Here is a 115343-nt window from a genome sequence, read left to right on the forward strand (position 1 = left end):
TTCGGCGTCCTCGGTGCCGGGCTCGGCCGTATAAACCATGATGCGCAGTTCACTGCCGGCCACGGTGAGCACGTCGCAGTCCAGCGTCACGGGTCCGACCCGTGGATGGTCGACGGTCTTGCGCGAGGACTCGTGGCGGCCGACGGCGCCGGAGTCCCACAGCGCGGCGAACCGGCCGCTGTGCGCGCGCAGATCGGCGACCAGCCGCCCGAGCCGCTGGTCGGCCGGGTAGCGGTCGGCGGCCGCCCGCAGATCGGCGACCAGCGCGGCCTCGAACTCGCGCAGGGACTCGGGGCTGTGCCGCACCCGGCTGCCCGGGCCCAGGAAGTGGCGCCATACGGCGTTGCGCTGGTGGCCGCGCCATCCGGAGGGATCGCCCATCAGCGCCGCATACGGCGGATTGGCCAGCAGCATGGTCCCGGTGGCGTCGAGGACCACGACGGGGGTCCCGGTCAGCCTGTCCAGCAGGCGCTGGACGCTCGGGGTGATGTGCGCGGGGACCGTGTCCGGGCCCGGCGGCGCCAGCCCGGCCAGCCGGAACAGGTGTGCGCGCTCGGTCTCCGACAGCCGCAGGGCCCTGGCCAGGGCCTCGACGACCTGGATCGACGGGTTGGAGGCGCGGCCCTGTTCGAGGCGGGTGACGTAGTCGACGGAGATCCCGGCCAGCAGCGCCAACTCCTCGCGGCGCAGTCCGGGCGTCCGCCGGTGTCCGCCGGTGGGCAGCCCGGCCGCCTCGGGCGACACCCGGTCACGCCAACGGTGCACTGCCTGCCCGAATTCCGCCGTCGCCATGCACACCAGTGTGCACCGCCGGGCCGCGCCCCTGCCTGGTACCAGCAGTCCCAGGAACACGGGACGCCTGGCTGACCGCACCGCCCTGCCGCAGCCTGGGGGCATGACGACAACACTCATCACCGGAGCCAACAAGGGGCTCGGTTTCGAAACCGCCCGTCGGCTCATCGCAGCAGGTCACACCGTCTACATCGGCAGCCGGGACGCCGGGCGAGGGCGCCTGGCCGCCGAGCGGCTGGGCGCGCGGACGGTACTCATCGACGTCACCGACGACGCGTCCGTCGCGGCCGCGGCGAGGGCCATCGAGGCCGACGGCGGACTGGATGTGCTGGTCAACAACGCAGGCGTCGAAGCGCGGGAGCCGGACGGCGGGGTGGTGGGCGCCGCGGAGACGACCGCCGACGCGATGCGGTCGGTCTTCGAGACGAACGTCTTCGGCCTGGTGCGCGTGACCCATGCGTTCCTGCCGCTGCTGCGGCGGTCCGCCGCCCCGGTCGTGGTCAACGTCAGCAGCGGCCTTGCCTCGCTGAGCCGGGTCACCACCCCGGACACACCGACGTACGCCTACCCGGGCGTCGCCTATCCGGCGTCGAAGACCGCGGTCAACATGGTCACCGTGCAGTTCGCGAAGGCGTTCCCGCAGATGCGGATCAACGCGGTGGAGCCCGGCTACACCGCGACGGATCTGAACCGGCACACCGGCATCCAGACCGTCGAGGAGGGCGCGGAGATCATCGTCCGCATGGCGCAGGTGGGCCCCGACGGCCCGACCGGGGGCTTCTTCGACGCCGAAGGCACCCTGCCCTGGTAAACCGATCAGTTTTATGGTGTGGGAAACCGGACTAGCCTGTCGGGCATGACCACAGAGGCGACGAAGTCGAGCTCCCGCGACCGGCTGCTGGAGGCCGCGGCCACCCTTGCCTACCTGGACGGCGTCGGCGTCGGGGTGGAGGCGCTGTGCAAGGCGGCGGGGGTGTCCAAGCGCTCGATGTACCAGCTTTTCGAGAGCAAGGACGAACTGCTGGCGGCGAGTCTGGAGCGGCGCGCCTCCGGCTTCGCGGCGCGGTTCCTGCCCGGCGCGGACGACGCGCGTACGCCGCGCGAGCGGATTCTGCACGTCTTCGAGCAGGCGGAGGAGCAGGCGGCCGGGCCGGCCTATCGGGGCTGTCCCTTTCTGGCCGTGCAGATCGAGCTGAAGGACGTGGACCACCCCGCGAGCAGGACCGCGCGCCGGATCAAGCAGAGCCTGACGGAGTTCTTCCGGGGTGAGGCCGAGCGGGGCGGGGCGAGCGATCCTGACCTGCTCGCCCGGCAGCTGAGCCTGGTCTTCGACGGGGCGAGCGCCCGCGCCGGTATCCAGGCCGACTCCCTGGCCGGGCTGCTCCTGCCGACCGTGGTCACCCTGCTCGACGCCGCCGGTATGCGCTGACCTGCCAAGGCGCGGCTGGTGTCCGCGGCTGCGGCCGCGGCCCTGCCCGCCGACCGGTGCGTCTTCTGTTCAGTCGCTTTTTCAAACCCACCTTGCATCGGGAAACCGATCGGTTTACGGTGGCGGCGTCAGCCTGAGAAACCGATCGGTTTACCAACAGTGGGAGACAACCATGACTGCGATCAAGGACGCCGTCGTCCTCGTCACCGGCGGCAGCCGCGGCATCGGCAGGGCGCTCGTGGAGGAGGCCTACGCACGCGGCGCCGGCAAGGTCTACGCCACGGCCCGCGATCCGCGCACGGTGACCCACCCCGATGCCGTCCCGGTGGCGCTCGAGGTCACCGACCCCGCCTCCGTCGCGGCCGCCGCCGAGCGGGCCCAGGACGTCACCGTCCTGATCAACAACGCCGGCGCCTCGGTCGGCGCCTCCTTCCTCGGCTCCCCGGTCGATGACATCCGCCGCGAGTTCGAGACCAACTTCTACGGGCCGCTGCTGGTCACCCGGGCCTTCGTACCCGTCATCGAGCGCAACGGCGGCGGCCACATCCTCAACGTCCACTCCGTGCTCTCCTGGCTGGGCAACGCCGGCTCCTACAGCGCCTCCAAGGCCGCCCTGTGGTCCCAGTCCAACTCCCTGCGCCTGGACCTCCAGCCGCGCGGCATCGGGGTCACCGGACTGCACGTGGGATACGTGGACACCGACATGACGGCGCGCATCGACGCGCCCAAGTCCGACCCGGCACAGGTCGCCGCTGCCGCACTCGACGGCATCGAGACGGGGGCGTACGAGGTGCTGGCCGACGAGCTCACCCGACGCGTCAAGGCAGGGCTGGCCGGGGACCCGGCGGTGCTGTACCCGCAGCTGGCGGGGTGAGCGGCAGGCAACAAAGCGGTAGGCGACAAGGGGAACGGATGAGGCCGCGCCGCCGGGCCTACTGGATGCTCCAGCGGTGCGGATGTCCGGGATCGGCCGGGCAGGCGAAGATGTTCAGCTCACCCCAGCGGCCCACCGTCACCTTGGTCGGCGTGGCGGAGCGCAGATGCTTGGGAAGGTCCCGGTCCTCCAGCGGCATCCAGCTGCCGCTGCCGCCGTCCCACTCCGAGCTGTCGATCGTCAGCAGCAGCTCCATCGGCGTCGCGCAGGCCCGGCAGTCCATGGGGGAGGGGTCGGTCAGATGCCACGACGCGAAACCGCCGGCGCGCCAGCCGGGCGGAATGGACAGGTCGTACTGGTAGGCCGGCGGCTCGGCCTGCCGCACGCCGCCTTCCTCGGGCTCCGTTTCGGCCTCCGCCGCTTCGGCCTCCTCCTCAAGGGCCTCCTCCCAGGCGTCTATCCGGGCTTCAAGATCCTCGGGCAGCAGCCCGGCGAACGGATAGGTGACCACCTGCTCCGGGTGCAGTACGCAGGGCTCCGCCACATACCCCTCGTAGCCCACGACCTCCGGCAGCGGGGGAGCGGCCAGCACCTCACCGACCTCCCACGACCGGCGCCACAGCAGCCGCGGCGACATGCCGTACCCGGTCCTGCCGTGCCGGTCGAAGGGGCACCAGAACACCTGGAGCAGATCGCAGCCGTCCGGCCCCGCGGCCAGGTCGGGGACGTCCCGCCGGTACAGCTGGGCGACTCCGATCATCGGCAGCGGGTCGGTGTCCTCGATCCCGGCGACACGGTGTTCGCGGTAGAGCTCCTTCAGCAGCCGCCGCTCCTCCTCCGTGGGGCCCGAGGCCGGGTCGCGGGCCCACGCGGTGGCGAGCACCTGCCGCGCCCGGTGGATGTCCGCGGGACGGCGGCCACGCCCGCGCCGGTGCGGCTCGGTGCACACCGGCCACGGCTCGTCCACCGGCCACAGCAGCGGACCGCCCACCGAACTGTCCGACACCCCCGGACTGCCCGGCCGCGGATGCAGCCGGGTGGTCGTGGAGCGGTGCGCGGCCAGGTCCGGGAAGAGCGCCTCGACATCCAGCGGGCGCGGCGGTGTGGTCCTCGTCATGGACGCGACTTTAAGGGCCCGGCGGACACCACCGGCCCGGACCCCCGCTACGCGGTGCCCGAACCTCCCGCCGTGAGGAACCAGTCGACCGCCGAGCTGACCGCGGCGGGGTTCTCCACCGGCAACTCGTGCCCCGCGTCGACGATCCGCACCACCGCGTCCGGGTAGTCCTTGGCCATCCGCAGCATCTGCGACACCGGCAGCTGGATGTCGTGGTAGCCGTGCAGTAGCAGGGTGGGCGTCCGGATCTCGCCGACCCGGTCCAGCACATCGAAGGCCCGCATCGCGTCGTAGCACGTCATGACCACCTCGCGCGGCGTGGCCGCGGAGGCGCGGGCGTATGCGCGCACCTCGGCGCGCGGGTAGCCGGGGCCGAAAGCCCGCTGGATGTTGGCCGTGACGAAGACACGGAACGGCAGCAGCGTCGAGGCCGCCATCAGCAGACCGCGGCCGCGGCTGTAGACCATCCGGCTGATCGAGTTCACCAGCACCATGCGCTCGATCCGCCCCGGGTGGTCGAGCGCCAGCGTCTGGGCGATCATGCCGCCCATCGAGTGGCCGACCGGGACGAAGCGGTCCACCTCCAGCCGGTCGAGCAGGGCGCACACATCACCCGCCAGCTCCGCGATGGTGCGCGGCACGCCGTCGCTCTCGCCGTGCCCGCGCAGATCGAGCCGGATCACCCGCCGGTGCGGGGCGAAATGCGCCATCTGGTGGTCCCAGCGGTGCCGGTTGGCCGTCCAGCCGTGGATGAACACCAGCGGCACACCGTCGCGGCGACCCTCGTCGTCGAACGTCAGTCGGGCGCCACCGACTTCGAGCTGCGGCATCGGTCATGACCTCCGGGCTGTGGTGCGTGCGGTGCGGGTTGAGGGAGCTGCGAACTACGGGTCGATCACCGGCGCTTGCCCAGGAAGTCGAGGATGTGCCCGAACACATCGAGGGCCGCGCCCCGGCCGATGAACGTGTCGAGGTGACCGTAGCCGGGGACCTCGGCGTACGCCACATCCAGCTGCGGCTGCCGCGCCGCCAGGACCTCGTGGCAGAGCTTCTGGGAGTCCAGCCACAGCCCATTCTCACTGCCGGAGAGCAGCAGCACCGGGCAGTCGATACGACCGGCGTCATCCAGCGCGTTCTCCGGCAGCGCCCGGTAGCGGCCGTCCCCGTGGTGCCAGCGCACCACGCTGCGCGCCAGCTCGATCCGGCGCAGATGCGGCAGGATCCACAGCGGCGCCGGACCCAGCAGCTCCGCCAGCCGGCCGTGGGTGGTGGCCGACAGATGCTCGTGTACGAACAGCGAGGCGCCCGTGCCCCAGGCCGAGTTGTGCAGGATCTGACAGGTCGGATCCGGGCAGCTCGCCTTGCGGGAGGCCAGGGCGAACAGCGGGGTGTACCGCGACCAGAAGCCCACCGTGCGGAAGTCCACCGGGATGTGGTCGACACGGGACTTCAGCAGCTCCGCGGCCAGCGTCATCCGCAGGGACGTCCGCCCCGCCAGCTTCGGCGTCAGGAACACCCCCTGCGCCACCACCCCGGCGAGCCCGGGCACCAGACCGGCCGCCATGCTCATCGACAGCGAGAGGGCGCCGATGCAGTGGGCCACGACGAACAGCGGCCGGTCGCCGATCCGCTGCCGGACCAGCGCCACCGCCTCGGGGATGTCGTACACGGCGACGTCGTCGTAGGTGTACCGGCGGCCGGTCTCGTTGTACGGGAGCCGGCAGCTGCCCCGCCAGTCCAGCAGCCACGGTTCGTACCCCTCGTCCAGCAGAACCTCGACCAGGTTGCGGGTCTCGGGCAGCAGGAACATGTCGGAGGACGCGGTGTGGCCGTGCAGCAGCAGCACCGCGGGCCGGTGCCCCTGGCCGGGGGACGAGTCGGCCGTGACCCTGCTCAGGCCGAGCCGGGTCCCGTCCTTGGTACGGAACGGGATCTCCTCGACGCTCGCCCCGTCGAGCCGGGCGTACAGCGGCCGGAGCGCCACCGGGGTCCGCTGGGTCACCGGGGTCCGCTGGGTCACCGTGTTCCGCGGATTCCTCGGGTTCCTCGGGGCCATCGGGTTCGGCGGGGTCATCGGGCGCGCTCCGTGAGGGTCGGGTTCCGGCGAAGGTCGAGCAGGTCCGCGCCCACCCGGGCGAACGGGCCGAGCAGGCCGCGACCCACCTCCCGGCCGAACCAGGCCAGCCACGTCAGCTTGGCGATCCGCTTCTCCTGGCCGGAGAGGCGCGGATCGACCTGGATGCCGTCTATCTGGTCGCGCACATAGCTGTCGGCGGGCACGACGACCTCCCCCACCAGGCTCGCGGGCTCGCCCTCACGGCCGATCTCGACGGTCAGCGCCCGAGTCTGCCGCCACACATCGCGCCGCGCACGGGCGAACTTCCGGCCCTCCAGCCACCACCGCCGGCCGTCGGCGTCGCGCAACCGCAGCCGGTAGAGCAGCAGTTGATGGCGCAGGCCGTGGCGCAGGGGTATCCCCTCCTGCGGGCGGACCCACAGATCGCCCCGCTCCACCACGACCGGATCGGGGTGCAGCAGCCCGCAGGAGAGCTCCCCGCGGACATCGACCCGGCGCTCCCGCACCAGCTGGTACATGCTCGCGATGGACAGCGTCAGCGACAGCGTGCACCTGCTGTGCGCGGGCCCGCCGACCGGGCCCAGGCTCCCCTCGACCGTCTCGGGGAACCACAGATACGGCGGGTCCTCGCGGTCGGGCAGCCGGCCCAGGCCGTCCTTCGCCAGCCGCTCGAACGTCTTCAGCTGTGCCTGGGTGTCGTACCGGGCCGCGGCCGGCAGATCGTGCGCGGCGACGAACGCCTCGGTCCGCTCGCCGGTGGCCGCCGGCCCCTTCAGCGTCGCCTCGCACAGCTTCAGCGCCGCGGGGCTGCGCAACACCCTGGTCAGGAAGTCAAGGCCGGGGACCCGCTCGGCCTCCAGGCGTGCCAGGGTGTCGGCCCGCCACTCGTCCCAGTCCTGCACGGTCACGTTCATGCCGCCGAACCCCATGTCCCGCACCACGTCGTCCAGGGTGTTCGGGACACCGGTCAGGTTGTAGTTGTAGCCCCAGGCGTCGGGTTCGCAGATCACGGCCGTCGCCACCCGGCTCACCCAGTCCACCGGCGCGGCGTTGAGGTAGCGGAAGGCGGGCACCGTACGGAACCGGCCGAACGCCGAGATCAGTCCGCTGCTGAGGTCCTGGGCGTTGTACGCGCCCGTCCTGGTGTGCCCGCCGATGCCGCCCGGGCGCATCATGGTGACCACCAGGCCGTGGTCACGGGCGCGCCGCAGCGCGGTCTCGGCGGCCCATTTGGACTTGTCGTAGCCGGCGACGAGGCGGTCGACGCGGGCGAGCGGATCGTCCTCGCCCATGGAGACGATGCCGACCTGGTTGAAGACCGCGATCGACGAAATGTGGTGCAGCGGCTTGGGCCGCCCGGTGGCCGCCAGCTCGGCCAGCGTCAGCGGCCCGATCACATTGCTCTGCCGCAGCGACGGATAGCCGCGCAGGAAGTCCACCGCCGCCGCCACGCTGACGACGGAGTCCACCTCCTCGGCCAGCGCGTCCCAGCGGTCCTCCGGCAGGCCGAGGCGCGGCCGGCGGAGGTCGCCCGGCAGCACCGTCACCCGCCTGCGGATCTCCGAGGACCACGGCAGGGAGAAGCCGGACAGCGCGGTGCCGAGCCGCGACGTGGCCTCTTCCTCGTCGGCCGCGCGGACCAGGCAGTGGATGTGGGCGTCGCTGTACCGCAGCAGATCCAGGAGCATATGGCCGCCGAGAAAGCCGGTGGCCCCGGTCAGCAGGATGTGCTGCGGCGCGGCGGGCTCCGGAGGGCCCGTCCACGGCAGGGTGTCGGCGCGGGCGAGGTCGGCCAGGACCAGGTCCAGGTCCAGGTCCTTGTCGGCGGCGCTCGCGGGCAGGGCACGGGCCGCGGGGACGGCGCGGGCCGCGGAGACGGGGGCCGGGGTGCTGACGGGCGGGGAGGCCACGGGCGGGGTGCGCGCGGCCTGGACCCCGGTGGCCGAGAGCCGGCGTTCGGCGAGACGGCGCGGCCGGGCGTCCGCGAACACATCGTCCAGGTCGAGCTCCACACCCGACTCCCGGGCCACCGCGGCGACCAGCGCCACGGCGTCGACGGAGGTGCCCCCCGCGTCGAAGAAGTCGGTGTCGGGCCCCATCCGGCCGTCGGGCAGAAACCGGGCCGCCGCGGCGGCGATGGCCTCCGCCAGCTGGTCCACGTCGGTGTGGACGCTCGCGCCGATGTCTGCGGTCGGCTTATCTCCGGGCCCGTCGCCCGCCGTTGCCTGTGAGGGGGCCGAGGCCCCGGGCAGGGCCCGGGCCAGCAGATCGGCCACGTTGAGCCCGCCGCCGCCCCGTTCGATCGACTCGCCGGTCAGCCGCTGCCCCTCGTCCGCCGTGCCCATCCGCGTGGCCTTCTCACTCGCGGGGTCCTGCTGTTCGCTTCTCCGCTCGCGAGGCGGATCCGCGGCTTGTTCGGCATGGCGCGGCTGGTCGGCCTCGCGTGCGTCGCTCGCGGGGTTTTTCTGTTCGCTTCTCCGCTCGCGAGGCGGATCCGCGGCTTGTTCGGCATGGCGCGGCTGGTCGGCCTCGCGTGCGTCGCTCACGTAGTCCGTCCGTCCTTTCAGGCGGTCACTGCTGTCAGGACCGGAACGCCCGCAGGCGCTCCGGCGTCGTCACGACCGTCAGCCGCGTATCGTCCGGCTCGCCGCCGCCCAGCGCGGCGAGCAGCCGCCGGGCCGGTACGTTGCGCGGTGTCCGCTCCGCCGTCACACGCACCGTCGCGCACCCCAGGGTGTCGGCGCGGTCGGCCAGCCACCCCAGCAGCCGCTCCTCCACCCCGCGGCCGAGCGCCCGGCAGCTGAGCATCCAGGCCAGGACGTCGAGCCGGTCGCCCTCCTGACGGACCGCGAGCAGCCCGATCTGCCCGTAGTCGCCGAAGCGGTCGCGGGCCGCGGCCGTCCACACCTCGCCCTGCCGGCGCCAGCGCTCCAGATCGCCGCCGTCGGCCGACCGGGCGCGGAGCGTGAACTGGTTGGTGCGGCGCACGAGTTGCCCGGCGCGCTGGACATCGGGCTCGGACAGCGGCCGGATGTCGACCTCCAGGTCCAGCTGGGCGAGGAATTCCTCGAACCCGGCCCGCTCGCGCACCGCGTCACGGGCCCGCTCCTGGCGGTAGAACTCCGCGCGCAGCGAGTCCTCCGCCGTGGCCGCCACGGAAACCAGCGGCCACAGCCGGGCCAGGAAGGGCGCCAGCTCCCCGGCCGCCGGGCAGGTCACGGACAGCACTTCGGGCAGCGCGGACCGCATGGCGGCGATCTCGACCGGGTTGTCGTCGAGGAACACAAAGCTGTCGAGGCCCAGATTGAGGGTGCGCGCCGCGGCCTCCAGGCGTTCCGCCTTGCGGCCCCACGCTGCGGAGACCACGCTGAAGTGCTCGGCCCCAAGGAGGCTGTCCGGGCGGCCCAGGACGGCCCGAACCGTGGCCTCGTCGTTGTTGCTGACCAGGACCAGCAGGGCGCCGGCGGCGCGCCACTGGAGCAGCCGGCGGGCCAGCAGCGCGCGGGGGCCGCCGAGGTCCACGCCGTCCGGGCCGATCTCCCCGGCCACACCGCTCCACAGCGTCTCGTCGCCGTCCACCGCGATCACCTTCGGCGGTGTGCGGCACACGGCCCGTGCCACCTCGGCCAGGGTGAGGGCCACGGCCGCCTGGAACGGCGGGGTGAACGGCAGGTGGGCCAGCTTGTCGGTGTGGTCGTCGAACCGGTCCGTGACGGGGTGGTGCCGGGTCCAGTCGTCGTGGCGCAGCACCGCGACGCCGGGCAGCTCCGAGAGTTCGGCGGCCAACTCGCGCTCCCACCGCTCCAGACGGCCGTCGCCGTACGAGGACGGCAGGAACCCGACGACCAGCGGCTTGCGGGTCCGTTCTGACAGCGCCCGCAGCGCGGCCGGGTACTCCGTCCGCAACTCGGCGAGCAGCGCGTCGTTGACCGGCCCGAAACGCTCCAGGTCGGTCGCCCTCAGCAGCACCACGCCCAGCGCCGTCGAGGGGTCGGCGAAGACCCCGGAGGGGTCCCGCAGGCTCGCCAGGACATGGTGATACGGCGCCTCCACGACCACCACCCCGCCGCCACCGCCGTTTGACGCGGTGTCATTGAGGGCCGTCTCGCACAGCAGCGGCAGGTTGCCGAGGGCGAAGGTGGCCGCGAGGGCGAGGGAGGTGGGCCGGGCCACTGGACGGGCCGGGGCCGTGGGACGGGCCGGGGCCGTGGGGTCGTCGGCCGTTTCGGCGAGCAGTCGCAGGAACCGCGACCCGAGCGCGGCGGCGTCGGCCTCGTCCATGATGTCCAGGTTGTAGTCCAGCCGCAGCCGTCCCGAGTCCGGCGTCATGGTGACCATCAGGTCGAGGTCGGAGTATCCGGTCCCGGCCGGAAGGACCTCCAGGTGGCCCAGCCGCGCCGCCGAGGATCGTACGTAGTTGAAGTACACCTCGACCAGTGGCGCGTTCTCCCGGTGGAGCCCCTGCGCGGCGAGCGCCGACAAGGCGTCGGAGAACATGGCGCCCTTCGTCAGCACCCGGTCCAGGCGGGCGTCGGCGCGGCGCAGTACGTCCTCGACCGACTCGCCGGGCGCGGCCTGGGCCGGGACGGGCACCGGCACCCCGAAGAAGCCCACCGCGTCGTACGCGTCGACGTGGATACGGGTGTCCACCGGGACGGCGAGCACGAACCGGTCGCGCTCCCGCTCGCGGGCGAGCAGCACGGTCCAGGTGCCCAGGCAGAAGGCGGCCGGGGTGATCGCCAGTCGGCTCGCCCGGGACGACACCCGCTCCATGAGCCGGTCGGGGATCGCCAGGGTCACGCTGCCCGCCCGGAAGGAACGTACCGGGGGACGCGGCCGCGTGAGCGTCAGGTCGAGCCGGGCACTGCCGGTGAACGCCTCGCGCCACTCGGCCGCCGCGCCGTCGGGGCGGTCGGCGGGCCGCGTGCGCCGATCCTCCTGTGGGTCCTGTGCCCGGAGCAGCAGGTCGATATCGCGGTTGGAGACGGTGTCGCCCAGCGCGGTGCCGGACAGCTCGCGGTCGATCTCGGCCGCCACGAGCAGCAGCGACTGCAGATCGCTCACCGCGTGGTGCGCCCCGAACACCAGGACCTGGCCCCGGGGGCCGCCGTCGAGCAGTTCGAACCGCCACAGCGGAGCCGACGCCAGGTCGAACGGCGGCTCCAGCAACTCCCGCAGCCGCCCGTCCACCTCGGCATCCTCGTCCGCGCCGCCGTCGAACCCGGTCCAGCGCAGCAGGGGCCCGGCGGGCTCTCGTTCGACCCGCAGCCGCGGAGCTTCCCCGGCCCCGGCGAGGACCGCCGTGCGCAGCGCGGCGTGCCGCCCGGCCAGCCGCGCGAGGATGTCGGTCAGCCGCCGACGGGTGGTGGGCTCGGCGAGCCGGACCGCCAGGCCGATGGCGTGCGCGGCACCGGGGGTGCCCCGCCGGGCGCTGCGCAACAGCCGCACCACGTCACGGGTGGCGGGCCGCAGCTCGACCTCGGGCACCTCTGCCTGTGCCTCGGCCGCCGGAAGGGCGGAACCTGACCCGGCGGTGGTGTCCCGCTCTGCCAGCGCCGCGCCCAGGTCCCGCGCGAGGCCGCGGATGTCGGCCGCCGAGAACACCGCGGAGGCGGGCAGTTCGACACCGAGCTCGCGGGTGAAGGCGTTGCGCAGCCTGACGATCATCAAGGAGTCGAGCCCCAGCTCCTTGAGGGCCGTGGTGGGGGAGGCGTCCGTGACACCGAGGCCGGCCACCTCGCCGACCCTGGCCCGTACATAGGCCTCCAGCCGGTCGGTGCGCTCCCGCGCCGTCGTGGCCGTGAGCACCCGCTCGACCAGCCCGCCCGCGCCCGGCCCGGCGTCCGGGGCGGTGACCAGGCCGGACAGCAACGGCCGCGACCGCGCCGCGTCCGGGTCGAGCGCGAGCCCCGCCCAGTCCAGGGCGAGCGGCGCGAGCTGACGGCGTGCCGTGGGCAGCAGCCGCTCGAACAGCTCGCCTCCCTCCTGAGGGGAGAAGCCGACCAGACCCGACCGGCTCACCGACGCGGCCCGGGTGCCGGACCCGGCCACCAGCCCGACGCCGGTCCACGCACCCCAGTCGAGGCTGAGCGCGGGCCGGTCGGCGCGGGCGAGATGGTGTGCCCAGGCGTCCAGGAAGGCGTTCGCCGCGCAGTACGCGCCCTGCCCGGCCGAGCCGAGCAGACCCGCCGCCGACGAGAACAGCACCAGGCTCTCCGCCTCCGGCACCAGCTCCGTGAGCAGGGCCGTGCCCAGCACCTTGGGGGCGAGGACGCGCTCCACCCGCTCCTCCGTCAGATTCGGCAGCGTGGCGTCGTCGAGCACACCGGCGGTGTGGACGACGCCACTGACCGGGCCGAGTTCGCGCCGCAGCCCCTCCAGCGCGGCGGCCAGGCCCTCCCGGTCGGCGACATCCGCCCGGGCGTGGCGTACGGTGACGCCGCGCCCCCGCAGGGCCTCGAGCCAGCGCGCCGCCTCCGGGGTGGGTGCGCCCCGGCTCAGCAGCGCCAGCCGGCGCGCACCGCGCCGCACCAGGCGCTCGGCGACCACCCGGCCGAGGCCGCCGAGGCCACCGGTGATCAGGTACGTGCCGTCGGGGCGGATGCCGGCGCGCCCGGCGTCGTCCGGGCGGGTGCGTACGAGGCGCGGCACCAGGCGGCCCGCCCCGCGCAGCGCGACCAGGCGCTCGTCGTCGGCGTGGAGCAGCTGTGTCCACATGGCGTCGAGGCCGCCGTCGGCCGGGAGGTCGATCAGCGTGGTGGCCAGCTCGGGGTACTCCTGGGCCACCGCGAGGCCGAAGCCCCAGCCGAGCGCCTGCTGCGGATGTGTCACCTCCGCGCTGCCCCCGGCGGCCTGAGCGCCCCGTACGACGAGGAACAGACGCGGGGCCCGGCCGCGGGGCCGCTCGGCGAGCGCCCGTACCAGGTGCAGGGTGGTCAGACAGCACAGCCGGGCAGCCGCTTCGGCCCAGTCGGTCGCCGAGTCGACTGCCGGGGCGTCCAGGGCGGACAGCTGGACCACCCGCTCGGGCGGGCCCTCGGGGAACGCCTCGTCCAGCAGGCGCGCCAGGTGCTCCGGGTTCAGCGGATCGAGCCGGTAGCGCCCCGGCGCCTCGGCCGCGAAGGTGTCGCCCCTGCGGGCCACCACATGCGGCGCCGGGCCGAGCAGACCACTGAGCGCGGCCCCCACGCCGGACTCGTCGGACAGGATCAGCCAGCTGCCCCGGGCGGGCACCTCCCGCGCGGCGGGCCGGGGCAGCCACCGCGTCTCGAAGAGCGAGCCGTCGAGCGGGGACAGCGCGGCCGGCGCGGCCAGCCGGAATTCCTCGATGTCCACGACGAGTTGTTCCCGCTCGTCCCACAGCCGCAGATCCACGGTCACGGTGTCCCCGTCCACCGCGCGCAGCGAGCAGGTCGCCCACGCCGGCGCGGTCCGCAGCCCCGTGAACGTCAGCCGTCCCGCCCCGGCGGGTACGAAAGCCCGGCCCGCGGGGGCGGTGCCCGGCAGGGCGGCGGTCTGGAAGGCGGCGTCGAGGAGCGCGGGGTGCAGCAGATGCCCTGCGGCGGGCAGCTCGGCCAGCCGGCCGAGGGCCGCCACATCCGAGCGCCGGCCCTCCGTCAGGCGCCGGAACGCCGGGCCGTAGTCGATGCCCAGGGCGGCGAGACCCGCGTGCACATCGCCCATGTCGACGGCCTCGGCGCACCGGTCACGCAGCGCGGCGAGCCCTCCGCCAGTGGCGCCGGGCTCGGCGCCGGGCTCGGCGTCGGCGAGGACGATGTGCCCGGTGACGTGCCGTACCCACGCCGGGCGCCGCTCGTTCGGGGCGCTCGAGGCGATGGTGAAGCTCCGTACGCCGTTTTCCTCGGGCCGCAGGACCAGCTGCAGCCGTACGGGCGCCTCCGCCGCGAGGCGCAGCGGCGCCTCGAACGCGACCTCGGCCAGCCGGACCGGTCCGCCGCCGTCCTGGAGCGTCGAGGCCGCCGCGAGCGCCATCTCCAGGAACGCCGCGGCGGGCAGCCACACCTCCCCGGCGACCCGGTGGTCGGACAGATAGCCGAACCGGCCGTCCCGCAGGTCGATGTCGGTCTGGAAGAGGTGCCGGTCCGGTTCGTCGCTGGCTTCCACATGCGTGCCGGCCAGCGGCGAGGTGCCGGGCCCCGGCGGTGGCGCGGGGGCGGCCGACAGCCAGTGGCGCTCCCGGGCGAAGGCGTACGTGGGCAGGTCGACGCGGCGGCCCGCCGGGAAGAGGGCCGCCCAGTCGGGCGTGTGCCCCGCGGCGTACAGCCGCCCGAGCCGGCGCAGCAGCCCGTCCCGGCCGCCGTCGTCGCGGCGCAGCGAGCCGACGCTCACCGCCCGGGCCCCGGCCTCGGCGGCGACGGCCTCGACCGCCGGGCCCAGCGACGGATGCGGGCTCAGCTCGACGAAGTGGCGGTAGCCGTCGTCCAGCATGCGCCGCACCGTGTCGGCGAACCGGACCGGCTCCCGCAGATTCGCGTACCAGTAGTCGGCGTCCAGCCGGTCACCCGCGATGGGCTCCGCGAGCACCGTCGAGTACAGCGGGGTCCGCGCCCGTCTGCCCCGGACACCGGCCAGCGCCTCCAGCAGTTCCCCGCGCAGCGGGGCCATCAGCGGGCTGTGGGAGGCGAACGCCACAGGCAGCCGCCGCGCGGCCACCCCCTTCTCGTCGAGCCGCCGCCGCAGCTCGGCCAGCGCGTCGAGGTCGCCGGAGACGGCGGTGGACGTCCCGCTGTTGACGGCCGCCACGAACAGCCGGTCCGGGTACGGGGCGAGGAACCGCTCGGCCTCCTCGCGCGACAGCTCGACGGACAGCAGCCCGCCCGCACCCGCCAGCGGTACCACCGCGCGGGCCCGCCGGGTCACCACGGCCGCGGCGTCCTCCAGCGTGAGGGCGCCCGCGGCGTACGCCGCGGCGATCTCGCCCAGGCTGTGGCCGACGACCGCGTCGGGGACGACCCCCAGGGAGCGCCAGGCGGCGGCCAGTGCGGCGTTGACCGCGAACAGCACCGGCTGCAGGACGTCCGTCCCCTCCATGCCGGGCGCGCCCTCCTCGCCGCGCAGCACCGCGAGCACCGACCAGCCGGTGTGGCGGGCGATCGCCTCGTCGCAGCGGGACAGCTCTTCCCGGTACGCCTCCGAGCCGGCCATCAGCTCCACGCCCATGCCCGGCCACTGGCCGCCGTGCCCGGCGAAGACGAACGCCACCTTGCCCGTGGGCGCGGCCCCCGGCGCCGACCGGAACACCTCTGCCCCCGCCTCTGTCCGCGCCTCGCCCCTCGCCACCGCGTCGAGACCGGCCAGCAGCTCGCCCCGGTCGCCGGCCGGCACCGCCGCGCGCCGCTCGAAGTGGCTGCGGTGGCGGGCCAGCGTACGGGCGATGTCCGGCAGCGCGGACGCGAGTGCGTCGGGCGGGAGCTGGGCCAGGTGTCCGGCGAGCCGCGCGGCCTGGCCCCGCAGGGCGGCGTCGCCGCGCGCGGACACCACGAACAGCCGCCGTGGTGGCACCCCTTCGGCGGGTGGGGAGACCGGCGGAACCGGTGTGGGACGTGGGGCTTCCTCCACGACCACATGGGCGTTGGTGCCGCTGATGCCGAACGCGCTGACCCCCGCGCGCCGCGGCCGCGCGCCCGACGGCCAGGCCACCGGCTCCCGCAGCAGCCGCAGCCCGCTGCTGTCCCAGTCCACGTGGCGGCTGGGCCGGGCGGCGTGCAGGGTGCGCGGCAGCGTCCCGTGGCGCAGCGCGAGCACCACCTTGATCAGACCGGCGATGCCCGAAGCCGCCTGCAGATGGCCGAGGTTCGACTTGAGCGAGCCCAGGTACAGCGGGCGGCCCTGCGGACGGGAGGCGCCGAACACCTCCGACAGGGCGCCCGCCTCGATCGGGTCGCCCAGTGTGGTGCCGGTGCCGTGCGCCTCGACGTAGTCGATGTCCGCGGGCGCCAGGCCGGACAGCTCCAGGGCCCGGCGCACCACCCGCTCCTGGGCCGGGCCGTTCGGCGCCGAGAGGCCCTGGCTGCGGCCGTCCTGGTTGACCGCGGTGCCGCGCACCACCGCGAGCACGTCGTCGCCGTCGCGCCGCGCGTCGCCCAGCCGCTTGAGCACCACCATCCCCGCGCCCTCGGCCCAGACCGCGCCGTCGGCGTCATCGGAGAACGACCGGCACCGGCCGGTCGGTGACAGCCCCCGCAACCGGCTGAACTCCACGAACGTCTGCGGTGTGACCATCAGCGTCACCCCGCCGGTCAATGCCAGGTCGCATTCGCCGGAGCGCAGCGCCTGCGCGGCCAGGTGCACCGCGGCCAGCGAGGAGGAACACGCGGTGTCCACGGTCAGGGCCGGGCCGTGCAGCCCCAGGGCGTAGGCGAGCCGGCCCGAGGCCACGCTGAGCGCCGTCCCGGTGCCGACATGGCCGTCCAACTGGTCGAGCCGGGACCCGGCCAGGTAGCCGCTGCCGAACATGCCGACGTACACGCCGGTGGTGCTGCCCGCGAGCTCGGCCGGCACGATCCCGGCGCGCTCCAGCGCCTCCCATGCCGTCTCCAGCAGCAGCCGCTGCTGGGGGTCCATCGCGGCGGCCTCGCGCGGGGTGATCTCGAAGAAGCCCGCGTCGAAGGCGTCGATGTCCTGGAGGAACCCGCCCTCCCGGGCGTAGGTCCTGCCCGGGGCCTCCGGGTCGGGGTCGTACAGCGAGTCGACGTCCCAGCGGTCCGCCGGGAACGGCCCGACCGCGTCACGGCCGTCGGCCAGCAGCTCCCACAGCGCCTCGGGGCCGGCGACGCCGCCCGGCAGCCGGCAGGCCATGGAGACCACGGCCACTGGTTCGTCGGACCCGCCCCGCGCCGACGGCGCGCCGGGCGCGGGCCGGCCGGCGGGACGGTCGCCCGACGCGAACACGGTGCCCAGCAGATGGTCCGCGAGCCGGGCCGTCGTCGGATGGTCGAACAACACGGTGGCCGCCAGCCGGGAGCCGAGCCGGGCACCGAGCCGATTGCGCAGCTCGACGGCCATGAGCGAGTCCATGCCCAGCTCGCTCAGCGGCTGGTCGGGGCGGATGGCGTCCGGTGAGCGCAGCCCCAGGGCCCGGGCCGCCTCCTCGCGGATCAAGGAGCGCACCCGTTCGGCGCGCTCGGCCTCCGGGAGCCGGGCCAGCCGGGCCGCCAGGTCCGTCGGCCCGCCGCCGTCCCGGCCCGTCCGGGGAGCGGGCAGCAGCGTGCGCCACAGCGCCGCCGGGCCGCCGTCGCCCGCGAAGGTGTCACGCAGCCGCGACCGGTCCAGGGCCCAGGCGATTAGATGCGGCGAGCGGTGGGACAGCGAGAGCTCGACCAGCTCACAGGCCTGATCCGGGGGCAGGGCGCGGTAACCGGCCCGGGCCATCCGCTCCAGATCCGCGTGTTCGGCGGCGAGCCCGGACCCCGACCACGCCCCGAAGGCCACGGAGACCCCCGGCAGCCCCAACGCCCGGCGGTGATGGGCCAGTTGGTCGAGGTAGGCGTTGGCGGCCGCGTAGTTGCTCTGCCCGGCGCTGCCCACCACCCCGGCGGCCGAGGACACCAGCAGGAACAGGCCGAGCGGGGCGTCGGCGGTGAGCCGGTGGAGATGGGCCGCGCCCGCCACCTTGGGGCGCAGCACCTCCGCGAACCGCTCGGGCGTCTGCTCGGCGAGCACCCCGTCGGCCAGCAGACCCGCGCAGTGCACGACGCCGCGCAGCGGCAGCTCACGGCCGACGCCGGCGAGCACTTCGGCGAGCGCCGCCCCGTCCGCCACATCGCACGCCACCACCTCGACCTCGGCGCCGAGCGCGGACAGCTCCGCGGCGACCTCCGCGTGGCGCGGGTCCTCGGGGCCCCTCCGGGAGGTCAGCACCAGCCGGGGGACACCGCTCTTGGCCAGCCACCGGGCGATGTGCCCGCCCACCGCGCCCAGGCCACCGGTGACCAGCACCGTGCCGTCGGTGGGCACCACCGTGGCCCGGCCGCCCGGCTCCTGGTCCGACCAGCCGTCGGCCGGGGCCCGGAGGCGGTCCCCGGCGCGGGCGGGTACGAGGCGAGGCGCGAGCAACCCGCCGCCGCGGACCGCGAGTTCCGGCTCGTCGGGCGCCGCCACGGCGGCGGGCAGGGCGGGCCAGGGGCCGGGGCCGTCGAGGTCGATCAGGCGCAGTCCGAGCTCCGGGTGTTCGGTGCGCGCGCCGCGGGCCAGGCCCCACAGCGCCGACTGGGCAAGGCCCGGCACCGTGTCGCCGCCGTCGGCCGCCACCGCGCCACGGGTCACCCAGACGACCCGTGACGGCGCCCGGTCGCGCGGAAGGGCGAGGACGGCCTGCAGCTCGGCAAGGCCGGCGGCCACCAACTCCCCCGCGAGAGCCGCCGGTTCGGCCTCGGGTTCGGGGGTCGGCCAGAGCCTGATCAGCGTGTCGGCGCCGTCCGGCACCGCGTCCACCGTGTCGGCCGTACGCACGCCGGTCCCGGCCGGGCCGAGACTCCTCAGGGCCGCCGCCACCCCCTCGTCCGAAGGGTCGCCGAGCAGGGCCCAGCCATCGCCGGGCGACGGAGCGCCGCCCGGCCCGGCCTCGGCGGCCACGGCCGTCCACGCCACCTCGTACAGATGCCGGGCGCTCTCGGCGGCGCCCCGCAGATGCGCCGGGTCGGCGGCGCGCAGCCGTACGCCTTCCAGGCGCCCCGCCGGAAGGCCGTCGGGGTCCCACAGCGCCACCTCCAGCGTGATGTCCGCCCCCGTCCCGCCGGTGCGCCGCACGGACGCGATCAGGTCGGCCGCCTGGCCCGGCGGCAGTTCGCACCGGTCGACGGCGACCGGGAGCAGCACCCGGCCCGAGGTGTCGAACGCGGCGGCCACGTGCAACGCGGCGTCCAGCAGGGCCGGATGGACCGGGTACGGGTCCGCCGCGTCGCGGGCCCGCGACGGGAGCGACAGCCGGGCCAGCAGCTCACCGCCGCCCGTGCGCACCGCCGCCCGGACGCCCTGGAACGCCGGGCCGTAGGCGAGGCCCGCCTCGGCGAGACGCGCGTACGTGTCCGGGCCCCAGCACGGCTCGGCCGCCTCCGGCCACACCGGTGGCGGGCCGAGGGCGCCGGTGGCGGGCTCACCGGCCGACGCGGTGGCGTGCAGCGTCCACTCCGATGCCCCGGGCTTGCGCCCGCGCGGCCTGCTGTGCACGAACACTTCCGGCACGGCCCGCGGGTCCGGGGCCACGACCTCGACGGACACCTCCACGGTGCCGGAGGCGGGCAGCGTCAGCGGGGCGAGCAGCAGCAGATCGGCCACACCGGCAGGGCCGTCGGGGCGGGCCATGGTGAGCGCCGCCCGGCACAGCTCCGCCAGGGTGGTCCCCGAGACCACGACCTGCCCGAACACCGCGTGGTCGGGCAGCCACTCGGCCGTGGCGCGGGACCACTCGCCCCGGAACGTCCAGCGCGTCGCGTCCGGCGACTGCAACTGGACCCCGAGCAGCGGATGCCCGGCGCGGGGGAGCAGGCCCGCGGCGCCGGCCGAGGAGTCGGGCTCGGTCCAGTGCCGCCGCGGATTCCACGCGTACGTCGGCAACTCGGCCCACGGACCGTCGGCGACCAGACGCGACCAGTCGATCTCCCGCCCGTGCGCATGCAGTTCGGCCGCCGCCCGGTCCAGGGCGGCGGGCCCGTCCTCGTCGCGCCGCAGGGAACCGACGGCGACCAGGTCGCCTCCGGTGTCCTCGGCGACCGTCCGCAGGGCGGTGATCAGCGACGGATGCGGGCTGAGCTCGACGAAATACCGGTAACCGTCGGCCACCATGCGCTCCACGGTGGCGGCGAAGCGGACGGGCTCGCGCAGATTGCGGTACCAGTAGTCGGCCTCCAACTCCTCGCCGACCGGCCCGCCGGACACCGTCGAATACCACGCCACGGACGCCGGAGCGGCGACGACGCCGTCGAGTTCGGACAGGATCGCCTCGCGCACCGGCTCGACGCGCGCGCTGTGCGACGCGTAGTCGACACCGAGCCGCCGGGTGAACACCTGCTCCCGCTCCAGGCCGGCCAGCAGCGACTCCAGCGGCGCCACGTCCCCGGCCACCACCGTCGACCTGCCGCTGTTGATGGCCGCGACCGACACCTTCCCGCCCAGCTCCGCGAGGCGGGCCTCGACCTCCTCGTACGGCAGGGCCACCACGGCCATGGCTCCCGTCCCCGCCAGGCCGGTCAGCGCCCGGCTGCGCAGCGCGACCACGGCCGCCGCGTCGTGCAGACTCAAGGCCCCGGCGACGCAGGCCGCGGCGACCTCGCCCTGGCTGTGCCCGACCACCGCGTCCGGCCGCACCCCACGGGCCCGCCACACCGCCGCCAGGGACACCATGACGGCGAACAGCACCGGCTGGAGGACATCGACCCGCTCCAGCGGAGGGGCCTGCGCGTCGCCGCGCAGGACGGCCGCGACCGACCAGCCGGTGTACGGGCGCAGGGCCGCGTCACAGCGGTCGAGCTCGTCCGCGAACAGCGGGGAGCGGGCCGACAGATCACGGGCCATCCCGGCCCACTGCGCGCCCTGACCCGGGAACACGAAGGCCAGCTTCCCCGGCGGAACCGGCTCCCGCGCCCCCACCACCAGTTTCTCGTCGGGCCGGCCTGACACCAGGCCGCGCAACCCGTTCAGCAACTCGTCGCGGTGGCGCGCCAGGACCACGGCGCGCTGCTCGAAGTGCGTACGGTGATGCGCCAGCGTCGCGGCGACGGCCGACAGGGGCGGGCCCGGTTCGGCCGCCAGGGCGTCGAGGAGCCTGCCGGCCTGTCCGCGCAGCGCGGACAGGCCGCGGGCCGACAGCGGGAAGAGCGTCACTTCCCCTCGCTCACCCCCGGCCTCCTCCCGCACGGCGGCCGGCTCCAGGTCCTCTGGCGCCTCCTCGATCACCACGTGCGCGTTGGTCCCGCTGATCCCGAACGCGCTCACCCCGGCGCGGCGGACCCGCTCCCCGCGCGGCCACGCCCGCGCACGCCCTGCCACCTCCAGGCCGCCGCCCGCCCAGTCGATCTGCTCGGTCGGGTGCTCCGCGTACAGCGACGCCGGAAGCAGCTCGTGCCGCAGGGCCAGCACCGTCTTGATGACGCCGGCGATGCCCGCCGCGGCCTGCGCGTGGCCGATGTTCGACTTCACGGACCCCACGACCAGCGGCCGGTCCGCCGGTCGGCCGGGGCCGAAGACGGCGGCCAGAGCGCGGCCCTCGATGGGGTCGCCGAGCCGGGTGCCGGTGCCGTGTGCCTCCACGTGGTCCACGTCGTGCGGCTCCAGGCCCGCGGCGTCCAGGGCGGCGCGTACGACCCGCTCCTGCGCCGGGCCGCTGGGGGCGCTCAGCCCCTGGCTGCGGCCGTCCTGGTTGATCGCCGAGCCCTTGACGACCGCGAGGACCCGGTCGCCGTCCCGCCGCGCGTCGGCCAGCCGCTTGAGCAGCACCAGACCGCAGCCCTCGGCCCACACCACGCCGTCCGCGTCGTGGGAGAACGGCCGGCACCGCCCGGTGGGCGACAGCCCGCGGAGCCTGCTGAACTCGACGTGGCCGCGCGGGGTGACCATCAGCGTGACGCCGCCGGCCAGGGCGAGGTCGCACTCGCCGCCCGCCAGCGCCCGCGCGGCCAGGTGAAGGGCGACCAGGGAGGAGGAGCAGGCGGTGTCGACCGTCACGGCCGGGCCCCGCAGGTCCAGCGCGTAGGCGAGCCGGCCGGAGGCGACGCTCGTCGCCGTGCCCGTGCCGACGTGCCCGTCCAACTGGCCGAGACCGGCCGAGGCCAGATACCCGCTGTCGTACAGACCCAGGTAGACGCCGGTGGAGCTGCCACGCAGCGCCCCGGGGACCATCCCGGCCCGCTCGATCGCCTCCCAGCCGGTCTGCAGCAGCAGCCGCTGCTGGGGGTCCATCGCGGCGGCCTCGCGCGGCGCGATCCCGAAGAACGAGGCGTCGAAGCGGTCGATGCCGGTGAGGAACCCGCCGCGCAGGGTGTACGCCCTGCCGGTGGCCTCCGGGTCCGGGTCGTACAGCGCTTGGGTGTTCCAACGGCCCGCGGGGACCTCGCCGAGGGCGTCCTCGCCCGCGGCCAGGAGCCGCCACAGCCCCTCCGGGTCGTCCGCGCCGCCGGGGAAGCGGCAGGCCATCGAGATGATCGCGATGTCGTCCGCCGGGCCCGCCACCCGGGGCGCCCGGTCGGCGGACGGGGCGGAGGGGGCGGATGGGGCGGACGTGGGGCCGGGGCCGGGGCCGGAGAGCGCTTCGGCGAGGGAGGAGAGGGTGGGGTGGTCGTAGAGGAGGGACGGCTCCATCTGACGGCCGATCCGCTCGGAGAGGCCCACGGCGAGCGCCACCAGATCGCGTGACCCCAGGCCGAATTCGGCGATCGGCCGCTCGGCCTCGGCCTCGACCCGCAGCGGATCGAGCCCGGTGCGGTCGGCGACGGCCCGCACCAGCCATGCCTGGACGGCCTCGGCGGAGGTCTCGGGAAACTTCCTCGTGGCCATCGGCTAGCCGGTGCTGCCGTGGGAGGAACCAACCGACGAGCTGGCCGACGAGCCGACGACGGACAGCGTCCCCTCGAGATATGCCGCCCGGGAGGCGCGGCGCTGGATCTTGCCGCTGGACGTCTTGGGGATGGTGCCGGGGCTGACCAGGACCACGTCCCGTACCGACAGGCCATGGGCCTCGCCGATCGTGCTGCGGATCAGGGTGGTGATCCGGTCGAACTCGGGCGCCGACTCCGGCGACGCCTCCGCGACGACGACGGGCCGCTCGCCCAGCGCCCCGTCCTCGACGGAGAACGCGGCGGTGCAGCCGGGGCGGAGCGCGGGGTGGGACATCTCGGCCGACAGCTCCAGGTCCTGGGGGTAGTGGTTGCGCCCGTCGATCACCATCAGGTCCTTGATCCGGCCGGTGATGAACAGCTCTCCGTGCCGCAGGAGCCCCAGGTCGCCCGTCCTCAGAAAACCGTTCCTGCCGTCCTTCAGCGACGCCCGGAACACCTCGCGGGTCGCGAGGGCGTTGCGCCAGTAGCCGCGGGCGACGCTCTCACCGGCGACCCAGATCTCGCCGACCTCCCCTTCGGGACACTCCTCCAGGCGCTCGGCGTCGACGATCAGCACCGTCATACCGGGGCCCGGCCGCCCGCAGCCGACCAGTTCCGCGTCCGCCGTCCCGGAGTGCGAACCGATGTCGCGCCCGCTGACCAGCGTCGGCGCCGCGCCGACCGCGTTGCCGCTCACCATCAGCGTCGCCTCCGCGAGCCCGTAGCAGGGGAGGAAGGCCTCGCGCCGGAACCCGGCGGCGGCGAAGGTGTCGGAGAACCGCCGCAGCGTCGCGGCCCGCACCGGCTCGGCGCCGTTGAACGCCACCCGCCACCGCCCCAGGTCGAGGCGGTCCATGAGCTCGGGCGTGGCATGCCGCAGACACAGCTCGTAGGCGAAGTTGGGCGCCCCGCTGGTGTGCGGGCGGTACCGCGAAATGGCGGTCAGCCAGCGCTCGGGCCGCTGCAGGAAGTGCAGCGGGGAGAAGAGGGTGGATGTCCCGCCCAGGTAGAGGGTGTTGAGCACGGGGGCGATGAGCCCCATGTCGTGATACACCGGCAGCCAGCTGACGAAGAGCTCCCCGCCGCACTCCGCGATCGCGTCGGGGGTGTGCCCGAATCCCTCCGTGAGGACCCGCTGGTTGTCCATCAGATTGCCATGCGTCACCGTCACGCCGCGCGGAGCCGAGGTCGAGCCGGAGGTGTACTGGAGAAACGCGACCGAATCCGGCCTGATATCCGCTTCCCGCCAGGAATTCGCTGCCTCGTCGGGTATGTCCTCGGTGGCGACGCGGCTGATCCCGGCCAGTTGGGGAAGGTCCTCCGCCATGCCGTCCAGCGCCTCGATGATCTGCCGGCCGCCCAGGATCACCTTGACGTCCGCGTCGGCGATCAGGCGCTTCATCCTGGTCAGAGCCCGGTGGTTGTGCCTTCGCCCCTGCGGCGGAACGCCCGGCACCGCGATGACCCCGGCCGCCAGACACCCCATGTAGCCGCAGATGAATTCGACACCGGGCGGATACAGCAGCAGCGCGCGGGAACCGATGAGACCGCGCTCCTGGAGCCAGCCGCCGATGGCCCGGGCGCGCCGGCCGAGCCGCCCGTACGACAGTTCCTGAACCTCTCCGTCGCAGTCCCCCGTGGCGAGACAGCGATAGGCGATGCGGTCGGGCCGGCCGGACTCCTGAGCGACCATCATGGTGACGAGCGAGTCGGACATGCGCATCAGGGTACGGTCGGCCGACCCGGACAAAACGGGACAGTCCCACGGAGTGGACGCGGGTCCGAGGCCGACGTCCAGGTGGCCCGTATCGACCCGATGGCCGGCACGGTGCTGGAGGGCCCGCGGCCGGTGTGGTCCGGGACGGGGCTGCAGCATCCCGAGGCCCCGCATCTGTACCGCGTCGGCGACTGGTGGTACCTGATGCCCGCCGAAGGCGGCACCGAGCGCGGCCACTGCGTGTCCATCGCCCGCGCCCGCTCGCCGCGTGGCCCCTACGAGGCGGCCCCGGCCAACCCGATCCTCTCCCACCGCGCGAGCCGGAACCCCGGTAGACGGTCGGCTGCGGGTTGGCCGTCCAGCCGGCCCCCGCGTGCCACTTGGCGGTCAGCCTGGCGAAGCCCGCCTTGTAGGGGGCGGCACCCGCCTTCACCTTGGCGGCCATGCGGTCGAGGTCCGCCCGGGTGTGCAGCATCCCCGGGTGCGCGAAGGCCGCGGCAGCCGAGGCCGGGCCGGTCGCGGCGAGGGCGCCGACGCCCCGCCGAATCAGAACACGGGCATCGCCGTCAGGGCGCCGCCGCGCAGCAGGAAGACACGGTTGCCCGCGCCCGCCGCCGTCAACGTGCCCGCCTGGCCCGCGCTGTGCTGCCACACGCCGACGCCGTCCCTGGCCCGTACCGTCGCGACCCCCGCGCCACCGGACCGGTCCAGGGCGATCCACACGCCGTGTCCCTCGACGACGGGCGGATCCGAGGGCGGCGCCTCGTAGGGCAGCGGATACGTCCAGGACTGGCCGCCGTCGGCAAGACGGAGCCGCCGCAGTTCCTGTCCGTCGGCCGCGTACAGGGCATCGCCCGCCACGGCGGGCGCGGTCCAGCCGTCCGAGTCCTGGTCGTCGCTCCGGCCGCCGAGCATCTCGGAGCGGTGTGACCACTTCACCGTGCCGTCGGACAGCGCCAGGGCGGTCAGGGAACGCCCGCCGAGGTAGACGGAGTCCCCGGCGACTGCGGGGGTGAGGGCTTTGGTGCCCTGGCCCTTGCGCGCGGGCCACGCGGCCTGCCCGGTACGGGTGTCGAGCGCCGCCACGGTGCCGTCCGAGCCGCAGACCACCAGCCGACGGCCGCCCACCGCCGCCCGCGCCGGGGCCTTGGGGGAGGTGCGGACGGGCGCCGGCACCGTCCACCGCGGCCTGCGGGATTCCAGCTCCACCGCCCGCAACCGGCCCTGGCGGGTGACCACATAGACCGCCTCCGCGTCGGCGGCGAGCAGCACGGCAGCGTCGGCGGCGGCCGACCACAGCCGCTTCCCGTCCTCCGCGGGGTTCGACGCGATCAGCGTGCCCCCGGTGTCGGCGGCGAGAAGCAGGTCGTCGGCGGGGGCGAGGTACCGGGCGGCGGCCGACGCGCCGGGGACGTCCCACCGCCGCCGGCCGTCGGCCACGCCGTACGCCCGCAGCCCGCCGCCCGCGGCCCCGACGACGACCACATCGCGCACCGGCAGCGGCACGGGCGAGTCGGTGGCGGCCGCCCCGGACACCGGTCCCCACAGGGGCCGTGGCGGTGTCCGGTCACCCGAGGCGGGCTCGGGCAGCGGCTCTGCGGCCCAGTCCTCGTCCGGTCCGCCGTCGTCGTCGCCGTCCAGCAGCCACCACGCCCCCGCGCCCACCCCCGCCACCGCGGTGGCGGCACCGACCGCCAGCAGGGAAAGCGCGCGGCGACGGCTGGGCCGTGGCGATGCGGGGCCGTCCGTGGGGAAGGCCGCCAGCCGCTCCGCCTCGGCCTCGCGCTCGGCGATGTCGTCGGCGAGCGGCCCCGCGCGCCACGCCGGTACGGCCCTGCGCGGCGGCGCGAGGGCCCGGGCGAGCTGTTCGGGGAGCGGGCGGTACGCCGGGTCCTTGGCGAAGCAGGGGGCGATCACGGCCCGCAGCTCGGGGTGGACACGGTCCAACCGGGGCTCGCCGTGCACCACTTCGTACTGCACGGCCGCCACATGCCCGCCGTCGTAGGCCCGCTCCCCGGTCGCCGCGTACGCCAGGACACAGCCGAGCGAGAACACGTCCCCCGGCGGCCCCACCCGCCGCCCGAGCACCTGCTCGGGGGCGCCGTAGCCGGGGGTCACCGGGGCCTGGCCGGTGGCGGTGAGGGTGAGGCCGTGTTCGGGCCGGGCGATGCCGAAGTCGATGACGCGGGGCCCGGCCGAGGTCAGCACGATGTTCGACGGCTTGATGTCCCGGTGCACCAGGCCGGTCGCGTGGATGTCCGCGAGGGTACGGGCGACAGCCGCCCCCAGCGCCCGCACATCAGCCTCGCCGAGCGGCCCGTACCGCCCCACGGCGCCCTCCAGCGTCGGCCCGGCCAGGAACTCCGTGGCGATCCACGGACGGCCCCCCGAGGAGGCGTCGGTGCTGTTGCCGTCTTGAGCCGTCAGCACCCGGGCCACCCCCTCACCGCGCACCGCCTGGGCCGCCTGCGCCTCGCGCACGAAACGCCGGGCCATCTCCTGCCGGTGGGCGAACTCCGGCAGCAGCACCTTCACCGCGGCGGTGCGCCCGGTACGGTCCCGCCCCAGGTAGACCTGGCCCATGCCGCCCGCGCCGAGCACGCCGATCAGACGGTAGGGGCCGAGGCGGAGCGGATCGCCGGGGCCGAGGGGCTTCATGTGTCTCCTGGAAGGGCTTTCGGGCTGACCGGACTCTGTCGGGGCCGTTCTCGCGCTATTCGAGGGGGATGGCGGCGACGACGTGGCCGCTGGCCATGATGGCGCGCCGCGCCTGGCGGTGCGCCACGGCCGCGCGACCGATGCCGCCGCCCTCGGGGGCGTTGAAGGTCCAGGCGGAGGTGTGCCGGGTGAGGTCCACGGCGGAGATCCAGCGGCGGCTGTCGACCGTTCCGTAGACGTACCTGTCACCGACGAGCGGGGCGCCGTAGAAGTCGGCGGCCAGCCCCGTCGGCTTCTCCGCCCAGCGGAGCTTGCCCGTTTCACCGTCCAGGGCGACGAATCCGCGGTCGCCCTCCGCCGCGTACACCACGCCGCCGCGCACCGCGGGCGGCCCGTAGCGACGCTCCCTCGCCTCGAATTCCTCACCCACCTCACGTCCCTTGCCGAAGCGCCAGGAGATCTTCCCGTCGCTCAGCCGCACGGCGAAGACCTCGTCGGCTCCGATGTACACATGAGTGGGGGAGAGCGCGAGCTGCCCCCGGGCGGTCCTGGACAACGACTCCGGGAACTCGATGTCCGTGGGGACTCTCCGCCGCCACAGCCGCGCGCCCGTCCGGGTGTCCCGGACCTCCAGGTCGAGCCCGTTGCCGCCGGCCAGCAGCAGACGGCGCCCGGAGACCGACGCCACGACCACGGCGTCGTCGTCGCTCGGCATCGACCGGGCGAACGGCTGCCGCCACCGCTCCGCGCCCGAGCCGAGGTCGAATGCGAGGAGATACCAGCCCTTGTCCAGGCGGCTGACCTTCTTGTCGTGGGAGATGGCGTACAGCGCGTCGGAGGTGGCGGTCAGCAGGGTGGTGCTGTACGGCTCCCACCGCGTGGCGCGCACCACGGCGGAGCCGGGATCGCCGGTCTTCGGATCGACGCGGGTCACGGTGAGGGCGCCACCGTAGTGCCTGTCCTGGAGGGCGAAGAGGCTTTTCCCGTCCGTGGTCATGGCGTAGCCGGCGTCCATGGCGTCGGAGGTCCACAGCCGGGTGCCGCGCCGGGCGTCCAGAGCCAGTGTGCCGTCGTCCGTGAGCAGGGTCACCGCGGAGCCCACGATCTGCGGGGCTTCGCGGAGGCTGATCTCGGGTGTCTCCCGCCGCCACGCCGCGTCCGGTGGCACATTGGCGGCGCGCGCGGTGGGGCTCGGCCCGGTGTCAGGACCGGGCCCAGAACCGCCACTCGACCGCCACGCCCAGACGCCGTAGCCCGCGCCCGCGAGCGCCAGCGCGCCCCCGCCGGCCAGGGCCAGCGCCGTCCGCCGGGACGGGCGCCGGGACGAGGGCCGGGCGTCGGAGTCCGGGGCGGGCTCGGGGGCTTCGGCCGGTGCGGGCAGGCGCGGCGGGGCGATCTCGTACGCTCCGACACAGCGCCGGGCGATGTCCGCGAGCAACAGATCCGGCAGATGGTCGGCGAACTCCCCGCCGCCGTCGTGCAGTTGGGCGCGCAACTCGTCCGTGCCCGGGCGCCGCGCCGGGTCCTTGGCGAGGCAGCGTCGCAGCACGGGCCGCAGTCCGTCCGGGACCCGGGTCAGATCCGGCTCCCCGTACCGCACCCGGTAGAGCAGATCCGCCGGCTGCCCGCCCCCGAACGGCCCGGCGCCGGTCGCCGCGAAGACCAGCACGCCCGCCAGCGCGAAGACATCACCGGCAGGGGTGTGTTCGCCGCCCGTGGCCTGCTCGGGCGACATGAAGGCCGGGGTGCCGGCGGCCCGGCCGGTACGGGTCAGCCGGTCGTCGCCGAGGGCGCGCGCGATGCCGAAGTCGATGACCTTCGGGCCGAAGGCGGTGAGCAGGATGTTGGAGGGCTTCAGATCGCGGTGGACGACGTCCGAGGCGTGCAGCCGGCCCAGCGCCTCGCACAGCGCGGCGCCCAGCGGGCGTACGCACCGCTCCGGCAGCGGGCCGCACAGCGCGACCGCCTCGTCCAGCGGCGGGCCCAGCACATACTCGGTCGCCAGCCAGGGCGTCTCGGCCAGCGGGTCGGCGTCGATGACCGCGGCCCCGTACTTCCCGCCGATGACGCGGGCCGCGTCCGTCTCCAGCCGGAAGCGGGTGCGGAATTCGGCGTCCGCGGCCGTCCTGGCGTGCATGGTCTTGAGCGCGACCGTCCGGCCGCCGGACGAGCGGCCCAGGTAGACCACGCCCATGCCACCGGCGCCGAGCCGGGCGATGAGCCGGTAAGGGCCGAGGGCCCGCGGATCGTCGTGGGTGAGGGGAGAGGCCATCGTCATCAGTCCACGGGAAGCGCGTACAGGACACGGTCGTTCCGCACCAGGGCCACGCCCGCGCCACAGGCGACCACAGCCCCGGTGAACCCTTTCTCCCTGCCCTCGCCCACGGCGGTGAAGCGCCACAGCAGCGTGCCGTTGTCCGCCGCGTAGGCGTCGACGGAGCTCGCGGTGGAGGCGAGCACGGTGCGGCCGGAGCCGCTGACCGAGGTGACGGGGTACGGCAGGCTGGTCCTGACGGAAACGCCGTTGTCCCGCTCCCACTTCAGAGCGCCGTCGGCCGCGTCCAGGGCGTAGGTGCGGGCGAGCGTGTCGGTCACATACAGGTGGGGTCCATGGCGCAGCGCGCGGCCGAACAGGCCGGTGTCCGAGCCGAAGGCCCAGGCCTGTTCGCCACCGCGCATCTCGAAGGCGCGCAGCTTTCCCGCGAGGGTGACCACGAGCAGGCCGTCGGGCGTGCTGGTGTGGACCGGCGGCTCCTGGTCGCCGGGTACGCCGCGGTACTTCTGGGTCCACAGCTTCCGGCCGTGGCGCCGGTCGACGGCGGTATACCGGCCGTCGGCCTCCGACAGCAGCAGGAAGTCCCGCTGCAACAGCGCCCCTCCCTTGCCCGGCGCCCCGAACGGGACACTCCAGCGCTCCTCGCGCGCCTTGGTGTCGTACGCGACGACCCGGCCCCACGACCGGCCGTCCTCCGCGCCCTTCGCCCCCTTTCGGGAAGCGGTGAACCAGAACGTGTCGCCGGACAGCGCCAGCGGCGTGGCGAACGCGAGGGCGCGGCCCGGCGCGTAGTCCGCGGCCGACCACGTGACCGTGCCCGTGCGCGCGGAGACGGCCTTGAACGTGTCGCCCGGGACCAGGACCAGCCCTCCGCCGAGGTCGTACATCTCCCCGCGCACGGGGTGGTCGTCGAGCGTCCAGAGCCTGTCGCCGGTGCGCAGGTCGATGCCCACCACGCCGCGCCCCGCGGCATGGACGACGATCCGGTCCCGCCAGATCAGGGGCGGGCTTCCCTTGGCGCGATCGCTGACGCGGGCCGGCAACTCGGCGCGCCACAGCGGCTTCGGCGCGACACCCGGAAGACGGGTACGGCGGGGCCTGGGCCGCGCGGTCTCCTTGCCACCGGAGGCCGCGAAGGCGGCGACGCCCCCCAGGGCCAGTCCGACGGTTGCCGCCGCGGCACCCACGAGCAGGGTGCGGCGAGCGGTGGCGGGTGCGGCGGGCCCGGGTGTGACGGTGGGTGGCTCGGCCGCGGCGGCCTCCGCCCGCGCTTCGGCCTCCGCCGCCCGGACCGCGGCCTCCTGACGGTCGATCGCCGCGGTGACCGGCGACGGCAGCCAGCCGGGCGCGGGCGGCGGGCCCAGCTCGGCGGCCAGATCGGCCGCCCGGGGGCGCAGCCCGGGGTCAGGGGCGTACGCGGCGGTGATGGCGCGGCGCAGTGCCGCGGGTATCGCGTCCGGCCGCGGGTGCGTCCGGCCGGTGGCCGCGTACGCCAGGACGGTGCCCAGCGCGAAGACGTCCCCCGGCGGCTGTGGCCACCCGCCCGTCCTCTGCTCCGGCGGCACGGACACCGCTGCCCGCCCCGGCGGCTGCCGGTCGGATGCCGACGCCCGCGCGGCGCCGTAGCCGAGCAGCCGGGGGCCGTCGGCGGCGAGCAGCACGGTGGCCGGGGAAATCCCGGTGTGCACCAGCCCGCCCGCGTGCGCCGCCGCCAACGTCGCGGCGAGCGCCGCGCCGAGCGCGCGTACGGTCGGCTCGGGCAGCGGGCCCCCGGCGGCGGCGAGCGCCTGCGGCAGGGGCAGTGCCGGAAGGTAGGCCGAAGCGGCCCAGGGGAGTCCGGGCCCGTCGGGGGCGACATCCACCACGGGCAGCACGGCCGGGCCGGCCAGCCGCCGCGAGTTCTCGGCTTCCGAACGGAACCGGACGCGGAACGCCGTGTCGTCCGCGAGCGCGGCGGGCGGCACCGCGAGAACGACCGCGTGGCAGGGGGCCTGGAGACCCAGGGCCAGGCAGTACCGTGTGTGGTCCGCGTCCCAGTCGTGACCGGCGATGACACGATACGGGCCGACGCGTGGGCGCGGCTCCATCCATCCCCCTCCGTCGCCTGTCGATCTCGGTGCGTTGCCTTTGTCACGGGAGCTTAGGGGACGGCCGACGGCGTCCGATCCACGGGCCGGTCACTCCACCGGCAGCGCGTACACGGACTTGTGGCTGAGCGCGATCGCGACGCCGCCACCGAAGGCGAGCAGCTTCGCCGGGCCCAGGCCGATCCCGCCGGGTGCGCCGCTGACGTCCGAGAACCGCCACAGGATCGCGCCGTCCGTGGCCCGGAAGGCCACGATCTCGGTCGAGTTGACCGCCAGCACCGTCCTGCCGGACGGCGTCACCGACGTCTGGACGTCCTCCACCAGGCCGCCCACCAGAAGCCTGGGGTCGCTGTGCCAGACCACCTTGCCGGTCCTCGCGTCCAGTGCGGTGACGGCGGACATGCCGTCCGCCACATAGACCCTGGTGCCGTGGACGGCGATGGTGCCGAAGCGCGCCGCCTCCGAGCGGAGTTGCGCGGTCCATTTCACCGCGCCGTCCGCGAGCCCGAGGGCCCGCAGCCCGCCCTGGCCATCGGAGACGAGCGCGCTCCCCGGCGCGAGCGGGGCCACGACGGCGTCGAGCGCGACGCCGTCGTACGTCTTCGTCCACAGCCGGCGGCCGTCGCGGCCTCTCAGGGCGACAAATCGCTTGGCGTCCGTATTCTCCGCCCCGCTGTTGCCGTGTGCCTCCGGTATCACCGAGGCGTCCCCCAGCGGCAGCGGCCTCACCAGCCGTCGCTTGCCGGGGTCCGCCGGTTTCGGGGTGAAGCGCTCGGGAAGCGGGCAGCGCCACCGCTCCCGCCGCGCGCCGACGTCATATGCGACGACGGACGTGGTGTTCCGTACCTGGCCCTCGTCGCGGCTGTGCACGGTGAACCAGAGCGCGCCGTCGCGGACTCCGAGCACCTGCTCCAGTTCACCACCCGCGCCCCCGGCGTCGTACTTCGCCTCCTGCCAGCGCAACTGCCCGCTCCGCGCCGCCAGGAAGCCGGGCGGGCCCACCTCAGGGATCATGATCAGGTCGTCGCCGACATCGATCGCGGGGCCCGCCGCCACCACCTGTGCGGTCCACAGCCGCTTGCCGGTGCGCAGCGCCAGACCGAACACGTCGGAGTCGGCGGCCAGCACCACGATCCTGCCGCGCCAGACGGCGGGGGCAACGGTCGGCGCGTTGCGCAGGCGGAACTCCCACAGCGGGACCGGCGGCACCCCGCGGATCGCCCGGGGACGCCGAGCGGGCCGGGCTCCGCCGCCGACGCCCAGGGCGGTGACGGCCCCGAAGCCGAGCGCCGCGCCCGCCACTCCGGCCGCGGCGCCGGTGAGCAGCAACCGTCGGGAGGGGCGACGGCCGGCGCCGGCGGCCGCGGGGGCGGAACCGGCGGGGGCGGTGTCGGCGGTGTGCGGTGGGCCGGACAGTGGCCGGGGCAGCGGCCCGGGCTGTGAGGGGCGGGCCTGTGGCGGGTGACCCGCCGCGGCCTGCGCGGCCGGAGCCTGTGCGGCCGCTGACGCTGACGCTGCCGGGGTGCGGTCGGCCACGGGGCGTACGGGCCCGCTGCTCGGCCCGGTGGCCTCCGCGCCCGCCGGCTCCGCGCCCTCAAGCTCCGCGTGCCTTGCCTCCGCGCTCGCCGGCTCCGCGCCCTCCGGTTCCTCGGCCAGCACCCGTGCCGCCTGCCCGGCCATCGCGGCGACAACGCGCCCGGGCAGCCAACCCGGCCCCAGCACGCTCGCGGCCCCGCCCGCGCCCCTGTCCAGGACGGTGGCCGCCGGTCCGCCGCCGGGCAGCGTCGCCATTTCGCCCGCAGGGGCGTGGGCGTCGCCCGCGGCGCCCCGTATCAGCTCCGTCAGGAGCGCGGCCGCGCTCGGCCGGTCGGCGGGGTCCGGGGCCAGGCAGGCCGTGACGGCCTCGCGCAGCGGCTCCGGCAGTTCACCGGGAGGGGCGGCCAGACGCCCGGTCGCCGCGTACGACAGGACCGCCCCCAGCGCGTACACATCCCCCGGCGGGCGGGGGCGGCCACCGGTCAGCTGCTCCGGTGCCGTGCACTGCGCCACCAACCCCGGCAGCCCCGTGCGGTCCTGACCGTCCGGCGCCACCGCTCGGACCGCGCCGAACCCCGTGATCCGCGGCTGGTCGCCGACCAGCACCGCCCACGGTGTCAGCCCCGCGTGCGCGAGGCCCGCGGTGTGCAACTGTGCGAGGGCTTCCGCGACGGCCGCGCCCAGCGCGCGTACGGTTCGCTCCGGAAGGGGCCCACCGTACGCCACCAGCGCTTCGGGCAGCGACAGTCCTGGCCGGTAGGGGCAGGCGTGCCAGACGGGCCGCTCCCGCTCCCCGGACACCTCCGTGGCGGGGGTCAGCCATCGGATGCGCCCGGCCAGCCCCCGCGCCCGCTCGGCCTCCGCCCGGAAGCGGATCGCATACGCCGTGTCCTGGTCGAACTCCCCCAGAGGAGTGGTGAGTTGGACTGTGCGGTCACCACTCACGGGCCGGGCGAGGTACCTGCGTTCGACAGCGGAGACGTCGTCCAGGGCCGCTTCCAGACGGCCGATGAGCACATAGGGACCCACATGGCGCGGGTCGTCATGGCGCAGGGGTTCCATCCCACTCCCGTGTGTGGCGTGCGAAGCATCAGGAGGCTATCGGCTTCGCGCCAGGCACGGTTCGCGGGCACATACCCGGGGCCCGCGGGCCCCGGGTACACGGTTCACTCGATACCGCTCACCATGCGCCGCTCACCGCGTGGTGTGTCCGCGTACGGCGTGGCTGCCGGGGTCGTGCCCGGCCAGGGGCGCGATATGGGTGGCGGCCGCGGTGCCGGGGACGGTGCAGGACTTGCCGTTCAGGGTGTAGTTCCCCGGCGCGGGGTTGGCGCCGGTGTAGGTGCCGTTGAAACCGATGGTGGTGGAGGCGCCGGTGGCCAGGGCGGCGTTCCAGCCGGCGTCCTTGACGGTGACCTGGCTGCCGCTCTGGCTCCAGGTGCCGTTCCACCCCTGGGTGACCTTCTGGCCGCCGGTGAAGGAGAAGCCCAGCTGCCAGCCGTTGAGGGCGGGGCCCTTGTTGGTGAGGGTGACGGTGGCCGTGAAGCCTGAGCCCCAGTCGTTGCCCACCCGGTAGTCGACCGTGCAGGCGGCGGCCGGGGCCGCGGCGGTGGTCACCCGCACCGGTGCCGAGGGTGGCGAGCTGCGGCCCGCGGTGTCCTTCGCCACGACACGGAAGGTGTAGGCGGTGGACGGGGAGAGGCCGGTGACGGTGGCGCTCGTGGCGGGGGCGTCGACCGTGGCCACCGGGGCGCTGCCCGCGGGGTCGCCGGAGTACACCTGGTAGCTCGCCACCGGGGACGAACCGGCGGTGGACGCGGCCCAGGACAAGGTGGCCCGGTCCGGACCGACCGCGGTGGCGGCCGGGGTGCCGGGGGCGGTGGGCGGTTTCGCCTCGGAGGAGCCGGCGGGCAGGACGTACTCGGTGATGGAGTACGCGGGGAAGGTGGTGGTGAATCCGCCGTTGGTCAGCGGCTGATCGGCCAGGTGCTTGATCGAGGTGACGTCGTCCTGGCCGTAGCGGTAGACCTGCGCCGAGCCGGCGAGCCCGGTGCGGCCGGTCACGGACACCGGGGCGGTCAGATCTCCGGTGGTCTTGTTGACGACGATCACGGTCAGCGCGTGGTCGCTGTCGCGCTCGGCCGCGTAGACCGAGAGCTTCTCCTGGTCGGCGCTGGCCGCCTGGACCGCGGTGTCGCCGAACGCTCCGCCGTTGCCGTCGTAGTTGCGGAACATGCGGAAGGCGTAGGAGCCGGGGTCGGTGGACTTGGGCGGTGACCACAAGGTGGCCAGGTCAAGGTCCTCCCGGCCGAAGATGCCGAGCACGTCGGCCTGCGCGAGGGCGCCGTCGATGTGGTCGAGGGCGCCCCAGTTGTACTCGGTGATGGCGAGCTTGGTGCCCGGGTAGTTCTCATCGACGAGGGAGCGCATGCGCGGAATGAACTGAACGGGCTGGTTGATCCAGCTCTCGTCCACATACGTGGGGTCCCACAGCTGTCGCGTGGAACGCAGCCGCAGCTCCTGGGTGGCGGGGTCGTCATTGCCGCTGGACACCCCGGACTGCTGCGGATAGATGTGGTTGTCGAAGTAGTCCAGGACGCGGCGGCCGTGGCTCTGCTCGTAGGCCTTCATCTGCTGGAGGTACCAGGGGGCGAACTGCTGCCCGCCGTGGGCCGCCCGGTCCGGGGGATTGGACCAGCAGTCGCCGCCCTTTTCGCCGCAGGTCTTCTGGTCGAGGCCGGAGTAGATCATGGAGTTCAGACCCCAGCCGACCGGGCCGAGGGTCTGCGCGCCGGGGTCGGCGTCCTTGATCGCGGCGGCGGTGGCGTAGGTGCTGTCCCGTATCTCGTCATAGCCCGCCCCGGCCGGGTGGACATCCCGGTGGGTGGCGAACCACAGGTCGGGCTCGTTGTCGAGGTTGTAGAAGCGCACCCCGCCGGCGTCCGCGGACCCGTAGGCGCGGTTCAGGTGCTCCACCCAGCCCTTGGTGAACTCCGGGCCGGCGGCGACGCTGGTGTCGGCGGGGTCGTTGCCGGTGACGTTGGTGCCGTCACTCTTCACACCGTTGCCGCAGTCCGGGCGCCACTGGGCGTCGCTGCCCTTCTGGGGCCCGTACTTGGAGATGCTGAAGCCGCAGGCGGCGTTGCGTGCCGCCGTCGTCGAGCCGATCATCGGCACGGTCAGGATGGTGTCGGTTCCGGTGCGGCGGTTCTGGTCGACGAACTTGTCGGCCTCCGAGCCGTCCGGCAGCTGGGCGGTGCCGTTCTCGTAGTACAGGTTCTCGAAGTACCAGTCGGAGCCCGCGTTGTAGGCGTCGAGCTTGTAGTTGTAGCGGGTGGTGGCGTTTCCGCCCCACCGCCGCACCGGCAGTCGCAGCTCCTTGGCCAGCGGCTCCTCGGCGAAGTTGATCCCGTAGATGTGTGGGTCGATCGCATGGCGCCCGGTGGTGGCGTCGACCCTCAGGGCGGGGCCGTCCGCGGCGGCAGCGGGCCGCGCGCGGGCGTCCGATAAGTCGCTCGCCCGGACGGGATCGGCCAGGCCGACACCGGCCACCAGCAGCGCCGCGGCCACCAGCGCGGCTCTTCGAGTCATGCGCATGGTCTCCTTCCATGCGGCCATGCGACACGGCTCAGCCACGTCCGCTCGGCGGGAGGCGGGCGCACGGGCCATGGCACCGAGGGGGCAGTGCCGTACGGCCTGACGACGGGGGAATGGTGCGCGGGAGCATATGGGAGCGCTCCCAAGAGCCTTCACATGGTCAGTGAGCCCTGGGGCGCTGTCAAGGGGCTTGAACGGCAGAGCACCCCTGACCGGCGCGCGCTACAGTCGGCCAGGTACGGGAAACTGGTACGGGAAACTCCTCCGCCGGACCCCGCCCCGGGCCGGCTGCTCAGCGACGTATCGCCATCGATGCCTCTGACGTGGAGCCACTCATGACCACACCGCGGGACCTGCTGATGGTCGCCATGGACACGGTGCCCGTCCGCCCGGTGGAGCGCGGAGACCTGTCGCTCGCGCTCGCGGGGGCCGAGATGATCGACCTCATCGACGCCCAGGCGCTCAGTCTGGACGGGGATGTCATCGTGCCGGGCCCGCAGCCGGCGATCGCCGACCGTCTGTTGAACGAGGCCGCGTCGTCGCTGGATCGACAGGCGCCCTACGAGTCGGTCGGCGACTGGCTGTGGCGCAGGGGCCGCGGCCTGTCCGCGGCCTACGCGGCCGCGCTGGAGCAGGAGGGGGAGATCACCCGGCGCCGCCACCGCTGGACACCCTTCCGGAGCAGCCGGCCCGCGCTGGCCGACTCACCCGCCCACCATGAGGCGGTGGAACGCTGGGCATCGGACGAACCCGTGCTCGCGGCGCTCGCGGCGGCCGTCGGGATTCGCGGCGAGCCGCCCGAGGACGCCCCGGCCGTGGCCGGCGAGGCGGTCGTGACGGTGCTCGCCGCGGTGAACGACGCGGTCATGGAGCTGGGGGCGGTACGCCAGCGGCGGGCCATCGAGGAAGCGGCCTTCGACAACATCTGGCGGGGCGACTAGCGCGGCGGTGCGGGGCCGCTCACAGGCAGGTGCGCGTGAGCCATTCGTCGGCGCTGTAGGTGTCCTTCGCCGGGTCCGGCGCGGTGGCGGGCCGTTCCTCGACGGTGTCCTCCAGGCGGATGCGCTGGGGCAGAGTGCCGAATCGAGCACGTCGTGCGGCCTCGGCGTCATCGCGTACGTGGTCGGGCTGTGCCATGTCGTCGCCTCCCGTCACCTCTCTGGTAGGTGACGAGCCTTGCAGAGGCCGCAGTCACCCGTCAAGATGGTGACGTGAATCTGGATCACGTGTTCCTCTGCGGCAACCCCGCGCTCGACCTCGCCGCGACGCTCCGCGCCCGCCGTTCGGCGCGGTTCGAGATGTTCGTGTCGCCGGACCGGCTGGACGCCTGGTATCTGGAGTCGGGGATCGTCGACGCGGTCTCGGCCAGTCAGCAGGCCGACGTCGAGCAGGCGATCGCCGTACGGGAGGCCGTCTACCAGCTGGTCACCGCCCGTATCGCCGGGGAGGCGTACGACAGCGGGGCGCTGGCCCTGGTGAACGGCACGGCCCGCAAGCCTCCTGCCACGCCCCAGCTCACCGCGTCGGGCCGGTGGACCGACGCGAAGCCGGAGGAGGCGCTGGCCACCGTGGCGCGGCATGCCGTCGAGCTTCTGGGCGGGCCGGATGTGCCGCTGCTCAAGGAGTGCGGCAATCCCGAGTGCACCCGCGTCTACATCGACCGTTCTCGCGGTATGCGGCGCCAGTGGTGCGGCATGGAGTCCTGCGGGAACAGGGTCAAGGCGGCGGCTTACCGCGCCCGTAAGAAGCAGGCGCAGCAGGCCGCGGCCGGCTGAGGCGACGCGGCCGGCGCCATCCGTCGCGTGGATGACGCCGGCCGGTCTTTCGCCGTGTCAGCCGTCCTTCCCGCTTGCGCCGGTCGCCTCGGAGGTGTCGGCGTACTGTGCCACCCCGTGGCCGAACGACCAGTCGATCGACTCGTTCTCGGTCAGCACGATGAACACGTTCCGCGGCTCGGTCCCCGCGTACGCGTGGGCGAGTTCCGCGATCCGCCGGTACAGCGCCCGTTTCTGGGCGGGCGTGCGCCCGGAGCGCATGGTGATCGCGATGTACACGACGCCGTCGTCGCGCCGCACGCCGAGGTAGTTGTCATAGCGCAGGGTGCTGCCGACGCCGTCGTGGCCGGTCAGGACCTGGAATCGGTCGTCGGGCGGGAATCCGATGGTCTCGACCATGGCGTCGTGGACGGCGCGGCCGAGCGCGTCGAGCCGGTCGCGGCCGGTCCCCAGCGCGTCGATGCGGACAAAAGGCATGTCGGCGGTTCTCCTCTCGTGGCGTGTCGCCGACCACGCTCGTACATACTGGTAGGTACAGTCAACCTCGGGTGATGACCACCCGCTCGAACCGGGTGGTGCAGTGGGCCAGGGGGTCGCGGGAGCAGACCACCAGCCCCACGTAGTAGGGCGCCTCACCGAACGCGGGGATCGCCCCCTCGGCGAGCGAGGTCCAGGTGGCACCGTCGTCGCCGGAGACGGCGGCGGCGAAGGTGGTCCCGTTGCGCCTGAGCCGCAGCAGACAGGGGAGTTGGACGCCGCTGCCGCTCGTGCCGGAGGAGCCGGAGAAGACAGAGGCGCCGGCCACGGTGGTGCGCAGCATGAGCTGCGCGGTGGCCCCGCCCGTGACGATCGCTCCGGCCGCCTGGTCGAACGGCGACAGGGACTTGGCCATCAGCAGCCCCACCCGGTCCGAGCCGGTGGCGCCCGTGCGGGAGACGAGCCGGGCGGTGATCTCGCAGTCGCCGGTGACGGGCCGCCGCACGAACTGCCCCGTCATTCCCTGGCCGTTGACGTTGAGATCGACCCCCGCGCCGCGGACGACAAAGGCCCCCTCGTCGTACGCGGTGCTCCCGGGCGTACGGATCGCCACGACGCCGAAGGTCCCGAACGCGCGGTCGTCGAGGACGGTGTCGCCGAGATCGCCGTACGACCAGGGCTCGGGCACAGGTGTGCCCACGGTGAGCGTGAACGTGCCCGTCGCGGTTCCGGCCGCGTTGCCCGCGCCGGCCGTGACGCGGAACTCACCGGTTTCGGCGGGTGTTCCGGAGATGAGCCCGGTGCGCCGGTCGACGCTCAGCCCCTTGGGCAGGCCGTCGGCGAGGAACCGTACGGGCTCGTGCGAGGCCTGGAGCAGATGGTGGAAGGGAACACCCCGGTTCGCGAACGCGACGGTGGCGGAGGTGAGTTGTGGCGTGGCGGGGGCGGGCATCCGGGCCTGGGCGGGGGCCGAGCGCGGGCCGTGGCCGGCGCTGTTGGTCTTCGCCACGGCGTAGTGGTACGTCGTGCCGGGTGACCCGGTCGCGTCCGCGTACCGGATGCGGGTGCCGAAGCCGACCGGGCCGACGTCGGTGGCGATGGTCTCAAAGGGGCCGTCGGCGCGGGCGGCCCGCAGCACCGCGTACCGGGCTGAGAGATCCGGGTCGGTCCAGGCCAGCTCGACGGCGTCGGCACCGGTGGCGGCCCGCAGGTCGGTGGCGGTGCGCGCGGGGCGCGGCACGGACCAGACCGGGCCGGTGGCGGAGGTGACGCTGACGTTGTCGAAGGCCCCGGTGCCGGTCTCGGCGTAGGGCTCGGCCACGCCCAGAGCGGAGGTGAGGAGCAGCCCCGCGTACACCGTTCGCCCCAACTCGACGTCGCTGGAGCCGACGTCGGTCCACCGGACACCGTCCGGGGAGATGGATCCGGTGCACCGCCTGCCCTTGCGCCGCACCCGCACCCAGTACGGCGCCCGCAGCCGGTAGCCGTCGCCCGCGCCCTCGACATACGGGGCCTCCAGGGGCGTCGCCGACTCCGGCAGGGTGCCGAGGTCGGAGATCGGGAAGGCCGCGGCGGTGGTGATCGACTGCTGCTGGGACGGTGGCACGGGGGTGCTTCCGGTCGCGGACGTGGCGGCCGCGGCGGCGGGGCGCACCGTCCACACACCGCTCCAGGTGTGCAGCGGCAGCCCCTGGATCAGCATCGAGGCGTGCGAGGCGGCCGCGTCCAGGGAGCCGCGGAGGGTGACCCCGATCTTCGAGTACTGGGAGCTGAGCGGCCATACGACGCGTGCGGTGACGGTGCCGTCGCCGGTCAGCGGCAGGTGCACGAGGCGGTAGGCGTCCGCGGTGCCGCTCGCCTCCAGGACGAAGCGCTCGCCGTCGAAGCCGGCCGAGCCGGGGATCTTCGCGTCCCCCACATCCCGGGTCGACCAGGGGCGGGGGAGCCCGGCGGCTGCCGCGGCCCAGCCCGAATCCGCGCTGCTGCCCCGCGCGTTGGTGGCGCTGACCGTGTAGTAGTACGTCCGGCCCGCCGTCACGTTCCGGTCCACATACGCCGGGGTGGCCACGCCGGACGCGATCCGCTCGTACGGCCCGGTGGGGCGGGTCGCCCGCCGCACCGTGTACCCGGTGGCCCACGCCGACGGCAGCCAGGACACGGTGACGGCGTGCCCGTCGCCGGTGGCGGTGGTCCCGGCGGGGGCCGTGGGCGCGGCGGGCGAGGCCTGCGCCCCGGCACAGGTGAACGTGCCCCAGCTCGGCAGGTCGTCGTTGCCGCCCTCCACCACGCGGGCGCCGCCCGTGCCCCGGAAGACGGCCCGCCGGGTGTACGGGGCGTCGAGGCCGCGCACACCGGCGTAGTGTGCGTACGCCATCTCGTAGATCGGGGGCAGGGCGCCGCGGCCCTTGGCCGACACGGTGGTCTTGATGTACTTGCCCGTCCGGTCGAGGTCGGGGGTGAAGGGGACGTCGTCGCCGAGGTTGTAGCGGGCGGCGTACTCGAAGTTGGCAAGGATGCGGTGGTCGTCGAAGCCCCACAGGTCGACACCCTGGTTCCAGGCGACCTGGGCGGCGTCGCCGAGCAGGCCGACCGCGAGCTGTTCATGGCCCTGGTCGCGCCCGCTCTCCTGGCCCTGGCCCGCTTCGGTGACGACGCGGTTGCGGACGCTGCCGTTGCCCGCGCCGGCTGCGGCGAAGCGCAGGGCGTCCTCGAAGAGGGTGGGCTCCTCGCAGAAGACGCCGATGGCCAGGATGGTCTGGAGGGCCGTGAGGTCCCAGTTGCCGTTGGCGTACAGCATGTAGCCCGACACGGCCGGGTACCAGACCCGCAGGAAGGACTCCTCGCAGCGGGCGATGTCGGCCCGCGCCCAGCCGTCGTAGTCGCCGTGGCGCAGCAACTCGGCCGCGTTGAGGAACTTGAAGGCCTGGAGCCCGGCGCCCAGCGGGCCGTCCGCTCCGGTGACGGCGGTGAGCGAGGCCGACCAGGCGTTGAGGATGTCACGGGCCTTGTCGGCGTGGGCGCGCTCACCGGTCACACACCACATGAGGGCGTTCTGGTAGGCGGCGGCGGAGTCGGCCACGGCCTGGTTCATGTAGTTCGAGGGGCCTCGGCCCCAGGAGGTGATCTGGCCGGTGTTCTGCACGGTGTACGAGGCCGAGGAGCGGGCGTGCGCGGCGAGCGCCAGATACCCGTCGTAAACGGGCGACTCCTTGGCGGCCACCGCGGCCTTCATCCGGGCGAGGTCGGCGGCGCTGTGCAGCAGCCCGGGGTGGGCGAAGGTCCGCGCCGCGGTGTTCTCCCGGGCCAGGGCCGAGCCGGGCACCAGCAGCCCGGTCGCGCCCGAGGCCAGCAGCAGGGCGGTGGCGCCGCCGAGGAAACCCCGGCGGCTGGGTGCGGTGTTCGTCATGACGCGGCGGCCTCGGTGGTGGTGATGAACCTCAGGTTGGTCACATGCTCGTTGGTGTGCATCGGGATGTAGTCCGTGGCGAGGTACCAGCCCGGCTTCTTCATCGTGTCGGCGATGACCTTGCCGCCCACCACCAGGTTCTCGAAGGTGACGTTCTTGATGGCGTGCTCGGCGTCGTAACCGAGCAGCAGACAGGTGTTGGTGCGGGTGCCGGTGTAGCTGAGGTCCTTGATGTAGACGTCCTCGATGCCACGCCCGACCGAGGTGTTGTACTTCGTGTTGTACATGACCCGCATATGGATCAGCTGGCCCTCCCGGAAGTCCTCGACCCGGACACCGTCCACCCGCACGTTCCTGATGAGGTTGGAGTCCCCGGGGTTGAGCGCGATGCAGCCCTGGTAGCCCATCTGCGGCTCGCGGTGGTCGCAGATGTCGAGGTTCTTGAAGGTGAGGTTCTCCAGGACCTCCGGGCTGTCGGTGTTGCCGTGGGTGCCCACGTTGATGGGGTGGGCGACGTCCGCCCACAGGGTGGAGTTCTTGACGGTGATGTGGCGGGTGTCGCCGTAGTAGTCCCAGCGGTGGGTGTAGATCGCCACGCAGTCGTCGGCGTTGCGCATGAAGACGCCGTCGATGGTGACGTGGGAGCTGGAGAAGATGTCGATGCCGTCGCCCCAGCCCTTGGAGCTGAAGGAGCCCATGCCGTGGATGGTGACGTTCTTCGACTCGCCGATGGTGACCGCGTAGCCGTTCGGGTTGAGCATGGTGACCTCGCCGATGGAGATGTCCGAGGAGCCCTCGACGGTGGCGCCCCCGCCGGCCGCCGCGTGGATCACTCCGCGCCCGGTCAGCCGGGCGTCCCGGACGTCCTTGAACACCACCCGTGACCTGAGCACCGCGCCGCCGTGCAGATACACGGTCTTGCCCGACGGCACGGTCACCGTGCCGTCGGGGGTGGTGTGCACACCCGGGCCGAAGTAGATGACGTCGGGGTCGTCCTCGGCGGGCCGGTGTTTCTCCAGGGGGCGGGCGAACAGGTGCAGACAGTCGAAGATGTCGTCGTTGACCTGGACGACGACGTTGCGCGGCTGGTCGAGGGTGAACCGCAGCGTGTCGCCGAGGACTTCGGGCTCGATGCCGTACGAGTCGGGGCGGACGCGCACCGTCTTCACGCCGCCCCTGATGTAGGTCACCTCGACCTCCACGCCGCCCGAGAAGTCGAAGTAGGCGAGGGACGACTTCTGCTGCTGACCGGAGCCGGTGGTGGTGTTGACCAGGTTCAGGGTGGCCAGATAGGTGCCGAGTCTCTGCCAGGTGCCGCCCGGGGTGCGGACCTTGACGGTGAAGCTGTCCGTCTTGACCGGGGCTCCGTTCGGTATGTCGTAGGTGACCAGCGCGGGCGCGGGGTCGTCGGCCTGCTGCGCCCGGGCGGACGCGGCCGCGATGCCGGTGAGACCGGCGGCGAGGGCCGTGGCGCCCGCCGCCTGGAGCGCGGTACGGCGGGAGGGGGGCGTGTTCATGCCTGACTCCTTGCGAGCGTGAAAACGTCGTAGCAACCGGTTGCTGAGACCGAGTGGCCTGAGCTTCTTCCTGTCGCGAATCCGCGTCAAGAGTCATGGCAGACTTTCGAAAAAACTGTGCCAAGCACCTGGCAACCGGTTGCGCAAGGTGTTTGAGAGCACCTGTGCCGGGCACGATGCGACAGCCCCCGGCGGGGTAGGACGGATCACACCGTCAGGAACGGAGAGGACGACATATGACGCGCATCGTGCGCTTCGCCGACGACACCGGGACCGTACGGACCGGGGTCGCCGACGACACCGGCGCGCTCCGGGCCTTCCCCGGAGCGCCGCTGATCGCCGAGGTGCTGCGGCTGCCCGCGGCTCAGCTGCGGACCCTGGTCGAGGACACCGCCTCCGGTCCGGCCATCGCCGACGAGCGGGACGTTCTGCTGCTGCCGCCGCTGGACGGGCTGATGGAGCTGTGGGCCGCGGGGGTGACGTACGAGCGCTCACGCGAGGCCAGGGTGGAGGAGAGCAGCGAGCAGTCCGTCTACGAGCGGATCTACGACGCCGAGCGCCCGGAGCTGTTCTTCAAGGCGCAGCCCTGGCGCGTGGTGACCGACGGCGAGCCCATCGCCGTACGGGACGACTCCGAGCTGAACGTCCCCGAGCCCGAACTGGCGCTGGTCCTCAACCGGCACGGTGAGACCGTGGGCGCTCTGGTCGCCGACGACGTCAGTTCACGCTCCATCGAGGGCGAGAATCCGCTCTACCTCCCCCAGGCGAAGGTCTACGCCGGAAGCGCGGCGGTGTCCTCGGGCATCGTGCCCGCCTGGGAGATCGAGGCCCCCGACGCGCTGGGCATCAGCCTGGTGGTGTGGCGCGCCGGCGAGGCGGCCTACCGGGGGACGACCTCCACCGCCGCGTTCCACCGCACCCCGAGGGGGCTGGTGGACCACCTGTGGCGCTCCCAGCCCTTCCCGGACGGCGCGGTGCTGTCCACCGGTACGGGCATCGTGCCCGCGCTCGACTTCACGCTGAACGCGGGGGACGTGGTGGAGATTTCCATCGACCAGGTCGGCACGCTGCGCAACCCGGTACGGGTCGGCCGGTCCGAACTGGACTGGCTGGTGGAGGCGATCAGCCACCCGCTGACGCGCCGTGCGCACCGGACCCGCTTCCCCGCGTGACCCCGCCGGGGCGGCGGGCGCCTTCTGCCCGGGCCCGGCGGACTTTCGCGGACATGAGCTAGGGGAGGATGGAGTCGACGTAGCCGCCGTCGACGCGCACGGCCCCGCCCGTGGTGGCCGACGCGAAGGGAGAGCTGAGGTAGACGGCCATATGGGCGATCTCCTCCGGCTCGATCAGCCTCTGGAGCAGCGACTGGGGGCGGTGCTTGGCCATGAACTCCCGCTGCGCCTCGTCCCAGGGCAGGCTGGAGTCCACCAGTTCGTACACGAACTCCTCGACGCCGCCGGTGTGCGTCGGCCCGGCGATCAGTGAGTTGACGGTCACCCCGGAGCCCGCGGCCTCCTTGGCGAAGCCGCGGCCCACCGCGAGCAGTGCGGTCTTCGACATGCCGTAGTGGATCATCTCGGCGGGGATGACGACGGCGGAGTCGCTGGCGACGTTCATGATCCGGCCCCAGGACCGGTCCTTCATCGCGGGCAGGTAGGCGCGGATCATCCGCACGGCGGCCAACACGTTGACTTCGAAATAGCGTCGCCACTCGTCGTCGCTGATCTCCAGGGCCGGGACGGCGCCGAAGATGCCCAGGTTGTTGACCAGGATGTCGACGTCCGGGACCGCGTCGGTGACCTGGCGGGCGCCGTCGTCGGTGGTGATGTCGCCCGGGGCGGGGACGAAGGTGCCCCCTCCGTCCGCCGCCCCCTCCAGTTTCGCGATGGCGGCCGCCACGGACTCCTCCCGGCGGCCGTTGACGGCGACACGCGCGCCCGCCCGCGCCAGTCCGGCGGCGATGGCGAAGCCGATGCCCTGGGTCGATCCGGTGACGAGGGCGGTCTTGCCGGAGAGATCGATCAGCACGGTGCTCCTCCAAAGGGATGCGGTACGCGAACTAAGGAACGATGTGTTCCGGGTGTCCGTGCCGGTGCCGCGGAAACAGCGGCCCGGGTGTGCGGTCGTGGGGTCACGCCGGATGACGCGCGATCACAGTAGTTGCATGCGCGTTTAGTTGCAAGCGCGCTATATCCTGGGTCCGGTGGTGTGACCTGCCCCCCTTTGCCGCCGCGGCCCGCACCGGGCCTCGGCGCGGTGGGAATGCCGGGGCCCGCGAGGCGTTGAACCCTGTGTGAGCTCTGTGATCGCCTCGACCCGGTTCTCGATCCTCGACCGCTCGCGGATCCGGGAGGGATTCGACGGTCCGCAGGCGCTGCGCGACACCGTGCGCCTGGCCCAGGAGGTGGAGCGGCTGGGCTACCACCGGATCTGGGTCGCCGAGCATCACGGCGTGCCCGGCGTCGCGGGTTCGGCGCCGACCGTGCTGGCCGCGGCGATCGCCGCCGCCACGCGTACGATCCGGGTCGGCACCGGCGGGGTGATGCTGCCGAACCACCAGCCGCTCGTGGTCGCCGAGCAGTTCGGTGTCCTGGAGTCCCTTTTCCCCGGGCGGATCGACATGGGCCTGGGTCGCTCGGTCGGCTTCACCAACGGCGTGCGCAGGGCGCTGGGCCGGGGCAAGGACGACGCCGACGACTTCGCGGGGCAGCTGGCCGACCTCCTCGGCTGGTTCGAGGGCACCTCGCCGACCCGCGCCCATGCCCGTCCCGCCGAGGGGCTGCGCGTGCCGCCGTACGTCCTGGCCACCGGTGAGGGCGCCGCGATCGCTGCCGAGGCCGGGCTTCCGCTGGTGATCGGGGACCTCAGGGGCCGCGAGAGGCTCCTGCGTGCGATCGAGCGCTACCGCGGCGCCTTCCGCCCGTCCGCGTGGGCCGAGCAGCCGTACGTGGTCGCCGCGGGCACGGTCGCCGTCGCCGAGACCCCCGAGTCGGCCCGCCGGCTGCTGATCCCCGAGGCGTGGGCCATCGCGTACTCGAGCACCCACGGCACCTTCTCGCCGCTCGCCCCGGCGGAGGAGATCGAGCGGCGGACCATGAGCCCCAGGGAGCGGGACCTCTACGAGTCGGCCCTGCGCGGTCACATCCACGGCACCGAGGAGCAGGTGGCCGATGAGCTGGAGACGGTGATCAAGGAGACCGGCGCCCAGGAGGTCATGGTCACGACCAGCACCTACGACCGGGACGCCCTGATGGCGTCCCACCGCGGGCTGGCCCGGATCGCGGGGCTCGCCGGCGGCCGCTGAGCGGGTGGGCCGCTCTTCGGCCGGCCGCCGCCCCCGGGGCGGACGTTCACCGGCAGCGGTCGCCATCGGGCCATCAGCTTTCCCTCCGCTGCCTCACCTGTCGCCCCTGCGGTATACTCCTCAGCAGCTGTTGAGCCTTCTCGCCGCGGAACCGCCTCCGCCGAGGAGGCTTTTTTCATGCCTGAAAACCACACCACCGAGGGGACGACCACGTGAGGCCGAGCACCACCGAAGAGACGTACACGGCCGCGGCCGCGGGTACCTGGACCCTGGGTGATCTGACCGTCAACCGCCTAGGACTCGGGGCGATGCGGCTGACCGGCAGCGCCGCCTTCGACCTCGGCACCCCGAGCGACCGTGACCGGTCGATCAGGGTGCTGCGCCGGGCGATCGAGCTCGGCGTCAACCACATCGACACGGCGGCGTTCTACTTCTCGTCGCTGCGCTCCGCCAACGAGCTGATCAACCGGGCGCTGGCGCCCTACCCGGACGACCTGGTCATCGCCACGAAGGTCTGGCCGGGCAGGGACCCGTCGGGCGCGTGGTGGTGGGCCGCACCGGAGCAGCTGCGCGGTCAGGTCGAGGAGAACCTGCGCCAGCTGGGCCGAGACCACCTGGATGTGGTGAATCTGCGTGTCCCGCCCAGCCGCAGGTCCGGCCCCGTCTCGGAACACTTCGGCGCGCTGGCCGACCTCCGCGACGCCGGGATCGTCCGCCACCTCGGCCTGTCCAACGCCACGCCCGAGCAGCTGGCCGAGGCTCAGGCCATCGCCCCGGTGGTCTGTGTGCAGAACGCCTACGGCATCGGGGCGCCGGCCCAGGAGCGGGAGTTTGTGCGGGCCTGTGGCGAGCAGGGCATCGCCTATGTGCCGTTCTACGCGATCGCCGGCGCCGGGCGCGAGCTCGGCGCGAGCGCGACCGACAGCGAAGCGGTGCTCGCCGTCGCCCGCGCACACCGGGCGACCCCCGCTCAGGTCCGGCTGGCCTGGGCGTTGCGGCAGGGGCCGCATGTGCTGGTCATCCCCGGCACCGGCAACCCGGACCACCTCGTGGAGAACGTGACCGCGGCGGGGTTGCACCTCTCCGACGACGAAGTGTCCGCGCTGGATGCCGAAGAGTTGTGACACGGAAGAAGCAGCTGTGACACGGAAGAGGTGACAGACGGCTCGGCATGACACGCCATACGCGCTCGCTCCGACGCCGGAGGGGAACCGGCGCCGGAGCGAGCGCGGGGGCGATGGACCGGTGGCGGTGGCTAGACGCCCAGGGCGTCGAGGCAGGCCTCGACGGCGAGGACGCCACCGAGTCCGAGGACCGCGAGGGTCGTGGTGTAGGTGGTGCGCGCCTTGATGGCGTCGATGACGGAGAGGTTGAAGTACTCCTTGAACATCCAGAAGCCGGGGTCGTTGACGTGGCTGAAGGCGATGGACCCGCAGGAGACGGCGAGCACCATCATCTCAGGGTGGACGCCACTGTCCGCGACCAGCGGCGCCACCACACCCGCGGCGGTGACGACCGCGACCGTCGCCGATCCGAGGGCGATGCGGAGGATGACGGCGATCAGCCACGCCAGGATGATCGGCGAGATGTTCCAGCTTTCGGTGACGTCCTTGATGTAGTCGGAGATCCCGCCCTCGACGAGGACGCCCTTGAAGGCGCCGCCCGCGCCGATCACCAGGAGGATCATGGCCATCGCCTGGGCAGCCGAGTTGCAGGACGCGCTGACCTCGGAGAGCGAGCGGCCGATGCGCGGGCCGAACGCCCAGATGGCCAGGAGCAGCGTCAGCAGCAGGGCGACCGGCGCCGAGCCGATGAAGGTGATGAACGGCCGGGCGGGGTTGGACTCGGACACCGCCATGTCGTACACGGCGGCGAACGCGATCAGCACCACCGGGACCAGCGCCACCGAGAGGGACCAGCCCATGCCGGGCATCTCCTCCTCGGTGAAGGTGCGCTCGGAGACCAGGCCCTTGGGCATGGTGGGGTTCATCTTCTTGACGAACGGGAGGCGCGGCCACACCAGCGCGATGAGCGCTCCGAAGGGGATGGCGAAGAACAGGCCGTAGAAGAGGGTCAGCCCGACGGAGGCGTGGAAGGTGGCGGCGACGGCGGTGGGGCCGGGGTGGGGCGGCAGGAAGCTGTGCATGGTGGACAGCGCGATCGACATCGGGAGGCCGACCCACAGCAGGTTCTTGCCCGTCACCCGGACGATGGTGAACGCCACCGGCACGATGATCACGAAGGCGACCTCGTAGAACATCGTCACGCCCAGCAGCATGGCCGTGACCACCATGGCTATCTGGACCCGGCGCAGGCCGAAGGTGTCGATGAGTTTGCCGGATATGCGCTGGGCGGCGCCGGAGTCACCCATGACGCGGCCGAGCATGGCGCCGAGTCCGACGACGATCAGGGTGTCGCCGATCTGTCCTCCGACACCCTCGCCGAGGACGTCCGGGATCTTCTCCATCGGGACGCCTCGGACCAGCGCCACGGCGACGGCCACGAGGAGGAGGGAGATGAAGCCGTTCAGCTTCACCTTGGTCATCAGGAAGAGCAGCGCAAGAACGCTGATTCCCACTACGACAAGAGGCATGGGTCAGTTCCCCTTTGAACTGCGCTCAGGAGGTGGCTTCCGATCCGTGGGGCGTATACGGATCGGGGGAGGGGTGTGGGGGATGGCCCGGTCATAACCGGCGTCCGCGCCGGTCGGGCCCTCGTCGCTCAGATGCGGCGGAAGGCGGGGCCGGGCGGCGCGCGGGGCCGCCCGGGTCCCATCGGTGTGGTGTCCCGGTCAGCGGTCGGCCACGAGGCTCAGACCGGTCTCCAGGAGCTTCTCCAGGTCGGCCAGGTCGTCGGGGCTCGGGTCGATGAGCGGGGCGCGGACCGGGCCGACCGGCTTGCCGCGCAGCCGGGCGGCGGCCTTCACCAGCGACACGGCGTAGCCGGGCACCCGGTCCCGCAGCTCGACCAGCGGGACGTAGAAGTCACGCAGCAGCGTGTCCACGGTTTCGTCGTCGCCGTCCTGCAGTGCGCCGAAGAACGCGCCCGCGATCTCGGGTGCGAAGGCGTGGACGGCGGAGGAGTACGCGGGCACGCCGACGGCGGCGTATGCGCGCGCCTGCACCTCGGCGGTGGCGGCCCCGTTGAAGAACAGGAGGTCGTCGGGGGCGTTGAGGGTCAGCCGCTGGAGGCGGTCCAGGTCGCTGTGTCCGTCCTTCAGGCCGATGACGGTGGGGATCTCCGCGATCCGCCGCAGACCGTCGATGGTGAACGCCACATGGTCGCGCTGGTAGGCGATGAGCGGCAGCCCGGTGCCGGCGGCGATCCGCCGGACCTGCTCCACCAGGCCGTCCTGCGGGGCCTTGACCAGGTAGTGGGGGAGCACCAGAGCGGCGTCGGCGCCGGCCTCCTCCGCGATCCTGGCGAAGCGCAGCGCCTGCGCGTAGCCGTAGCCGATGCCGGCGACCACGGGCATACGGCCGTCGGCCACCTCCACCGCGGTGGTGATCACCTGGCGGTACTCGTCCTCGTCCAGGGCGGTGAACTCCCCGGTGCCACACGCGGGGAACACCGCGCCGGGGGCGGTGGCCAGCTGAGCGGTCAGATACTCGCGGTAGGCGTCCAGATCGAGGCTGCCGTCCTCACCGAAGCTGGTGAGGGGGAAGGACAGCACACCGCGCGCCATACCGTCGCGCAGTCGCTGCGCGACATCCTGGACCGCCGTGTTCATAGTCATGAACTGTTCTCCACATACGTGAATCAGATATGAGAATGGAGGTTAGGGTGGCTCACCCACCAGGTCAATGGGTGTGCGACCCGATTTCCGACCCGATTTCCGTGTCGGCGGTACGTTCAGGGACGCGTACCGAGCTCGTAGTCCGCCTGTGTCCAGGCCCGGGCCTGCTCGCTGAGGGTGATGCCGAGACCCGGCCGGGAGGACACATGCATACGGCCGCCGCTGATCCGCAGCCGCTCGTTGAACAGCGGCTCCAGCCAGTCGAAGTGCTCCACCCACGGCTCGTACGGGTAGGCGGCGGCGAGGTGGAGGTGGATCTCCATCGCGAAGTGCGGGGCGAGCTGGAGGTGGTGGTGTTCGGCGAGGGTGGCCAGCTTCAGGAACTGGGTGATGCCACCGATGCGCGGCGCGTCGGGCTGGATGACGTCCGCGGCCTCGTTGCGGATCAGCTCCCAGTGTTCGGCGACGCTGGCCAGCATCTCCCCGGTGGCCACCGGGGTGTCCAGCGAGGCCGCGAGGGCGGCGTGGCCACGCGCGTCATAGGCGTCCAGCGGCTCCTCGATCCAGATCAGGCCGAACTCCTCGAGAGCGCGCCCCATGCGCTGAGCGGTGGGCCGGTCCCACTGCTGGTTGGCGTCCACCATGAGCGGCACCTCGTCGCCCAGGTGCTCACGCACGGCGGTCACCCGGCTCAGATCCACCGTGCCGTCGGGGTGGCCGACCTTGATCTTGATGCCGCCGATGCCCTCGGCCACGGAGCGGGACGCGTTCTCCAGCAGCTGCTCGGTGGGCGTGTGCAGAAAGCCGCCGGAGGTGTTGTAGCAGCGCACGGAGTCGCGGTGGGCGCCCAGCAGCTTGGCCAGGGGCAGACCGGCCCGCTTGGCCTTCAGGTCCCACAGGGCGATGTCGAAGGCCGCCACCGCCTGGGTGGACAGCCCGCTGCGTCCCACGGAGGCGCCCGCCCACACCAGCTTCGTCCAGAGCTTGGCGATGTCGCTGGGGTCCTCGCCCAGGAGGGTGGGGGCGATCTCCTTGGCGTGTGCGAACTGGCCGGGGCCGCCGGCTCGCTTGGAGTAGCTGAAACCGATGCCCTGGTGTCCCTCCTCGGTGGCCAGCTCGACGAAGAGGAAGGCCACCTCGGTCATCGGCTTCTGCCGCCCGGTGAACACCTTCGCGTCGCTGATCGGAGTGGCCAGCGGAAGGGTGACCGAGGACAGCCTGATCCAGGAGATCCTGTCGAGGGTCGCCTCGCCTGCCTGCTGCGCTGCATGGGCCGTCGTTTCCGGTGTGCTCATTACTTAGCGTCCCCTGTGAGTGCGGGCGGGTCGGCCGGTCCGTGAGGTGGCCGGTCGCGGTGTCGGCGGGCGTGTCCGCTCGGCCGTCCCTTGACGCTAAGTGGTCCATTGATCTCCGTCTAACTTAAAGTTTGTATGCGTTGATACAGGGAGAGCATCATTGTTCACACTCGCCCAGCTGGCCAGTTTCGTGGCCGTCGCCGAAGAACTGCACTTCACCCGGGCCGCGGAGCGGCTGAAGATGACACAGCCACCACTGAGCCGCCAGATCCAGCTCCTGGAGAACGATCTGCGGGTCCGGCTCCTGGACCGCACCAACCGATCGGTGCGGCTCACCCCCGCCGGGCGCGCCTTCCTCACCGAGGCCCGCCGTATCCTGCGCCAGTCCGAACACGCGGCGCTCGCCGTCCGGCAGGTGTCGACCGGGGAAGCGGGCAGCATCGCCATCGGCTTCACCGCGGCCAGCGCGTACTCCACGCTCGGCACCCTCCTGGAAACCGCCCGCGCCGCCATGCCCCGCGCGGAAATCGTGCTGCAGGAGATGGTCACCCGCGACCAGCTGGAAGCCCTCACCCAGAACCGACTGGACCTCGGCCTCGGCCGGCCCTCGGTCACCGGCCCGGACCTGCGGTCCCGCCCGGCCGTGCGGGAGCGGCTGCTCGCGGCGCTGCCGAAGGAACACCCCCTGGCGGCGCGCGAAGGAGCCCTCCGGGTCGCCGACTTCGAGGGTGAGCCGTTCCTGATGTACTCACCCACGGACGCCCGCTACTTCCACGAACTGCTCATCAGCATCTTCAGCGCGGCACACGTGGCCCCCGTCTTCTCCCAGTACCTCAGCCAGGTCCACAGCATCCTGGCCCTGGTCAACTGCAGCCTGGGGGTGTCCCTGGTCCCCGAGGCCGCCGCGCGGCTGCGCTACGCCGACGTCGTCTTCAAACCGGTCGAGCTGGAGACCCCCAACCCCGTGGAGCTCAACCTCGTCTGGCGCGAGAACAACGACAACCCGGTGCTGCACGCGCTGCTGCGCCAACTGCCCACGTCCACACAGGAGCCCGGCCTCACCCCGGGCGGTACAGCGCCGTGAGCAGTTCGAGCGCGGCCGGGACGGCGGGATGCGGATCGTCCCGCCACCAGGCGAGCCGCACCGCGATCGGCTCCGCGTCGCGCACCGGCCGGTAGACGACGCCGGGCCGCGGATACTGGTGTGCGGTGGACTCCGCCGTGAGCCCCACACACCGGCCCGTGGAAATGATGATCAGCCAGTCGTCGATGTCATGTGACTCCTCGGTCGCCGGGCGGGAACCGGAGGGCCACAGCTCCGCGGTGGTGGTGCCGGTCCGCCGGTCCACCAGCAGGGTGCGCCCGCTGAGGTCGGCGAGCCTGACCGAACGGCGACGGGCCAGCGGATCGTCGGCGGCCAGGGCGCACAGCCGCCGCTCGAGCCCCACGATGGCGGAGTCGAAACGGCGGTCGTCCAGGGCCTTGCGCACGACGGCGAGATCGCAGACACCCTCGGCCAGCCCCGCGGTGGTGGAGTTGACGCGGATCAGCTGCAGATCCGTCTCGGGCACCGCCTGGGCCCAGCCGCGCTGAAACGCCAGCGTATGGCGGCCCACCGCCGACCAGGCGTAACCGATCCGCAGCCGCCGGTGGCCCGAGGCCGCCTCCCGCAGCAGGCCGTCCACCTCGCCGAGCACCCGCCGGGCGTGCGCCACGACGCGCAGCCCGGTGCCCGTCGGCGTCACCTCGCGGGAGGTCCGCCGCAGCAGCCGCACCCCGAGAGCGCGCTCGAGCGAGGCGAGCGTGCGGGACACCGCCGCCTGGGAGACCCCGAGCGCGATCGCGGCGTCGGTGAAACTGCCCTCGTCGACGATCGCCACGAGGCAGCGCAACTGACGCAGCTCGACATCCATGACGCCAGCGTATAGACCCTGCCGTCCATGCATTTTGCGCAAGTCGGGGGGCGCCGCAGGATTCCGGCATGCGAACAGCATCCGCACGCGCGGCAGCCTCCGTGCCCCGGACCGTACCGGCAGCCTCCGCCCCCGAGCCCGGGTCAGGGCGCCTGGCCGGGGTGGCCACCATGGTCGGCAGCGGCCTGTCCAACCAGATCGGCGCCGCGACCGGATCCCTCGCCTTCCCCGTGCTCGGCCCCCTCGGTGTCGTCGCGGTACGCCAGTACGTCGCCGCCGTCGTCCTGCTCGCCGTCGGCCGCCCCCGGCTGCGCGCGTTCACCTGGTGGCAGTGGTGGCCGGTGTTGCTGCTGGCCCTGGTGTTCGGGACGATGAACCTCTCCCTCTACAGCGCCATCGACCGGATCGGCCTCGGGCTCGCGGTGACCCTGGAATTCCTCGGCCCGCTCGCCATCGCCCTGGCCGCCTCACGCCGCCGCGCGGACGTCTGCTGGGCGGTGCTGGCCACGGCGGGCGTCATCACCCTGATGCGCCCGCGGCCCTCCGCCGACTACCTGGGGATGGGCCTGGGCCTGCTGGCCGCCGTCTGCTGGGCGTCCTACATCCTGCTCAACCGCACCGTCGGCCGGCGCACCCCCGGCGCGCAGGGATCGGCGGCCGCCGCCGCGCTCTCCGCCCTGATGTTCCTGCCCGTCGGGGTCGTCCTCGCCATCAGGCAGCCGCCCACCGCGCCGGCCGTCGGCTGCGCCGTCGCCGCCGGGGTCCTCTCCTCGGCCGTGCCCTACCTCGCGGACCTGTTCACCCTGCGCCGCGTCCCGGCACAGGCCTTCGGGCTCTTCATGAGCGTCAACCCCGTCCTCGCCGCCGTGGTCGGATGGATCGTCCTCGGCCAGCGCCTGGGGTGGATCGAATGGGCCGGTGTGGGAGCGGTCGTGGTGGCCAACGCGCTCAGCATCATGGGCCGGGCCAGGGCGGAGGCATCGCCCGAGTAAGCGGGCCGCCGCTAGGGCCCGTCGCACCGCGCCGTCGTACCGCGGACCTCGAGGGCCGGGGCGGTCAGGACGGTCTCACCGGGGCGTGCGGGGTCGGCGATCCGGGCGAGCAGACACCGCGCGGCCAGGCGGCCGACCTCGTGACTGGCGTTGTCCACGGTGGTCAGCCACAGATGGCGCAGGCGCGCGAGGTAGGTGTTGTCGTAGCCGACGAGGGACAGGTCGCGGGGCACCCGGAGGCCGAGCTCCTCGGCGGCCGACAGGGCGCCGACACCGGCTATGTCGTTGAACGCGAAGACGGCGGTGGGCCGTTCACGGGCGCTGAGCAGCCGGACCGCGGCCCGATGGCCGCCCTCCTCGGTCAGGTCACCCTGCTCCACGGCCGCCGTCGCGCCCAGCCCGTGCTCGCGCATCACCGTCTCGAAGCCACGGCGGCGCAGCTCGCCGACCGCCCCCGGCCCCGCGATATGCGCGATGCGCCGGTGGCCGAGGCCGATGAGGTGTTCGGTGGCCAGACGGGCGCCGTGCTCGTCGTCGCCCGCGACGATGTCCACCCCGGGCAGCACCGGCTCACGGGCGCCCGCCACCACGGTGGGCACCAGCCCGGCCGCGGTGCGCAGCGCCTCGGGGGCCGGCAGCGTGCCGACGGCGATCAGGCCGTCGACCCGCAGATCCGTGAAGGTGCGGGTGAGGTCCGCGCCGAGCCGTCGGTTGAGGTGGCCGTCGGCCAGCAGCATGCGCAGGCCGGAGTCGTGCAGCCGGGAGTTGAGGCCGTCCAGCAGCTCCACGAACCAGGGGTTGCGCATGTCGTTCAGGAGCACCCCGACGGTGCGGGTGCGCCGCTCGCTGAGGCTGCGCGCGGCGGCGTTGGGCCGGTACCCCAGCTCCTCGACGGCGGCCAGGACGGCCTGCCGTTTCTCCGGGCGCACCTGGTCGGAGCCGCGGAGGACGAGGGAGACCAGCGATTTCGACACTCTGGCCCGTTCGGCGACATCGCGGATCGTCGGTGGTCTCATGGCCTGGACCGTTCCACAGGGCGCGCCGGGTTGTCAAAGGGGATTGACAGCTGCGTAGACGGCCCTCAGGGTGGGCCGGGAACATTGTGGACCGGTCCAAAGCGGGTCCCGGTCCCGGGCAGGCCGCAGTCCCGAGCAGGGCGTTCATGGGAGAGCAGTCATGGTGAGTACGCTCGGCGTCGCCGTCGTGGGATTCGGCTGGATGGGACGGGTGCACACCCAGGCGTACGCCCGTGTGCCGCACCACTTCCCCCAGCTGTCCGTGCGGCCCCAACTGGTCGCCGTCGCCGACGAGGTGCCCGGCCGCGCCGAGGAGGCCGCCGAGCGGTACGGCTTCGCCACCGCGGCCCGGGACTGGCGGGAGGTGGCCGCGGACCCCCGGGTTCAGGCGGTGAGCATCGCCGCCCCGAACTTCCTGCACCGCGAGATCGGCACCGCCATGGCCGAGGCGGGCAAGCACATCTGGATCGAGAAGCCGGTCGGCCTGACCGCCGAGGACGCCCGGGCGGTCGCCGGTGCCGTGGCCAAGGCCGGTGTCCAGGGCACCGTCGGCTTCAACTACCGCAACGCGCCCGCCGTCGCCGCCGCCCGCGAGCTGATCGCCGCCGGGGAGATCGGCGCCGTCACCCATGTCCGCATCCGGCTGTTCAGCGACTACGCGGCCCATCCCGAGGGGGCCCTGACCTGGCGGTACGAGCGCGAACGCGGCGGCAGCGGGGTGCTCGGCGACCTGGCCTCGCACGGCGTGGACCTGGCGCGCTTTCTGCTCGGCGAGATCGAGTCGCTGGCCGCCGACACCGCGGTCTTCGTGTCCGAGCGGGCCCGTCCCACCGGGGCCACCGCCGGCCACACCCGCTCCACCGGTGGCGAACCGGGCCCGGTGGAGAACGAGGACTACGTCTCCTGCCTGCTGCGCTTCGCCTCCGGCGCGCGGGGTGTGCTGGAGGCGTGCCGGGTCTCGGTCGGCGAGCAGAACAACTACGGCTTCGAGATCCACGGCACCAAGGGCGCGGTCTTCTGGGACTTCCGCCGCATGGGCGAGCTGGGCGTCAGCCGCGGCACCGCCTATCAGGACCAGCCCGTCAGCACCGTGTACGTCGGCCCCGGACACGGCGAGTACGCCGCCTTCCAGCCCGGCTCGGCCAACGGCATGGGCTATGACGACCTCAAGGTCATCGAGGCGTACCACTTCCTGCGCTCCATCGCCGAGGGCACGGCGTACGGCGCCACCCTGGACGACGCCGTCCGCAGCGCCGCCGCCCTGGACGCCATGGCTCGCTCCGCCGAGCGGGGCGGCTGGGTGAGCCCGGCCTGAGCGCTCACGCGGGTGGCGTCAGCCACTCGGCGATATCGGCGACGACGGCCGGGTCCACGTGGTGCGGGGTTTCGTAGTCCGCGGGCGTGGAGGGGCCCGAGCCCGGGAAGAACAGGTGGTCGTCGGCGTCGTACACGCGCGTCGTCACCTCCGGTCGGCGGTCGAGACCCGCCCGCCACCGCGAGAGATCGTCCTCGACGGTCACCTGATAGTCGCGACCGCCCTGGAGCACGAGCATGGGCTTGTGCAGCCCTGCCGCGGTCGAGACCGGATCGTAGCCGCGCAGGTCGAGCCAGTACGCGGCCGACAGGCCGAGCGGGAGGGTTTCCGCCGGTGTCGAGGGCGACAGGCCGGGGCCCGCGACCACCGCGGCCTGACGTGTCATCGCCTCGGCGGCGTCCGCGGCGGGGCCGGGGTTCAGCGCGGCGAGGTGGCGGGTGACGCGGACAGCGGCCTGGTGCATCGGCTGTGCGTCGCCGGCCAGGAGCACCAGACCGGCGACCGACGGCTCGGCGGCCGCCACCCGCGGGGCCGCCTTGCCGCCCATGCTGTGGCCGAGTACGAAGACCCGCGCCGCATCCACGGTCGGCTCGCGCTGGAGCGTCCGGATGGCGGCGACCGCGTGCGGGACGTACTCGTCGGCCATGGTGAAGTCGGGTGTGTTCGCCACCTCGCCGGGGGAGTCCTGGAAGTGGCCGACGAGCGGCGGGTGCGCGGGGCGGTGGAGCGTCAGTACCGGCTGCGCCAGGAGCGGGCCGTCATCGACGCCGACACGATGGAGTCGCTGTCGCTCGACGACTACCGGCGCGGCTTCGCCGCGGCGATGGCCACCCTGGCCGCCGAGTTCAACGCCTACCTCGACCGGGAGGGTGCCGACCCGGTGGCGGATCTCGTCGGCTACCGGCAGCACGCGGCCTGGCTCACCCGGGACGAACTCCAGGAGGTGATCGCCGAGTTGCGCGACGCGATCGCGCCCCGGCTCGCCAACCGGCCCACGGCCGACCGCGCGCGATACCTGATCAGCCCGATCCTCTTCCCGGCCGAGGAGCCGTCCGCCGACCCCACAGAGCCGTAAAAACGAGGGGCGCCGTACAGAGAGGGGGCGAGTGAGGCCTGGCCGATCTATTGACGTTGACGCACCGTGGGGCCCACCGTGATCAGCCACTGGCCGCTGGCGACGGGAGCTCTGTTGTCCCCCGAACTCATCTCGATCATCGTGCTGGTGGCGGTCTTCGTGCTGGCCACCACCCGCTCCGTCAACATGGGTGCCCTGTCCTTCGCGGCCGCGTTCGCCGTGGGAGAGCTGGTTGCCGACCTGGACGCCGACGGCATCTTCGCGGGCTTCCCCGGCGACCTGTTCGTGGTCCTCGTGGGCGTGACGTATCTGTTCGCCCTCGCCCGGGCCAACGGCACCACCGAGTGGCTGGTCCACGCCGCCGTCAGACTCGTGGGCGGGCGGGTGGCGCTGATCCCCTGGGTGATGTTCGCGATCACCGGTGTGCTCACCGCGATCGGCGCGGTGAGCCCGGCCGCCGTGGCCATCGTCGCCCCCATCGCGCTGAGCTTCGCCGCGCGGTACGACATCAGCCCGTTGCTGATGGGGGCCATGGTGGTGCACGGCGCCCAGGGCGGCGGCTTCTCGCCGATCAGCATCTACGGCTCGATCGTGAACGGCATCGTGGAACGGGAGAAGCTGCCCGGCAACGAGATCACGCTCTTCCTGGCCAGTCTGGTGGTCAACCTGGTCATCGCCGCCGTCGTCTTCGTCGTCTGCGGCGGCCTGAAGCTGTCGCGCCACGCGGCCACGGCACCCCGGCCGGCCGGCCCGGGCGCTGCCGTCGCCGAGCCCGCACCGGCCGGCGGGGGCGGCCCGGCGCCTGCCGGAGCGCCCGTCGAGGAGCCGGCGATCGGCCTGACCCCCGACCGGGTGGCGACCCTTCTCGCCCTGGTCGCCCTCGTCGTCGCCGTCCTCGTCTTCGACCTCGACGCGGGCCTCGCCGCGATCACGCTCGCCGCGCTGCTGAGCGTGTTCTGGCCGAAGGACGGCAAGAAGGCGGCCAATGAGATCTCCTGGCCGACGGTGCTGCTGATCTGCGGGGTGCTCACCTATGTCGGCGTGCTGCAGGAGATGGGCACCATCGACTACGCCGGCCGGGCCGTCAGCGACATCGGCGTCCCCCTCCTCGCGGCCCTTCTGCTGTGCTACATCGGCGCCCTCATCTCCGCCTTCGCCTCGTCCGTCGGCATCATGGGCGCGCTGATCCCGCTGGCGGTCCCCTTCCTCGCCAAGGGCGACATCGGCGCCGTCGGGATGGTCGCCGCCCTCTCGGTCTCGGCCACCGTCGTCGACGTCAGCCCCTTCTCCACCAACGGCGCCCTGGTGCTCGCGGCCGCGCCCGATGTCGACCGGGACCGGTTCTTCCGGCAGCTGATGGTGTACGGCGGCGTGGTGGTGGCGGTGGTCCCGGCGGTGGCCTGGCTGGCCATGGTGGTCCCGGGCCTGGGCTGAGGCCGTCCCGCCCCCGGCCGGGCCCCGCCGGCCCGCGACGTCGCCCCCGCCCCGCTCAGGAGGTACCACCCGGCCCGGCTCAGGAGGTGCCCCGCCCGGCTCAGGAGGTGCCCAGCCTGCGGTTGGCCAGGACGGACACCGAGCGCCGCACGGCGGCGACTTCGTCGGGGTCCACGTCCCCCACCAGAAGGCCGGGGCCCGCCCCCAGCCGCTCCCGTACGGTGCCGTCGGGGCCGATGAGGGCGCTGTGCCCGATGCCGGTGGGGGCGGAGGTGGCGGGCGCCGGGCCGGTGGCCGCGGGGTCGGCCTGGCCCGCGGCGGCCAGCCAGACGGTGGCGTCCAGCGCCCGTGCCCGGATCAGCAGCTCCCACTGCTCGCGTTTGCCGGGCCCCGCGCCCCAGGAGGCGGGCAGCAGCGAGAGGTGTGCGCCGGCGTCGGCGTGGGCCCGGAACAGCTCGGGGAAGCGCACGTCGTAGCAGGTGGCCAGGCCGATCCGGACGCCGTCGAGGTCGAAGGTCACCACCTCGGAGCCCGGGGCCACGGTCCTGGACTCGGTGAAGCCGAAGGCGTCATACAGATGGATCTTGTCGTAGGACGTCTCGACTCCGGGGCCGGTGGCCAGCAGGGTGTTGGTCACCCGGCCGTCGGGCGCCGGGGTGAACATGCCGGCCACGACCACCAAGCCGGTGTCCTTGGCGATCTGCCGCACCTCGGTGGCCCACGGCCCGTCCAGCGGCTCGGCGAGGGGGCCGAGCCGGGTGCCGAAGCAGGCCATCGCCGCTTCGGGGAACACCGCGAGCCGGGCGCCGGCCTCCGCCGCGCGATGTGCCTGCTCGCGCAGGACGGCCAGGTTCCGCTCGGGCTCCGGACCGGTGGTGATCTGGCTCAGGGCGATGCGCATGGGACGGGGCCTCTCTGTCGGGGGAGGGGGGAAGCGGGGGTGAGCGGGGATCTGCATACCCCTCGTGAGCAGGGTTACCCGACGGTTACCCGCTTTCCGGCGAAGGGAGAAGGCCGTGTACCCCGTGATGAGACCCCACCACATCGCTCCCCGGCTCACGACCGGAGCGTTCATGCTGAACTCCGGCCTGGGCAAGCTCCGCGCCGACGAGCAGACCGAGCAGGGGCTCCACGGGATGGCCGCCGGGGGCTATCCCGTGGTCCGCCGGATGTCGCCCCACCGCTTCACCAAAGTGCTGGCCTCCACCGAGATCGCTCTGGGCGCCGCTCTCCTGTCGCCCCTGGTGCCCACCGCCCTGGCCGGGGCCGGGCTGACCGCCTTCGCCACCGGGCTGGTCGGGCTCTATCTGCGCACCCCCGGCGCCCACCGGCACCGCAGCCCGCTGCCCACCCAGGAAGGCGTCGCCTTCGCCAAGGACTTCTGGCTGCTCGGCATCGGCCTGGGCTTCCTCAGCGACCGCCAGGCGTGGGAGTGGCCGTGCCCGGCGGCGTGCGGACGCGGGAAGTGACGTACCCGGTGGCCTACGCCCCGACGGTCAGGGCGTGTACGAGGCCTGGCGCGCGGTGCGCACCACGGCCCGGCCCTCGGCCGCGCCGAGCAGCCCGGCCGTCACCCACGCGTCCACCGTGGCCGCGTCAATGGATCGGTGCGCGATCAGGGTCCGTTCCTGCGGCCGGGGGCGGTACGGCGGCCCGTGCCGTCCCCGGCCCGCCCGTCAGGCGTTGGGGTCGAACGGAATCCCGGCCGGCTTGGCCTTCGCGAGATGGGCGTTGAAGTTGCCGTCCTTGAGACCGAAGGTGGCGCTGCCGAAGTCGGCCTGGCTCAGCTTGTCGCGGATCCCCGCGGGGTAGCCGTTCCAGCCGACCAGGCTGGGGAACTGCCAGGTGTGGTAGTGGTTCTCGGGCGGCTCGTCGTTCGCGTTCGCGGCGCGGAAGGCGTGGGTGCTCAGGCCGTCCTTGTGGTAGACGACCTTCGGGTGCGTCCCGTCCCAGCGGATCTGGTCGCGGCTGTGGACCTGGAAGTCGCCGTGGGCGGAGGTGGAGACGTACTGCGCCTGGTTGTTCTGCACCCACACCACGACGTGTTCCCAGTCGTGGCGGTGCCCGCCGATCGTCGCCTGGTCCTTCTCGAAGTAGAGGCCGTAAATGATCGCGCACCAGCCGTTGTTGCACTTGTAGCGCGCGTATCCGTTGGTGTTGTCGAGGTCGGACTGGTCGTGGCACTGTCCGTTGGGGTTCCCCGAGGGGTTGAGGCCGCCGTTGAGGGTTCCGTCGGGTCCGATGGCGGGGGTCGGGTAGCAGCCGTCCGTGTCGTAGTCGTAGGCCGGCTGGAACGTCTGCTCCACTCCGTCCGCGTTGGCGGGCAGCGCCTTCGGGGGGTCGGCGAGCGCGCTGGCCGGGAAGGCGATGACCAGCGCGACGGCGCTGCCGAGGATGAGCGGGACCTTGCGGATGCGCGACGTTCTGTTCACTGCGTCCTCCTGAAGGACCGGGGGCGTGGGGCAGGCCGTTCAGTGTTGGCATGCCCAAGTCAGCCTCTAGATCCTTGCCTGACGACGTCAGCAGCGACAGATGGCGCCAAGGTGAAGAGTCAACCAACGTGGAGCGCCGGGGAGTTGGGATCGGTCAGACGGCGGCCCAGCCGTTGTCGACGGGCAGGACGGCGCCGTTGACGTTGCCGGCGGCGTCGGAGGCGAGGAAGACGATGGCGGCGGCCTGCTCCTCGGCGGTGGCTATCCGGCCGATGTTGCCGGCGTGGGCGCCGATCACGGTCGGCCCGTGGGCGCCCGGCTCCGCGTCGACCCGGATGGCGGTCGCCGTGCCGCCGGGCGCGATGGCGTTGGTGCGGATCCCCTGGTCGCGGTACATCACGGCGAGGGACTTCACCAGGCCCACGACACCGTGCTTGGAGGCCGTGTAGGCGGCACCCGCGGCGCTGCCGCGCAGGGCCGCCTCGGAGGCGGTGAAGACGATCGAACCGCGGCCCGCGGCCAGCATGTGCGGCAGCGCCGCACGCGTCAGCAGAAAGGGCGCCGTCAGGTTCACCCGGATCACCCGGTCCCACTCGGCGTCGTCGGTGTCCGCGACGGCCGAGAAGCGGTCCATGATGCCCGCGTTGTTGACCAGGACGTCCAGGCCGCCGAAGGCCTCCACGGCCGTGGCGACGACCCGGTCCACCACTTGCTGGTCGCCGAGGTCGCCGACGACCGCGCGGGCGGTTCCCCCCTCGGCCGTGATCGTCTCGACGGCCTGGTCGGCGCCTGTCTGATCGAGGTCGGCGACCAGGACCTTCGCCCCCTCCCGGGCGAAGGCGAGGGCCGCGGCCCGGCCGATCCCCGATCCCGCTCCGGTGACGACGACGCTGCGCCCCTGAAGGCCGGTGCTGCTGCTCACAAGGTGCTCGCTTTCTCCGTGCGCGGCGGACGGGCGCTCCGTCCCGCGCTCACCCTAGAGGTTTTTGGCACTGACTGCCATGGTGGCATCCAAGGTCGAAAATAAGCGGTCCGGCGTCCCGCGCCGACCGCCGCGAGGGCCGAAGCCGCTGGCTAGGGTGGGGGCCACCGGACATCGCCCTCGAAGAGCGGAAGGGGGACCACTGTGAAGCAGCCTGGAACACGGGCGGCCGGTACGGCCCGGCCGGCCGGACGCCCGCCGCTGACCGAACGGCGCAAGGCGGCCACCCGCCTGGAGATCGCCCATGAGGCGGTACGGCTGTTCGGCGAGCGCGGGGTGGCGGCGACCTCGGGCGAGGAGATCGCCCGCGCCGCGGGGATCTCGCCCCGCACGCTGTGGCGCTACTTCCCCTCCAAGGAGGAGTGCGTCCGTCCGCTGCTGGCCGCGGGCCTGGAGACCGTCGCCCGGCGGCTGCGCGACTGGCCGGCGGACCGCCCCTTCTGTGACGGGATCCAATGGGACCCGCCCCCGGCGGCCGACCCGCCGGAGGCCGCCTCCGCGCTCCGGGCGCTGATCCGGCTGCTCCCCGGGGAGCCGGGGCTGCGCGCCGTCTGGCTCCAGGTCCACCATGACGCCGAACCCGTCTTCACCGAGATCATCGCCGCGCGCACCGGAGCCGATCCCGGGGATCTACTGCCGAGGATCAAGGCGGTGATGCTCAACGGGGCCCTGCGCGTGGCCGCGGAGGAGTGGGCCCAGCGGTCCGCCGAGGCGGACGGGGCCGCCGCCGCGGAGGCGTTGCGGCAGGCGCTGCTCAAGGCCACCGAAGGCCTGGCCATCTGACGCCACGGAACCGGCCGTCGCTCCTCAGCTGCCGGGGCGCGTGACCGGGGCCAGCCACAGCCCGATGATCGCGTCGATCAGCCCGGTGGCGGTGGCGTGCCAGGTGGCACGGGGCGTCGGGGTGTTCTCGGCGAGGGCGCGCTCACGCTCGGCGCAGATGTGCAGAATGAGTTCGCGCGCCATCGCGCCGCGCTCGGCGCGGATGTCGGCGGGCAGATCGGGCAGGCGCCGGTTCACCCCTTCGACGACCCGCAGCAGCGAGGTGGAGGACAGGAACTCCTCGACGATGATCTCGCGGAGCGCGGGGTCGGCCATCACCTGGGCGCAGAACCGCGCGTACCACGTCGGGCTGCCCAGGGCCGCCAGATGCTCGGGGACCGGTCGCACCAGGCAGGCCACCCAGTCGCGGACGTCGTCGGAGTCGCCGATCTCGGCCAGCATCCGGGCGCGGATCCGCTCGATCTGTGTGGAGTGTTTGCGCGCGATGGCGCGCACCAGGTCGGCCTTGGTGCCGAAGTGATAGCCGACCGCCGCGTTGTTGCCCTGCCCCGCGGCCTCGCTGACCTGACGGTTGGAGACCGCGTACACCCCGCGTTCGGCGAACAGCCGCTCCGCCGCGGTCAGGATCAGCTCCCTGGTCGCGCTGACCTGCTCCGCCCTTGCCGTCCTGCCGGCCATGGTCACCACCCTCCTTGGCCACACGGTCAGGCAACCCGATCCACGGGGTCGAGTCAAGCAGTTGCTTTAAATTCCCCTGTGAGGCCTTCAGGCGGCGCCGCACCGCGGGGACGGCGGGACCCCGGCCACGGCGGCCAGCCGGCCGCTCACCAGCTCACGGAGGGCGGCGGCCGGCGGCCGCTCCTGGCACAGAAAGACATGGCCGCCGGCGAAGTCCCGTGACTGGGGCGCGGACGGCGTGCTCAGCCGCCACCGCTCCAGCTCGGCGGGTGACAGGCTCCGGTCGCCACGGCCGAACCACACGTGGTAGTCCGTGCCGCCGCCCGCCGGCATGGCGGGCGGTTCGCGGTACGTATCCATGAGGTGCAGATCCTGGCCGAGCATCGTGACCGCGAGGTCGAGCATATGGGGATAGTCGAACAGCTCCGCGGGGCAGCCGCCGTAGCGCCGCAGCTCCGTGGCGAGTTCCTCCCGGGTCCTGGTCAGGAACGGGGCGCGCGGATGTGCCGCCAGCCGTGCGGTCGTCACCGGGGACCGGGCCCCGGAGAGCACGACGTCTCTGATGTTGCACCGCCGTTCGCCAGGCAGTGCCGAGACCAGGGCGTGGGCGAGGAGGGCGCCCATGCCGTGCCCCACCACCACGGCGGGCCGGTCGACCCAGCTGCGGAACGCCGGGAGGAGCCGCTTCACCGCGTCGTCGAAGCCGCGCAGCGGGGGAGCGTCGGTCAGCTCCCCCCGGCCGTCCAGCTCGAACGCGACCGCGGCACAGCCCGGCGGCAGGGCCCGGGCGAGCGGAAGCATGGACAGCGCGGTCGCCCCCGCGTAGTGGAAGAAGAGCACCCTCAGCGGCAGTTTGGGGTCACCGATCAGGAGGTGACCGTCAACCGTCCTGACACGCATGCCATTCCCCCTGTCTGTGGTGGCCGTCCGCTTTTCCCGACCCGGCCGTCGGACGGTCGGCCATGGAAAAGCGCGGAACTCCCGGAACGTGCGCTTCCCGTCAGTGAATTCGCTCGGCGTAAGCCGCGGAAGGGCTCGTCCGGTGTCAAGGGAACTCCTTTACCGAAAAAACGGGCCTGCTTGATCAGGAGCTGCGCCGAACCGAGGGAGCGTGGTGAGCGAAGTGATCCTGTAATACGCCCGCCGACACTGTCAACTAATTCAGCCGACCTCGGACGCATCTTCCCCATATCGGGCAATCCAGGGCTCAGCGCCCTCAGTTTTTTGGATTCGGCCAGGATGAAGTGTCCATGGCCGCCCCGCGATTCGCTTAGGATCCACGGGTATGTCGCCCCCACAGCACCACTCCCCAGAACGTCCGCGCACCTCAGGACGTCATGACGCGGCAGAGTGCTTCGCGCGACGCTTCCAGCGCGTGCAAGAGGTCATCTACCCCGCCGACTTGGGCAGGCCGTACACGGAGCGGGAGATCGCGGAAGCCGTCGGGATGTCCGTGAGCCAGATCAGCAACCTGCGCAACGGCCGCTCGGTCCCCCGGGCCGACCGTGCGGTCGCGCTGGCCACCTTGTTCGGGGTGCGCGTGGAGTACTTCTTCTCCCTCGACGAGGACCCCTACGCGCGCGCGGTCGAACAGCACTTGCGGGCCATCGAACAGGAGCGGCACGGCGAGCCCGTCGGCGGGCGGAACCGCGCCGCCGGCGGTTCGGCTCAGGCCCTCGGCAATCCGGCACCGTCGAACGCCGGGCTGCTCGACGACGACCAGGTCCGTCAGATCGCCGAGGGCGTGGCCGTACTGCCCCACGACATGCGCGAGACCGTCTGCACCCTGGTGGACCAGCTGCGCCGCGCCGTCGCCCGTCAGCACAAGAGCCGCGAAGTCACGTCGCAGTGAATCGGCCCCACCCGAAATCCCCGCGGTAAGCGACCTCCTGACAGCGCGCCCGAGGAAAGGACGACAGCGTGGGCATGCGGTCCGAACGGCGCAGGGTCCGGACCTTGTTGAAAGGCCTGGGTCTGCCGCCGCATCCGACCCTCGCCGAGCTGCACGCCGCCTACGAGGCCCGTTTCCAGCGGGCGCTGCGACTGATCGAGCGGGACGTGGCACCCGGCGAGCCGACCGGAAGGTACGAGCAGTACCTGACGCACGACCGCATCTACTATCCCAAGCACACCAGCCGCGCCCATCAACTGCTCGTCGTCTGCCATGAATTAGCGCATCTTTTGCTCGGCCACCTCCCTAGGCACGACGCCATCGACCCCGCCGTGGTGCGCCGGGTGCTGGGGCGCTCGCACTACGACGACCCCACCGAGCACGAGGCCGAGACCATCGGCACGCTGCTGTACCAGCAGCTGAACCTCGCGCCCGAGGTCGGCCCGGCAGCCCAGCTCGCGCCGTCCCTGGTCCACCGGGAGGGGCGCCATGTCTGAGGCCGGTGACGCCCACACCCTCGCCTACGTCACCGTGAGCGCCGTCATGTACGGGCTGGCCGGGTACAAGGCATGGGCCTGGGTCGCCGAACGCATCCCCAGCCTCCTGCTGATGGCCGTGGGGGCCGCGGTCGGCGGCACCGCTTTCACCGCCGCCACCCCGGTGGTCTACCGGTGGATCGGGGAGACCAGCGGAATCTCCAATCTGGCGACCCTCGTCGTCTACACCCAGGTCGTCGTGTGCTTCGGCTGCCTCCGCGCGCTGGCGCTGCTGTGGTCACCACGGCGGCTCGCCGCCACCGGCGGCGGCCGGCCGCCCCGGGGGCTCGCCATGCGCGGTGCCCTGCGCCGCGTCCTGCCGGGCTATGCCGCGGCCATCGCCGTCATGTGGGCGCTGTTCCTCTCCGCCGGCCTGCCCACCGGCGAAAAGCCCCTGACCTTCGACACCGCCTTCGCCGACCGCCCGCCCGTCTTCGCCTTTCTGCTGCTGTATCAGGCGGCCTTCGGCTGGGCGCTGTGGTCGATGGTGTACGTGTGCTGCCAACGCCTGAAGGACGTTCACGATCCGATCCTGCGCTGCAGCCTGCTCCTCCTGGTGATCGGCTGCACATTCATCGGAACTTACGGCGTGTGCAAGCTCATCGCGATCGTCGGCGCGGTGCTCGGTTCGCACGCGCTGGACGTCCTGTCCTCCGATGTGGGCCCCGCGCTGTCCTCCCTCGGCGGGGTGATCACGGCCACGGGATGGACCCGCGCCGCTCTGCGCACCCGGCGGCAGCGCCGGCGCGACTTCTACGCCCTGGAGACTCTGTGGACCACCGTCACCCAGGCCGACCCCGGTGTCATCCTCCACAGCTCGCCCTCCGGCTCCGCCTGGGAGTTCCACACCCTGCGCCGGGCCCATGAAATCCGCGACGGACAGCTCGCCCTGCGCCCCTGGACCTCCCAGGACATCGTGAACGCCGCACGGCGCCTCACCCGCGAACACGGTCTCGAATCACCGGAACGCGACGCACCGGAACGCGACGCGCTGGCCGCCGCCGCGGGCATCAGGGGAGCTCTGGACGCCCTGCGCGCCGGGCGGCCCCCGCGGCAGCCCTGCGAGCGGCTGCCAGGCATCGACGTGCCACCGCAGGCCGAACGCCGACACCTGGTCGCCGTGGCCCGTCAGCTCGACAGCCCCCTTGTCGCGCGCGTTCTGGCGGAGGCGGAACAGTGAACTCCGCCCGGCGCGCCGTATTGTGGTCCGGTCACACGCCCTGCGGTGTTCGCTTCCCCGCCCCGTCCCCCAGCGTGAGGTTCCGGTGTACACACGGCTCGCCCTCGGCATGCCCGATCGTGCCTCCTGGCTGATCCTCCTCGGCTTCCTCGCCGCTTTGACCCTGTTGGTCTGGCTCATCGCGCGATTGATCAGATCCCAGGGCGGTGTCCGCCGCACCTGCCGCCGTATCGTCTGGGAAGCGCGGATGACGCGACGGGCGTTCGCCGAGCCCTTCCGCGTCTTCCGGCGCCACCGCCGCTGGGCCCGGATCCTCTCCGGCTGCCTCGCCGACCCCGCCGTGCCCGGTACGGCCCTCGCCGCGCTCGACCACGCCGACTCCACCGCCGATGACGGCTGTTACGCCCTGGCGGTGCAGCTGAGCCCGGCCCGCGACCGGGTCCGCGTCATCCTGGCCGGGCGCGACCCGCTGCCCCCCGCCGGGCCCTGGCAGCAGGCCACCGCCGAACCGGGGGAATGGGCCTGGTCCGCCCCGGCCACCTCCGTCGACCCGTCCGACGGCCCGGAACGACTGCTGCTCGCCGTCGGCGTGGACCGGCGGCTGCCCGGTGCCGTCCTCGTGGACTGGATGCGCGGCCCCGCTGCCCTCGCGGTCGAGGGCGACCCCCACGCCGCGCGCGGCGTGCTGCACGCCCTGGCCGCCCAGATCGACCACCTGCCGGACGGCCCGCCGGTCCAGGTGGCCCGCGGCGTACACCCCCGCCACCCCGGCCCCGACCTCGACACCCTCCTCGACGGCCTCCCCGGCGAGGCGTCCGCCCAGCCCGCGCTGACTCCGGTCGTCGTGTGCTGGTCCCCGGCCCCGGAGCAGGCCGCCCGGATCTCCGAACTCTGCGCCGAGGGCCGCCTCAGGGCCCTCGTGGGCGGCCGCGTCCCCGGAGCCTGCTGGACGTTCCACGCCGAGCCCGGGGGCCGCCTGCTGGCCCCCGGACTCCACCTCGACCTGGAGTCCGCCGCCTTGCCCCGGGCCATCGCCCGCACCATCCGCCGCGACCGCCGGCAGCCGCCCGCCGGGACCGCCGTCTTGCGCCTCGGCCCGGCTGCTCCGGCCACGGTGCCGGCCGCCGCTGTGCCCGAGCCCCGTACGGAGGCCACCGAGCCGAGGGGCGCGGCCGTCCCGGTCCACGACGCCTACGCCGACGCGGACTTCACGGCCGACTACGCGGCCGATGTCGAGGCGGACTTCGCGGAGCCCGCCCCCGCGTCGGTCCCCGCGCCGGCGTCGGCCCCGGCTCCGGAGTCGGCCCCCGCCTCGGCTCCGGAGTCGGCCCCCGCCCCGGAACCGTCCCCGTCCCCGGCTCTCTCCTCGTCTCCGGCCCTCTCGTCGGCTCCGTCCGGCGGACGGGCCGCCGAGGACAAGCCCGGGAAGGCCGGAACCGCCGCCCCGGCAGAGATCCCCGGGACGGACCCGGTCCGGCCCGGGAACCCCGGGGACGACGACGATCTCGCCGAGCCCGCCCCCGCCGTTCCGCCGGCGCGGTCCGGCGGCATCTCCGCCGCATCCGGCACGACAAACGAACGGACCTCTTCGCAGCCGTGAGACTTTTTGTGAGCGTTGCCGACAGCGACGTCATGCTCGATGTGAGCGGTGCCGCCACCGCCCGGGCCGTCGCCGTCCGTCTGGCCGAGACGGGTCATGCCACGGGCCCGCAGGGCGCCGAGCTGTTCCTCGGGGACCGGCCGCTGCCCGCCGAGCTGCCGCTCGCGGCGGCCGGGGTGCGGGACGGGGCCCGGCTGGGGCTCGGCGCCCCGGCGCCGGGGGACGGGGGCGCGTACGGGCCCGGGCGCGAGGAGTTGCCGCCGCCGTCGCGGTCCGCGGACGGTGAGCGGCTGCCCCGCGGCCCCCAGGTCGAGCTGCAGCTCGTGGGCGGGCGCGGCGCGGGCCGCGTATGGCTGCTGCGGCCCGGTACATACACGGTGGGTCCGGAGCCCGGCAGCGCGGTGCGGCTGGAGGGCCGCGACGTACCGGCCGCGGGCATCCGGGTGACGGTCCGCCCCGACGGCGGGGTACTGCTGAACACCGGTCAGGCGGGCGCCGCCGTGGCGCTGTCGGCGCCCGAGCCGCCCCCGGAGCGGCCGCGCGCCGACGCGGTCCCGCTGCCGCCCGCACCGCCGCCCCCGCTGCCGGACCCGGACGCCGACCGGCACGAGCCGGTGCCGCGCGGCTGGACGCCCTGGCCGCTGAACGGCGAGTTGGTCTTCGGGGAGTACCTGCTGCGGGTCGCGGAGCCCACCGAGGCCGACGCGGCGGTGACGGTGTCGGCCGACGGCGCGCACCTGGACTTCAACCGGCCGCCCAGGATCATCCCGCCGCTGACGCCCGAGCGGTTCGTGCTGCCCGCGCCTCCGGCCCCGCCCTCGCGGCGGTCGATCCCGGTGCTGGTCGTGGTGGCGCCGATGTTCCTCGGCATCGCCATGGTGACGTTCCTCGGGTCGTACTTCTATCTGATGTTCGCGGTCTTCAGCCCGTTCCTGGCCATCGCGAACTATGTGACCACCCGCCGCAGCGGCAAGCGCGAGTACCTGGCCGGCGTGGCGAGTTACCGCGCGCGCCGCGCCTCACTGGAGGCCGACGTACGGGAGAAGGTCGAGCGCGAGCGGCGGCTGAGGGTCGCCGCGGGGCCCGATCCGGCCACCACCGGGCTGTGGGCGGTCGGCCCGGGCGCCAGGCTGTGGGAGCGGCGGCGCGGCCACCCGGACCACCTGGCGCTGCGGGTGGGGACGGTCGGCCAGTCCTCGCTGCTGACCATCGACGACAGCTCCCGCGAGGACAACCACCGCTCGGTGAACTGGCGCATCCCGGACATGCCGGTCCAGGTGGACCTCGCCGCCGACGGCGTGGTCGGCATCGCGGGGGAGCGGGAGGCGGCCCGGGCGCTGGCCCGCTGGGCGGTGGCGCAGGCGGCGGTCCTGCACAGCCCCCGGGACGTACGGGTGACCGTGCTGACGGACATGGCGGGGGCGCCCGCCTGGGCGTGGGTGCGCTGGCTGCCGCACGCCCGCCCCGGCCGCGGCGGGGTCGCGGCGGCGCGCTCCGGCGGGCCGTCGGTGACGGTCGGCAACGACCCCGAGACCGTCGCCAACCGGGTCTCCGAGCTGGTCTCGGCCATCCGGTCCAGGATGCGCGCCCGGGACTCCGCGATGAGCGGTGCCCTGCTGAGCGAGCCGGACCTGGTGGTGGTGCTCGACGGGGCGCGGCGGCTGCGCGATGTGCCCGGCGTGGTCCAGGTGCTCAAGGAGGGCCCGTCGGTACGGGTGTTCCTGATCTGCCTGGACCAGGAGGAGCGCATGCTCCCCGAGGAGTGCGTCACCGTCTGCGCGGTGGGCGCGCGTGAGCTGACGGTGCGCCGCACCGGCAGCGCCGATGTGACCGGTATCCGCCCCGACCAGGTGGACACCGAGTGGTGCGAGCGGATCGCCCGCGCGCTGGCGGCCGTACGGGACGTCACCCCCGACGGCTCGGACGGACTGCCGGACCAGGTGCGGCTGCTCGGGCTGCTGGACCTGGAGCCGCCGACGGCCGGGGAACTGGTCCGCCGCTGGGGCAAGCGCCCGGCGTCCACCGGGGCGCTGCTGGGCGTCGGCTACACCGGGCCGGTCACCTTCGACCTGGTCAAGGACGGCCCGCACGGGCTGATCGCGGGCACCACGGGCGCCGGCAAGTCGGAGCTGCTGCAGACTTTGGTGGCCTCGCTGGCGGCGGTCAACCGGCCGGACGAGATGACGTTCGTCCTGATCGACTACAAGGGCGGCAGCGCCTTCAAGGACTGCGTACGGCTGCCGCACGTGCTGGGCATGGTCACCGACCTCGACAGCCATCTGGTGGAGCGGGCGCTGGCCTCGCTGACGGCCGAACTGGTCCGGCGCGAGCGGGTGCTGAGCGAGGCGGGGGCGAAGGACCACGCCGAGTACCGGGCGATGCGGCGGCGCGATCCGGCGCTGCCCCCGCTGCCCCGGCTGCTGCTGGTCATCGACGAGTTCGCGACGCTCGCGCGCGACGTCCAGGAGTTCATCCCCGGGCTCGTCGGCATCGCCCAGCGCGGCCGCTCCCTGGGCCTGCATCTGCTGCTGGCCACGCAGCGGCCCGCCGGCGTGATCACCGCCGACATCCGGGCCAACACCAATCTGCGGATCGCGCTGCGCGTCACCGACGCGATGGACAGCCAGGACGTGCTGGAGGTCAACGACGCGGTGACGATCTCCGGCGCCACCCCGGGCCGGGCCCTGGCCAGGACCGGCCACCGCTCGGTGCTGCCGTTCCAGACGGCCTTCGTGGGCGCCCCGCGCCTGGACGAGGCCCCCGGGCCCGCCTCGGCCGAGGCGCCCGAAGCGACGGTCCGGGCCGCCGAGATGACCTGGTCGCTGCTGGGCCGTACGGCGGTGGAACCGGGCCCCGCGCACGAGGCCGAGGACGAGCTGCCGCCGCTGGGCGCCGATGAGGTGCCCACCGATCTGACGGCGCTCGTGGAGTCCGTACGGGAGGCCGCGGCCTCGCTCGCCATCGAGCCACAGCCCAGCCCATGGCTGCCCCCGCTGCCGCAGATGATCACCCTGGAGGAGCTTCCGGTCCGGCCCGACCAGCAGGGCGGGGGGCTCGCGCCGGTGCCCTGGGCGCTGGCCGACCTGCCGGGCGCCCAGCGCCAGGAGCCGCTGGAGCTGGACCTCTCCCGCTTCGGGCACCTCTACATCATCGGCACGCCCCGCTCGGGGCGCTCCCAGGCACTGCGGACCATCGCGGGCGCGCTGGCCCGCCGCCACTCCTGCGCCGACGTCCACCTCTACGGCATCGACGCGGCCGGCGGCGCGCTCGCGCCCCTGAGCGATCTGCCGCACTGCGGCGCGGTCGTGCCCCGGGCCGACCTGGAACGGCTGAACCGGCTGCTGGCGCGGCTCATCGCCGAGATGGGACGCCGGCAGGAACTGCTCACCTCGCACGGCGCGGCGAACCTGGCCGAACTGCGCTCCCTGTTGCCGCCCGCCGAGCGCCCCGCCCACACGGTGCTGCTCATCGACGGCTGGGACTCGCTGACCGCGCTGCTCGGCGACCACGACGGCGGGCGGCCGGTGCAGGAGCTCACCGCGCTGATCCGCGAGGGCGCCCCGATGGGCGTGCATGTGATCGCCACCTCCGAACGCGCCCTGCTGTCCGGCAAGGTGGCGTCGCTGAACGACGAGCGGCTGCTGCTGCGGCTGACCGACCGCAGCGAGTACATGCTGGCGCAGATCCCGACCAAGCAGATCCCGGCCGTCGTGCCGCAGGGCCGAGGCTGGCGCGGCGGCAGCGCCACCGAGGTGCAGGTGGCCCTGTTGAGCGCGGTGGGCGCCGGGCGCGACCAGGCGGAGGCGCTGCGGCGGATCGGCGCCGAGGCCGCCCGCCGTGACCTCGAGGTGCCCGCCGCGCGGCGCCCGGTGAAGGTCGCGAGCCTGCCCAAGCGGGTGACGTTCACCGACGCCTACGAGAAGGTGCCCGCCGCGGCGCGCCGCCCGCTGTGGGGGCTGCTCGGGGTGGGCGGCGACGACCTCGGCGCGGTCGGGGTGGACTTCGCGGCGGACGCCCCGTCGTTCATGATCAGCGGGCCGCCCGGGGCGGGCCGCTCCACGGCCCTGGCGAGCCTCGCGGTGTCGCTGCTGGCGGGCGGGGCGCGGGTGGTCGCGCTCACCCCGCGCGAATCGCCGCTGCGGGGCCTGGGCAGGCATCCGCGGGCCCAGGTCATCGAGACGCCCGACCCGGGCGCGGACGAGGTGCGGCAGGCGCTGGAGGCCGAGGCGGGCCCCGTGGTGCTGCTGGTGGACGACGCGGATCTGCTGGCCCAGATGCCGTCCGCCGACTCGGTGCTGCGGGAGATCGCGGCCACCGGCCGGGACCGCGGCCAGGGGCTCGCGGTGGCGGCCACCGCCGAAACCCTCACCTCCGCGGGCATCGGCTGGCTCGGCCAGGTCCGCCGGGTCCGCAAGGGCCTGCTGCTGTCCCCGCAGTCGCCGGGGGAGGGCGATCTGCTGGGGGTGCGGGTCCCGTACGACCTGCTGCGCGGGCGGCCGGTGCCGGGGCGCGGGCTGACCGTCGACCCGGTCACCGGGGCGCTGGTGTCGGTGCTGGTCCCGGAGACGGTGCTGCGGTCGGACGGTATGGGCTGACCGGGCCGGAAGGACCCGGGCTCCCGCTCCGTGGTGAGGGGGGAGCCCGGTGGGCCCCGGGTCAGCCGTTGTTGGTGCTGGCGGCGATGTCCTTGTCCATCTGCTCGACGGACTCCTTGATCTTGGTGAACTGGGTGGCGAAGCTGTTGATGCTCTCCACCGCCTGCTGCAGCGAGGCCGTCAGCTTCTCGTAGGCGGCCTTCATCGCCGGGCTGCTCTGCTGCATGAACAGGCCGTTGTCCAGCAGCCCCTCCACTGAGGTCTTGGTGGACAGCAGATGCGGGTTGATGTCGTTGACGGCCTGGTTCATGACCCCGGAAACGCGCATGATCTCGGCGTAGTCGAGGTTGATGTTGCCTGCGGGCATGGTGTGGTTCCTGCCTTGTCTAGTCGTCTTCTTTCGGCACCCAGCCGGAGTTCTGGTCCGCGTGGTCGCTGGTCCACTCCTCCTTGTGGCCGTTGGTCTCCACCGTGCGGGTGCCGCTGCCGTCCTCGTGGACCTCGATCGTCTCGATCACCTCATGGCCGTTCACATCGACCGAGGACGTGGTCGTGCCGTGCACGGTCTGTTCCTCGCCGTCCTCGTCGGGCCCTGTGGTGGTGTAGGTCGTGGTGGAGTCCCGGTGGCCGGTGGTGGAGTTGTAGTCCGAGGTGGTGGTCCCGGTGGTGGTGGACTGTTTGCCGTCCGGGGTCTTGGTGGTGCTGCTGAAGGTGTCCGTGGTGTTCCTGTGGTCCCCCGATTCGGTGGTCTGCGAGGTGCCGGTGGTCGTGGTGACGTTGCCGTAGACGTCGGTGGCGGTCGAGTCGTACGTCCCGTCGGGGTGGTAGTTGGTGGTGTCGGTGGAGGTGAGCCCGCTGCTGGTGGTGATCGTCGTGGTGATCTTGGTGGGCTTGCCGTCCGGGCCGTATTCGTAGGTCGTCGTGGTGGTGTTGCCATGGCCGTCGGTGGTCGTCCACTGGCTCTCGCGCTCGCCCGGCGGCTTCGGCGCGTGCGGGTCGTTCGGATCGACGTACCCCTTGGCGACCGCCTCCTGCCAGTCGTCCCAGATCTCCTTCTGTGTGCGGTAGAGATCCGCGGCCAGCGACGCCTCCTGCTTGCTGGCCTCCCCGGCCAGCCGGAAGTCCCAGTCCGCCCAGCCCCGCGCGACGCCCTCGTACAGGTTGTGAAGCTTCTCCAGCTTCTCCTCGGAGCGCTTGAACGAGCCCTTCCAGACCTCGTAGTACGCCTGGATGGCGTAGGAGACGCCCCCGCCCACCTGCTCGGTGGTGTAGTTCTGATTGCTCTCCCGGGCCTGCTTGACCTGCTCCTTGAGGCTGCTGGCCTTCTGCGCGACCTGGTTGAGCAGCTCGTAATCGACGACGATGTCAGGCACGGTCCCCCCTGGATCGGCTCGCTGCGGGCTCATACTGCCCTACCGTGACCAACGGCCCAAAAGTGTGGTCCGGTTCAGGAATCAACCATGTCTGACGTACCGTTCATTCCGTTGAACCGTTCTCGCTCGTCGGCGCGTTACCCAAGTGTAGGTTCCCACCGGTGAAGCGCTTGTGCCACAACTGACCGTCAAGGGGGAGGAGCAGCGTGCCGACCCGTCCCGGCGACTGGAGCGCGCTCGGTCTCAGCGGTGACCCGGTCCCGGGTGACCCCGCCATGCTGAACACCATCGCCGACACGATGCGCGACCTGGCGACCTCCGCCGGGGTCATCAACACCGGGCTGCGCGAACTGCAGACCACCGCGGGCGACGGACAGCGGTTCATCGGCGTCACCGCCGACCGGCTGCGCGAGATGGTGGACAGCCATCTGTACAACTTCGTCGGGCATGTCGAGGAGTCCTTCCGCAAGGCCGAAAACGCCATCCGCGTCTACGCGACCGCTGTCGAGACCGCTCAGGGCGAGGCCGACCAGGCGCTCTCCGCCGCCCAGGGGTTGCCCGAGGACGATCCGCAGCGGCAGCAGCTCACCCAGCGCGCCGAGGACGCCCGCACCGACGTGGCAGGCGCCGCGGGCGAGCTGCGCCGTCAGCTCCATGACGCGGGCGAGCTGATGGTCCAGCCGGTCAGCGACTGCGATCTGTTCTGGGAGGCGTTCCAGTGGCTGACGATCATCATCTCGGTGATCGCGGTCTTCACCGGCGGCATCCTCGGCATCATCGCCTGGGGCATGAACGCCGTCCTGCTCATCAAGACCATCGTGGACTTCAGCCAGGGCAAGGCCAGCGGGCTCGAACTCGGCCTGGCCTTCCTCGGCGTGCTCTTCCCCACCACCAAGGCCATCAACGTCGGCGCCATCATCAAGGGCCTCGGCAACGGCCTCAAGGGCGTCGTCGGCGGCCTGACCGGCGCGGGACGTGGCCTGTTCGGCCAGATCAGCCACTTCTCCTCGCTCACCGGCCTGCCCAAGATCGTCGTGGCCCCGATGGTGATCGGCGCCCATCTCGCCCCGCTGGTCAAGATCGACGTCATCGCGCTGGGCAAGGGCTTCGGCAACGCCCTGAAGGGCGGCTGGAACAGCGCGATCGGCGCGATCGGCAGCGACTGGGCGCGCGTCACCGCCTCCTCGACCGGCGCCTGGGCCAAGGCCGGCGCCTACTCGCTGGCCAATCTGCAACGGCTCGCACGGCTCGGCGCCGCCACCCTCCTCCCGCTGAACTTCACCGAGCTCAGCGTCCTGGGCATCGGCGGCGCCGCCCGGCTGGCCTTCGGCGAGCGCGTCCTCGGCATCGCCCAGCCCGAGTTGCACGCCCTGCTGGCCAACGCGGGACGTACGGACGCGGCCCTGCACGGCATCCCCCCGGTGCGGACCGGCCCCGGAGCCCTGGTGCCCACCGGGCTCATCCGTCCACCCGGCGCGTTCCTCCCGGGGGGCGGCCTGCACCTCGGCGGCCTCGGTACGGGCACCCTGGGAGCCGTACCGCTGACCCCGCTGACCGAACTGCCCACCGTCAACCTGGGCGCCCTGACCCCGCAGGGGCTCGGCGGCGCGTCCCACGGCCTGACCACCGCGCCGCTGCCCCACGGGATGACCACCAGCCCGGGCGGCCTGGTCGTCCCGGCCGCCCACGCGGCCCCCGGCGGCCAGGCCCTCCAGACGCTCCATCAGATGGACTTCGCCGCAGGCCAGGTGCGGCTGGACAACAATCTGCTGCTGCCCGGCCACACCGCCATCGACCTGCTGCGCGACGCACACACCTCGTCCCCGGTGTCCCACACGGCCCAAGGGTCCGTCCCCGGCGCCGTCTCGGCCGGAGGGGTGTCCGACGGGGTGACCATGGCCCGCGGCGCGGTGGGACACGCCGAGGCGCTGCAGGACCTGACCTTCCCCGAGCTGAACGCCCTCGCCCACGGGGATGTCGCCGTCACCGCCATCCGGGGCGACGGCATCACCCTGCGGATCGGCGACGCGGCCCCCCGGACCGTCGACGCGCACACGGTCGCGGGCACCGCCCCGGTCCCCGCCGGCGCGGCGGTGTCTCCAGCGCCCGCGGGGGTTGTCGGGGGCGCCACGCCGGGCGCTGCGCCGCACGGGGGCACGGCGGTTGTCTCCCCGCCCGCGGGGGCCGCGGCCGCACCGCCACCGGGCGTTGTCGGCGGCCACGCGCCGGGTGCCCCGGCGGTCGCGGGGGCCCACGGCGCGGCTGCCGCACCGCCGAATGCGGGCCTCGGCGGCCACGCGCCGGGCGGACCGGCCCATGTCGCTCCGGACGGCCACGCCGCCCCGGGCACGTCCGCCCACGCGGGCGCGGCGCCGACGTCGGCCCCCGCTGGCACCGTCGCCGCGCCGCCGCCCGGCCCGGGCCTCGCGGCCCATGCCGACTCGGGCGTCCATGCCGCCCCGGGCACGCCTGCGCGCGCGGGCTCGGCGAGCGCGCCGCCGGGCGTCCCCGGGCGCGGCGGCGCGGCCGTGCCGCCCCCGGGCGGCGCCGTCCGCGCGCCGGAGCCGCTGTCTGCCGCCGCAGCGCACGACCTTGCCATGGACCTGCTGCGCGGCGAGCGAGCCGCCCCGCCGCCGCCCTCGGCGGGCGGCCTCAGCGCGCGGTCGGCTCCGCCGCCCGGCGGAGTGTCCGCGCGCGGCCCGCTCGACGCCGCCGGGAGCGGGGGCGCCAAGGCGGCGGGGGACGCGCTCGACCTCGTCGCGCACCCCGGCCGCCCGCCCGAGACCGCACCGCACACACCGCACACCGGGCTCCCCAAGACGGCCGACACGGCCGTACAGCCGCCCCCGCCGTACCGGGAGGCGACGGCGGCCGACATGCCGCCGCCGTACGCCCCGCCGTCCCCGGGCAAGGGCCGGTTCGGCGGGCTGTCCCCGATGGCCGCGATCAACCAGCGCATCCGGGAGAGCCACCAGCTCATCATGGGCGGCACCAGCGGCTCCGAGGCCGCCGCGCGGCTCAACGCGTGGGCGTCGTACGAGCGCGCCCTGTCCGATCTCGGCAGGGCCGAGCGGCAGGTGGAGCTGACCACGCCCCCGCCGGGGCAGGGCGGCTCCCGGGGGCCGTCCGCCGCGCAGCTCAGCGCGCTGGACGAGCTGGGCGCGGCCCGCGCGCGCGTCGACGCTGCGGAGTCCCGGCTGGACGGTCTTGGCATCGACCCGCGCAGCACGCACCAGCAGATGCGGGCCATCACCGCCCGGATGTTCCACGAGCGGGGCGGACTGCCGGGCGGCACCCGGCACTCGCCCTCCCCGTCCGACATCTCCATGGGCGGCACGCCACCGCCGCCGTCCCCGGAGAGCCAAGCCCTGACCGACGCCGACGACGCCATGGACGATGTCATGGACGACATCACCGACGCGGCGGACCCGGGCACCCCACGCGGCACCGCGCCGGACCTGACCCCCGAACCGGGCGCGATGGACGTGGACCTGCCCCCGGCCGGCCAGGTGGTTATCGCGCCGACCGGCGGCTCCCACCTCTGGCCGCCGCCCGGCACCGTGGCGGGCGGCGCCCCGGCGCACACCATGGTGAACGACGCCTTCATGCAGCTGGCAAACGGCGGCCACGCGGGCATGACGGGCGCGGATTACATGACCTGGGTCCGCGCCATCGAGACCCAGCCGCGCCCGCTCGGCTTCGTGGTCACCGCGATCGTCCGGTTCGACCAGCTCGGCGACGGCCTTCAGGGCTTCCTGAACGCCCTCACCCACCAACTCAACGGCTTCGACGGCCGGATCGGGGTCGTGATCGGGGTCAACGGCTCCCACGCCGATCTGCCCGCGATCCGCCAGGCCATCGCGAACGCCCTCGGGCAGACCACCTTCGGGCATCCGCTGGCCCTGGTGGCCACACCGCTCGGCCCGTACCCGGCCGGCCACTTCACCTACGGCACGGCGCGCAACCTCACGCTCGACAGCCAGGTCACCCGCCACATGGTCCGCTCGATGATGGCCGACAATCTGCACCCGTACCACGCGATCATGGACTTCGACACCTACCCCCACCTGGTCCCCGGCGGCGAACACGCCTTCCAGTACTGGGAGGGCGCGCTGAAGGTCGTGGAGGACGGATACGAGGTGGGCAACCCGATGCGGCCGCTGATGATGGCGGGCGGCTACCGGGCGCCCGAGCCACCGCCCGTCGGGGGCGCCGACCGGCTGATCGACGACACCCGGGCCAGGCTCGACGGCGAGACGCTGAAGGAGCGGAAGAATCCCAGGCCTCCGCTGGAGGAGATGCGGCTGGAGTTCATCCGGCGGATCGAGCAGGACATGCGGATCCGCGACCGGCTCACCGGGCTCCACCCGCAGTTGCCGTACGCCCCCGAACCCAACCTCTTCGTGGACGCCGCCGCGACCCTGCTCACCGACGATCTGATCCGGGTGAGGTTCGGTGCCGGCGGGGCCGAGTTCGGCGAGCTGAGCGAACGGCTCAACCGGCTGAACGCCTGGGAGCTCGACCAGTCGCTGCGCACCCCCTCGGCGGACATCGGGGCGAGCACGCTCGACGAGCTGCGCACCCTGCGCGAGGTGCACGCCGCGAACAACACCTTGCCGCACCGGGGCGTGTCGTATCTGACCAGGTTCCAGGAGGCGTCCACCGAGACCGACCTGTCCCGGCTGATGAAGTCCTGGTACAAGGACGGCAAGCTGCCGCAGGACCACGCGGGTCTCAAGAACCCCCTCGACCGGCTGTTCAGCCGCGACGCGCTCGGCGCGGGCCAGAACAGCCAGGCCGCCCGCGAGGGCATCGAGCTGAAGCCGCTCCGCGACTCCTTCAAACAGACCATCAGGGAGGGCAAGTGGAACGACCCCCTGTGGCCGGTCCACCACCCGCCCGGCGAACTGCCCAGCTCCCGGCTCGCCGCCGACCTGTCGGCTGCGCTGGACGACAGCCTGGGCACCGTGGGCAAGAACCGGGTGGGTCTCGCGGTGTCCGCCCCGGTGCCCGGCGGCGGGCCCCGGCTGTACGCGGGCATCGACCCCGAGCAGATGCGGCTTGCCGCGCAGTCCCTCGCGCTCACCCACGACGAGGGCTATCTCGCCCGTCATCTGGCCTACTTCAGCCGTGAACACCTGGTGCGCGGAGCGCTCCCCATGGCGCCAGGCACCTTCTTCCACGCCCTGGAACAGGCGGCCCGGGCCACCGGGGACTCCTCGTTGCGCCCGCTCCAGATGATGCGCAACCTGGTCGAGCGCGCCTTCCAGGACCTGCGGCAGGGCGGCGCCAACTCGCTCGGCCGGATGCTGGAGCAGATCAACGGCGCCGGCATCGATGTCGAGAGGTTCTTCCCACGGCTGGTGGACGGCAGGCTGCACCCGCCGACGGCCGACTTCCGGACGTTCCGCGCCTCAGGAGGCGCCCTCGGCCACGATCCGGTCCGGGACGCCCTGCTCACCCAGTACGCGGCGGCGCTCGGCCGGGACATCCGGGTCACCGCCGGGGACGGAACCACCTTCACCGTGGAGGCCGTCGGGGTCACGGCCAGAAACCGCCGGCCGCCGCTCGACCTCACCTGGAACTCCGGCCCCGACGGCGGCGGCTGGTCGGCGCACGTCCCCGACCAGCCACCCCCGAAGCGTGGGGGTGGCCGGCGTGGCGCCGGGGGCGGGCAGGACGGCGGGAACGCGCCTACCTCGAAGGGCAAACGGCCGCGCGGCGCGGACACCCAGGGGTCCGTCGACGCACCCGGGCCGTCCAAGCGCCCCCGCACCGGCCAGGACGGCTCCACCGACCCCTCGGCCACGGGCAAGGGGAAGGGCAAGGCGCGGGCTTCCCGAGCCCCCGCACGTCCCGCGCCGCCCGTCCCGCAAGCCCCGCGCCTCCCGCCGCCCGTGGACCCCGCCGCGCTGACCGCCGCCGAGCAGGCCGTCGCGGACGCCAACACGGCTCTGCGGCGGGCGGCCGAGTGGCGCCAGACGGTCGCGGCGCGCGCCGACCAGGCGGCCGGGGGCAGTTCCGGGCCGAGCGAGCTCGAACGCGCTCTCGCCGCGGAGCAAGACGCCTTGGCCAGGCTCCACGAGGCCCAGAGGAACCTGGACCGGCTTCAGCACCGAGGCCCCGTAACACCCCGGCCGCCCGACCCGTTCGGAGGTAGCGCATGACGTCCCTCGGCCTCGACGTCCCGGTGCGTCTGGTCTCGGCGCACGGGCACCGGCCCTACCGGACGATCGCCGCGGCGCTGGGTGACGCGGCGGACGGCGACGAGATCCGTATCGCCCCCGGCCGTTACGAGGAGACCGTGCGCGTCGCCGGACGCGTGACGCTCGCCGCGGCGGACCCGGACGGCGACGACACGCCCGCGGCCGACGGCCCGCCGCCGGGCGCCGCGGTGACGCTCGCCGCGCCCGCCCCCGGCCGGCCCGCCCTGGAGGTGCTGCCCGGCGCGCGGCTGACGCTGCGCGGGGTGACCGTGCGCGGCGCGGCCGCGGACCAGCCCGCCGCGCTGCTGGCGGGCGGCGCCACCGACTGGACGGGCGGCGGGGTGCGGTACGGGCGGCTGGAGGTGCGCGGTGACGCCGCGCTGCGCATGGCCGGCGCCGTGCTGTCCGGTGCCGCGCTGGCCGGGGTGCTGCTGCGCACCACCGGCGCCGTCCACCTCACCGGCTGTCTGCTGGCGGACATCGACGGCACGGGACTGGTGGTCGGCGGCGCCACCCGCGTGGAGCTGGTGCGCACCGAGATCCGGGCCGCGGCGGGCTCGGGCGTACGGGTGCGCGAGGACGCCCGCGCGGTGTTGCGCGGCTGCCTGGTGGACCGCCCCGGCCGCAGCGGGCTGCTCACCGAGGACCGGGCCGCCGCGCTGCTGACGGACTGCCGGATCCGGGACACCGGGGGTGAGTCGGTCCGCGCGCTGGGCAGCTCACCGCTGCCCGAGCCGGAAACCAACACCGATGACGCGGAGGACGCCACCGGCGGTGTCGTGCTGCGCGGCTGCGAGCTGACCGGCCCGGCGGCCGACGCGATCGGCGTCACCGGCCCCGCGCAGCTCCAGGTCACCGCGTCCGTGCTGCGCGACTGCGCGGGCTCCGGCGTGGCGGCGGGCGACGGCGCCCGGGTGCGGCTGGCCGCCGTCACGGTCGTACGCACCGGGGCCACGGCGCTGGTCGCGCACGGCTCCGCCGGGCTGACCGCGCGCGAGCTGACCGTACGGGACGCGGCCGCCAACGGGCTGCTGGCCACCGGCACCGCGGCCGTCCACCTCACCGACAGCGAGCTGACCGGCTGCCGCTACAGCGCGGTCCACCTCGGCGAGCGGGCCACGGCCTCGCTCATCCGGGTACGGGCGGGCGCCACGCCCGAACACGGTGTGCACGCCGTCGACGAGGCCACCGTGACGCTCACCGACACCCGGCTCACCGACTGCGGCATGTCGGGCCTGGACCTGGCGGGCGCCGCCCGCGCCGAGGCGGCCGGGCTCGCCGTGACCCGCTGCCTCGCCGGCGTCACGGCCGGGGCGGACGGCGCGCTGCGGCTCACCGACTGCGAGGTGACCGACGCCGAGCGGGCCGGGGTCACCCTCGGCCCCGGCGACGCCGAGGTGTCCGGCGGCCGGATCCTGCGGCCGGGCACCGCGGGCCTGGTGTTCACCACGGGCGCCACCGCGCGGGTTGCCGACACCGAGATCCGCGAGGCGACCGGCTCAGGACTGGTGGTGGCGGGCGAGGCCGCGCCGCGGGTGACCGGCGTACGGATCGTCAGGCCCGGCAAGAACGGCCTGATCCTGGACGGCGGCGGCGCCGGGGTCTTCGAGGACCTGGACATCGTCCGCCCCGGCTTCCCGGCGGTGCACCTGGCCGACCGGGCGGCGCCGGCGCTGCGCCGGATCCGGGTCCGGGACGCCGCGGAGGACCTGAGCGCCGACCCCGGGGCCCGCCCGGAGGTGGTGGACTGCGTCTCGATCCGGGTGAAGTCCGCGCGGTGGCCCGCGCCGGAGACCGCCAAAGACACACCAGAACCGAAGCCGGCGACACCCGGGGCCGGTCAGTCCTCCGCGACCGAGGAGGCCTTGGCGCCGGAGGAGTCCCCCGCCTCGGAGGAGACGCTGGAGGAGCTGCTGGGCGAACTCGACCGGCTGGTCGGCCTGGCCCGGGTCAAGCAGGACGTCGCGTCGCTGGTCAAGCTGATGCGTACGGTCCAGCGCCGGGAGAGCGCCGGGCTCGCGGCCCCGCCGCTGAGCCGCCATCTGGTGTTCGCGGGCAACCCGGGCACCGGCAAGACCACCGTCGCCCGGCTGTACGGCCGGATCCTGGCCGCCGTGGGGCTGCTGGAGCGCGGCCATCTGGTGGAGGCCGACCGGTCCTCGCTGGTCGGCGAGTACGTCGGCCACACCGGCCCCAAGACCCAGCGGGTGTTCCAGGAGGCCATGGGCGGAGTGCTGTTCATCGACGAGGCGTACTCGCTGGCCCCGGCCCAGGGCGGGGGCGGCAACGACTTCGCGCAGGAGGCCATCGCCACCCTGGTCAAGCTGATGGAGGACCACCGGGACTCGGTGGTGGTCATCGTGGCGGGCTATCCGAACGAGATGGAGCACTTCATCGACTCCAACCCCGGGCTGTCCTCGCGGTTCAACCGCACGCTGATGTTCGAGGACTACGACACCGAGGAGCTGCTGCGCATCGTGGAGCGGCACGCCGCCTCGCACCAGTACGATCTGACCGACGCCGCCCGCACCGCCCTCACCGGCTACTTCGAACTCCTGCCCAGGGACGGCCGGTTCGGCAACGGCCGCTCCGCTAGGCAGGTGTTCCAGGCCATGACGGAGCGGCAGGCGTACCGGGTGTCGGAGATCGAAATCCCCTCGGAGAGCGAGCTGATGACGCTCTCCGAACTCGATGTGCCCGAGCTGCCGGAGCCACCGCGGTGACCGCAGCGCCCCGATCGACGAACGACAGCTCTCAGAAGAAGGAGGCCGCGGTGTCCGAGTCGAGCCGCGAGGAACAGGGCAAGCCACAGGGCAGGGAGCGGACGGCACAGCGCGGTTTCGCGGACACCTTCGCCCGGCGGACCCGGGTGCCGCTGCGCGGTCTGGCGCCGGGCCGCCGGGTGTGGACGACGGTGGTCGGGCTGCCGGTGACCGCCGGTCTCGCGGTCGGCGCCGTGGTGCTGGTCTCCACGGGCGTGTCCGAGCTGCGCTTCGAGGACGACGGGAACACCGACGCCGCCAAGACCGTCGCCGCGCGGCACACGGCCGCGGACCGGGCCGGGGGCACCTCCTCCTCCCCGAAGCCGGGCGGCACGGCCCGGGACGACGGCGCGGCACCCTCCACGGGCGACAAGGGCGCCCCGGGCGGGACCGGCTCCGGGGGCGGCTCCGGCGGTGGCAGTGGCAGCGGCGGCGGAAGCGGCAGTGGTGGCGGTGGTGGCGGCGACGACGCGGGTGCGCCGCCCGCGTCCGGGGGCGACCGTACCGGTGGCTCGAAGGGCGGTGGCGCCGACGCCCCGGCCACGAGCGGCGGTGGGGGCGGGGGAGGGGCGCCCAAGTCGTCGGGCAGCAAGGTGATCTACACCGACTACGCCGGGCCCAGTTGCCCGACCCCGCCGCGCGGCGGCTACTACGAGCAGAACCGCTTCACCGACGGCGACGGCGGCTGGTACTCCCTCGGCGGTGGCGGCTATGTGGGCCACGGCTGCAACGGTGTGTTCGCCTCCGTGCCGATGTCCGGCGACCCGGCCAAGGACGCCAACAGCCGGGTGATGTGGTGGTGGGAGCCGGGCACCTCGGCCAAGAGCTGCCAGCTGTCGGTGTACGTCCCCAAGGGCCCCAACGACCGCGATGTCGCCGGCCACCCCACCACGTACCACGTCCTCACCGACCCCTTCGACCGGACCACGAAGTACGACTCCTTCACCGTCAACCAGGCCGGGCACCGCGGCCAGTGGGTGAACGCGGGCAACTTCGCGGTCAAGCAGGGCAAGATCGGCGTCAAGCTGCTCGACCGCGGTGACGACTGGTCGGCCGGCTGGAACCTGGCCCATCACGCGGCCGCCCAGATGAAGGTCACCTGCCGTACCTGACCCCCTCCCGCCTCGGAGGGGGCGGGTACGGCCGCCGCCTCACCCCCCGTCCGCCGCCAGGGCGTGCAGCAGTCCGACCGTGAGCGCCGTGCGGGCGGGGAGGTGGTCGAGCAGGGTGTGCTCATGGCGCGCGTGGGCGCCGGAGCCCACGGCGCCGAGCCCGTCGAGGACCGGCCGGCCGAGGGCGGAGACGAAGTTGCCGTCGCTCGCCCCGCCGACCGCGGTCTCGCGCAGCTCCCAGCCCTGTTCGGCCGCGAGCGCGCGGGCCCGCTCGAACAGCGCCACGGACGCCTCATGAGCCACCATCGGCGGCCGGTTCCACCCGCCGCTGACGGTCAGCCGCACCCGCGGGTCGGAGGGCGCGAGGGCGCTCAGCGCGGCGTCGATCCGGGCCATCTCGGCCGGCTCGGCGATCCGGACGTCGATGCCGCACCGCGCCTGCGCGGCGACCACGTTGCGCCCCGTCCCGCCGCTGATCACCCCCACGTTCACGGTGGTCCCGCGCTCGCGCGAGCCCAGCGCGACGATCGCCGGGACGACCTCGGCCAGGGCGTGGACGGCGCTCGCCCCGGCATACGGATCGAGGCCCGCGTGCGACTCGACGCCGTGCGCGACCACCTCGAACAGCCCGACCCCCTTGCGCGCGGTCTTGAACGCCCCGTCCTGCGCGGCCTCGAAGACCAGCGTGGCCAGCACGTCCTCGCTCAGCCGCTCGATGTGCGGACGCGAGGCCGGGCTGCCGATCTCCTCGTCGCCGTTGAGCAGCAGACGTACGGACGGGTGGGGGAGCCCCAGCTCGCGCAGCAGCCGCAGCGCCCATACGGCCTGGACGAGCCCGGTCTTCATGTCGAAGACCCCCGGCCCGGTGGCCCGCCCGTCCGCCACCTCGAACGGCCACTCGGCCAGCGTGCCGGCCGGCCACACCGTGTCGTAGTGGCAGAGCAGCAGTACGGTGCCGGGCGCGGTGCCGCGGTAGGTGACGGCCAGGACGTCGCCGTGCTCGCCGCCGTCGTGGCGCTCCGCCGCGTCGGGCTCGCCGAGCCGTTCGACGAGCCAGCCGCGGATCGCGGCGAGCCCGGCGTCGAGCAGGGCCTTGTCGTCGCTCGGTGTCTCCAGCTCCACCACCGTCCGCAGATCGTCGGTCATCTCGGGCAGTACCCGTCGGGCGAGTGCGGTGAGGTCGGGGAGCGTCATGGAGCGGAAATCCTTCCGGGGAGCGGGGGTGGGGTGCGGGGTTCAGCGGACCGGAGCGCCGGGGCCGAGCGGGATGCCCAGCGCCCACCAGGCGTAGAAGAACAGCGTCCAGGCCACCAGCATGGCCACGGACAGCGGCAGGGTGAGGGAGGCGAGGGTGCCGATGCCCGCGGAGCGCCGGTATCGCTGGAGGAAACCGAGGGCCATGATGAAGTACGCGCTCATCGGGGTGATCGCATTGGTGCAGGAATCGGCGATGCGGTAGAGGGCCTGGGTCGCCTCCGGCGGCACGTCCAGCAGCATCAGCATGGGCACGAACACCGGGGCGACCAGCGCCCACATGGCGGAGCCGCTGGTCATGACGAGGTTGATGACCGTGCAGACGACCAGGATGCCCAGGAAGGCCAGGGGCCCGGTCACCCCCAGGTCCTTGAGCAGGTCGGCGCCGCGCACGGCGAGCACCTGGCCGACGCCGGTCCACTTGAAGTAGGCGAGGAACTGGGAGATGGCGAAGAACAACACCAGGATCGGGGCCATCTCCCGCATCCCCTGCGCCATGAAGTCCGGGATGTCCCGACCGTTTCGCACCGTGCCGGCCGCGCGCCCGTAGACCGCGCCGAGCAGGGCGAACAGTACCCCGAGCACCACCGCGATACCGGAGAGCACGGGTGACTCGACGATGGATCCGCCCTCGCCCCGCAGCGGTGAGCCCGAGGGGATCATGGCCACCACGATCACCCCGAGGAAGGCCAGCAGGGTGAACCCCGCGCGGCGCAGCCCGCGGCGCTCCTCGCCGCGCAGCTCCAACTCGCCGAGACCCGGGTCGTCCTGGACCTCCTCCGCCTCGGGCGGCAGCGCCGCCACCCGCTTGGTCAGCACCTTCTCGGTGACGAAGGTGATGACGGCGGCCAGCACCACCGAGGAGCCGAGGGAGAAGAAGTAGTTGGACAGCGGGGTGACGGTGTAGCCGGCGTCGACGGTGTGCGCGGCGGCCGTGGTGAGCCCGGAGAGCACCGCGTCCATGGGGGTGATCAGCGGGCTCGCGTCATAGCCGGCGGACACCCCGACGTACGCCACCACGATCCCGAGGACGGGGTTTCGCCCGACCGCCCGGAAGGCCAGCCCGCCCAGCGGCACCAGCACGACGTAGGCGGCGTCGGAGGCGATGTGGGAGACCATGGCGGTGAAGGCCACGGCGAAGGTCATCCACCGGGCCGGGACCTTGCCGACCCCGGCCCGCAGCATCGCGGTCAGCAGCCCCGACCGGTCGGCGACCGCCACGCCCAGCATGACGACGAGGATCGTGCCCAGGGGCGGGAAGGTGGCGTAGTTGGTCACCGCGTCGTTGATCATCGACCGCACACCGTCGACCGACAGCAGGCTGCGCACCACCACGTCCTCGCCGCCTGCCGGGTTGGGCGCCGAGACATCGGCGGCAGCCAGCCCCCAGCTGACCAGGGCGAGCAGGGCGCTCAGTATCCCGAACAGCCAGAAGGGGTGGGGCAGTTTGTTGCCCGCCCGCTCGACGGCCCCGAGCACCCGGAGCAGCCCGGACAGCGCCGCCGAGGTCTCGTCGCTGGATTGCGGGGGCGGCCGGCGGGGGTCGTGGTCGGGCGTGGTCGTGGCGTCGTTGGGGCTCACCGTCGGCACTTCCTTACGTTCAGGGGCGCTGCGTGGTGGTCCATTAGAGAGGCGATGACGGAATGAGGCAAGTAAAAGGCTTGTTACGCATGAATCATTCACACTCAGCGCATCAATCGCGTGATGCATTCGCTTAGCCGTACCATGGGCTCCATGCGGGAGACTCCACGGCTGGACGACGCCGACCTCGACCTGGTGGCCGCCTTGCAGGTGGCGCCGCGGGCACCGCTGAGCGCGCTCGCCGATGTGCTCGGTGCCTCGGCCAGCACCGTCGGGCGCCGGCTGGCCCGGCTGGAGGAGGAGCGTCTGCTGCGGGTGATCGGGCAGGTGGAGTGGCCGGTGCTGGCCGAGGGAAACCCCTTGCACGTGTGGGTGTCCACCGCCCCCGGGCAGGCCCGACAGGTCGCCCGCCACCTCTCCGAGCTGCCCGAAGTCCCGTTCGTCGCCACCACCACGGGACGCTCCGACGTCTACTGCTCGCTCCACGCGGCCCGGCGGAGCCGGGCCCGGGAGCTGCTGATGACGAACATCCCCTCGGTGCCGGGGGTGCGGTCCGCGCACAGCGAACTGGTGCTGCGGGCCGCGACCAAATCCGACTCCTGGCGGCTGCACCGGCTCGACGGGGACCAGGTGAGCGCCCTGCGGGCGCTGGCCGACCCCCGGGACGAACCCGTCGGCGCGGCCGAGTTCAGCGCCGACGAACTGCGCGCCGTGGAACTGCTGCGCCACGACGGGCGGGCGAGCGCGGCCGAAGTGGCCCGTACGGCGGGGATCAGCCAGTCGACCGCCTACCGGCTGATCCAGTCGCTGCTCCGGCGCGGCCTGGTACGTCCGCGCGTCGAGATAGAACCGGCGTTCCTCGGCCATGCGCTGGAGGTCGTCGTCGCCGTACAGGCCGCGCCCGGCGCCATCCAGGAAGTGGCCGACACGCTGGCCCGGCACCCCTCGGCGCGCTATGTGTCGACGGTCGCGGGCACCTCAGCGGTGATCCACCACGGGGTGTTCCAGGACGAGGAGGGCCTGGCCGAGCTGCTCACCAGCGATCTGGCCAACCTCCCCGGCATCACCGCGTGCGAGGTGTCCGTGGTGCTCGATGTGTTGCGGCGGTACTGGATCGCCCGGGACGGCGGCCGGCTGGCGGCGGGGGACGAGCGATCGCCCGCGACGGTGTGAGCGGGCCGGGGGCGGGACGGCCCCGCCCGCGTCAGGGGCGGGGCCGTCGCTCTGCCTGGGCGATAGCCCACCGGGGCCGTCGCCGGTCTACCGGGCCGGTGCCCCGGCGGTCACCGCGTCGGGCGCGGGGGCGTAGCCGGCGGGCCGGGTGGTGAAGGTGCCCCGGCCCTGGGTCCGGCTGCGCAACCTGGTCGCGTAGCCGAACAACTCGGCCAGCGGCACGGTCGCCGTGATGACCGCCGTGCCCGCCCGCGCGACCGTGCCCGAGACCCGGCCGCGCCGCGCCGCCAGATCGCCGAGCACCGCGCCCACGGCGTCCTCGGGCACCGTGGCCGTGACCTCGGCCACCGGCTCCAGGAGCACCATCGTGCCGGCGCGCAGCGCCTCCCGGAGCGCGAGCCGCCCGGCCGTACGGAACGCCATCTCCGAGGAGTCCTTGGGATGGGTGGCCCCGTCGGTCAGGGTGACCCGCACGCCGGTCACCGGGTGGCCGCCGAGCGGCCCCTCGGCCAGCGCGTCCCGGCAGCCGGCCTCGACCGCCCGGACGTACTCCTGCGGCACCCGCCCGCCGACGACGGTCGAGCGGAACGCGAAGGCCGTGCCCCCGGTGGCCGGTGCGGCGTCCGGTTCGGCCTCCAGCGGCTCCGTGTCGAGCACGACATGGGCGAACTGACCTGCGCCGCCGTCCTGCTTGACATGCCGGTACACCAGCCCGGACACCCCGCGCACCACCGTCTCCCGGTAGGCCACCCGCGGCCGCCCGACGGCGACGTCAAGACCCTGGGCGCGGCGCAGCTTCTCCACCGCCACCTCCAGATGGAGCTCGCCCATCCCCGACAGCACCGTCTGCCCCGTCTCGGAGTCCGTCCTGACCACGAGCGAGGGGTCCTCCTCCACCAGCCGCGCCAACGCCGTGGACAGCCGGTCGGCGTCGGCGCGGCCGCGGGCCTCGACCGCCACCGAGACCACCGGGTCGGCGACCGTGGGCGCCTCGAGGAGCAGCGGAGCCGACGGCGCGCACAGCGTGGCCCCGGCGCGGGCGGCCTTCGGCCCGACCACCGCGACGATGTCCCCGGCCACCGCCCGGTCCACCTCCGAGTGCCGGTCGGCCTGGACCCGCAGAATGCGGCCGATCCGCTCGGTGCGCCGCGCGCCCACGTCCAACACCGCCTCTCCCTTGTCGACCGTCCCCGAATACACCCGCAGATACGTCAGCCGCCCGGTGGCGGTCGCCGACACCTTGAACACCAGCGCCGCGAACGGCCCCGTGGGGTCGGCGGCCCGCTCCTCCACCGCCTCGCCCCGGGTGCCGCGCACCGCCGGAACATCCAGCGGCGAGGGCAGATACGCCACCGCGGCGTCCAGCAGCGGCTCGATGCCGCGGTTGCGATAGGCCGAGCCGCACAGCACCACCACGCCCTCACCGCCGCGGGTCAGCTCGCGCAGCGCCGCGGCAAGTGTCGGTGTGGAGAGTGCCGACTCAACGCAGAACTCCTCCAGCGCGCCCGGATGGAGCTCCGCCACCGCCTCCTCCAGCAGTCGGCGCCGCCGCAGCGCCTCCTGACGCAGGGCGTCGGGCACCGGGCCCTCCTCGTACGTGCCGTGGCCGTCGGGCCACACCAGCGCGCGCATCCGCAGCAGATCCACCACCCCGGTGAACCCGTCCTCCGTGCCGATCGGCACCTGGACGACCAGCGGGGCCGGATGCAGCCGCTCCCGGATCGACTCGACCGCCGCGTCCAGGTCGGCGCCGGCGCGGTCCATCTTGTTGACGAAGGCGATCCGCGGCACGCCGTGCCGGTCGCACTGGCGCCACACCGACTCGCTCTGCGGCTCGACCCCCGCGACGGCGTCGAACACCGCGATGGCCCCGTCGAGCACCCGCAGCGAGCGTTCCACCTCGTCCGAGAAGTCCACATGGCCGGGGGTGTCGATGAGATTGATCCGGTGGCCGTCCCAGGCGCAGCTCACCGCTGCCGCGAAGATGGTGATGCCACGGTCGCGCTCCTGGGAGTCGAAGTCGGTGACGGTGGTGCCGTCGTGGACCTCGCCACGCTTGTGGGTGGTCCCGGTGAGGTACAGGATCCGCTCGGTGACGGTGGTCTTGCCCGCGTCCACATGGGCGAGGATGCCCAGGTTGCGGACGCCGGACAAGGAGTGAGCCAACGCGGTGGCGGAAGGACGGTGACGGGTGAAGTCGGTACGCACGGCCCAAGGCCTTTCAGGATGATCCAGAACAGGGCGGCGCGATTCCCGGACGAAACGGCCTGTGGTCAGGCCGGGCGGAACTCCCAGGGAGCCGGGGCGTTCGTCACGGGCATCCGGCGCCGGCCGCGCAGCCGGCACCGGGCGCCCGAAGACACCAGGATCACCTCGTACCGTGACGGGAGAACGACGACAGGGGTGTCAGCGGTGCGGTCACACACGGCCGGCTCCCCTCGTTCGTCACGGGCGCGCCGTCATGTCGAAGTGGCGCGCGATGCATGGCGAGTGTAGGGAACCCGGCACGGGCGGGGCACCAGGTTTTTCGCCCTGGTGTCCCGGCCGTGCGTCAGACGAGGGGCTGGTACCGGAGAGCGGGGAAGTAGTCCTCGCGGGTGCCCTCGCGGCGCACGTCCCAGGTGGCGCAGTGGAGCGAGCCCCCGTACTCGAACACATGGCGGAAGGGAACGGTGAACACCTCGAAGTCGAGCTTGGCGAGCAGGTCCTGGAGCGGCTTCTCCCGCTCCTCGCAGATCACCTTGGTCGGCGACATGCTGAGCACGTTCATCGAGAGCCACTTGGAGGACTGGCAGTACCGGGGCATCTCGTCATTGCCCAGGACCGGCTGCGGGGCGTCGACCAGCTCCCAGTCGTTCGCGAGGAACATCTTCTCCTCGCCTTCGCGCAGCGGCCGCTCGGGGTTGGTGAGGACCAGTCCCGGGCGCAGCGGCACAAAGGTGCAGTCGATGTGCGAGGGGAAGAAGTCCAGCGGGAAGTGGACCGTATGGACCCGGAAGCCGCGCGGCTCCAGATGCCGCTTCAGCCAGCGGATGCCCGCCCGGTTGGTGGTCATCGACTCCTGGACCAGGATGTCGCGCCCCAGCCGGCTCATATCGGCGGCGTCGAAGACCACCTCGTCCTGGCCCACACAGAACTCGAAGGAGTGCATCCGCGCGTGCCGCTGCTCCAGCGGCCACTCCCAGAACTCCTCGCGGTACATCCCGTCGCGCATCGACGGCTTGGGCGCGGTCGTCCACTCGACGCCCGGGTCGGCGTTCCAGTACTCGTACACCAGCTTGCGATAGGGCTGGTACTCGAAGTACCGGGCCCGGCGCGACATGGTGGCCTCGATGATCTCGTTGCCCATCGTGATCATCACATCCCGCGGGCAGACCGCGCAGTACTGGTTCTCGACCGCGAAGCCGGGGGTGCGGACCGGGGCGGAGAAGTCATGCGGCTCCGGGCGGCGCACCGTGATGCCCTGGGACTTCAACAGCGCCACAAGACCGGCCAGTTCCTCGTTGGCCCGCTCGACGGCCTCCTCGGACTTCGGCCCGGTGGGGAACGGCGCGTCGGGGGCGTCGCGCACCGCGGGGCGGCTGCCGGGCTCCGTGGGCTCGAAGCAGGCGTTGTCGGCGGAGCCGACCACGATCTCCTGGAGCGGATCCCACTCGTTCCATGAATTGACGACCGCCGAGTATCGCATGTGCGCGTCCACCTGCCTGTTCCGTAAGACGTGGTCAGAGTGCGTCGCCGAGGGCCCGCGCGGTGCGACAGCGGAACACGGTCGCGACGTCGACGGTCCGGTCGAGCTCCGCTTCGATCCGGCCCGCCAGGCGCAGCGCGGTCAGCGAGTCACAGCCGAGGGCGAACACGTCGTCGTCCGCTCCGACGGACCCGTGCCCCAGCACCTCGGCGATCAGCTCGCACAGCCGCCGCACCGCGGGTTCGACGGCCGGTGCGGCGATGTCGGTGAGAAAGTGTCCGGTCGGGGCCGTCAGGGCCGCCGGCAGTTCGGTCAGCAGTTCCCGCAGCCGCGCCACCACCTGCCGGGCGTCCTCGGCGTCGAACAGGTCGGGGCGGTGACTGACCTCGAGGAGCAGCCGCCGGCCGGGCGCGACCATCAGCTTCAGGGGGTAGTGGTAGGCGTCGTACCCGGCCACGTCCGTCAGCCGCAGGCCGTCCTCCGGGCTGGGCAGGGCCTCGGCGGTCGGGAAGTTCTCGAAGACGACGCAGGTGTCGAACAGGGTGCCGATCCCCGCCGCCCGCTGGATGTCCGTCAGGGCGAGATGGTGGTACGGGAGGAGTTCGGCATGCTCGTCCTGCAGCCGCGCCAGCAGCCCGGCCACCGGCTCGGCCGCGTCCAGGCGCACCCGCACCGGCACGGTGTTGACGAACAGCCCCACCATCTCCTCGACCCTGGGGAGCTCGGCCACCCTCCCCGAGACCGTGGCCCCGAAGACGATGTCCCGGCGCCCGGTCCGCCGGTGCAGACACAGCGCCCACGCGGCCCGCAGCAGCGTGTTGAGCGTGACACCGGCCCGTCGCGACGCCTCCAGCAGCGCGGCGGTGTCCGGCTCGGACAGCTCGAACGCGACGCGTTCCGGCAGTACGCGGATCCGCGCGGTGTCCTGGCCGGGGCAGACCAGGGTGGGCTCCGTCAGGCCCGCCAGCGCGCCGCTCCAGGCGGTGTGCGCCTCCTCGCGGTCCTGCGCGGCCAGCCACCGCAGATAGTCGGGGTAGTGTCCGGGGGCGGGCAGATCGGTGTCCTCGCCGTGGTCGAAGAGCGCGAGCAGATCGCGCAGCAGCAGCGAGGTGGTCCAGCCGTCCACCAGCAGATGGTGCATGCTCAAGGCCAGGGTCTGCCGGTCCTCGGCGAGCGTGACCAGGGTGCAGCGGGCCAGCGGTGGCCGGGCCACATCGAAGCGTCGCCGCCGGTCGGCGTCCAGCAGCGCCTCCAGCCGGGCGTCCCGCTCCCGCGTGTCCAGGCCGGTCAGGTCGTGGGTGTGCCAGTCCATCCGGACCTCTTCCGGGATGACCTGCACCGGTTCCCCCGACCGCCGCTGCGCGAAGCCCGCGCGAAGCATCGGGTGGCGGCGCAGCAGAGCGTCGCACGCGCCCCGGAACCGCTCGGCGTCGAGCCGGCCCCGCACCTCCAAGGTGATCTGCACGTTGTAGACGTCCAGGTCCCCGCTGTCGTACCGGGCGTGGAAGAGCAGCCCCTCCTGGGTCGGGGTGAGCGGCAGCAGTTGGGTGACGGGCATGCCGATGCGGGCGCCGAGCCGGGACAGCTCCGCCTCGTCCCGCTCCCCGGCGTCCTCCACCGATCGCGTGGCCACGGGCCCGGGTGCCTGGGCACTCGTCCCGTACGCCACCAGGGCGCGCAGCGCGGCGAACCAGAGCCGGGCGATTTCACCGGACTCCCCCTCGGTCAGCAGACGAGGGGCCCACAGCCAGTGGGCGGCCAGCCGTGGCCCGGCCGGGCCGTCCTCGACCGCCGCGTTCACCTCGATGACATGCGCCAGCGGCATCCGCGGATCGGCCCCGCCCGGCAGCGCGTCCGACTCGGGTGCCACGCTCCAGTCCCCGTCGGCCGAACCGTCCTGCCGGCCCAGGTAGTTGAACCCGATCTGCGGGGCCGGGCAGGCCGCCAGCTCGGCGGCCGTGTCCGGGTTCAGATGGCGCAGCAGGCCGAAGCCGATGCCGCGCCGGGGGATCTCCCGGACCTGGTCCGCGATGCGGCGTACGGCTTCGCCCAGGCGTGCGGGCGCCGGGTCCCGGTCCGGGTCCCAGTCGCCGAACCCGGCGTCGAGCCGCATCGGATACAGGGAGGTGAGCCAGCCGACGGTGCCCGACAGGTCGATGTCCTCGCCGACGGGTTCACGGCCGTGTCCCTCCACATCGACCAGCACCGCGGTGCCGGCGCCGGCACCGGGGCGCCGCCAGGCGGCGACGGCGAGCGCCAGGCCGGTGAGCAGCACCTCCCTGGTGCCGGTGGACAAGGCGGCCGGCACCGTGGTGAGCAGTGGCGTGGTCAGGTCCTCGGGGAGGGTGAGGGTGAGTTCCCCGGCCGTGGCGTGGATGTCCCGGGACGGCGAGAGCCGGGCGTCGGTCAGCGCGATCCCGCCCGTACGCAGGATCCGGCGCCACAAGGGGAGCTCGTCCAGCACGGTGGGCGTCTTCGCCGCGGCGTACAGCCGGTGGCTCCACTCCCGCAGCGGGACGGGCACGGGGTCCGGCTCCGGCACGGGGGCGGCGCCGGCCGCCGTACGACCGCGCCAGGCGGTGTACAGATCGGTCAGCAGGATGTGCCAGGAGACCGCGTCGACGGCCAGGTGGTGGACGGTGACCAGCAGCCGCCCCGGCCGGCTCGCGCCGCAGTCGAACCAGGTGGCCCGCAGCATCACGCCGTCGCGCGGGGCGAGGGCGTCGGCGTCCTCGCCGGCGCGGTCCGCGATCCGGCGGCGGAGGTCGCCCGCGGCCAGGCCGGAGACGTCGACCCGCCGGACCGCCGCGCGCAGCCCGCGCGGGTCCACCGGGCCCAGGGCGAGCGAGCCGTCGTCCCGCAGCCGGGCGCGCAGCGCCTGGTGGCGCTCCACCACGGCTCGTACGGCGGCGGCCAGCCGGTCCGTGCCGAGCCCCGGCGCCACGCGCAGCAGCGTCGACTGGTGGAAGGCGTCGATCGCGCCGCCGCGTTCCAGAAGCCACCGTGTGATGGGTGTGGCGGGGACGGTGGCGGACGCCTCGTCGGGAGCGGGGGAGCCGGCCGCGGGGGCCGGGGCCGGCCGCTCCTCCTGCCCCAGGAACGCGGCCAGGGCGTCGGCCGTGCGATGGGTGAAGACCTGTTTGGGGGTGAACCGCAGCCCCGCCTCGCGTGCCCGGGCCACCAGTTGGATCACGGTGATGGAATCGCCGCCGAGGGTGAAGAAGTCATCCGAGGCCCCGACCGCGTCGGCGCCGAGCACCTGCGCGAAGAGTCCGGTGAGCGTGGCCGCCGCGTCCTGCTCCGGCCCCGCGTCCGGCCGGGTCTCCCCGGTCTCCCCGGTCGACCCGGTCGACCCGGTCTCCCCGGTGTCCATCGCATCCCCGGTCCGCGTGGCCTCCTGCCGCGCCGGTGGTGTCGGCTCCGCCGGGTCCGGCTGGGGCAGCGCCGCCCGGTCGACCTTGCCGTTGGGGCTCAGCGGCAGCGCGGGCAGGGGGACGAAGGCCGAGGGGAGCATGTACGCGGGGAGCTTCGCCGCGACACGTTCGGCCAGGGTGGCCACGTCGGCCTCCCGTCCGGGCGCCGCCACGACATACGCCACCAGGCGCGGCGCACCGGCGCGGTCCTCCCGTACCGCCGCGGCCACCTGGGCGACGGCGGGGTCGCCTCCGACCACGGCCTCGATCTCGCCCAGTTCGATCCGGAAGCCACGGACCTTGACCTGGTCGTCGGCCCGGCCGCCGTAGACCACCGTGCCGTCCGGCCGCCACCAGGCGATGTCGCCGGTCCGGTACATCCGTCCGCCGGGCGCGCCGAACGGGTCGGCGACGAAGCGGCCCGCGGTGAGCCCCGGCCGTCCGACATAGCCGCGGGCCAGCACTTCGCCGCCGATGTACAGCTCGCCGGGGACGCCTGCCGGGACCGGGCGCAGCCACGGGTCCAGGACATAGATCCGGGCGCCGGGGACGGGGCGGCCGATCGGCACCGCGCCCCGCGGCAGCGGATCCCCGGGCTCCAGGCGGTGTTCCACACAGCCCACGGTCGCCTCGGTGGGGCCGTACTCGTTCACGACCGTCACCCGAGGGTGGCGGTCCCGCCACGCGGCCAGCGCCTCCCCGGTCAACTGCTCGCCGCCCAGGACGAGTTCGCTCGTCGGGGAGTACCACGCGTCGGAGGCCACCAGCACCGGCAGATGGCTGGGCGTGGCCTTGACGAACGCGGGCCCGTCGCCCTCGGCCCCCGGCGGGGCGTCGAAGTCGTCCAGATCGACCACGCGCACCAGGCCGCCCGAGGTCAGCGGGCCGAAGATGCCGGTGACGGTGAGGTCGAAGGACGGTGGCGAGTGCACCAGCGCCTGTGCGGCCAGCCCCGGATAGGCCGCGCGGGCGAAGGACAGGTAGTTGTCGACCGTGCGGTGTTCCACCGCCACCCCCTTGGGGCGGCCGGTCGACCCCGAGGTGTAGATGACATAGGCGCGGTCGGCGGGGCGGATCGGAGTGCCGCGCTCGACGTCGTCCACCCCGTGGCCCGGCAGCGCCGCCAGCTCCGCCCGCACGGCGGGGTCGCCGAGCGGGACCGCCGACGGGTGCGCGGCGAGCGCCGGGTGGCCGGTGTCCGCGCAGACGACGGCGGACGGGGCGGCGTCGGCGAGCATGAACGCCACGCGCTCCGCCGGATATCCGGGGTCGACCGGCAGATATCCGGCCCCCGCCTTCAGGGACCCCAGCAGCGCCACGATCAGGTCGACACCGCGCGGCAGCGCCACGGCGACGAGGTCTCCCGGCCGTACGCCGCGCCGCAGCAGGAGCCGGGCCAGCCGGTTCGCGGCCTCGTCGAGCCCGCGGTAGCTGAGGGTGTCCGCCGGGCCGGCGACGGCCGGGGCGTCGGGGGTTCGGCGCGCCTGGGCCTCGAAGAGTTCGGGGAGCGTCGCCCGATCGCCTCCGTACGCCCCGGGCGACGGCACCTCCGGGCGGCGGGCCCACTCGCCCAGCACCTGCTCGCGCTCCCGGTCGGTCAGCAGGGGCAGGTGGGCGACGGGGGTGGTGGGGGAGTGGACGAAGGCGTCGAGCAGCAACCGCAGCCGGGTGCGGATCAGCTCCAGGCGGGCGCCGTCGAACAGACACCGGCGGTAGCTGATGTGCAGGCTCAGTCGGGGGCCTGGTATGGCGACCACGCTCAGCGGGTAGTGGGTGGCGCCGGTGATCTCCTGCTGGCCGCCGGCCTCGGTGTCCGCCCCGTCCGACCCCTCCGACCCCTCCGACCCACCCGCCCCGCCGGTCGCGTCGGTCGTGTCGGCGGAGTCTTCGGCGAGTGGCGCGATCCGCAGGCCCGGCACGCTGTCCCGCACGGATGCCCAGTCGAAGGGCGCGTCGCCGAAACCCGTCGAGGTGTCGTACAGCGTGTCAAGGCCGGACAGCCGCCGCACCTCGGTCAGCCCGAGGTGCTGATGCGGAGCCAGCGCGAACTGCTCGTCCTGGATCCGGGCGAACAGGTCGGCCAGCGGCTCCGCCGGGTCGATCCGCACCCGGACCGGGAGCGCGTTCATGAGCAGGCCCACCATCGCGTCGGCGCCGGGCAGCCGCGGCGGGCGGCCGTGCACGGTCTGGCCGAACACCACGTCGTCCCGCCCGGTCAGCAGGGAGAGCAGCAGCGACCAGACGCCCTGCACCACCGTGTTGAGGGTCAGCCCACATTTCCGGGCGGTCGCCGTCAGCGCCTCGGTGGCGTCCTCGGGAAGCGTGACGCGGGTCAGGCCGGGCATCTCCCCGTCGCCGGCCACGGGCGCCCCGGCGGCGACGAGCGTCGGCTCGGAGAGTCCCTGGAGGGCCGACCGCCAGGCCTCCTCGGCGGCCGGGCGGTCCTGCCGGGAGAGCCACCGCAGGAAGTCGGAGAACGGCGTGACCGGCCGCAGTCCCGCGTCCCCCGTGCCGTCGTCGCCCTCCGCCTTCCGGTGGTAAAGGGCGAACAGGTCCTCCAGCACCAGCGGCAGGGACCAGCCGTCGAGCAGGATGTGATGGTATGTCAGGACGAACACGTACTGGCTCTCGGCGAGCCGGACGAGCGCGAACCGCATCAGCGGCGGGGCCGTCATGTCGAAGCGGCGCGAGCGCTCCTCCTCGAGGAAGGCCACCAGCTTCTTCCGGCGCACGGACTCGGGGTCCGCGGAGAGGTCGAGCTCGGTCCACGGCGTCCGTACGGTCCGCCGGATCAGCTGCACCGCCTGCCCGTTCCCCCGCTGGCGGAAACCGGCGCGCAGCACGGCGTGGCGCGCGAGAGTGGCGGCGCAGGCCGCGCGCAGCGCCTTCGCCGAGACGTCTCCGAGCAGTTCGAGAGGGGCCTGGATGGTGTAGACGTCCGCAGCCTCGGAGTCGTACAGAGCGTGGAAGAGCATGCCCTCCTGCAGCGGAGTGAGGGGCAGCACGGACTCGATCGGCGACTGGGACACTTCGTTCACTGTCAGGTTCCCCGGAAGCGGTCGGCGGCGCGCGCCGAGGCGCGCGCTGTGTCAGTGATGGGTCATGTCATGGGCAGGCGTGGCGGGAAGCTGAGCCGACGGTTTTCGGCCACCGCGACGATGATGTCGCGCGGCCGATCCCCGGGCCAGGCAGCCGACCGGCAGCTTCCCTGCCCACCGACGGCCCGGCGGGCGCCCGGCGTTGCCGGTGCGCACAACTCAGCCGCACAACTCAGCCGCACAACTCAGCCGCACAACTCAGCCGCACGACTCAGCCGCACACCTCATGCGCGCGACTCAGCCGCGCAGGGCGGGCTGCGGCAGATCGGCCCTGGTGATCAGGTCGGACATGGACACCAGCACCCGGCGCTCCCCGGTGAACGCCTCCCGGCCGTGCGACCAGCGCATGTTGTCGATCACCAGCAGGTCGTGGCGGTGCCAGTCGAAGCGTTGCGCACGGCGCTCGAAGGCCGTACGGACCGCGGCGACCATCTCGTCCGGGATCGGGCTCCCGTCGCCGAACAGCACATCGTTGGGCAGCCCGCCCTCGCCGAACAGCGCCACCAGGTCCCTCCGCAGCCCCTGCGGCAGCGAGGACTGGTGGAACAGCACCAGGTGGTTGAACCACACCCGGCGCCCGGTGCGGGGGTGCGCCACGGTCGCCGGCGCCCCGCGCACCGTGCGCAGCCGGTCGTCCTCCAGCCACTCCCACTCCAGGCCGCCCGCCGCACAGAACCGGGCCACCTCCGCGCGGCTTTCGGTCTGGAAGGCCTCGCGCCAGTCGAGGCCGACACCGCTGCCGTAGTTGCGCACATACCGCAGCCCCCGCGCCGCCACGGCCCGCAGCACCTCGTCCGGGATGTCCTCCGCCACCCGCGCGACATCCGCGATCGGGGTGGCACCGCCGGTGTCCGCCGGGGTGGCGCAGAAGAAGGCCAGCCGGCCGGGCCAGGCACCGGCGTACGACGACTCGCAGTGCTGCGGGATCACCTCGCGCGCCGGGTACTCGGTGGAGGTGAAGACGCCGTCGCCCACCTCGCTGCGCGGCGTCGAGCGCTCGGTGTACTCCAGCGGCTTGAACCCGAGCCCGTCCAGGGCCTGTTGGAAATCTCCGACGCCCTCGGCGCCGGCCCCCCGGATCAGCACGGCCCCGGCCCCGGCGACGGCCTCGTCGATCGCCGGGACGTGCCGCCGCACGAAGGACCCCAGCCGCTCGCCGTCCGCCTCCAACACGGTGATGCCGGTCAGCTCGTCCACGCGTCACAACTCCCTGGGGAAGGGGCCCGGTGTCGGTGCCCCGGTATCGGTGAGAACACCACCGGTCAGCCGAGCACCGCCGTGACGGCGTCGAGCACGGCCGGAGCGCCGGTGAAGAGGTAGTCGTGCCCGCCGGGCAGCAGCTGGAGGGTGAACCCGGCCGAGGCACACGCCCGCCAGCGCTCCAGCTGGACCGCGCCCACCAGCGGGTCCTCGGCGCCGCCGAAGACATGCAGCGGACAGCCCACCGGCACCGGCCCGGCGCCGCGGTACACCTCGGTGAGCGCGAGGTCGCGCCGTACCGTGCGCAGCGCGTACCGCAGATACGACGGATACTCCCGAAGGCCGGGCGGGAAGCCGCCGAACCCCTCGAGCCAGGCGAGCAGTTCCCGGTCGTCCCGGTCCGAGATCCGCTTGGGCACCGGGGTGTGCGGCGCCCGGGACGCGGAGACCAGGAGCGCGCGGGGCGTGGGCAGGCCACGGCGGCCGGCGCGTACGGCGATCTCGTAGCCGAGGAGCGCGCCGAAGCTGTGGCCGAAGAGCGCGTACGGCAGGTCGAACTCGTCCGCGATGCCGTCGAGCACCGCGTCGGCCAGTTCCTCCAGCGTGTCCGGCACGGGCTCCCCGGCGCGCACACCACGGCCGGGGAGCTCGACCGTGGCCAGCTCGATGGTGTGGGGCGGGGTGAGGCGCCAGGGGGCGAACGACCCCGCGCTGCCACCCGCCTGGGGGAGACAGAACAGCCGCAGCCGGGGGCTGGGCGCGGTCACCCGGCCGACGATCCACGGAGTGTCCACACCACGCGCCGACGGGTTCGCGGGGTGGGAGGGTGGCACGGCGGCATGGGTTCGCATCCCGCTCCTTTCGTCGCCCTGCACTCACTGCGGGGCGGTGGCCCCGGCGGCCCCATCGTGTCCCGGTGGCGGGGCCCCGGCCAGGCACGGGGACCGGCAACCGCTCTGCCGCGAAGTTGCCCCCGGACCTGCCTGGTGGGCGGCCGGCTGGACCGGTGAGGATCGTGGCGACCGTCCGCCCTTGTGCCCGAGGGGATCGCACTCCCATGACCGCTCCTCCTGACGAGGCAGCCGACTCGCCCTTCTTCGTCCTGGACGCCGTGTCGGCGGACCTGATGAAGGTCGAATCACTCACCCAGGCGTGCCTGAACTGGGACTACGGCAAGCGTGACAGCCGTGTGTGGCGCCTGTACGAGAAGAACAAGGCCGGACAGTGGAACGCCGCCACCGACATCGACTGGGACCACGACGTCCGGTTCGGGGCCGAGCTGACGGAGGAGAACGGGGCGCGGCTCGCCGGCTTCGTGGTCGGCGAGGGCAGCCCGGTGCCGCGCGAACTGCTCACCCAGTTCCGCTGGGAGTACCAGGCCTGGATGTGCAGCCAGTTCCTCCACGGCGAGCAGGGCGCGCTGGTGACCACGGCCCGGCTGGTGGAGACCGTGCCCGACATGGACGCCAAGACCTACGCGGCCTCCCAGGTGGCCGACGAGGCGCGCCACGTCGAGGCGTTCGCGCGCTACATGGACGAGAAGCTGGGCACCGTCTACCCGGTCAACCCCGGGCTCGGGACGCTGCTCCACGACGTGCTGTCGGAGTCCCGGTGGGACATCGTCTACCTCGGCATGCAGGTCGTCATGGAGGGCCTGGCGATCACCGGGCTGCGGCTCGCCAGCAGCGGCTTCGGCGACCCGCTGATCCGCCAGATCACCAAGATGGTCGCGAGTGACGAGGCCCGGCACATCGCCTTCGGCGTCACCGCCCTCACCGGCATGTACGAGCAGGCGACCTCGGCCGAACTGCGCGAGCGCGAGGACTTCCTGCTGGAGTCCATCCGGCTGATGTCCCGCCGCTTCATGCTCCGCGAGGTGTGGGAGCGGATGGAGCTCGACGTGACCAAGGGGCTGCACTTCGCCCGCACCAACCCGATGATGGCCACCTACCGGCAGCTGCTGTTCCAGCAGGTGATCCATGTGCTGCGGCAGCTGGGCCTGTTGTCGGAGCGGGTGAAGGGGCTGCTGGTCGCGGAGAACCTGGTACGCCCGGAGGCGATGACGAGCCGCTGACGCGGCCCCGGCCACTGCCCGGCCACTGCCCGGCGCGCACCGCGCGCCGGGCATGCCGTCTGTCCGTGCCGGGTCAGCCCGCGGTCAGCGGCCGGGCCGCCGCCAACGCGCCGGAGCACACCGCCTGCCAGATGACGCGGCGCCGGGGCTTTCCGCTGGAGGTGACGGCGATCCCGCCCCGGGGCACCTCGACGGACAGCAACTCGGCGTCGCCGAGCCATTCGGACAACACCTCATGGGCGATCCGCCGCCACTCGGGCCGCGCCCCCGCGAACACCACCACCCCCGTGGGCGTGGCGTCGCGGACACCGAGGAGGACGGCGACCCGGCGCTCGGGGACACCTCGCTCATGCAGCAGGGTCTCCAGGCTCTCCGCGAACACCATCTTCCCGCTGACCTTGAGCCCGTCGCCCAGCCGGCCGATCACGAACAGCTGCCCGTCACGCAGGAACCCCGCGTCCCCGGTGCGCAGCCCCTCCTCACCGAGGCTGGTCCCGGAGGCGGACCCGGTGTCGCCGATGTATCCGCTCGCGATCGACACCCCGCTGACGAGGATTTCACCGACCCGCCCGTCCGGGAGCGGCGCCCCGTCCTCGGACACGATCGTCACCGTCCGGCCCGGCAGCGGCCGGCCGCAGCCCACCACCGCCGTCCCGGCCAGGGACGCGGTGTCGCCGGAGCCGTGGTCGGGCTGCCCCGTCGTCCAGCCCTCGCCAGGGGGCAGACCGGTCACCGCGAGCGTGGCCTCCGCGCTTCCGTAGGCGGGCACCAGCGCGCCGCGGTCGAGGCCGTGCGGGCCCAGCAGCGCGTGGAAGTCGCGCAGCACCCGCGGGTCGACCCGCTCCGCGCCGATGATCAAGGCCCGGAGCGCATCGAAGCGCAGACCCTCCAGATCGGCGGGGCTGACCCGGCGCAGGATGTACGACAGGCCGAAGTTGGGCATCGCCGTCATGACGACGCGCCGCTCGCTGAGGCAGCGCAGATAGCGCAGCGGGGAGCGGATGAAGTCGTCCGGCTGGAGCATCCAGCCGTCGAAGCCGGTGACGACGACATTGAGCAGAAAGCCGACCAGGCCCATGTCGTGGTGGACCGGCAGCCAGCTGGCCGCGGGGCGGTGCGGGGCACAGCCCAGCCAGAACCCCATCCCACCGATGTTGGTCCGCAGCGCCTCGGCGGAGATCCGCACACCGCGTGAGAAACCGCTCGACCCGGAGGTGAACTGCAGCAGCGCGGTCTCGGGAAGCGGCAGTGGCCTCTCCAGCGGCTCGGTGTCCGCGACGAGCTGGTCGAAGGACACCGGTTCGCCGACGCCCTGGTCGGCGGCGATCTTACGCAGCCGCTCCAGCGACTCGTCGTCGCAGACGACGGCCGCGGGGCGTACGGTCCGCAGCAGATGGGCGGCGTGCGCCTCGTACTCGTCGGCCCGCTGGTAGGCGAACGGCGGGGCGATGGCGCACGGTGTCGCCCCGGCGGCCAGAGCGCCGAAGAACCCGGCGACGAAGCCCGGGCTGGAGCGCTGCACCAGCGCCACCACCTCGCCCTGCCCCACCCCGTGCGCCCGCAGCGCGGCGGCCGTGGTGAGCACCAGCCGTCCCAGGTCGCGGTAGGACCAGAAGTCCCAGCCGTCGTCGTGGTTCGCGTAGTACAGGCCGCGCTCGGTGGACGCCTCGTCCAGCCAGTCGAGCAGGCCTCGGTCCGGGATTCCCAACGTCCCCGTCCTTTCCAGGAGTGCACGGGCCACGCCCGTACGTCCTTCGGGGCGCCACCGCGTGCCCGGCTGCCGGACAGCATCGCCACGAGGGCCCCGCGGCCACCAGGCAACCGGCCGGTAACTCGCCAGGGCGCGGGCGGCATTTCCACCAGCAACCGCGATTGCCGGTCGATTGCCTGGCAAGTGGCCGCGCCACCGATGCAGCATCGACCGAGATGGCGAGCCCTTGATCCGGCGGAGCGGTCCGTCGAGCGCAGGAGAGAGCGGTTACGACCCGATGACTTCACGCGACACCGAGCTGCTTCCGCTCACAGCCGCCCAGCGGGGCGTGTTCCACGCCCAGCGCCTCCAGCCCGACAACCCGGCCTACAACACGGTGGCCGCCATGGAGCTCCGGGGACCGGTGGACGGGGAGCTGCTGCGGCGGGCGATCCGCCGGGCGGAGGGGGAGAGCGGCAGCTGGGACGTCGAGCTGGTGGAGCGGCCGGACGGGCTGTACCAGCGGCCGGTCGCGCCAGGCCGCTCGACGTGGCGGGAGCTCGACCTCAGCGGCGAGCCCGACCCCCTCGCCGCCGCCCACGCGCTGATCGACCGTGACCGCGCCACCCCGCGCGACCTGTTCCAGGACGCGTTGTCCGGGCACGTCCTCATGCGGATCGGCGCCGACCACCACCTGTGGTACCAGCGCAGCCACCACATCCTGTCCGACGCCTTCGGCTCCGTACTGCACTCACGCCGGATCTCCGCCTGCTACGAGGCCCTGGCCGCCGGGAGGGAGCCGACGGGCGAGCCGCTGGGCCGTCTTGAGGAACTGCTGGCGGAGGAGGCGCACTACCGCGCGTCGGACGACTACACCACGGACCAGAAGTACTGGAACGGGGTCTTCGCCGAGCGGCCCGAGGCCGTGTCGCTCGCGCCGGGGGTGCCGACCGGCGCCGCGGGGCGCGCGCTCTCGGTGACGACGGCCCTGTCGGCGGCCGAGCTGCGGGCGCTGGGGGCCGCGGGGCGGGACGCCCGCGCGCCGTGGACGGTGCCGATGCTGGCGGCGGTCGCCGCCTATCTGCAGGGCATGACCGGGGCCCAGGACCTCACCGTCGGCGTCCCGGTCACCGCGCGCGTCGGCGCCCGGTCCCGCAACGTGCCCGGCATGCTGTCGAACACCCTCCCGCTGCGGCTCGCCGTCAGCCCGGCCGCGGGCCGGACGTCGCTGGTCCGGCAGGTCGCGCTGCGGCTCGGCGAACTGCTCACACACCAGCGCTACCCGTACGACGAGCTCCGCCGCGACCTGCGGCTCCTGGGCACCGACGAGCAACTGTTCGGCGTGCTGGTGAACATCGTGCCGGCGGGCTCCGAGACCGCGTTCACGGGGCGCGAGGCCCGCCTCACCACCCTGTCCGGCGGACCGGTCACCGACCTCAACATCACCTGCCACCCTGGGCCCGACGGCCAAGGCGCGCGCGTCGAGTTCGAGGCGAACCCCGACCGCTACACCGCCGAGGAACTGGCCGCACACCAGGCCCGGTTCACCGAATTCCTCGCCCGCTTCCTCGCCGCCCCGCCGGACCTCCCGCTGGCCCGTGTGGACGTATCCACGGCGGCCGAGCGCGCCCAGGCGCTCGCCGCCGGCCGGCCGCCTGGGCCGGCGCGGCACGTCGCGCCACGGACCTTCCCGGAGCTGTTCGAGGAGCAGGTCCACCGGACACCGCACGCCCCGGCGGTGCTCACCGCCGAGGGCGCCCTCGACTACGCCGAGCTGAACTCCCGCGCCAACCGTATCGCCAGGACCCTGGTCGAACGCGGCGCCGGCCCCGAGCGCCTGGTGGCCGTCGCCCTGCCACGGGGGATCGCCGCGCTGACGGCCGTGGTCGCGGTGATGAAGTCGGGCGCGGCGTACCTCCCGGTCGACCTCGGCTACCCGCGGACGCGGATCACCGCCATGCTCGACGACACCGAGCCGCTGCTCCTGCTGACCACCCGGGCGGCCGACGACGGGAGTACGGCCCCGGACGTGCCGCGGCTGTACCTGGACGGAGCGGACCGCCTCACCGGCCACCCCCTGCCGCAACTGCCGGACACCAACGCCAACACTGACACCACCGCCGACACCGACACCACCGCCGGCACCGACGCCGATCTCCAGGACCGCGACCGCCGGGCGCCGCTGCGGCCGGGCCATCCGGCGTATGTCATCTACACCTCAGGTTCGACCGGCCGTCCCAAAGGCGTCGTCGTCACCCACACGGGCCTGGCCGCCCTGCTGCGCCACCAGCGGGACCGGCTCCGGCTGACCCCGGACACCCGGGTGCTGCAGTTCGCCTCGCCGAGCTTCGACGCCTCGGTGTGGGAGCTGTGCGTGGCGCTGCTCACCGGCGCCGCCGCGGTGGTCGCCCCGCCCGAACGGCTGGTGCCCGGGCCACCGCTGGCCGAGCTCGTGGCCGAGCTGAAGGTCGACTGTCTGCTGCTCGCCCCCTCGGCGCTCTCCGCCATGCCACCGGACAGCCTGCCCCGGGACATCAATCTGGTCGTCGGTGCCGAGGCCTGCCCGCCGGAGCTGGTCGCCCGCTGGTCCCCGGGACGCCACATGGTCAACGCCTACGGCCCCACCGAGGCGACCGTCATCGCCACCCAGACCGGGGCGCTGTCCGGCCGGACCGTCCCGCCCATGGGGCACTCGGTCCCCGGCGGCCGGGTCAGGCTGCTCGACCCCGCGCTGCGTCCGGTGCCACCCGGTGTCGCGGGCGAGGTGTATCTGAGCGGCGACGGGCTCGCCCGCGGCTACCTCGGCCGCCCCGAGGTCACCGCCGAGCGGTTCGTCGCCGACCCGTTCGGCCCGCCCGGCGCACGCATGTACCGGACCGGCGACCTGGCCCGCTGGACGCCGGACGGCGGTCTCGCCTATCTCGGCCGCGCCGACAGCCAGGTCAAACTGCGCGGCCACCGCATCGAGCCGGGCGAGGTGGAGGCCGTCCTCGCCCAGGCGCCCGGGGTCGGCGGGGCCGTCGTGACCGTCCGCGAGGACCGGCCGGGGATCAGACACCTGGTCGGCTACGCCGTCGCCGCCGCGGACACCGACACCGCCGGGCTGCGCGAGTTCGTGGCGCGCCGGCTGCCCGCGTACATGGTCCCTGCGGTCGTGGTGGTGGTCGACGCCCTGCCGCTCACCCCGAGCGGCAAGCTGGACCGCGCGGCGCTGCCCGCCCCGCGGTTCCAGGCCACCAGCGCGTACCGCGCCCCGACCAGCGAGCGGGAACGCGTGCTGCACGAGGTGTTCACCGAGGTGCTCGGCGGCGAGCGGATCGGCGTCGACGACAGCTTCTTCGACCTCGGCGGCGACTCGGTCGTCGCGATGCGTCTCGCGGCCCGCGCCCACGCGGCGGGGCTCGCCATCACCAGCAACGACGTCTTCCGCCACAAGACCATCGCCCGGCTCGCCGAAGTGGCCGAGGACACCGGCCCCGAAGCCGGGAGGCCGCGGGACGCCGCGAGCCTGCTGCACCTCGACGCGGAAGAATTCGACGAGCTCGAAGCCCAGTGGGAGACATCACGGTGAAACAGACATCCCTGGAAACGGTGCTGCCGCTCTCGCCGTTGCAGCAGGGCATCCTCTTCCACGCCCTCTTCGACGAGGGGGACGCCACAGGCGGGCCCGGCGAGCCGGTGGACTTCTACACTGTGCAGACCCCCCTGGAACTGGCCGGGCCGCTGGACACCGAGGCCCTGCGCCGCTCCTGCCTCGCCCTGCCGGCCCGCCACGCCAGCCTGCGCGCCGGGTTTCTGCGGCGCCGCTCGGGCGAGGCCGTCCAGGCCATCGCCCGCGCGGTCGAGCCACCGTGGGAGGAGGTCGACCTCTCCGGCCACGGCGCCGAGGAGCGCCGGGCGCGGCTCGCCCGGCTGCTGGCCGAAGACCGCGCCCGGCGCTTCGAGATGGCCAAGCCGCCACTGCTGCGTTTCACGCTGGTGCGGCTGGCACCCGACCGCCACGTCCTCGTACTGACCAACCACCACATCCTGCTGGACGGCTGGTCGCTGCCCCTGGTCCTCGCCGACCTGTTCCGTATCTACCGGGACGGGGGCACCGCCGAGCGGCTGGAGGCGGCCCCGTCGTTCGGTGACTACCTCGGCTGGCTCTCCGAACAGGACCGCGGCGAGGCCGAACGCGCCTGGCAGGCCGCGCTGTCCGGACTCGACGGCCCGACGCTGGTGGGCGGCGGTACGGGCACCGGCACCTCCGACCGCGGCCAGCAGCGCGTCGTCGCGGAACTGTCCGAGGCCGACACGGCCCGGCTCACCGACGCGGCCCGCTCGCGCGACCTCACCACCAACACCGTGGTCCAGGGCGCGTGGGCGCTGCTGCTGACGGCGCTCACCGGGCGGCGTGACGTCGTCTACGGCAACACCGTCGCCGGACGCCCGCCCCAGCTCCCGGGCAGCGAGCGCATGGTGGGCCTGATGATGAACACGGTGCCCGCCCGGGTACGGATCGACCCGGCCGAGCCCGTGGCGGATCTGCTGGTCCGCATCCAGCGCGAGCAGGCGGCCCTGACCAGGCACGAGTACCTGGGCCTGGCCGATATCCAGCGCGCCGTCGGCGCCACCGAACTCTTCGACACCACCGTCGCCTTCGAGAACGTCCCCGTCGGCGAAGCCGTCCAGGGGTCCTCGGTGGCGGGGCTCGCCGTCACCCTGCTGCGGGACGCCGTCGAGGACGCGTTCGAGGGCACCCACTATCCGCTGAGCCTGGCCGTCCACCCCGGCCCCCGGCTCCGCTTCGAACTCAACTACCGCGAGGACGCCTTCACCGGCGAGGCGGCGGACGAGGTGCTGCGACGCCTGTGCGCCCTGATCCGGGACATCGCAGAGCGGCCCGAGGCGCCGGCCGGGCGGCTGCCGCGGTGCTCCGACGCCGAGCGGCGGGAGATCCTGGGCGCGGCGAGCGGCCGGATGGTGGCGCACCCGGACCGGACCCTGCCCGAGCTGTTCGAGGCGCAGGTCCGTACGACCCCCCACGCGGTCGCCGTCACCGACGCCACCACCAGCCTGACCTTCGAAAGGCTGGGCGCAGACGCCGACCGGCTCGCCCGGCGGCTCGTGGCCCACGGCGCCGGGCCGGACCGCCTCGTGGGTGTCGCCCTGCCCCGTACCGCGGCCGCGGTGACGGCGATCTGGGCGGTGTGGAAGGCGGGGGCCGGATATCTGCCGATCGACACCGAGCACCCCCCGGAGCGGATCGCGGCGATCTGCGCGGAGGCCGCACCCGCCCTCGTCCTGGCCACCGCCGAGACCGCGCACGCCGTGCCGGAAGGGGTGCCGACGCTGCGGGTCGACGAGGCCCCGCCGCCCGAAGCCGCCACGGACACCGACAGCCGCCCCGCCGCGCCGCTGCCCGGCCACCTGGCGTATGTGATCTACACCTCCGGCTCCACCGGCCGCCCCAAGGGGGTCGCCGTCGAGCACCGCAACCTGGCCAACATGTTCCACAGCCACCGGGCGAACTTCTTCGACCCGGAGCGGACACGGGCGGGCGGCCGACCGCTGCGGGCGGCGCTGACCAACTCGCTCGGCTTCGACGCCTCCTTCAGCCAGCTGCTGTGGATGGTCGCCGGCCACGAGCTGCACATCGTCGACGACACCGTGCGCAAGGACGCCCTGGCGCTGGTCGACCATGCCGTGGCGGCCGCGGTCGACGTCCTCGACACCACACCGTCCGTCGCCCGCCAGATGCTGGCCGCGGGCATGTTCCAGGCGTCGGGGGAGCGGCACCGGGTGGGTGTTCTGGCGCTCGGCGGCGAGGAGGTCGCCGAGGACCTGTGGGCCGAACTGCACGCGGTGCCCGGCCTGTCGGTGTACAACCTCTACGGCCCCGCCGAGTGCACCGTCGACGCGATGCTCTGGCACGGCGAGGGCCGGCCCGCCATCGGCCGGCCCGCCGACAACGCCCGGGTGTATGTGCTCGACCCGTTCCTGCGGCCGGTGCCCGACGGGGTGGTCGGCGAGCTGTACATCGCCGGCGCCGGGGTCTCCCGGGGCTATCTGGGACGGCCCGGCCCGACGGCGGAGCGTTTCGTGGCCGATGTGTTCGGCCCGCCGGGCGCCCGTATGTATCGCACCGGTGACCTGGGGCGCCGCCGCCCGGACGGGGTCGTGGAGTACCGCGGGCGAGCGGACTCCCAGGTCAAGATACGCGGCCACCGCGTCGAACTGGGCGAGATCGAAGCCGCGTTGGCCGCGGCGCCCTCGGTGGCGCGGGCGGTGGCGGCGGTGTCCACCGACCCGTCCGGTGTGCGGCGCGTCGTGGGTTACGTATGCCCCTCGCCCGGCGCCCGGCCCGACGCTGCCGAACTGCGCGACGCGGTGGCGCGTCGGCTGCCGGCGTATATGGTCCCGGCGGTCGTGATGGTGGTCGACGCCGTGCCGCTCACCCCGAACGGCAAGGTGGACCGGGCGGCGCTGCCCGCGCCGGCCTTCCAGGCCGCGGGCGCGTACCGGGCCCCCACCTCCGAGCGGGAGCGGGCGCTGCACGAGGTGTTCACCGACGTGCTCGGCCGCCCCCGGATCGGCGTCGACGACAGCTTCTTCGACCTCGGCGGCGACTCCATCATCGCCATGCAGCTGGCGGCCCGCGCCCACCGGGCCCAGCTGGCCATCACCACCAAGGACATCTTCCTCCACCCGACCATCGCCCGGCTCGCGGAAGTGGCCAAAAACACCGGCCCCCGGGACGAACCACGAGGTCGGGGCGGGGCGCCCGCAGGCCCGCTGGTCTCGCTCTCCGACGCCGAGCGGGCGGAGCTCGCCCAGGACGGGCGGCGGGTCGCCGATGTGCTGCCACTGACCCCCCTGCAGCAGGGCATGCACTTCCACGCGGTGCTCGCCGCCGACGGCGTCGACGTGTACACGGCCCAGGCGCCCGTACGGCTTGCCGGCCCGCTGCGGCCCGAGGCGCTGCGTGAGGCCGTCGAGGCGGTCGTCGCCCGCCACGGCGCCCTCCGGGTCTCCTTCACCCTCCTGAGCTCCGGCCGTCTGGTCCAGGTGGTGCACGAGAAGATGAGCGTGCCCTGGCGGGAGGCCGACCTCTCCGGGCTCGCCGAGGACGAGCGCCGCCACCGCCTCGCCGACCTGATCGACGAGGACCGGCTGCGCCGCTTCGACCTCGCGGAGCCACCGCTGCTGCGGGCCACCCTGGTCCGGCTCGCGGCCGACGACCACCTGCTGCTGGTGTCGTATCACCACGGGCTGCTGGACGGCTGGTCGCTGCCGCTGTTCTTCCGCGACCTGTTCGCCCTGTATGCCGACGGCGGCAGCGCCGGGGACCCTCCGCCCGTGCAGTTCGCCGACTTCCTCCGCTGGCTCGCCGCCCAGGACGACGAGCGCGCGGCGCGGGCCTGGACCGAGGAACTGGCCGGCCTGGAGGAGCCGACACTCGTCGCCCCGGACGCCGAGGCCGCCACCGCGACCGTGCCCCATCTGGCGACCGAACTCCTCGGCCCCGAGCGGACCACGGCGCTGACCGGTGCGGCACGGAGCGCGGGCCTGACCCTCAACACCGTGGTCCAGGGCGCATGGGCGGTGGCGCTGGGCCAGCTGCTGGGCCGCGACGACATCGTGTTCGGCGCGACCTGCGCCGGACGCCCGCCGGAGCTGCCCGGCTCCGAGGACATCGTCGGCCTGCTCATGAACACCGTGGCGGTCCGGGTGCGGCTCGATGCGGCACGGCCCCTCGTCCACGTCCTGGCCGACCTCCAGCGCCGACAGGCCGAGCTGGGCGCGTACCAGCATCTGGGCCTCGCCGAACTGCAGCGGACCCTGGGCCTCGGGGAACTCTTCGACACCGTCGTCGGGTTCGAGAACACCCCCGTCGACGGGGAAGCCGTCCAAAAACACATCCCCGGGCTGCGGATTTCCGTCGACGACCGGCCCGTGCCCGGCGCCACCCACTATCCGCTCAGCCTGGTCGTGGTGCCGGGCGAGCGCCTGAGCCTCGAACTCAGCTACCGCGCCGACCTGTTCACCGCCGAGGAGGGCCAGGCCCTGCTCACCCGGGTGGGCAAGGTCCTCGACGGCTTCGTGGCCGACCCGGCATCGCCGCTGGGCCGTCTCGACCTGCTCACGGCGGGGGAGCACAAGCGGTTCCGCGCCGCCGCCGACGGCCCGTCGCACCCCGCCGCGCGAACGTTCCCCGAGCTCTTCGAGGAGCGGGTCCGCGCCCGGCCCGAGGCCGTCGCGGTGTACGAAGGGTCGCTGGCCGTCAGCTACGCCGACCTCAACGCGCGGGCCAACCGGCTGGCCCGGGCACTGGCGGCCCAGGGCATCGGGCCCGAGGACACCGTCGCGGTCGCCGTCCCCAAGTCGGCCCGCTCCGTCCTCGCCGTCGTGGCCGTCCTCAAGGCCGGCGCCGGCTATCTGCCGCTGGACCTCGGATACCCACCCGAGCGGCTGCGCCAGGTCGTCGCCGATGCTCGGCCCGCCCTCGTCCTGACCACCGCCGAGGCGGCCGGGGCGATGGCCGAGGCGGGCGCCGGACGGACCCTGTGTCTGGACGATGCGGACACCCTGGGACAAGTGGCCGATTTCAAGGGTGAGTTGACCGCCGGATCTTCGGATGAGGACCTGACCGACGCCGACCGGGTGGCGCCGCTGCGGCCCGAGAACACCGCGTATCTCATCTACACCTCCGGATCCACCGGCCGCCCCAAGGGTGTGCTGGTGCCCCACCGCGGCATCGCCGCCCTGGTCGCCCAGCAGCGCCGGGGCCTGCGACCGCGCGCGGATGAGCGGGTGCTGCTGTTCGCCTCGCCGAGCTTCGACGCCTCCGTGTGGGAGCTGACGACCGCCCTGCTGACCGGGGCGAGCGCGGTCGTCGCGCCCGCCGACGAACTGCTGCCCGGCCCGGCCCTGGCGGCCACCGTGGCCCGGCACGGCGTGACCACGCTGCTGCTGCCGCCCTCCTCGCTCGCCGTGCTGCCCGAGGACGGTCTGCCGGCCGGTGTCACCCTCGTCGTGGGCGGCGAGGCATGCCCGCCCGAGCTGGTCGAACGCTGGTCGGCGGGGCGCCGCATGGTCAACGCCTACGGACCGACCGAGGCGACCGTCATGGCCACGATGAGCCGCCCGCTGGCGGGCCGGACCAGACCGCCGCTCGGCGACCCGGTCACGGGGGCGCGGGTCTACCTGCTGGACGGCGCCCTGCGGCCGGTGCCGGTCGGAGCGCCGGGCGAGCTGTATCTGGCGGGCGAGGGGCTGGCGCGCGGCTACCTGGGCCGGGCCCGGCTCACCGCGGAGCGGTTCGTGGCCGACCCCTACGGCCCGGCCGGCTCGCGGATGTACCGCACCGGCGATCTGGCGCGCCGTACCCCGCACGGCGCCCTGCGGTACCTGGGCCGGGCGGACCAGCAGGTCAAGGTGCGCGGCTTCCGGATCGAGCCCGGCGAGATCGAGACGGTGCTGGCCGATGACCCCACGGTCGCCCAGGCGGTCGTGGTCGCCCGCGAGGACCCGGCCGGCCGGCGGCTGGTGGCGTACGTCTCCCCGGCCCCCGACGCCCGGCCGGAACCGGCGGCCCTGCGCGGCCGGGTCGCCGCCGCCCTGCCCGACCACATGGTGCCGGCGGCCGTCGTCGTCCTCGACCGGCTGCCGGTCACACCGAGCGGCAAGTTCGACCGGGCGGCCCTGCCCGCGCCCGACTTCTCCGGCACCCCCGCCGGCCGGGCGCCCCGCACCGCCCGTGAGGAGCGGCTGTGCGCGCTGTTCGCGCAGGCGCTCGGCGTCGAGCGGGTCGGCATCGACGACAGCTTCTTCGACCTCGGCGGCGACTCGATCAGCTCGGTCAAGCTCGTCACCCTGGCCCACGCGGACGGCCTGGACATGGCGCCGCGCGATGTGTTCACCCACAAGACCGTCGCCGCGCTCGCCGCCGCGGTCAAGGAACTCGCTCCGGACACCGGGGCGGACACGCATCCGGCCATCGACGCGGCCGACCCGGAAGAGCCGCTGATCACCCTCGACCAGCACGAACTCGACGCCTTCGCCGAGGACTGGCAGGAGCCGGTCTGAACCCCAG

Annotated in this window: 65 protein-coding genes and 2 pseudogenes (1 of these 67 cut by a window edge); 28 read left to right on the forward strand and 39 right to left on the reverse strand. The window is 73.7% G+C overall.

The features are described from left to right. A protein-coding gene (locus tag ACFZDL_RS08115) for a helix-turn-helix transcriptional regulator (RefSeq protein WP_353593547.1) crosses the window boundary here: on the reverse strand, positions 1–792 show its 5' portion. Its footprint begins 48 nt before the window's first position; the window shows 792 of its 840 coding nt (coding positions 1–792); the start codon lies at positions 790–792; its stop codon lies beyond the left edge, outside the window. 103 nt (positions 793–895) lie between these two features. Here ACFZDL_RS08115 and ACFZDL_RS08120 point away from each other — a divergent pair, with 103 nt between their 5' ends. From ACFZDL_RS08120 to ACFZDL_RS08130, 3 genes are all read left to right on the forward strand, one after another. Continuing rightward, the gene (locus tag ACFZDL_RS08120; RefSeq protein WP_353593546.1) at positions 896–1603 is read left to right on the forward strand and encodes an SDR family NAD(P)-dependent oxidoreductase; all 708 of its coding nucleotides are present in this window, start codon (positions 896–898) and stop codon (positions 1601–1603) included. Positions 1604–1648: 45 nt separating this feature from the next. Then, positions 1649–2221 carry a TetR/AcrR family transcriptional regulator gene (locus tag ACFZDL_RS08125; protein ID WP_353593545.1) on the forward strand — a complete coding sequence of 191 codons (573 nt, stop codon included), beginning with the start codon at positions 1649–1651 and terminating at the stop codon, positions 2219–2221. A 172-nt stretch (positions 2222–2393) separates the two neighbouring features. Then, positions 2394–3095, forward strand: a complete 702-nt coding sequence (locus ACFZDL_RS08130) for an SDR family oxidoreductase (protein ID WP_353593544.1) — start codon at positions 2394–2396, stop codon at positions 3093–3095. Between the two features lie 58 nt (positions 3096–3153). On the opposite strand, the gene ACFZDL_RS08135 is transcribed toward ACFZDL_RS08130, so the two are convergent. The 6 genes from ACFZDL_RS08135 to ACFZDL_RS08160 form a co-directional block, all read right to left on the reverse strand. Continuing rightward, positions 3154–4212: a hypothetical protein gene (locus tag ACFZDL_RS08135; protein WP_353593543.1), complete on the reverse strand. Its 1059-nt coding sequence runs from the start codon at positions 4210–4212 to the stop codon at positions 3154–3156. A gap of 47 nt (positions 4213–4259) precedes the next feature. Next, complete coding sequence (locus ACFZDL_RS08140; protein WP_353593542.1) at positions 4260–5042, reverse strand: alpha/beta hydrolase; 783 nt, start codon at positions 5040–5042, stop codon at positions 4260–4262. Positions 5043–5107: 65 nt separating this feature from the next. Continuing rightward, a complete protein-coding gene (locus ACFZDL_RS08145) occupies positions 5108–6232 on the reverse strand; it encodes an alpha/beta fold hydrolase (RefSeq protein WP_353593541.1) in 1125 nt (374 codons plus the stop codon). Between the two features lie 50 nt (positions 6233–6282). After that, positions 6283–8835, reverse strand: a complete 2553-nt coding sequence (locus ACFZDL_RS08150) for a thioester reductase domain-containing protein (protein ID WP_353593540.1) — start codon at positions 8833–8835, stop codon at positions 6283–6285. A gap of 34 nt (positions 8836–8869) precedes the next feature. Further along, positions 8870–22798, reverse strand: a complete 13929-nt coding sequence (locus ACFZDL_RS08155; RefSeq protein WP_353593539.1) for an SDR family NAD(P)-dependent oxidoreductase — start codon at positions 22796–22798, stop codon at positions 8870–8872. A 3-nt stretch (positions 22799–22801) separates the two neighbouring features. Next, positions 22802–24556 carry a fatty acyl-AMP ligase gene (locus ACFZDL_RS08160; RefSeq protein ID WP_353593538.1) on the reverse strand — a complete coding sequence of 585 codons (1755 nt, stop codon included), beginning with the start codon at positions 24554–24556 and terminating at the stop codon, positions 22802–22804. Between the two features lie 75 nt (positions 24557–24631). On the opposite strand from ACFZDL_RS08160, the pseudogene ACFZDL_RS08165 reads away from it, so the two are divergent. After that, positions 24632–24886, forward strand: a pseudogene (locus ACFZDL_RS08165) (family 43 glycosylhydrolase); the annotation flags it as partial. On the opposite strand, the pseudogene ACFZDL_RS08170 reads toward ACFZDL_RS08165, so the two are convergent. The 6 genes and pseudogenes from ACFZDL_RS08170 to ACFZDL_RS08195 all read right to left on the reverse strand — a co-directional run. After that, positions 24873–25106, reverse strand: a pseudogene (locus ACFZDL_RS08170) (Tat pathway signal sequence domain protein); the annotation flags it as partial. The pseudogenes ACFZDL_RS08165 and ACFZDL_RS08170 overlap by 14 nt on opposite strands. Then, entirely contained in the window at positions 25103–27214 is a 2112-nt protein-coding gene (locus ACFZDL_RS08175; protein ID WP_353593537.1) for a serine/threonine-protein kinase, read from the reverse strand. The gene ACFZDL_RS08175 and the pseudogene ACFZDL_RS08170, both read right to left, overlap by 4 nt. A gap of 55 nt (positions 27215–27269) precedes the next feature. Next, positions 27270–29486 carry a PQQ-binding-like beta-propeller repeat protein gene (locus ACFZDL_RS08180; RefSeq protein WP_353593536.1) on the reverse strand — a complete coding sequence of 739 codons (2217 nt, stop codon included), beginning with the start codon at positions 29484–29486 and terminating at the stop codon, positions 27270–27272. 5 nt (positions 29487–29491) lie between these two features. After that, positions 29492–31576, reverse strand: a complete 2085-nt coding sequence (locus ACFZDL_RS08185; RefSeq protein WP_353593535.1) for a PQQ-binding-like beta-propeller repeat protein — start codon at positions 31574–31576, stop codon at positions 29492–29494. A gap of 90 nt (positions 31577–31666) precedes the next feature. Next, positions 31667–34174, reverse strand: coding sequence for a PQQ-binding-like beta-propeller repeat protein (locus tag ACFZDL_RS08190; protein WP_353593534.1), 2508 nt, complete (start codon positions 34172–34174; stop codon positions 31667–31669). Between the two features lie 132 nt (positions 34175–34306). Next, entirely contained in the window at positions 34307–36703 is a 2397-nt protein-coding gene (locus ACFZDL_RS08195; protein WP_353593533.1) for a glycoside hydrolase family 44 protein, read from the reverse strand. A 341-nt stretch (positions 36704–37044) separates the two neighbouring features. On the opposite strand from ACFZDL_RS08195, the gene ACFZDL_RS08200 reads away from it, so the two are divergent. Then, on the forward strand, positions 37045–37650 hold the full coding sequence (locus ACFZDL_RS08200) for a GPP34 family phosphoprotein (RefSeq protein WP_353593532.1): 606 nt from the start codon (positions 37045–37047) through the stop codon (positions 37648–37650). 19 nt (positions 37651–37669) lie between these two features. Here ACFZDL_RS08200 and ACFZDL_RS08205 read toward each other — a convergent pair whose 3' ends face one another. Beyond that, on the reverse strand, positions 37670–37846 hold the full coding sequence (locus ACFZDL_RS08205) for a hypothetical protein (protein WP_353593531.1): 177 nt from the start codon (positions 37844–37846) through the stop codon (positions 37670–37672). 74 nt (positions 37847–37920) lie between these two features. On the opposite strand from ACFZDL_RS08205, the gene ACFZDL_RS08210 reads away from it, so the two are divergent. After that, positions 37921–38484, forward strand: a complete 564-nt coding sequence (locus ACFZDL_RS08210; RefSeq protein ID WP_353593530.1) for an ABATE domain-containing protein — start codon at positions 37921–37923, stop codon at positions 38482–38484. Positions 38485–38541: 57 nt separating this feature from the next. Here the strand turns inward: ACFZDL_RS08210 and ACFZDL_RS08215 are convergent, their stop codons facing one another. The 3 genes from ACFZDL_RS08215 to ACFZDL_RS08225 all read right to left on the reverse strand — a co-directional run bounded on the left by ACFZDL_RS08215 (position 38542) and on the right by ACFZDL_RS08225 (position 43884). Further along, a complete protein-coding gene (locus tag ACFZDL_RS08215) occupies positions 38542–38961 on the reverse strand; it encodes a tautomerase family protein (RefSeq protein WP_353593529.1) in 420 nt (139 codons plus the stop codon). A gap of 61 nt (positions 38962–39022) precedes the next feature. Beyond that, entirely contained in the window at positions 39023–42367 is a 3345-nt protein-coding gene (locus ACFZDL_RS08220; protein ID WP_353593528.1) for an alginate lyase family protein, read from the reverse strand. After that, positions 42364–43884 (reverse strand): glycosyl hydrolase family 28 protein, encoded by a 1521-nt coding sequence (locus ACFZDL_RS08225; RefSeq protein WP_353593527.1) that lies wholly within the window; start codon positions 43882–43884, stop codon positions 42364–42366. The genes ACFZDL_RS08220 and ACFZDL_RS08225 overlap by 4 nt, the downstream gene beginning before the upstream one ends. A gap of 236 nt (positions 43885–44120) precedes the next feature. Here ACFZDL_RS08225 and ACFZDL_RS08230 point away from each other — a divergent pair, with 236 nt between their 5' ends. Continuing rightward, on the forward strand, positions 44121–45056 hold the full coding sequence (locus ACFZDL_RS08230) for a fumarylacetoacetate hydrolase family protein (RefSeq protein ID WP_353593526.1): 936 nt from the start codon (positions 44121–44123) through the stop codon (positions 45054–45056). A 58-nt stretch (positions 45057–45114) separates the two neighbouring features. Here the strand turns inward: ACFZDL_RS08230 and ACFZDL_RS08235 are convergent, their stop codons facing one another. Further along, on the reverse strand, positions 45115–45912 hold the full coding sequence (locus ACFZDL_RS08235) for an SDR family oxidoreductase (protein WP_353593525.1): 798 nt from the start codon (positions 45910–45912) through the stop codon (positions 45115–45117). Between the two features lie 265 nt (positions 45913–46177). On the opposite strand from ACFZDL_RS08235, the gene ACFZDL_RS08240 reads away from it, so the two are divergent. Beyond that, on the forward strand, positions 46178–47188 hold the full coding sequence (locus tag ACFZDL_RS08240; RefSeq protein ID WP_353593524.1) for an MsnO8 family LLM class oxidoreductase: 1011 nt from the start codon (positions 46178–46180) through the stop codon (positions 47186–47188). 212 nt (positions 47189–47400) lie between these two features. Next, positions 47401–48312 (forward strand): oxidoreductase, encoded by a 912-nt coding sequence (locus tag ACFZDL_RS08245; RefSeq protein ID WP_353593523.1) that lies wholly within the window; start codon positions 47401–47403, stop codon positions 48310–48312. A 131-nt stretch (positions 48313–48443) separates the two neighbouring features. On the opposite strand, the gene ACFZDL_RS08250 is transcribed toward ACFZDL_RS08245, so the two are convergent. The 3 genes from ACFZDL_RS08250 to ACFZDL_RS08260 all read right to left on the reverse strand — a co-directional run bounded on the left by ACFZDL_RS08250 (position 48444) and on the right by ACFZDL_RS08260 (position 52219). Further along, complete coding sequence (locus ACFZDL_RS08250) at positions 48444–49781, reverse strand: gluconate:H+ symporter (protein ID WP_353593522.1); 1338 nt, start codon at positions 49779–49781, stop codon at positions 48444–48446. 198 nt (positions 49782–49979) lie between these two features. Then, a complete protein-coding gene (locus tag ACFZDL_RS08255) occupies positions 49980–50918 on the reverse strand; it encodes a 5-dehydro-4-deoxyglucarate dehydratase (RefSeq protein WP_391190718.1) in 939 nt (312 codons plus the stop codon). A gap of 122 nt (positions 50919–51040) precedes the next feature. After that, positions 51041–52219, reverse strand: a complete 1179-nt coding sequence (locus tag ACFZDL_RS08260) for a mandelate racemase/muconate lactonizing enzyme family protein (protein WP_353593520.1) — start codon at positions 52217–52219, stop codon at positions 51041–51043. 160 nt (positions 52220–52379) lie between these two features. Here ACFZDL_RS08260 and ACFZDL_RS08265 point away from each other — a divergent pair, with 160 nt between their 5' ends. Further along, on the forward strand, positions 52380–53303 hold the full coding sequence (locus ACFZDL_RS08265) for a LysR substrate-binding domain-containing protein (protein ID WP_353593519.1): 924 nt from the start codon (positions 52380–52382) through the stop codon (positions 53301–53303). Here the strand turns inward: ACFZDL_RS08265 and ACFZDL_RS08270 are convergent. Further along, positions 53278–54132: a LysR family transcriptional regulator gene (locus ACFZDL_RS08270; protein ID WP_353593518.1), complete on the reverse strand. Its 855-nt coding sequence runs from the start codon at positions 54130–54132 to the stop codon at positions 53278–53280. The genes ACFZDL_RS08265 and ACFZDL_RS08270 overlap by 26 nt on opposite strands. Positions 54133–54200: 68 nt before the next feature. Here ACFZDL_RS08270 and ACFZDL_RS08275 point away from each other — a divergent pair, with 68 nt between their 5' ends. Further along, complete coding sequence (locus ACFZDL_RS08275; protein ID WP_353593517.1) at positions 54201–55124, forward strand: EamA family transporter; 924 nt, start codon at positions 54201–54203, stop codon at positions 55122–55124. A gap of 11 nt (positions 55125–55135) precedes the next feature. Here ACFZDL_RS08275 and ACFZDL_RS08280 read toward each other — a convergent pair whose 3' ends face one another. Next, positions 55136–56140 carry a LacI family DNA-binding transcriptional regulator gene (locus tag ACFZDL_RS08280; RefSeq protein ID WP_353593516.1) on the reverse strand — a complete coding sequence of 335 codons (1005 nt, stop codon included), beginning with the start codon at positions 56138–56140 and terminating at the stop codon, positions 55136–55138. A gap of 160 nt (positions 56141–56300) precedes the next feature. Here ACFZDL_RS08280 and ACFZDL_RS08285 point away from each other — a divergent pair, with 160 nt between their 5' ends. After that, complete coding sequence (locus ACFZDL_RS08285) at positions 56301–57455, forward strand: Gfo/Idh/MocA family oxidoreductase (protein WP_353593515.1); 1155 nt, start codon at positions 56301–56303, stop codon at positions 57453–57455. Between the two features lie 4 nt (positions 57456–57459). Here the strand turns inward: ACFZDL_RS08285 and ACFZDL_RS08290 are convergent, their stop codons facing one another. Next, positions 57460–58125, reverse strand: coding sequence for a serine aminopeptidase domain-containing protein (locus ACFZDL_RS08290; RefSeq protein WP_353593514.1), 666 nt, complete (start codon positions 58123–58125; stop codon positions 57460–57462). Positions 58126–58146: 21 nt separating this feature from the next. Here ACFZDL_RS08290 and ACFZDL_RS08295 point away from each other — a divergent pair, with 21 nt between their 5' ends. Both ACFZDL_RS08295 and ACFZDL_RS08300 read left to right on the forward strand, forming a co-directional pair. Continuing rightward, positions 58147–58530: an ArsR family transcriptional regulator gene (locus ACFZDL_RS08295; protein WP_353593513.1), complete on the forward strand. Its 384-nt coding sequence runs from the start codon at positions 58147–58149 to the stop codon at positions 58528–58530. Positions 58531–58644: 114 nt separating this feature from the next. Continuing rightward, entirely contained in the window at positions 58645–59964 is a 1320-nt protein-coding gene (locus tag ACFZDL_RS08300) for an SLC13 family permease (RefSeq protein WP_353593584.1), read from the forward strand. A gap of 100 nt (positions 59965–60064) precedes the next feature. Here the strand turns inward: ACFZDL_RS08300 and ACFZDL_RS08305 are convergent, their stop codons facing one another. Beyond that, on the reverse strand, positions 60065–60865 hold the full coding sequence (locus ACFZDL_RS08305) for a carbon-nitrogen hydrolase family protein (protein WP_353593512.1): 801 nt from the start codon (positions 60863–60865) through the stop codon (positions 60065–60067). A 172-nt stretch (positions 60866–61037) separates the two neighbouring features. Here ACFZDL_RS08305 and ACFZDL_RS08310 point away from each other — a divergent pair, with 172 nt between their 5' ends. Beyond that, a complete protein-coding gene (locus ACFZDL_RS08310) occupies positions 61038–61433 on the forward strand; it encodes a hypothetical protein (RefSeq protein ID WP_353593511.1) in 396 nt (131 codons plus the stop codon). Between the two features lie 207 nt (positions 61434–61640). On the opposite strand, the gene ACFZDL_RS08315 is transcribed toward ACFZDL_RS08310, so the two are convergent. Both ACFZDL_RS08315 and ACFZDL_RS08320 read right to left on the reverse strand, forming a co-directional pair. Continuing rightward, positions 61641–62396, reverse strand: coding sequence for an NPP1 family protein (locus ACFZDL_RS08315; RefSeq protein ID WP_353593510.1), 756 nt, complete (start codon positions 62394–62396; stop codon positions 61641–61643). A gap of 154 nt (positions 62397–62550) precedes the next feature. Then, the gene (locus ACFZDL_RS08320; protein WP_353593509.1) at positions 62551–63318 is read right to left on the reverse strand and encodes an SDR family NAD(P)-dependent oxidoreductase; all 768 of its coding nucleotides are present in this window, start codon (positions 63316–63318) and stop codon (positions 62551–62553) included. 204 nt (positions 63319–63522) lie between these two features. Between ACFZDL_RS08320 and ACFZDL_RS08325 the strand changes: the two genes are divergently transcribed. Next, the gene (locus tag ACFZDL_RS08325; protein ID WP_353593508.1) at positions 63523–64161 is read left to right on the forward strand and encodes a TetR family transcriptional regulator; all 639 of its coding nucleotides are present in this window, start codon (positions 63523–63525) and stop codon (positions 64159–64161) included. A gap of 24 nt (positions 64162–64185) precedes the next feature. Here the strand turns inward: ACFZDL_RS08325 and ACFZDL_RS08330 are convergent, their stop codons facing one another. Next, a complete protein-coding gene (locus ACFZDL_RS08330) occupies positions 64186–64839 on the reverse strand; it encodes a TetR family transcriptional regulator (RefSeq protein ID WP_353593507.1) in 654 nt (217 codons plus the stop codon). Positions 64840–64926: 87 nt separating this feature from the next. Further along, positions 64927–65739 (reverse strand): alpha/beta fold hydrolase, encoded by an 813-nt coding sequence (locus tag ACFZDL_RS08335; protein ID WP_353593506.1) that lies wholly within the window; start codon positions 65737–65739, stop codon positions 64927–64929. A gap of 475 nt (positions 65740–66214) precedes the next feature. On the opposite strand from ACFZDL_RS08335, the gene ACFZDL_RS08340 reads away from it, so the two are divergent. The 5 genes from ACFZDL_RS08340 (at position 66215) to ACFZDL_RS08360 (ending at position 74641) form a co-directional block, all read left to right on the forward strand. Beyond that, the gene (locus ACFZDL_RS08340) at positions 66215–66691 is read left to right on the forward strand and encodes a helix-turn-helix transcriptional regulator (protein ID WP_353593505.1); all 477 of its coding nucleotides are present in this window, start codon (positions 66215–66217) and stop codon (positions 66689–66691) included. Positions 66692–66795: 104 nt separating this feature from the next. Next, positions 66796–67227 (forward strand): ImmA/IrrE family metallo-endopeptidase, encoded by a 432-nt coding sequence (locus tag ACFZDL_RS08345; protein ID WP_353593504.1) that lies wholly within the window; start codon positions 66796–66798, stop codon positions 67225–67227. Continuing rightward, positions 67220–68446 carry an MAB_1171c family putative transporter gene (locus ACFZDL_RS08350; protein WP_353593503.1) on the forward strand — a complete coding sequence of 409 codons (1227 nt, stop codon included), beginning with the start codon at positions 67220–67222 and terminating at the stop codon, positions 68444–68446. Before ACFZDL_RS08345 ends, ACFZDL_RS08350 begins: the two co-directional genes overlap by 8 nt. Positions 68447–68531: 85 nt before the next feature. Then, positions 68532–70046, forward strand: a complete 1515-nt coding sequence (locus tag ACFZDL_RS08355) for a hypothetical protein (protein ID WP_353593502.1) — start codon at positions 68532–68534, stop codon at positions 70044–70046. Between the two features lie 8 nt (positions 70047–70054). Further along, positions 70055–74641 (forward strand): FtsK/SpoIIIE domain-containing protein, encoded by a 4587-nt coding sequence (locus ACFZDL_RS08360; protein ID WP_353593501.1) that lies wholly within the window; start codon positions 70055–70057, stop codon positions 74639–74641. A gap of 61 nt (positions 74642–74702) precedes the next feature. Here the strand turns inward: ACFZDL_RS08360 and ACFZDL_RS08365 are convergent, their stop codons facing one another. Then, a complete protein-coding gene (locus ACFZDL_RS08365) occupies positions 74703–75008 on the reverse strand; it encodes a hypothetical protein (RefSeq protein ID WP_014181807.1) in 306 nt (101 codons plus the stop codon). Between the two features lie 19 nt (positions 75009–75027). Further along, positions 75028–76014, reverse strand: coding sequence for a hypothetical protein (locus tag ACFZDL_RS08370; protein ID WP_353593500.1), 987 nt, complete (start codon positions 76012–76014; stop codon positions 75028–75030). A 206-nt stretch (positions 76015–76220) separates the two neighbouring features. Between ACFZDL_RS08370 and ACFZDL_RS08375 the strand changes: the two genes are divergently transcribed. Genes ACFZDL_RS08375 through ACFZDL_RS08385 form a run of 3 tightly spaced genes read left to right on the forward strand, consistent with a single transcriptional unit; the run spans position 76221 to position 86094 of the window. Further along, on the forward strand, positions 76221–82181 hold the full coding sequence (locus ACFZDL_RS08375; RefSeq protein ID WP_353593499.1) for a putative T7SS-secreted protein: 5961 nt from the start codon (positions 76221–76223) through the stop codon (positions 82179–82181). Further along, a complete protein-coding gene (locus ACFZDL_RS08380) occupies positions 82178–84943 on the forward strand; it encodes a right-handed parallel beta-helix repeat-containing protein (protein ID WP_353593498.1) in 2766 nt (921 codons plus the stop codon). The genes ACFZDL_RS08375 and ACFZDL_RS08380 overlap by 4 nt, the downstream gene beginning before the upstream one ends. A 50-nt stretch (positions 84944–84993) precedes the next feature. Further along, a complete protein-coding gene (locus ACFZDL_RS08385) occupies positions 84994–86094 on the forward strand; it encodes a hypothetical protein (RefSeq protein ID WP_353593497.1) in 1101 nt (366 codons plus the stop codon). Positions 86095–86133: 39 nt separating this feature from the next. Here ACFZDL_RS08385 and ACFZDL_RS08390 read toward each other — a convergent pair whose 3' ends face one another. Together ACFZDL_RS08390 and ACFZDL_RS08395 are read right to left on the reverse strand one after the other, a co-directional pair. Further along, the gene (locus ACFZDL_RS08390; protein ID WP_353593496.1) at positions 86134–87288 is read right to left on the reverse strand and encodes a M20 family metallopeptidase; all 1155 of its coding nucleotides are present in this window, start codon (positions 87286–87288) and stop codon (positions 86134–86136) included. Between the two features lie 42 nt (positions 87289–87330). Next, complete coding sequence (locus ACFZDL_RS08395; RefSeq protein WP_353593495.1) at positions 87331–88929, reverse strand: AbgT family transporter; 1599 nt, start codon at positions 88927–88929, stop codon at positions 87331–87333. A gap of 153 nt (positions 88930–89082) precedes the next feature. Here ACFZDL_RS08395 and ACFZDL_RS08400 point away from each other — a divergent pair, with 153 nt between their 5' ends. Then, positions 89083–90102 (forward strand): Lrp/AsnC family transcriptional regulator, encoded by a 1020-nt coding sequence (locus tag ACFZDL_RS08400; protein ID WP_353593494.1) that lies wholly within the window; start codon positions 89083–89085, stop codon positions 90100–90102. 87 nt (positions 90103–90189) lie between these two features. Here ACFZDL_RS08400 and fusA read toward each other — a convergent pair whose 3' ends face one another. The 5 genes from fusA to ACFZDL_RS08425 form a co-directional block, all read right to left on the reverse strand. Then, positions 90190–92310, reverse strand: a complete 2121-nt coding sequence (gene fusA / locus ACFZDL_RS08405) for an elongation factor G (RefSeq protein WP_391190693.1) — start codon at positions 92308–92310, stop codon at positions 90190–90192. A 343-nt stretch (positions 92311–92653) separates the two neighbouring features. After that, positions 92654–93790 carry a glycine amidinotransferase gene (locus ACFZDL_RS08410; RefSeq protein WP_353593492.1) on the reverse strand — a complete coding sequence of 379 codons (1137 nt, stop codon included), beginning with the start codon at positions 93788–93790 and terminating at the stop codon, positions 92654–92656. A 34-nt stretch (positions 93791–93824) separates the two neighbouring features. Next, positions 93825–100232: an amino acid adenylation domain-containing protein gene (locus tag ACFZDL_RS08415; RefSeq protein WP_353593491.1), complete on the reverse strand. Its 6408-nt coding sequence runs from the start codon at positions 100230–100232 to the stop codon at positions 93825–93827. Positions 100233–100538: 306 nt separating this feature from the next. After that, positions 100539–101498, reverse strand: coding sequence for a TauD/TfdA family dioxygenase (locus tag ACFZDL_RS08420; protein ID WP_353593490.1), 960 nt, complete (start codon positions 101496–101498; stop codon positions 100539–100541). Positions 101499–101563: 65 nt separating this feature from the next. Continuing rightward, a complete protein-coding gene (locus ACFZDL_RS08425) occupies positions 101564–102352 on the reverse strand; it encodes an alpha/beta fold hydrolase (protein WP_353593489.1) in 789 nt (262 codons plus the stop codon). A gap of 206 nt (positions 102353–102558) precedes the next feature. On the opposite strand from ACFZDL_RS08425, the gene ACFZDL_RS08430 reads away from it, so the two are divergent. Continuing rightward, positions 102559–103575 carry a ferritin-like domain-containing protein gene (locus ACFZDL_RS08430; protein ID WP_353593488.1) on the forward strand — a complete coding sequence of 339 codons (1017 nt, stop codon included), beginning with the start codon at positions 102559–102561 and terminating at the stop codon, positions 103573–103575. Between the two features lie 73 nt (positions 103576–103648). Here the strand turns inward: ACFZDL_RS08430 and ACFZDL_RS08435 are convergent, their stop codons facing one another. Further along, entirely contained in the window at positions 103649–105316 is a 1668-nt protein-coding gene (locus tag ACFZDL_RS08435) for an AMP-binding protein (protein ID WP_353593487.1), read from the reverse strand. 247 nt (positions 105317–105563) lie between these two features. Here ACFZDL_RS08435 and ACFZDL_RS08440 point away from each other — a divergent pair, with 247 nt between their 5' ends. Continuing rightward, positions 105564–108836 (forward strand): amino acid adenylation domain-containing protein, encoded by a 3273-nt coding sequence (locus tag ACFZDL_RS08440; RefSeq protein ID WP_353593486.1) that lies wholly within the window; start codon positions 105564–105566, stop codon positions 108834–108836. Next, a complete protein-coding gene (locus ACFZDL_RS08445; RefSeq protein ID WP_353593485.1) occupies positions 108833–115336 on the forward strand; it encodes an amino acid adenylation domain-containing protein in 6504 nt (2167 codons plus the stop codon). The genes ACFZDL_RS08440 and ACFZDL_RS08445 overlap by 4 nt, the downstream gene beginning before the upstream one ends. Positions 115337–115343 lie beyond the last annotated feature (7 nt).

The organism is Streptomyces sp. NPDC007917 (genome assembly GCF_042959105.1).
Classification (GTDB): Bacteria; Actinomycetota; Actinomycetes; order Streptomycetales; family Streptomycetaceae; genus Streptomyces.

Excerpts from the sequence above, each read along its gene's own strand:
- ACFZDL_RS08185 (WP_353593535.1), bottom strand. The coding sequence starts at position 31,576 with ATGGAGCCGCGCCCACGCGTCGGCCCGTATCGTGTCATCGCCGGTCAC.
- ACFZDL_RS08125 (WP_353593545.1), top strand. The coding sequence starts at position 1,649 with ATGACCACAGAGGCGACGAAGTCGAGCTCCCGCGACCGGCTGCTGGAG.
- ACFZDL_RS08270 (WP_353593518.1), bottom strand. The coding sequence starts at position 54,132 with ATGGATGTCGAGCTGCGTCAGTTGCGCTGCCTCGTGGCGATCGTCGAC.
- ACFZDL_RS08180 (WP_353593536.1), bottom strand. The coding sequence starts at position 29,486 with ATGGCCTCTCCCCTCACCCACGACGATCCGCGGGCCCTCGGCCCTTAC.
- ACFZDL_RS08380 (WP_353593498.1), top strand. The coding sequence starts at position 82,178 with ATGACGTCCCTCGGCCTCGACGTCCCGGTGCGTCTGGTCTCGGCGCAC.
- ACFZDL_RS08155 (WP_353593539.1), bottom strand. The coding sequence starts at position 22,798 with ATGGCCACGAGGAAGTTTCCCGAGACCTCCGCCGAGGCCGTCCAGGCA.
- ACFZDL_RS08130 (WP_353593544.1), top strand. The coding sequence starts at position 2,394 with ATGACTGCGATCAAGGACGCCGTCGTCCTCGTCACCGGCGGCAGCCGC.
- ACFZDL_RS08215 (WP_353593529.1), bottom strand. The coding sequence starts at position 38,961 with ATGCCTTTTGTCCGCATCGACGCGCTGGGGACCGGCCGCGACCGGCTC.
- ACFZDL_RS08400 (WP_353593494.1), top strand. The coding sequence starts at position 89,083 with ATGCGGGAGACTCCACGGCTGGACGACGCCGACCTCGACCTGGTGGCC.
- ACFZDL_RS08275 (WP_353593517.1), top strand. The coding sequence starts at position 54,201 with ATGCGAACAGCATCCGCACGCGCGGCAGCCTCCGTGCCCCGGACCGTA.
- ACFZDL_RS08205 (WP_353593531.1), bottom strand. The coding sequence starts at position 37,846 with ATGGCACAGCCCGACCACGTACGCGATGACGCCGAGGCCGCACGACGT.
- ACFZDL_RS08350 (WP_353593503.1), top strand. The coding sequence starts at position 67,220 with ATGTCTGAGGCCGGTGACGCCCACACCCTCGCCTACGTCACCGTGAGC.
- ACFZDL_RS08390 (WP_353593496.1), bottom strand. The coding sequence starts at position 87,288 with ATGACGCTCCCCGACCTCACCGCACTCGCCCGACGGGTACTGCCCGAG.
- ACFZDL_RS08175 (WP_353593537.1), bottom strand. The coding sequence starts at position 27,214 with ATGAAGCCCCTCGGCCCCGGCGATCCGCTCCGCCTCGGCCCCTACCGT.
- ACFZDL_RS08230 (WP_353593526.1), top strand. The coding sequence starts at position 44,121 with ATGACGCGCATCGTGCGCTTCGCCGACGACACCGGGACCGTACGGACC.
- ACFZDL_RS08285 (WP_353593515.1), top strand. The coding sequence starts at position 56,301 with ATGGTGAGTACGCTCGGCGTCGCCGTCGTGGGATTCGGCTGGATGGGA.
- ACFZDL_RS08220 (WP_353593528.1), bottom strand. The coding sequence starts at position 42,367 with ATGACGAACACCGCACCCAGCCGCCGGGGTTTCCTCGGCGGCGCCACC.
- ACFZDL_RS08160 (WP_353593538.1), bottom strand. The coding sequence starts at position 24,556 with ATGTCCGACTCGCTCGTCACCATGATGGTCGCTCAGGAGTCCGGCCGG.
- ACFZDL_RS08335 (WP_353593506.1), bottom strand. The coding sequence starts at position 65,739 with ATGCGTGTCAGGACGGTTGACGGTCACCTCCTGATCGGTGACCCCAAA.
- ACFZDL_RS08330 (WP_353593507.1), bottom strand. The coding sequence starts at position 64,839 with ATGGCCGGCAGGACGGCAAGGGCGGAGCAGGTCAGCGCGACCAGGGAG.
- ACFZDL_RS08440 (WP_353593486.1), top strand. The coding sequence starts at position 105,564 with ATGACTTCACGCGACACCGAGCTGCTTCCGCTCACAGCCGCCCAGCGG.
- ACFZDL_RS08410 (WP_353593492.1), bottom strand. The coding sequence starts at position 93,790 with ATGCGATACTCGGCGGTCGTCAATTCATGGAACGAGTGGGATCCGCTC.
- ACFZDL_RS08135 (WP_353593543.1), bottom strand. The coding sequence starts at position 4,212 with ATGACGAGGACCACACCGCCGCGCCCGCTGGATGTCGAGGCGCTCTTC.
- ACFZDL_RS08260 (WP_353593520.1), bottom strand. The coding sequence starts at position 52,219 with ATGAGCACACCGGAAACGACGGCCCATGCAGCGCAGCAGGCAGGCGAG.
- ACFZDL_RS08120 (WP_353593546.1), top strand. The coding sequence starts at position 896 with ATGACGACAACACTCATCACCGGAGCCAACAAGGGGCTCGGTTTCGAA.
- ACFZDL_RS08250 (WP_353593522.1), bottom strand. The coding sequence starts at position 49,781 with ATGCCTCTTGTCGTAGTGGGAATCAGCGTTCTTGCGCTGCTCTTCCTG.
- ACFZDL_RS08200 (WP_353593532.1), top strand. The coding sequence starts at position 37,045 with ATGACCACACCGCGGGACCTGCTGATGGTCGCCATGGACACGGTGCCC.
- ACFZDL_RS08140 (WP_353593542.1), bottom strand. The coding sequence starts at position 5,042 with ATGCCGCAGCTCGAAGTCGGTGGCGCCCGACTGACGTTCGACGACGAG.
- ACFZDL_RS08310 (WP_353593511.1), top strand. The coding sequence starts at position 61,038 with ATGCTGAACTCCGGCCTGGGCAAGCTCCGCGCCGACGAGCAGACCGAG.
- ACFZDL_RS08195 (WP_353593533.1), bottom strand. The coding sequence starts at position 36,703 with ATGACTCGAAGAGCCGCGCTGGTGGCCGCGGCGCTGCTGGTGGCCGGT.
- ACFZDL_RS08305 (WP_353593512.1), bottom strand. The coding sequence starts at position 60,865 with ATGCGCATCGCCCTGAGCCAGATCACCACCGGTCCGGAGCCCGAGCGG.
- ACFZDL_RS08365 (WP_014181807.1), bottom strand. The coding sequence starts at position 75,008 with ATGCCCGCAGGCAACATCAACCTCGACTACGCCGAGATCATGCGCGTT.
- ACFZDL_RS08430 (WP_353593488.1), top strand. The coding sequence starts at position 102,559 with ATGACCGCTCCTCCTGACGAGGCAGCCGACTCGCCCTTCTTCGTCCTG.
- ACFZDL_RS08425 (WP_353593489.1), bottom strand. The coding sequence starts at position 102,352 with ATGCGAACCCATGCCGCCGTGCCACCCTCCCACCCCGCGAACCCGTCG.
- ACFZDL_RS08255 (WP_391190718.1), bottom strand. The coding sequence starts at position 50,918 with ATGAACACGGCGGTCCAGGATGTCGCGCAGCGACTGCGCGACGGTATG.
- ACFZDL_RS08225 (WP_353593527.1), bottom strand. The coding sequence starts at position 43,884 with ATGAACACGCCCCCCTCCCGCCGTACCGCGCTCCAGGCGGCGGGCGCC.
- ACFZDL_RS08280 (WP_353593516.1), bottom strand. The coding sequence starts at position 56,140 with ATGAGACCACCGACGATCCGCGATGTCGCCGAACGGGCCAGAGTGTCG.
- ACFZDL_RS08190 (WP_353593534.1), bottom strand. The coding sequence starts at position 34,174 with ATGGAACCCCTGCGCCATGACGACCCGCGCCATGTGGGTCCCTATGTG.